The following is a 113,583-nucleotide window of genomic DNA, read 5'->3' as shown; positions in this document are numbered from 1 at the left end:
GTCGGCGTCCGAATCCGGCGCCCCGCCCCCGCGCCGCTTGCGCTGGAGCTCGAAGACCGGCCGCACCCCGCCCAGCAGCAGGAACCACACCACCGCGTACGCGAACACCGCCTGCACCTCGGCCGGGGCCAGCCAGGACACCAGGACGAACGCCGCCCCGGCCAGCACCACCGTCAGCACCCCGTACGCGTTGCGGATCCGGGTCAGCAGCAGCGCCAGCAGCGCGGTCGCCGCCCACAGCAGCACCGTGATCCGGTGCGCCGACAGCAGGGCCGCCCCGCCCAGACCCAGCAGGGAGGGGGCCGTGTACCCGGCGGCGGCCGTCAGGACCATCCCGACCCCGGTCGGCCTGCCCGAGCTGACGGTGACCCCGCTGGTGTCGGAGTGCAGCCGGATCCCCTGGAGCCTGCGCCCGCTCAGCCGGGCCACCAGCCCGTGGCCGCCCTCGTGCGCGATGGTGATCGCGTTGCGGGCCGGCAGCCACAGCGGCCGCCACGCCACGACGGCCAGGGCGGCCAGGCCGGCGGCGGCCACCAGCCATGCCGCCGGCGGGGTCTGTATGCCGGTCAGCCGGTCCCAGAGGCCGGCGGTCGTGCTGCTGTCCATGGAGTGGCGGACTCCTTGCGGTCGTGGGCGGTGTCCGTGGCAGTGTGTCAGCCATGTGCGGAAGGTTTGCGGCCGGTCGGACGCCACAGGAGCTGGCGGGGATATTCGGCATCGAGCGGTGGGAGCCCGAGGAGACCCTGGCCCCCGACTTCAACGTGGCGCCGACGAAGGAGGTCCACGTCGTCCTCGACCGTCCCCTCAAAGACGCGAAGGACCCGCGTCCGGTTCGCCAGCTGCGGGTGCTGAAGTGGGGCCTGGTCCCCTCCTGGGCCAAGAGTCCCGAGGGCGCTGCCCGGATGATCAACGCCCGGTCGGAGACCCTGCACGAGAAGCCCTCCTTCCGCCGCCCCTTCGCCCAGCGCCGCTGCATCGTCCCCGCCGACGGCTACTACGAGTGGGTCACCGCGCACGACGAACGGCAGCTGGAGGTGGAGGGGAAGAGGAAGCGGGCCCGCAAGCAGCCGTACTTCGTGCTCCCCGCCGACGGTTCCGTCTTCGCCATGGCCGGGATCTACGAGTTCTGGCGGGACGCCACCCTGCCCCCTGACCACCCCCGGGCGTGGTGGGCCACCTGCTCGGTGGTCACCGCCGAGGCGGAGACCACCCCGCTGGGCGTGGCCCCCGCCGAGGGGCCGCGTGCGCTGTCCGACATCCACCCCCGGATGCCGCTGATGCTGACCCCCGACCGCTGGGACGCCTGGCTGGACCCCGCCCGCACCGACGAGAGCGGGCTGCGGGAGCTGCTGGCCCCGCCGCCGGGCGGCCTGATGCGGGCCTACCCGGTCTCCACCGCCGTGAGCAACGTACGCAACAACGGGCCGGAGCTGCTGGGCGAACTGGAGGCCCCCGAGGAGGGCACGCTCTTCTAGCTGCCCGGCGCCAGGGCCGCCACCCGGCAGGATGGGGGCATGACCACGCGCAGCGAGAGCGTCGACACCCCCGCCGGGCAGGCCCGCGTCACCTGGCACACCGCCCGCGCGGCCAGGGCCGTACTCGCCCTCGGCCACGGCGCCGGCGGCGGGATCGAGGCCCGTGACCTCCAGGCACTGGCCGCCGCCCTGCCCGCACGGGGCTGCACCGTCGCCCTGGTCGAGCAGCCCTGGCGGGTCGCCGGGAAGAAGGTCGCCGCCGCCCCCAAGGTCCTCGACGAGGGCTGGCGGGGCCTGTGGCCCGCCCTGGAGGCGCCGGGGCTGCCCGTCGTCGCCGGAGGGCGCAGCGCCGGGGCCAGGGTCGCCTGCCGGACCGCCGCCGCGCTCGGCGCGGCCGGGGTGCTCGCGCTGGCCTTCCCCCTGCACCCGCCGGGCCGGCCCGAGAAGTCCCGGGCCGCCGAGCTGCTGGACGCCGCCCGGCCCACGCTCGTCCTCCAGGGAGGCCGGGACCCCTTCGGGCGCCCCGAGGAGTTCCCCGAAGGGGCGTACGAGCTGGCCGAGGTACCCCACGGGGACCACGGCTTCGCGGTCCCCAAGAAGGCCGACCTCACGCAGGACGAGGCCCTCGCGGTGATCACCGGCACGGTCGCCTCCTGGCTCGGCCGGCTCCTCGGCCGGCCCGGCGGAGCCGACCTGACAGATTCCCGCCCGGCCGGCGCGTGATCCCGCTCACCCGCCCTCCCGGCGGGCCCCGCACGGGTGGCGGATCCCCTGCCGCGCCCGGGAATGCGCGGACCAGCACCCCTGTTGTCCGGAGTGTCGGTACGCAGGGAAAAGACGTCGGAGGAGAGGGAGCGCATGACCCAGGTCATCAGCCAGAACCGTCGGCAGGCCGCTGACCTGGACTGGACGGTGCTCCCGGCACCCAAGCGCGGCTCGGTTCGGGCGGCGGAAGGCCGGGATGGTCGACTATTCTCCGATTCGAGCGGATCCGCTTTCGGAGCCGCCACGCTGTCGGAGGAGGTGGGTCCTGTCGCTGGGACCGACGAAGGCCAGGCGCAGGAGACGACCGCTGAGCGCAACGCGCGGTTCGAGCGGGACGCCCTCGGCTACCTCGACCAGATGTACTCCGCCGCCCTGCGCATGACGCGCAACCCGGCCGACGCCGAGGACCTGGTCCAGGAGACGTACGCCAAGGCGTACGCGTCCTTCCACCAGTTCCGCGAGGGCACCAACCTCAAGGCGTGGCTGTACCGCATTCTGACCAACACCTTCATCAACTCCTACCGCAAGAAGCAGCGCGAACCCCAGCGCAGCGCCGCGGAGGAGATCGAGGACTGGCAGCTGGCGCGCGCCGAGTCGCACATGTCGACGGGGCTGCGTTCGGCCGAGTCGCAGGCGCTGGACCATCTGCCGGATTCCGACGTGAAGGAAGCCCTCCAGGCCATTCCGGAGGAGTTCCGCATCGCGGTCTATCTTGCCGACGTAGAGGGCTTTGCGTACAAGGAGATCGCGGACATCATGGGTACACCCATCGGTACGGTCATGTCCCGGCTGCACCGTGGCCGCCGTCAACTCCGCGGAATGCTGGAGGACTACGCCCGCGAGCGCGGACTGGTTCCCGCAGGTGCGGGAGAGTCGAACGACCTGAAAGGCTCGGGCTCATGAGCTGCGGAGAGCCGCACGAGACGGAGTGCGCCGAGGTCCTGGACCACCTGTACGAGTTCCTGGACCACGAGATGCCCGACAGCGACTGCACGAAGTTCGAGACGCATTTCGGCGAGTGCAACCCCTGTCTGGAGAAGTACGGCCTGGAACAGGCAGTGAAGAAGCTGGTCAAGCGCTGCTGCGGATCGGATGACGTACCGAGCGACCTGCGGTCGAAGGTCATGGGCCGGATCGAGCTGATCCGCTCGGGCCAGGCCGTTCCCGACCATGACGTCACCGCCACCCCTGACGCCACGGACGTCACGGCGGGACCCGCCGGCGGCTGAACCGCGGTTTCGGGAAACTCCCGGCCCGCGACCCGACCCCCGAATCCCCGCGGCAGCCTCCGGAAGCACCTTCATTCACTCGAAGGTGCTAATCCGGGGGCGCCCGTCCGGGGCAATACGAAAATGTCCCCGCATCACGGCGGGGGCCGACTTATCCTCCCCTCGCGGTACCCCTTCGGATTCGCCACCCGGATCGCACGCCCCAGGGGAGGAGAGCGCCATGCGGGTCCTTCCGCCGGCGGCGCGTGCCTGCGTCCTCGGCGCGGTGCTCGCGGCCGCCGCCTGCGCCGCCCCCGCCTTCCGCCCCGGATCCGCCGTGCCCTGGCCGGCCGTGGGCCTGCTGGCCGTCCTCTGCCTCGGCTGTGAGGCGGTGCGGGTCCTGCCGTTCCGGGGGCGCGCGCTGTTCGAAGGGGCCGGCTCCTTCCCGCCGGTGGTGCTGGCCGCCGTCTTCCTGCTCCCGCCGTCCGCCGCCGCGCTCGTGGCCCTGCCCGCCGGACTCGCCCAGCCCACCGCCGGCCGGCCCGTCGCCGTACGCCGGGTCTGGCACGGGGCCCAGCAGGCGGTGGCCGCCTGGGCCGCCGGGCAGGCGTACGGGCTCCTCGGCGGCCCGAAGGCGCTCACCGGGGCCTCCGCCTTCCCGTACGCGCTGCTCCCCGCGGCCGTCGCCGCCGCCGTCTTCTGCCTCGTCCTCACCGCCCTCGACGCGGCCGTCCTCGCCGCCGCCGAGGGCCGCCCGGCGACCACCGCCCGGCGCGGGCCGGCCGCCCTGCTGCGGGCCCCGTCCGCGGCGAGCGCCCCGGCCCTGGCCCCGTACTGCCTGCACGGCCTCGTCGGGCTGATGATGGCCGTCATGTGGCACAGCCCCTACGGGCCCCCGGCCGCCCTGCTGGTGCTGCTGCCGATGTGCATCTCCTGCTGGGCCCTCGCCCAGTACCAGCGCGAACACGCCGCCCACCAGGCCACCATCCGCGCCCTCGTCCAGGCCGTGGACATCAAGGACCGCTACACGCGGGGGCACAGCGAACGCGTGGGCCAGGCATCCGCGATGATCGCCCGGGAGCTGGGCATGACCGGCGACCGCCTCGAAGTCGTCCGCATCGCCGGGATCCTGCACGACGTCGGCAAACTCGGCGTGCCCACCCGGCTGCTGCGCAAGAACGGGCCGCTCACGCCCGAGGAGCGCCGCGTCATCGAACTGCACCCCGAGTACGGGCACGAGATGGTGCGCGGCATCGGCTTCCTCGGGGAGGCCCGCGCGGCGATCCTGCACCACCACGAACGGGTCGACGGCACCGGCTACCCCTACGGGCTGAGCGGGCAGCAGATCCCCGTGCTGGCCCGGGTGGTGGCGGTGGCCGACTCCTTCGACGCGATGACCTCCACCCGCTCGTACAGCCGCGCCCGGCCGGTCGGGACCGCCCTCGCGGAACTCGAACGCTGTGCGGGCTCCCAGTTCGACCCGGCGATGGTGCGCGCCCTGACCACCGCCGTCGGCCGGCACGGCTGGCATCCGGTGGTCACCTCCGACAAGGACCTCCAGGCGGCGGCGGCCGCGGCCGCGGGGCCGGGCGGGGCGGAGCCCGGGCAGCTGCCCGGGATGCCGGCCCAGGGACGGGACGCCGCCCGCACCGGCCCGCCCGGGCAGGGCAGGGCCGGCCCGTGAGGGCGTGGGCCGGATGGGCCGTGCGCGGTGCAGCCGCCGTACTCACCGCGGGCGGCCTCGGGCACACCCTGTGGACGGGGGTCACCGAACCCGGAACCGCCCTCGCCTTCGCGGCCCTGGTCACCGTCGGCGAACTCGCCCGGCGCGACGGCCCCGCCGAGGACCGCCGTCCCGCACCACTGGGTTCCGCCGGGGCCCTCGCCTACGCCCTGCTCGGCCAGGACGCCGGCGCGCCCACCCACCACGGCGTCCTCCAGATCGTCGCCGTCGTCGTCGCGGCCGCCCTCGTCGGCACCGTCCCGCACATCGCCCGCGGCCACGGCCCCGCCCTCGACCACGTGGCCCGCCGGGTCCTGGCCGTCGCCTTCGCCGCCGCCTGCTTCCAGCCCCTCTACGGCTCCGGCCGGCTCACCCACCGGCTCGGGCAGGGCCCGTACCTCGTCCTGTTCCTGCTGCTCCTGCTGGGCCTCACCGCCCTGTGCGACGCCGTCCTCGCCGCCGCGCTGGCCGGGGCCCGCACCGGCTGGCCGTACGGGCCGCTGCTGCGCGACGAGCTGCGCGCCGAGCTCGGGATCGGCCCGGCGATCTGCGCGACCGGGGTCGTGATGGCCCTCGGCGTCGCGGTGGCGGGCCTGTGGGCGCTGCCGGTCTTCAGCGTGCCGCTCCTGCTGACCCAGCTCTCCTTCCACCGGATCGACGCCGTCCGCACCACCTACCGCCAGACCATCACCTCCCTGGCCCGGGCGACCGAGATCGCCGGCTGCACCGCCCCCGGGCACGCCCGCCGGGTCGCCGCCCTCAGCTGCGCCGTCGGCCGGGAGCTCGGGCTGTCGGAGCGGGAGCTCACGGTGCTGGAGTACGCGGCCCTCATGCACGACATCGGCCAGCTCTCCCTCGTCGACCCCGTCCCCGGCGGGGCCACCGCCGAGCTGCCCCCGGACGAGGCCCGCCGGATCGCCGGGCTCGGCGGCGAGGTGGCCCGGCAGACCGGGGTCCCGGCGGAGGTCGCGGTGATCGTGGAGCGGCAGGCGGACCCGTACCGGGAGCAGCCCGTCGCCGCCCGGATCGTGCGCGCGGTGAACGCGTACGACGACCTGGCCGGGGCGAGCCGTCACCCGGGCGGCTCACTGGCCGCCCTGGAACGGCTGCGCCTGGGCACCGGCCGCGACTACCAGCCGGAGGTCGTGGAGTCCTTGGCGAGGGTTCTGGCCAGGGGCGGACGCGGCAGAGTCGTTCCCGCACCGCCGGGGTAACCCATGGGTAATGAGCGGTCGTCCGAGCGGGCATGGTTGGATGCAGTAAGGGGTGTCCGTGAGGGTGTCCGCAAGGCTGAACCGTTGGAGCGGCAGGCGGGAAACGTGAGGATCTTCGGGAAGGTACGGCATCGGCCCTCCGCCTCGTGGCGGCAGGCCACCGACCGCGCGTTCACGCTGATCGGCGACGGTCGGTACGAGGACGCGGGTGCGCTGCTGACCAGGGCCGCGGACCTGGAGCCCTGGCTGTCCGAGTCCTGGTTCAACCTGGCCCTCCTGCACAAGTTCCGGCACGACTGGGAGCAGGCCAGGGCCGCCGGACTGCGCGCGGTGGCCCTGCTGGACCGCGAGACCGGCGCCCCGGACTGGTGGAACGTCGGCATCGCCGCGACCGCCCTCCAGGACTGGCCGCTGGCCCGCCGGGCCTGGCAGGCGTACGGGCTGAAGGTGCCCGGCGACCCGCACAGCACGGCCGGCGCGGGCGAACCGGTGGGCATGGAGCTCGGCAGCGCGGCGGTACGGCTGTCGCCCGAGGGCGAGGCCGAGGTCGTATGGGGCCGCAGGCTGGATCCAGCCCGTATGGAGGTCCTGTCCATCCCGCTGCCCTCCTCGGGGCGGCGCTGGGGTGAGGTCGTCCTGCACGACGGGGTGCCGCACGGAGAGCGGATCACCACGGGCGGCGCCTCGTACCCGGTCTTCGACGAGATCGAGCTGTGGGCCCCCTCCCCGGTACCCACCTGGGTGGTGCTGCTGGAGGCGGCCACCGAGGCCGACCGCGACGCCCTGGAGCAGCTGGCCTCGGACGCGGGCTTCGCCGCCGAGGACTGGTCCTCCTCGGTCCGGCTGCTGTGCCGGACCTGTTCGGAGAGTCCGATGCCCAGCGGTGAGGACAACGGCGACCACCTCGACCCGCACGACCACAGCGAGCCCGGCCACCCCGGCCCCCTCGGCCACCGCACGGCCGGATCCGGTTCCCTGTGGGTGCCCGAGCGCGAATGCGGCCTCGCCGCCCCGGCCGGCCTGGTGCGCGGACTGCTCGACGGCTGGGTCGCCGACAGCCCCGACAGCCGGGAGTGGCGGGATCTCGAAGAGGTCTGCTGACGCCGGGCCGTAGGCTGTACGGGCACACCACGGACTTGAGGGAAGGCGTACGGCGGACATGGCGCAGCAGGAGAACCAGGTGACCCCGATCGACGACGAGGGCTACGTCGTGGACACCGAGGACTGTGAGGCGCGCGAGCTCGCCCACCGCGAGCGCGGTACGTCCCGCCCGATCACGGTCGTCGGCAACCCGGTGCTGCACCGCGAGTGCAAGGACGTCACCGAGTTCGGCGACGAGCTGGCCCAGCTGATCGACGACATGTTCGCCAGCCAGAAGACCGCCGAGGGCGTGGGCCTGGCCGCCAACCAGATCGGCGTGGACGCCAAGGTCTTCGTCTACGACTGCCCCGACGACGACGGCGTGCGCCACACCGGTGTCGTGGTCAACCCCCGGCTCGTCGAGCTGCCGGCCGGCTCCCGCGTGCTCGACGACTCCAACGAGGGCTGCCTCTCGGTCCCCACCGCGTACGCCTCCCTCGCCCGCCCCGACTACGCCGAGGTCACCGGCCAGGACGCGCAGGGCAACCCGATCAAGGTCCGGGGCACCGGCTACTTCGCGCGCTGCCTCCAGCACGAGACCGACCACCTGTACGGCTACCTGTACATCGACCGGCTCTCCAAGCGCGACCGCAAGGACGCGCTGCGCCAGATGGCGGAGAACACCCCGCGCTACGAGATCGTCCCGAACGACTGACCCGGCCGTCCGTCCGCCCGCGGACGCACGAAGGCCCCGCTCCGGAACGTTCCGGAGCGGGGCCTTCGCCTGTGGGGGGTTCACCGCGTGGGTCGCGCGGTACGGCGTACCCGGATCACACCACGGCGGAGGGCGCCACGACCAGACACCCCCCGCCCCGCATGTCAAGTCAGGGGCGATTACCAGCCGTCGGCCCGCCCGCCGCCCCGGGCCCCCCGGAGGCTGGGCCTAGAAGTCCTCGTCCAGGTCGACGGTGCCCTCGACGGCCACCTGGTACGCCGACGGGCGGCGCTCGAAGAAGTTCGTCAGCTCCTGGACGCCCTGGAGCTCCATGAACGAGAACGGGTTCTGCGAGCCGTACACCGGCGGGAAGCCGAGGCGGACCAGGCGCTGGTCGGCCACGCACTCCAGGTACTCGCGCATCGAGTCGGTGTTCATGCCCGGCAGGCCGTCACCGCACAGGTCCCGGCCGAACTGCAGCTCCGCCTCCACGGCCTCCTTCAGCATGTCGGTGACCTGCTGCTGGAGGGCGGCGTCGAAGAGCTCCGGCTCCTCCTTGCGGACCGTGTTCACGACCTCGAAGGCGAAGTTCATGTGCATGGTCTCGTCGCGGAAGACCCAGTTGGTGCCGGTCGCCAGACCGTGCAGCAGACCGCGCGAGCGGAACCAGTACACGTACGCGAAGGCCCCGTAGAAGAACAGGCCCTCGATGCAGGCGGCGAAGCAGATCAGGTTCAGCAGGAAGCGGCGGCGGTCGGAGGCCGTCTCCAGCCGGTCGATCTTCTCGACCGAGTCCATCCACTTGAAGCAGAACTGCGCCTTCTCGCGGATGGAGGGGATGTTCTCGACGGCGTCGAACGCGGCCGCCCGGTCGTCCGGATCGGGCAGGTAGGTGTCGAGCAGCGTCAGGTAGAACTGGACGTGCACGGCCTCCTCGAACAGCTGGCGCGACAGGTACAGGCGCGCCTCCGGGGAGTTGATGTGCTTGTACAGGGTCAGGACGAGGTTGTTCGCCACGATCGAGTCGCCCGTCGCGAAGAACGCGACCAGACGGCCGATCATGTGCTGCTCGGACGGCGTCAGCTTCGCCAGGTCGGCGACGTCGGAGTGGAGGTCGACCTCCTCCACCGTCCAGGTGTTCTTGATCGCGTCCCGGTAGCGCTCGTAGAAGTCCGGGTAGCGCATCGGGCGGAGCGTGAGCTCGAAGCCCGGGTCGAGGAGGTTCTTCTGTTCGTTCGAGCTCATTACTGGCATGCCTCGCAGGACTCGGGGTTCTCAAGGGAGCAGGCCAGCGCGTCGGCGTCGACGGCCTGCGGAAGCTGGGTGGTACCGGCGGCCGGGACGGCGCTGCCGGAGGCCGCGCGGGCGATCTTCGTCGCCGGGCGCGAGCGCAGGTAGTACGTGGTCTTCAGACCCTGCTTCCAGGCGTACGCGTACATCGAGCTGAGCTTGCCGATGGTGGGCGTCTCCAGGAACAGGTTCAGCGACTGGCTCTGGTCCAGGTACGGCGTACGGGCCGCCGCCATGTCGATCAGGCCGCGCTGCGGGATCTCCCAGGCCGTGCGGTACAGCTCGCGGACCTCCGCCGGGATCCAGCCGAAGCCCTGGACGGAACCGCTGGCCTCGCGCAGCGCCTCGCGGGTCTGGGCGTCCCACACGCCGAGCTTCTTGAGTTCCTCCACCAGGTAGGCGTTGACCTGGAGGAACTCACCGCTGAGGGTCTCGCGCTTGAAGAGGTTGGAGACCTGCGGCTCGATGCACTCGTACACGCCCGCGATCGAGGCGATGGTCGCCGTCGGGGCGATGGCCAGGAGCAGGGAGTTGCGCATGCCGGACGTGGCGATCCGGGCGCGCAGGGCGTCCCAGCGCTCGGGCCAGTGGCGCTCGGTCTCGTAGTGGTCCGGGTGCAGCACGCCCTGGGCGGTACGGGTCTCGGCCCAGGCCGGGAGCGGGCCGCTGCGCTCGGCGAGGTCGCAGGACGCCTCGTACGCGGCGAGCATGATGCGCTCGGCGATCTTCGTCGACAGGGCCTTGGCGGCGGGGGAGTCGAAGGGCAGGCGCAGCTTGAAGAAGACGTCCTGGAGACCCATCGCGCCCAGGCCCACCGGACGCCAGCGGGCGTTGGAGCGGCCCGCCTGCTCGGTCGGGTAGAAGTTGATGTCCACGACGCGGTCGAGGAAGGTCACGGCGGTGCGGACGGTCGCGTCCAGGCGCTCCCAGTCCATCTCCCCGTCGGCGACGAACGCGCCCAGGTTGACGGAGCCGAGGTTGCAGACGGCCGTCTCGCCGTCGTTGGTGACCTCGATGATCTCCGTGCAGAGGTTCGAGGAGTGGACCACCGTGCCGGGCAGCGCGGTCTGGTTCGCGGTCCGGTTGGAGGCGTCCTTGAAGGTCATCCAGCCCTGGCCGGTCTGCGCGAGGGTGCGCATCATGCGGCCGTACAGGTCACGGGCCGGCATGGTCTTCCGGGCGAGCCCGGCGGCCTCCGCCTTGAGGTAGGCGGCGTCGAACTCCTCCCCGTACAGGTCCACCAGCTCGGGGACGTCGGAGGGGGAGAACAGCGACCACTGCGCGTCGGCGTTCACGCGGCGCATGAACTCGTCCGGGATCCAGTGGGCCAGGTTGAGGTTGTGCGTACGGCGCTGGTCCTCGCCGGTGTTGTCGCGGAGCTCCAGGAACTCCTCGATGTCCGCGTGCCAGGTCTCCAGGTAGACGGCGGCGGCGCCCTTGCGGCGGCCGCCCTGGTTCACGGCGGCGACGGAGGCGTCGAGGGTCTTCAGGAACGGGACGATGCCGTTGGAGTGGCCGTTGGTGCCGCGGATCAGCGAACCGCGGGCGCGGATGCGGGAGTACGACAGGCCGATGCCGCCGGCGTGCTTGGAGAGGCGGGCGACCTGGTGGTAGCGGTCGTAGATGGAGTCCAGCTCGTCCAGCGGGGAGTCGAGGAGGTAGCAGGAGGACATCTGCGGGTGGCGCGTACCGGAGTTGAACAGGGTCGGCGAGGACGGCAGGTAGTCCAGCCGGCTCATCAGCGTGTACAGCGAGGCGACTTCCTCCACGGCGCGGACGGAGTCGTCCTCGGCGAGGCCGCAGGCCACGCGCAGCATGAAGTACTGCGGGGTCTCGATCACCTGGCGGGTGTGGGGGTGGCGCAGCAGGTAGCGGCTGTGCAGGGTGCGCAGGCCGAAGAAGCCGAAGCGGTCGTCGGCGCCGTCGGCGAGCGCGTGCTCGACCAGGGCGTTCAGGCGGGCGGCGTGGGCGGCGACGAACTCGGCGGTGCGGTCGGCGATCAGGCCCTCGCGGTGGCCGACGGCGACGGACTCGGAGAAGGAGGTCGCGCCCTGGCCGGCGGCCTCGTCCGCGACGGCCAGCGTCAGCAGACGGGCGGCGAGGCGGGAGTACGCCGGGTCCTCGGAGATCAGCCCGGCCGCGGCCTCGGTGGCGAGCCCGCGCAGCTCGGCCTCGTCGGCGGCGGCGCTGCGGCCGCGCAGGGCGGCGGCGGCGACCCGGCCCGGGTCGGTGTCGGGGAGGTCGGCCGTGAGCTCGGTGAGGGTGCGCAGGAGCGCGGCCCCGGGGCCCTCTGCTTCGGGGTGGTCGGACTCGGCGCGCGGAGCGGCGGGCGCGATGGTCACGGGGGAGCTCTCCCTCACTCGGCCCGGTCATCGGCGGAGCGGGGCGCGAGCGGGCGCATACGGGCGCGCGACAGAGCGCGTTCGGCACCGCATGGCATCCACCGGCCCAACCGCGAGGCCCGGACGAATCGACACCCCGGTTCGGTCGATCCGGGGGTACTGCCGGCAGGTCTTCGGACTCGCGGATACGCCGATCGGCGTACGTCACACCGTTGCGGGACAGTTCCGGATTCCCACCGGATTCCCCTGCGGCGGCAGCAGCCCTGAGCATACATGTGGGGGCGACCCGATGCGGTAGCCCCCACATGTTGTGTCGGGTGCGTGCGGAGCGTGTTGCCGCCGCTCCAGCCGGTACGCGCCCCCGAGTTGGCGCCGGGCCGTAGGGGGGCGTCCGCCGGGCGGTATCGCGCAGGTGCGCCGGGCAAGGCGAAGGGCCCCGCCGTCCCGGTGGGGACGGCGGGGCCCTGGCGCGCGGTCAGCAGCAGCGGAAGCCCTCGCGGGGGTCCGCCTCGCGGGCGTCCGTGCGGGCTCGTTCGAAGGCGCGGCGGGTGAGGACCTCGGCCCCGGGGTCGTGGGCGCGGGCGTGGGCCACGTAGCGGTCGTAGGCGGCCTCGCCGGAGAACTCCCGTATGTAGTACCGCGCCTTCGCCAGCGCCGCCCGGACCCCGCCGCTCATGCGACCGGTTCCTTCACCCGGCCGCCGCCCCCGTCGAGACCGGCCGCCGCCAGCTCGGCCTTCTCCTCGGCCGTCGCGAGCAGCCCCGCCGGGGCGACGATCTTCGACTCGGTCCAGGGGACCTCGCTCAGCCGCACCGACGCCGGGTCGGACACGGCCTTGAAGCAGGTCCGGGCCGCGTCCAGCAGGACGATGATGATCAGCGCCGCGAAGAGGGCCGAGAGGACCCCGTCGACCGTGGCGTTGGTGACCACGGTGTGCATCTCGTCCATGTTCTTGGCCGGCGGCAGCAGCTTCCCGGAGTCGATGCCGGTCTGGTACTTGTCGCGCTGCGCGAAGAAGCCGATCTTCACGTCGTCCGAGAAGACCTTCTGGTAGCTCGCGGTCAGTGTGACGGCCACGTCCCACGCCAGCGGAACGGCCGTGACCCAGGCCCACTTGAGCCGGCCCGACTTGACCAGCAGCGTGGTGCACACCGCCAGGGCGACCGCCGCGAGCAGCTGGTTCGCGATACCGAACAGCGGGAAGAGCTGGTTGATGCCGCCCAGCGGGTCCTTGACGCCGACCCACAGGAAGTAGCCCCAGCCGCCGACGACCACCGCGCTGGCCAGCCACACGCCCGGCTTCCAGCTGACGTCGCGGAAGGACTTGTGCACGTTGCCCAGGGTGTCCTGGAGCATGAACCGGCCGACGCGGGTGCCCGCGTCCACCGTCGTCAAGATGAACAGGGCCTCGAACATGATGGCGAAGTGGTACCAGAACGCCTTCATCCCGGCCCCGCCGACCACCGAGGAGAAGATCTCCGACATCCCGAGTGCGAACGTCGGCGCGCCGCCCGTACGGGACAGCAGGGTGGTCTCCTCCACGTCCTTGGCGGCCTGCGCGAGCGCGTCGGGGGTGATGGCGAAGCCCAGGTGGCCGACCGCGGCCGACGCGGACTGCACGGTGGTGCCGATGACCCCGGCGGGGGAGTTGACGCCGAAGAACAGACCGGGCTCGATGATGCAGGCGGCGATCACGGCCATGACGGCGACGAAGGACTCGGTGAGCATCGCGCCGTAGCCGATGACCCGGATCTGCGTCTCCTTCTGGATCATCTTCGGCGTGGTGCCGGAGGCGACCAGGGAGTGGAAGCCGGACAGCGCCCCGCAGGCGATGGTGATGAAGACGAAGGGGAACATCGACCCGGCGAAGACCGGGCCGTCGCCGCGCGTGGCGAAGTCGGTCACCGACGGCATCTTCAGCGTGGGCATCGCGACGACCACGCCCACCGCCATGAGGGCGATCGTGCCGACCTTCATGAAGGTGGACAGGTAGTCACGCGGGGCCAGCAGCAGCCACACCGGCAGGACGGAGGCGAAGAAGCCGTAGCCGATCATCCACAGGACGAGGCTCTCCTTGTCCAGGGTGAAGAAGTCCGCCCAGGAGGACTCGGCGACCCAGCCGCCCGCGACGATCGCCAGGATCAGCAGGCCGACACCGACGACGGAGACCTCGGTGACCCGCCCCGGCCGCAGCCAGCGCAGGTAGACGCCCATGAAGAGGGCGATCGGGATGGTCATGCCGATGGAGAAGACACCCCAGGGCGAGTGCCCCAGGGCGTTGACGATGACCAGGCCGAGCACCGCCAGCAGGATGATCATGATGGTGAACACGGCGAGCAGCGCGGCGGCTCCGCCGACGGGGCCGATCTCGTCCCGGGCCATCTGGCCGAGCGAACGGCCGTCGCGCCGGGTGGAGAAGAACAGCGTCACCATGTCCTGGACGGCGCCGGCGAAGATGACGCCCGCGACGATCCAGATCGTGCCCGGCAGGTAGCCCATCTGCGCGGCCAGCACCGGACCGACGAGCGGCCCGGCGCCGGCGACGGCGGCGAAGTGGTGGCCGAAGAGCACGCGCCGGTCGGTGGGGTGGAAGTCGACCCCGTTGTCCAGGCGTTCGGCGGGGGTGGCCCGGGTCTTGTCCAGCTTCAGCACGCGGTTCGCGATGAACCGGGCGTAGAAGCGGTAGCCGATGGCGTACGAGCCGAGCGCGGCGGCGAGCAGCCAGGCGGCCGAGACCTCCTCACCGCGCGCCAGCGCCAGCACGCCCCAGCCGACGGCCCCGATGAGGGCCACGAGCACCCATACGGCGATCGACTGCGGGGTGGCTTTCGCCGCCGGTGCCCGCTGTGTCCCTGTGTCTCCCGGTTCCGGCATGATCCTCGTCCCCTCGTTGATCATCTGCTAAGCGCACGGAATCTACGGGGGGTTATCGGTGGACGTAAGCCCCCGTCCGTATAGCGGTACGAGCGTCCACCGGGGTTCGGAGGGGAGTCAACAGCTGATCACACCGCAGGTCGCTGAAGTCGGGCAACGAACTTGTAACGGTCGCCGCGATATACCGATCGCACCCATTCGACCGGTTCGCCCTCGGCGTCCAGGGAGTGCCGCGAGAGCATCAGCATCGGCAGGCCCACGTCGGTGCCGAGCAGTCCGGCCTCGCGCGGGGTGGCCAGGGAGGTCTCGATGGTCTCCTCGGCCTCCGCGAGCCGGACGTCGTAGACCTCGGCGAGGGCGGTGTAGAGGGAGGTGTACTTGGCGAGCGAACGGCGCAGCGCGGGGAAGCGCTTGGCCGACAGGTGCGTGGTCTCGATGGCCATCGGCTCGCCGCTGGCCAGGCGCAGCCGTTCGATGCGCAGGACCCGTCCGCCGGTGGCGATCTTGAGCAGCCCGGCGAGGGTGTCGTCGGCGGTCACGTAGCCGATGTCCAGGAGCTGGGAGGTCGGTTCCAGACCCTGGGCGCGCATGTCCTCGGTGTAGGAGGAGAGTTGCAGCGGCTGGGAGACCTTGGGCTTGGCGACGAAGGTGCCCTTGCCCTGGATGCGCTCCAGCCGGCCCTCGACGACGAGCTCCTGGAGGGCCTGCCGGACGGTGGTCCGGGAGGTGTCGAACTCGGCGGCCAGCGTACGCTCCGGCGGTACCGGCGTGCCGGGGGGCAGCGTTTCGGTCATGTCGAGCAAGTGCCGCTTGAGCCGGTAGTACTTGGGCACACGTGCCGTCCGAGTGGCTGGCCCGCCCTCCGGCTCCGTGGTCGCCCCTTCGGTGGACATCGCCGCCCGCCTTCCCGACTCCAGTTTCGCTGCCGTCACCGGCTCCTCCGATATGTGCGGTCACATGGTGACACGGGCGGGAGGGCAGGCATTCTCCCTCCCCCAGGTGTCGGTCCGATAACGGACCGAGCACCCGCTCATTAGACCCTTGACACCCCTATAGGTCTAGGCCAAGCTCCCGGTACTGGTCTACACCAATATGGATCAGATCCCGGCCCCACGGGCAGTACTTGGTACGTACGTCACCGCGGCGGGCGAGGGAAGGTGCACAGCAGCAGCATCCCTGAGGAGGGTGGCGTGAAGCGCAAGCTCATTGCGGCGGTCGGTGTCGTGGGCATGATGGTCGGTGTCGCGGCGTGCGGCAACGGCGGCGACGACAAGCCGAAGTCCGACGCGTCGGGTGGCGCCAAGGAGATCACCGTCTGGGTGATGGACGGATCCGCTCCGAAGGCATGGATCGAGCAGGTCAACAAGGAGTTCTCGGCCAAGCACCCCGGTGTGACGGTGAAGGTCGAGGAGCAGAAGTGGACGGGCATCCAGGAGAAGGTCACCACGGCCCTCTCCGAGAACACCCCGCCGGACGTCCTCGAACTCGGCAACACGCAGACCGCGGGCTACGCCGTCACCGGCGGCCTCGCCGACCTGACCAAGGACAAGGCCCAGCTCGGCGCCGACGCCTGGCAGAAGAGCATGCTCGCCTCCGCCGAGGTCGACGGCAAGCTGTACTCCGCCCCCTGGTACGCCGCCAACCGCGTCGTCGTCTACGACAAGAAGGCGTACGAGAAGGCCGGCGTCACCCCGCCCAAGACCCGCGACGAGTGGATCGCCGGCCTGGAGAAGCTGAAGGCCGCCGACCCCTCCTCCCAGCCGATCTACCTGCCCGGCCAGAGCTGGTACATCCTCGCCGGCTTCATCTGGGACGAGGGCGGCGACCTCGCCGTCAAGGACGGCGGCAAGTGGAAGGGCCAGCTCGCCACCCCGCAGGCCGCCTCCGCGATGGACTTCTACAAGAAGCTCCAGTCCTACTCCACGGCCCCCAAGGACAAGGACGAGGCCACCCCGCAGCAGTCCACCGACATCGTCCCCAAGGGCGGCGTCTCCTCCTGGATCGGTCTCGGCTGGGAGGCCGGCGGCGCGGAGAAGGCCCTGAAGGAGGCGGGCAAGGAAGCCGACTTCGGCTACTTCCCGATCCCGGGCAAGACGGCCGACAAGACCGGCACCGTCTTCCTCGGCGGCTCCAACCTCGCCGTGGCCGAGCGCTCCAAGAACAAGGAGCTCGCCAAGGAGTGGCTGGCCCTGGCCACCGGCAAGGACCAGATGACCAAGTACGCCGCCGAGGTCAAGGGCGCGCTGCTGCCCAACCAGGTCGGCGCCAACTTCACCCCGGCCCCCGGCTCCTTCGCCGAGGCCATGGCCAAGGCCGGCCTCAACGGCAAGATCACCCCGGTGACCGCGGGCTGGGCGAACGTCGAGACCGAGCCGAACCCGGTCAAGGAGTTCATGACCAAGGTCCTGAAGGGTGAGGACCCCGCCAAGGCGGGCGCCGACGCGGACAAGGAAATCGCGAACCGCATCAACAAGTAGCGCCGCCGCCCCGACCGGCACCCTCCGTACGACCCGCAGAACCCAGCAGTGTGAACGCACCGGGGGGTGCGGCAGGCCCCGGCCGCCTGCCGCGCCCCCGGTCGCGCATTTGACTCCACAGTCAACCGCGAGGAAGCCAAGCCATGACCGTGCACTCCCAGGGAGCGACGACCAGCGCTCCACAGGACGCACCACACCCGTCCGCTGGACGGCCGGAGGCACCCAGCCCCGCCGCCGGCCCCCGTCCCACCCCTCCTCGCGGGGGCAGAAAGCGGCTCCCCTCGGGGTGGCTGCCGTACCTGCTGGTGCTGCCGGCCGTGGCCAGCCTGGCCCTCCTGCTGCTGTACCCGCTGATCAAGAACGTGATCCTGTCCTTCCAGGACATCAACAAGATCGAGTTCATCCAGCGGAAGTACCCCTTCGGGGGCTTCGCCAACTACACCCAGCTGCTGGGCGACTCCGCCTTCTGGACCGTCGTCGTGCGCAGCTTCCTGTTCACCTTCGCCAACGTCGTGCTCATCATGGTGATCGGCAGCCTCATCGGCATCCTGCTGAACCGGCTCGGCAAGTGGATGCGCCTGGTCCTGTCGATGGCGCTGGTCATGGCCTGGGCGATGCCGATCGTGGCCTCCGTCCAGGTCTTCTCCTGGCTGTTCGACGAGCAGTTCGGCGTCATGAACTGGCTCATGCGCACCCTCGGCTTCTCCGGCTACGAGCAGCACAACTGGTTCGAGACCGGCCTGTCCACCCTGACGATCGTCACGCTCCTGGTGGTCTGGGGCTCCATCCCCTTCGTCGCCCTCAACATGTACGCCGGCCTCACCACGGTCGGCGCCGAGCTGTACGAGGCCGCCCGCATGGACGGGGCCAACGGCTGGCAGACCTTCTGGAAGGTCGTCTTCCCCAACCTCAAGCCCTTCTTCCTCGTCACCACCTTCCTGGAGGTGATCTGGGTCTTCAAGGCGTTCACCCAGGTCTACGCGATGAACAAGGGCGGCCCTGACCGCGCCTCGGAGATCCTCCCGGTCTTCGCCTACGTCGAGGGCCAGAGCCAGTTCCACTACGGCCTCGCCGCGGCGATCTCCGTCCTGACGATCCTGATCCTGCTGGTCGTCATGTCCTTCTACTTCCGCCTGATCCTGAAGCAGGAGGAGGAGCAGTGAGCACCACCACCGCCCCCGACAAGCCCCCGCAGCAGCTGCGTACGCGCCGGCCGCTGCGCCCCGCGACCGTCGCCAAGAACCTCGGCGCCCTGCTCGTGGCCCTGGTCTTCGTCTTCCCGGTCTACTGGATGTTCTCCTCGGCCCTCAAGCCGAACAGCGAGATCCTCACCAAGGACCCGGTCTTCGTCTTCACCCCGACGCTGGACAACTTCACCAAGGCGACCGGCGTCGAGAACTTCTGGACCTACGTCACCAACAGCCTGGTCGTCACCGTCGGCGCCGTCCTGCTGGCCCTGGTGGTGGCCCTGGCCGCGAGCTTCGCGATCGCCCGGATGAAGTTCAAGGGCCGCAAGGGCCTCGTCCTCGGCGTGATGATGGCCCAGATGGCCCCCTGGGAGGTCATGGTCATCGCCATGTACATGATCGTCCGGGACGCCGAGATGCTGAACAGCATCGGCGTCCTCACCGCGATCTACTTCGTGATGGTCCTCCCCTTCACCATCTGGACCCTGCGCGGCTTCATCGCCGCCGTCCCGGTGACCCTGGAGGAGGCAGCCCAGATCGACGGCTGCACCCGCGGCCAGGCGTTCCGCAAGGTGATCCTGCCGCTGCTGGCCCCCGGACTGATGTCCACCTCGCTCTTCGGCTTCATCACCGCCTGGAACGAGTTCGCGATGGTCCTGATCCTCAACAAGGACAAGACCGCACAGACCCTGCCGCTGTGGCTGACCCAGTTCAAGACCGCCTTCGGCAACGACTGGGGCGCGACCATGGCCGCGTCCTCGGTCTTCGCGGTACCCGTCCTGGTGATCTTCATCTTCCTCCAGCGCAAGGCGGTCGGCGGCATGACCGCCGGCGCCGTGAAGGGATAACGCCGTGACGATCCTCGCGCATCACACCGACACCCTGACCCGGGACGCGCTCGCGGTCCTCCAGCCCGGCTTCGAGGGCACCACCGCCCCCTCCTGGCTGCTGCGCCAGGTCGGCGAGGGCCTCACCGCCGTCGGCCTGTTCGGCCGCAACATCGCCTCGCCCGGACAGCTCGCCGCGCTCACCGCCCAGCTGCGCCGCGAGCGCGAGGACGTCCTCGTCGCCATCGACGAGGAGGGCGGCGACGTCACCCGCCTGGAGGTCCGCGAGGGCTCCTCCTTCCCCGGGAACCTCGCGCTCGGCGCCGTCGACGACACCGACCTGACCCGCGAGGTCGCCCGCGAGCTGGGCCGGCGCCTGGCCGAATGCGGGGTCAACCTCAACTGGGCCCCGTCCGCCGACGTCAACTCCAACCCCGGCAACCCGGTCATCGGCGTCCGCTCCTTCGGCGCCGACACCCGCCTCGCCGCCCGCCACACGGCCGCGTACGTCGAGGGCCTCCAGGCCGCCGGGGTCGCCGCCTGCACCAAGCACTTCCCCGGCCACGGGGACACCAACGTCGACTCCCACCACGCGCTGCCGCGCATCGACGTGGACCTCGACACCCTCCAGGCGCGCGAGCTGGTCCCGTTCAAGGCGGCCATCGAGGCCGGCACCAAGGCCGTCATGAGCGCCCACATCCTGGTGCCCGCCCTCGACCCGGCCCGCCCCGCCACCCTCAGCCCGCAGATCCTCACCGGTCTGCTGCGCAAGGAGCTGGGCTACGAGGGCCTCGTCGTCACCGACGGCATGGAGATGAACGCCATCGCGGGGACGTACGGCATCGAGCGCGGCTCGGTGCTCGCCATCGCGGCCGGCGCCGACGCCATCTGCGTCGGCGGGGGCCTCGCCGACGAGGCGACCGTGCTGCGTCTGCGTGACGCGCTGGTCGCCGCCGTACGCGAGGGCGCGCTGCCCGAGGAGCGGCTCGCCGACGCCGCCGAGCGGGTGCGCGCCCTCGCCGCATGGACTTTCCGGGCCCGGCCGGACGCGCAGCCGGAGGGGAGCCGCGCGTCCGGCATCGGTCTGGAGGCCGCCCGCCGCGCACTGGTCGTGTCGGGCACCCCGGCCCCCGTGGCCGCCCCGTACGTCGCCACCTTCGCCCCCGTCGCGAACATCGCGGTCGGCGACGAGACCCCCTGGGGGGTGGCCGCAGAGCTGGCCGCCCTCGTCCCGGGGACCCTCTCGGGCGTCTACCCCGAGGGTTCGGGGGCCGGGGACGTGCTGGCGGCCGCGGGGGAGCGGACGGTCGTCGCGGTGGTCCGCGACGCCCACCGGCACCCGTGGATGACCAGCGCGCTGGACGCCCTGGTCGCCGCGCGGCCGGACACCGTGGTCGTGGAGATGGGACTGCCGCGCAACGAGCCGCGGGGGTCGCTGTACCTGGCCACGCACGGCGCCTCCCGCGTCTGCGGGCGGGCCGCGGCCGAGGTCATCGCCGGCGTCCGGTAGCCCCACGGGCACGAGGAAAGGGCCGGGCCCCCGCGGGAGGGGGGCCCGGCCCTTTCCTCGGTCCTGCTACCAGCGGCGGCTACAGGCCCTGCCAGGAGGGCTTGTTCGCGTACGTGTGGCGGAAGTAGCCGGCCAGCTTCAGCTTGGAGGCGGCCGCCTCGTCCACGATCACGGTGGCGTGCCGGTGCAGCTGGAGCGCGGAGGCCGGGACCAGCGCGGAGAGCGGGCCCTCGACGGTCTGGGCGACGGCCTCGGCCTTGCCCTCGCCGGTGGCCAGCAGCACCAGGTGGCGGGCGTCGAGGATGGTGCCGATGCCCTGGGTGATGACGTGGTGCGGCACCTGGTCCAGGTCGTCGTCGAAGAAGCGCGCGTTGTCCACGCGGGTCTGCTCCGTCAGCGTCTTGATCCGGGTGCGCGAGGCCAGCGAGGAGCAGGGCTCGTTGAAGCCGATGTGCCCGTCGGTGCCGATGCCCAGCAGCTGGAGGTCCACCCCGCCGGCGTCGGCGAGGGCCTGGTCGTACGCCTCACAGGCCGCCTGGACGTCGGCGGCGGAGCCGTCGGGGCCCATGAAGGAGTCCTCGGTCAGCCCGAGGGGCTCGACGACCTCGCGCAGCACGACCGCGCGGTAGGACTCCGGGTGCCCGGCCGGCAGGCCCACGTACTCGTCGAGCTGGCAGATCCGGGCCCGGGAGACGTCGACCTCACCGGCCCGCACCTTGGCGGAGAGGGCCTCGTAGACGGGCAGCGGGGTAGAGCCGGTCGCCACGCCCAGCAGGGCGTCGGGCTTGCGGCGGACCAGGGCGGCCATGGCCTCCGCGATGAGCTCGCCGCCTGCCTTGGCGTCCGGGACGATGACAACTTCCACGCGGGGCCTGCCGATCTGGGGAGGAGGGTGAGCTTGTGGTATAGACCAATCTAGCAGAGCCGACGGGGGCGTGGCGGGGGGCCGGGGAAGTGGTTCGGGGGGCGCGGCGGGGGCACGGGGGCCCGGCCGGCGTGTTCTGGAAGGCGCTCGCCGCGGGGAGTCCTCACCCGCCCGGCGGTTCCTCTGGGCCACGGTGCAGGACGGGACCCTCAGCCCGTCCGGCACCGTAGCCCGGAGTACTTACGGCCGTCAGGTGTGCGGTTCCCGGCGGCCGGTTGGAGGCGCCGGCGCGGTCAGGGCAGAACGCGCGGCCACCTCGATCCGTCCTCCTGTGCGGGGAGGGCGGAAACCTGGGTCAATTGTGGACTAGACCAATCTGTCCTGTCCATCCAAAGCGCGGCCCTACTGGCCCGTCACTTCCTCCAACAGTACGCGGCCTGTGCCCTTCCTGGGTACTCCCGAGTACTTGTCGTGGGGAAAGTCATCCCCCTACCCGGGGTACGCTCGCAAGGTGCCCTCCATGAACGATCTCGTACGCCAGCACACCGCTCTCGGTGAAACCGACCTGGAGTGGCTCCACCTGCTGGTGTCGGAGTGGCAGCTGCTCTCCGACCTCTCCTTCGCGGACCTCGTGCTCTGGGTGCCCACCCTCGACGGCAGCCGCTACGTCTCCGTCGCGCAGATGCGGCCGAACACCGGCCCCACCTCGTACCAGGACGACATGGTCGGCCACCTCGTGCCGCGCGGCCGCCGCCCGCTGCTCGACGCCGCCCTCGACGAGGGCCGGATCGTGCGCGAGGGCGACCCGGAGTGGCGCGAGGAGGTGCCGGTCCGCGTCGAGTCGATCCCCGTCCGCCGCGAGGGCCGGGTCCTCGGCGTGATCGCGCGCAACACCAACCTGCTCACGGTGCGTACACCGAGCCGGCTGGAGCTGACCTACCTCCAGTCCGCCTCCGACCTCGCGCAGATGATCGCCGCGGGCTCCTTCCCGTTCCCCGGCCAGCAGGTGGACATGGACGCCTCCCCGCGCGTCGGGGACGGCCTGATGCGCCTCGACGCCGACGGCGTGGTGACGTACGCGTCGCCCAACGCCCTCTCCGCCTACCACCGGCTCGGTCTCGCCGCCGACCTGGTCGGCCAGCACCTGGGCACCACCACCGCCGAACTCGCCCCGTCCCGGGGCCCGGTGGACGAGGCCATCGTCAAACTCGCCAGCGGCTGGGCCCCGCGCGAGACCGAGGTCGAGGGCAACGGCGGGGTCATCCAGCTCCGTGCGATCCCCCTCAAGCCGAAGGGCACCCGGATCGGCTCCCTGGTCCTGTGCCGCGACGTCACCGAACTGCGCCGTCGCGAACGTGAACTCATCACCAAGGACGCCACCATCCGGGAGATCCACCACCGGGTGAAGAACAACCTCCAGACCGTGGCGGCGCTGTTGCGGCTCCAGGCCCGCCGGATGGATTCGGAGAGCGGGCGCGAGGCGCTGAACGAGGCGGTGCGGCGCGTCGGTTCGATCGCGATCGTGCATGAGACCCTCTCTCAGAACCTGGACGAGCGGGTCGAGTTCGACGAGATCGCCGACCGGGTCATCGCGATGGTCGCCGAGATCTCCCCCGGCAAGGTGCAGTGCCGGCGCATGGGGCGGTTCGGGATCCTGGACGCGGAGGTGGCCACTCCGCTGTCGATGGTGCTGACCGAGATCCTCCAGAACGCGCTGGAGCACGCCTTCGGCCAGGGTGAGGGCGGCACCGTGGAGGTGGCCGCCGCCCGCAGCGGCTCGGGCCGCGCCGACGGCCGGCTGCTGATCACGATCCTCGACGACGGCTCCGGGCTGCCCGAGGGCTTCGACCCGCAGAAGGCAGGCAACCTCGGGCTGCAGATCGTACGGACCCTCGTGGAGGGCGAGCTCGGCGGGACCTTCGACATGGTCCGCGCGGAGCCGCGCGGCACCAAGGTGGTCCTCGACGTGCCGGTCAGCTCCCCGAAGTAGCCCACCCACTGCCCTCACCCAGAGTGACGGCGGCGGGACGGGAACAGCACTGAGCCCCGGACCGAAGGGTGATCGGTCCGGGGCTCAAGAGCACGTTGCTGAGCGCTATACGGGTACTACGCGCTGCGCGTCGAGGCTCGAAAGTCGATATCAGGCGCTGGCGTTGCGCGCCCGGTTGCGAGCGGCGCGGCGCTTCATGGCGCGGCGCTCGTCCTCGCTCAGGCCGCCCCAGACACCGGAGTCCTGGCCGGACTCGAGCGCCCACTGCAGGCACTGCTCCATGACGGGGCAACGGCGGCAGACGGCCTTGGCTTCCTCGATCTGCAGCAGCGCAGGACCGGTGTTGCCGATGGGGAAGAAGAGCTCGGGGTCTTCCTCGCGGCAAACGGCGTTGTGACGCCAGTCCATGGCTGCTCCATCTCCTTGTATTGCGAACAGGTTGCTTGTGAATGTGAACGCTTTCACGAATCCCCCCGTGAGGGAAGGGCCGACGCCCAGTCGCCTGGTGCGGTCCGAAGATTCGTGGTGGGGTTCTGGCGCTCTGTGTGGGTGCCGGGTTGTGCGGGCTGTCCCGATCGCCATGTAGAGATTCGCAAACCTCGGACGGGGATACAACCCCTTCCGGAAAGTTTTTTTGGATTCGTCGGTGTCGACTAGGTCACAGCCCTAGTTCCTGGGGGTGGACCGGCGTGTAAACGTTCGACTGAAAGGACTTTGGGCTCTTCTACTCACACAATCACACGCAGTGCACGGCGAACGCCTGTGAACCGAACGCTGGTGCGCACTCCGAGGTGATCGCCATCCATCTGGAATGGGAGGGGCACCTTCGAATGCAAGGTGAAGTCGGTCAGATCGTGCAGAGACAGCGCGTGCTTGCCCTGCGGACCGCGTTCAGGAGTCGAGGTCAGGAGCTGTGTGGCGTACCGGGCGACGGCCGGAGTTGACAAACGGTCCAGGGCCAACACGTCAAGCGCGGTATCGAACGAAGCCTCGGGAGAGGCGTACAGGGGACGATTTCCCAGGTAGGTCCAGGGCGAGGTGTTGCAGATTATCGACAGCACCAGATCCTTCACCGGCTCCGCGCCCGGCTGCTCCAGTGTGATCGTTCCGTGCCGGCGGTTGGGCTCTCCCCAGAACTGCCGCATCAGCTGTCGTACATACAGGGCATGGGTCGAACGCTTGCCGCGTTCCCGTTGCTGCTCGACCCGCCCCACCACGCCCGCGTCGAAACCGAAGCCGGCGCAGAAGGTGAACCAGCGCGAGGGGACCGCCTCGTCCTCCGTGCCCGGGACCCCCGCCGCCAGCCCGAGGCCCACGATCCGCTCGCGCCGCTCCCGCAGCGCGTCCAGCAGGGCGCCGGTCGCCTCGACCGAGTCGTTGGGCAGCCCGAGCGCGCGGGCGAAGACGTTCGTGGAACCGCCCGGCACCACTGCCAGCCGGGGCAGCCGCTCCGGGTCGGGGCCGTCGTGCAGGAGCCCGTTGACCACCTCGTTGACGGTGCCGTCGCCGCCCAGGGCCACCACGAGGTCCAGCCCCTCGTGCGCCGCCTTGCGGCCCAGGTCCCGGGCGTGCCCCCGGTACTCGGTGGTCACCGCCTCCAGCTTCATCTCGCTGGCCAGGGCGTGGGTCAGGACGTCGCGCGTGCGCGCACTGGTGGTCGTCGCTGCTGGGTTGGCCACGAGAAGTGCACGCATGGTCGCCAGAGTACCCACCCCCGGGCGCGCGCCCCCTACCGGCCGTCCCCCTCCGGGCCGGGCCGCCCGCGGCTACCCTGCTGGGGTGAGCAAGAAGCCGAGCCCCCTGACCGCCGCCGCCGTACTGACCGCGCTGGAGGGCCTCGCCCTCGCCGGGCTCGGCGTCTACATGCTGTTCGTCGGCCTCGCCGGCCACCCCGACTCCCCGCAGCAGGCCGAGACCGGGGGAGTGACCCTCCTCGCCCTCGCCGCGCTGCCGCTGATCGCCGCCCACGGGCTGCGCAAGGGCCGCCGCTGGAGCCGCGGGCCCGCGCTGATCACCCAGCTGATGGCGCTCCCCGTCGCCTGGACCCTCTGGAGCACCGGCGGTGCGATGACCGCCGCCGCCGTGGCGCTGGCCCTGGCGGCGGTGGCCGTCGTCGCGCTCCTGGTGAACCCGACGGCCACCGAGGCGCTGGGCATCGGACCCGCGGACCAGGCCCGATAACCCCGCGCTCGCACCTGCGCGCCCCGTCCTCCCCGGGCTCATTCCTCCACGAGGAGCTTGTCCCGCAGCTGGGCCAGGGTGCGCGCCAGCAGCCGGGAGACGTGCATCTGCGAGATGCCCACCTCCTGGGCGATCTGCGACTGGGTCATGTTCCCGAAGAAGCGCAGCAGCAGGATCCGCTTCTCCCGCGGCGGCAGCCCCTCCAGCAGCGGTTTCAGCGACTCGCGGTACTCCACGCCCTCCAGCGCCTCGTCCTCCGAGCCGAGGGTGTCCGCGACCGCCGGGGACTCGTCGTCCGTGTCCGGGACGTCCAGCGACAGGGTGCTGTACGCATTGGCCGATTCCAGCCCTTCCAGCACCTCCTCCTCGGAGATTCCCAGCCGCTCGGCCAGCTCGTGCACCGTGGGGGAGCGGCCGTGCTGCTGGGACAGCTCCGCCGTGGCCGTCGTCAGCGACAGCCGCAGCTCCTGCAGGCGCCGGGGCACCCGTACCGCCCAGCCCTTGTCGCGGAAGTGCCGCTTGATCTCCCCGACGACGGTGGGAGTGGCGTACGTGGAGAACTCCACCCCCCGGTCCGGATCGAACCGGTCCACCGACTTGATCAGGCCGATGGTCGCCACCTGCGTCAGGTCGTCCAGCGGCTCACCCCGGTTGCGGAACCGGCGCGCCAGGTGCTCGACCAGCGGCAGGTGCATCCGCACCAGCCGGTTGCGCAGCTCCGCCCGCTCCGGTGACCCCTCGGGCAGCTCGCGCAGCTCGAAGAACAGGGCACGCGCGCCAATGCGGTCCCGGGGATCCGGCAGCGCCACAGGCGCCTCCTCCGGCGCCTGCGGTGGCTGGTGTACCTGGTCGTGCTGGTTGTCGCTCATAGGGCCCGCCCGTCGCTCCGCCGAGTCCAAAAAGCCGTCTTCCGCATCCGCGTCAGCCGGGTGCGGCCGGGCGTGGTGCTGCTCCGGGATACCGCCGTCGACCTCGTGCCTCACCCGGGGCCGATCCCCGCCCCGCACCGGGATCTCCCCGCCGCTCACGCCGGGCCTGGTCCCGCGCCGCGCTGTTTGTAGAGACTGATGCTCACCGTCCGGTTGTCCTCGACCGTCGCCTCGACCTTGCCGGCCAGCGCCGACAGCACGGTCCACGCGAAGGTGTCCCGCTCGGGCGCGCGCCCGTCGGTGGTGGGCGCGGAGACGGTCACTTCCAGCGAATCGTCGATCAACCGGAAGACGCAGCTGAGGACGGAGCCCGGCACGGCCTGCTGGAGCAGGATCGCGCAAGCCTCGTCCACCGCGATGCGGAGGTCCTCGATCTCGTCGAGGGTGAAGTCCAACCGTGCCGCGAGACCGGCCGTGGCCGTTCGCAGCACCGACAGGTAGGCACCCGCAGCCGGCAGCCGGACTTCCACGAAGTCCTGGGTCCCGGGCTCGCCTGCGATCTGGGACACCCTCACCTCCAAGGTGGTACGAGCTCTGTTCGCCGGTGACGCTATCGCGATCCGGGCGATCGTGTCGCGGCACCCCTCGCTGGCCCCGCCCCGCACGGCCAGTGACTGATGGTAAGTCCACGGGTACGCACAGTGGCTAGGGGTCTGCGGGGCCCAATTCGGGGGAACCGGCGGAGGGTTGAACTACCCCGCTTCAGACGATCGAACCGTCGACAAAACACCAGCGCCACGTCTCGCCCGGTTCGAAGCTGCGCATCACCGGATGGCCCGTCTCCCGGTGGTGCGCGGTGGCGTGCCGGTGGGGAGAGCTGTCACAGCAGCCGACGTACCCGCATCCCAGGCACATCCGCAGCTGGACCGGATGACTGCCGAGGGCCTGACATTCCGGGCAGGTCAGGGCATGCGGGACCGGCTCGGGGCGCGGCAGTTCGGCAAGGTGGGTGCACTCGCTCATGATGGCCAGGTTACGGCCAGGGCGCGGGTGCGACATCGCCGACGACGGATGGGGATGGATCTTCGATGGAGGTATTGCCGCTGGTGGCGCTGGTGGCCATGAGCGCCGCCGTGGCGGGGGTGGCCCGGCGCACGCCCGTGCCGGCGCCGCTGCTGCTCGTCGCCGTGGGACTCGTCGCGGCGTACGTGCCCGGGGTGCCCTCGTACGCCCTCGACCCGCACATCGTGCTGCCGCTGCTGCTCCCGCCGCTGCTGCACACGGCCGCGGTGGACAGCTCGTACCTGGACCTGCGGGCCAACATGCGGCCGATCGCCCTGCTGTCGGTGGGCTACGTGCTCTTCGCGACCCTCGCCGTGGGCTACGCGACGTACCTGGTCGTGCCCGGCCTCTCCCTGCCCGTGGCGCTGGTGCTGGGCGCCGTCGTGGCCCCGCCGGACGCGGTCGCGGCGACCGCGATCGCGCGGCGGCTGGGGCTGCCGAGCCGGGTGACGACGATCCTGCAGGGCGAGTCCCTGGTGAACGACGCCACCGCCATCACCGCCTACAACGTGGCCCTGGCCGCCGCGGTCGGGACCAGCGCCGGCTGGGCGGGCGGGGTCGCGGAGTTCCTGCTGGCCTCGGTGGGCGGGGTGGGGGTGGGCCTGCTGCTGATGGTCCCGATCCACCAGCTGCGCAAGCGGCTGCGGGAGCCCCTGCTGCAGAACACGCTGTCCCTGCTGATCCCCTTCGTGGCGTACGCGGCGGCGGAGCGGGTGCACGCCTCGGGCGTCCTCGCCGTGGTCGTCGTCGCCCTGTACCTGGGGCACCGGAACTGGCAGGTGGACTTCGCGACCCGGCTCCAGGAGGAGGCGGTGTGGAAGGTCGTCGCGTTCGTCCTGGAGTCGGTGGTCTTCGCGCTGATCGGGCTCCAGCTGCCGGTGGTCCTGCGCGGGCTGAGCGAGTACGAGGGGCTCGCCGCCGCCTGGTACGCGGTGGCGGTGTTCGTCGTGGTCGTCGTGGCCCGCTTCGTGTGGGTGTTCCCGGCGACCTTCGTGCCGCGCTGGGTGTCGGCGCGGATCCGCACGAGGGAGCCGGACACCGACTGGAAGTCCCCGGTGGTCGTGGGGTGGGCCGGGATGCGGGGGGTGGTCTCCCTGGCCATCGCCTTCTCCGTGCCCATGCAGGTGCCGCACCGCGACCTGATCCTCCTCCTCACCTTCACGACGGTGATCGGCACGCTGGTGGTGCAGGGCCTGACCCTGCCGCCGCTGATCCGCCGCCTGCGGCTGCCGCGGCGCGACGCCCAGGCGGAGACCCTCGCCGAGGCCCAGGCCCAGAGCGAGGCGTCGCGGGCGGCGGAGGAACGCCTGGCGGAGCTCCTGGAGGACCCCGCCAACAGCAGCCTCCCGCCGCCCCTGGCCGACCGCCTGCGCACTGTCCTGGAACGGCGGCGCAACGCGGTGTGGGAGCGGCTGGGCGAGGTCAACCCGGTGACGGGCGAGTCGGCGGACGACGTCTACCGGCGCCTGGCCCGGGAGATGATCGAGGCGGAGCGGGAGGTCTTCGTGACCCTGCGCGACCGCCGCCGGATCGACGACGAGATGCTGCGGGGCCTGCTGCGCAGGCTGGACCTGGAGGAGGCGGCCGCCTACCGGGAGGAGGCCGGCTGAGGGCCGTCCGCTACGGGCGGCCCGTCACGACGGCCGCGAGCGTCGTACCCGGGGGGAAGGCCCCCGCTTCCGTCAGGGCGGTCAGGGCCCACAGGAGCTTCGCCACGTAGATCCGCTCCACCGGCAGGCCGTGGCGGGCCCCGAAGTCCGCCGCGAAGGCGTCGAGGGCGGCCGGGACGCGGGCGTAGCCGCCGTGGTCGAAGCCCTCGGCCAGGCTCCAGCTCCCGGCGGCCCCGCCGAAGGCCGCCGCCTGGAGGGAACGTATCTCCGCCTCCAGGAAGCCCCCCGCCAGCACCGGGACGCCCAGGGCGCGCCGGCCGGGGCCCAGCCCGGCGGCCAGACCGGCCAGGGTGCCGCCCGTACCGCAGGCCACCGCCGCCACGTCGCAGACGTCCCGCAGCTCCCGGCCCAGCTCCGCGCAGCCCGTGAGGGCGAGCGCGTTGCTGCCGCCCTCGGGGATCACGTACGCGTCGGCGGCGCCGGCGGCGTCCAGGAGCCGCGCGCGGACCTCCGGCTCGGCCTTGCGCCGGTACTCCGAGCGGGTGACGAAGTGCAGCCGCATCCCGTCCGCCGCGCAGCGGGCCAGGGAGTCGTTGAGGGGGCGGCCCGCGAGCTCGTCCCCCCGGACGACGCCCACCGTCTCCAGGCCGAGCAGCCGCCCGGCGGCCGCCGTGGCCCGGAGGTGGTTGGAGTAGGCGCCGCCGAAGGTGACGAGCCGCTCGTGGCCCGTCTCCAGGGCGGCCCGGAGGTTGGGGGCGAGTTTGCGCCACTTGTTGCCGGGCAGCTCGGGGTGGACCAGGTCGTCCCGCTTGAGGAGGAGCCGTACGCCGCGCGCCGCGAAGCGTTCGTCGGCCGCCTCGGTGAGGGGGGACGGGGGGCGCGGGCGCAGCTCGGGGTGGGTCACCAGGCCATTGTCGCGCCGGGTGTCACTTGAGCCGCTCGGCGATCCGGTCGCGCAGCCAGTCCATGGCGAAGCCCTTGGGGTCGATCTTGCCGGGCTGCCATTCGAGGTGGCCGATGACGGAGCGGGCGCCCCAGCCGTGGACGCGGCACAGGGCCGCGGCGGCGCGGACGATGGCGTCGAGCTGGGCGGGTGGCCAGGGGTCCTCGCCGTCGCCGAGGTTCTCGCACTCGAACCCGTAGAAGTACCGGTTGCCGTCGGTGTCCGCGCGGTGGACCGGGGGGAGGCGCCGTTCCTCGATGACCGCCTCCAGGACGTCGGAGTCGCCGGCGCCGGCGTGGTTGGCGCGGCCGTAGCCGACGATGTGGACGCGGCCGTCCTTGGTGATGACCCCGTGGCACAGCGGGCCGGGCAGTTCGCTGTCCCCGTCGCGGCAGAGCGCCACGGTGTAGCCGCTGCCATGGGTGACCGTGTGGTGGATCATCACCCCGTGCATGGGACCCCAGGGTCCCTTGTGGTTGCGGTTGTGCGAGCGCCACTGGCCGACCTCGACGACGGTCAGGCCCTCGGCGCGCAGGGCGTTGATGAAGCGATCCGCGGACATGGGTGCGGACATGGCCGCCTCCCTTACGGTGCGTGTTCGGTGCGTTACGTACCGGTGTAGTGGAAGCAGCTCTTCCGCGGATAGGGCGTTTTTCGGCCAGCCGTCGTCAGGGCGGGGCCGTTCGAGGAGACCCTTCACGATGCCCAGCCGGCGGCGGAGTAGTCCCACCCTTTTGTGTAATGGTCCGACCACACGGTGTGCTGAAAGGCTTCTCTACCGCAGACCATGGAGTGATCGAAAGGCAAAGACATGTCGGTCCAGGCGGGCTCCGAATCCGAAGCCCAGACACCGCAGCAGCGCAGTCTCAGCACCGCGGCCGCGCGGAACTTGGCCAGCACCACCAAGTCCGCCCCGCAGATGCAGGAGATCACCTCCCGGTGGCTCCTGAAGATGCTGCCCTGGGTCTCGGTACACGGCGGCACCTACCGCCTCAACCGCCGCCTCAGCTACTCCGTCGGCAACGGCATCGTGGAGTTCGTCAAGACGGGCAGCCAGGTCCAGGTGATCCCCGCCGAACTCGGCGAGCTGCCCCTGCTGCGCGACTACACCGACGACGAGGTCCTCACCGAACTCGCCGCGCGCTGCCGGCAGGTGGACTTCGCGGCCGGCCAGGAGCTCACCTCCTTCGGCAGTCCCTCCGAGGAGGTCTTCCTCCTCGCCCACGGCCGCATCGAACACATCGGCCCCGGCCCCTACGGGGACGACGCCGTCCTGCGGACCGTCGCCGACGGCGCCTACTTCGGCGAGGACGCCCTCACCGACGACGAGGCCATCTGGGAGTACACCGCCCGCGCCGCCACCCCCGGCACCGCACTCGTCCTGAGCCGCCAGGACTTCCAGCTCCTCGCCGACCGCGCCCCCTCCCTGCGCACCCACCTGGACAGCGTCCGGACGCAGACCGAGCGGCCCACCAACCGGTACGGCGAGGCCGCCATCGACCTCTCCGCGGGCCACCACGGCGAGGCCGTCCTCCCGGGCACCTTCGTCGACTACGAGGCCCGGCCCCGCGAGTACGAACTCTCCATCGCCCAGACGGTCCTGCGCGTCCACACCCGCGTCGCCGACCTCTACAACCACCCGATGAACCAGACCGAGCAGCAGCTGCGGCTCACGGTCGAGGCGCTGCGGGAGCGCCAGGAGCACGAGATGCTCAACAACCCCGACTTCGGCCTCCTCCACAACGCCGACTACGACCAGCGCATCCAGCCCCACGACGGCGCGCCCACCCCCGACGACTTCGACGCGCTGCTGAGCATGCGCCGGGACTCCAACCTCTTCCTCGCCCACCCCAAGGCCATCGCCGCCTTCGGCCGCGAGTGCAACAAGCGGGGCCTCTACCCCGAGACCGTCGACGTCGCGGGCACCCGGGTGCCGGCCTGGCGGGGCGTGCCCATCTTCCCGTCCAACAAGATCGCCATCAGCGAGGCCCGCACGACCTCCATCCTCTGCATGCGCACCGGCGAGGAGAACCAGGGCGTCATCGGCCTCCACCAGCCCGGTATCCCCGACGAGATCGAGCCGAGCATGTCGGTGCGGTTCATGGGCATCAACGAGCAGGCGATCATCTCCTACCTGGTCACCGCCTACTTCTCCGCAGCCGTGCTCGTGCCCGACGCGCTCGGCGTGCTGGAGAACGTCGAGATCGGCCGATGGCGCTGATGACCAGCGCGAACGCCCTGGCCGCGGGGGAGGGGCAGGAGGCGGCCGCCCTGCTGGACAGCACGAGAGAGACGGTTGACCCGCAGCTGCGCCGGGCCGTCGAGAGCCTGCCCGCCCCCACCCGGCGCGTGGCCATGTACCACTTCGGCTGGGAGCACGAGGACGGCAGCCCGGCCGCCGTCGGGGCGGGCAAGGCCATCCGTCCGGCGCTCGTCCTCGCCTCGGCGCGGGCCCTCGGCGGGCCGCACGGCGACCCGGACTCCGCGGTACGGGCGGCGGCGGCCGTGGAGCTCGCGCACAACTTCACCCTGCTGCACGACGACGTCATCGACAATGACGCCCGACGGCGCGGCCGGGCCACCGCCTGGACCGTCTTCGGGATCCCTGACGCCCTCCTCGCCGGCGACGCCATGATGGCCCTCGCGCTGGGCACGCTCGCCGCCGACCCGCACCCGGCCTCGGCGCGCGCCTCGGCCCGCCTCGCGGCCTGCGTCGTCGAGCTGTGCGCGGGCCAGCAGGCGGACTGCGCCTTCGAGCGGCGCGCCTCGGTCTCGCTGGAGGAGTGCCTGGCCATGGCCACGGCCAAGACGGGCGCGCTCCTGGGCTGCGCCTGCGCGGTCGGCGCCCTGTACGCGGGGGCCGGACCGGAGGAGGTCGAGGCGATGGACGCCTTCGGCCGGGAGGCGGGCCTCGCCTTCCAGCTGATCGACGACCTGATCGGCATCTGGGGGGATCCCGGGCACACCGGCAAGCCCGCCGGGGCGGACCTGGTCGCCCGCAAGAAGTCCCTCCCGGTCGTGGCGGCCCTCACCTCCGGCACCGAGGCCGGGGAGGAGCTCGCCGCGCTGTACGCCGGGCCCATGACCGGGGAGGACGACGTACGGCGGGCCGCCCGGGCCGTGGAGCGGGCCGGCGGACGGGACTGGGCGCAGGCCCACGCCGGTGACCGGATGGGCCGGGCGGTGCAACAGCTGTCCCGGGCGGTGCCGGACGTGACGGCGGCGGGCGAGCTGCTGGCGCTGGCCGAGTTCGTGACGCGGCGTACGCGGTAGGGGCGGTCGCGCGGGAAGGCCCGTTTCGGCACCCCTCGGTGCCGAAACGGGCCTTTCCGTGTGCTACGGGCAACTCTAGGATCACGTGCGGTAGTTGAAACGTGATTGAAGGGTGTGACCTGTGGTGCTGGAGATACGTCAGGCGGAGCAGTCGGACCGGGACGCCGTCGCGCGCCTGCTGGACGAGAGCTTCCGCAACGACCCGGTCAGCTCCTGGGTCTTCCCCGACCCCGCGCACCGCGCCGAGGTCCACGGCAGGTTCCTCGGGGTCTTCGTGGACGTCGCGCTGGCCGAGGGCCGGATCGACTACGCCGCCGACGGCTCGGCGGCCGCGCTGTGGCTGCGGATCCCGGCCGGCGAGCCGGAGGGCGAGGACGAGATCCCGGCGAAGATGCGCGCCGTGGCCGACCCGGACAACGAACGCTGCGAGCTCGTCGGCCGGTTGACGGGGGCGGTGCACCCCACCGCCGAGGAGCACGAGTACCTGCTGATGATCGCCGTCGCGCCCGGCCGGCAGGGCGAGGGGCTGGGCACGGAGCTGATCAGGCCCGTGCTGGAGCGCTGCGACCGGGAGGGGGTGCCGGCGTACCTGGAGGCGAGCAGCGAGCGGAGCATGCGGCTGTACGAGCGGCTGGGGTGGCAGTTCACCGGCGAGCCCGTGCGGCTGCCGGAGGGGCCGCTGATGTGGCCCATGTGGCGCAAGCCGCGCGGATAGCGCGGGGGCCGCCCCCCGGGCCCGGGGGGCCGGGAGGCGGCCCGGGGTTCAGCTCTTGGTGCCGAGGCCCGAGGCGACCAGGCCGTTGGCCCACAGCTGGTTGACGCGCGAGCGCTCGGTGCTGTTCGGGTAGGGGTTGGTGCAGGAGGTGCCCGGGCCGCCGCCCGACATCAGCTCGCTGCACGGACCGGAGTAGTGGTCCGGCAGGCCCAGCACGTGCCCCGTCTCGTGGGCCGTCACCCGGGTGGAGTCGTACTGCTGGTTCTGGGCGTAGTCGAGGAAGATGTAACCCCGGCCGTGCCCGTCCGTGCTGGCGTACGAGCCGCGCGAGTCGTTGCCCTCGTAGTAGGAGAAGTTGCCGCCCGACGACACCTCCTGGAGCTTCACGTTGGTGACCGAACCGTTCCAGATGCGGGTTGAGTTGGCTATCTGCGTACGGAAGCTGGGGGCGTTGCGGGTGTTGTACGTGACCGTGACGGCGGCCGTGGCGCTCGGGTTGGCGGCGCGCTGCTCGGCGACCGCGCGCTGGACCGCCTCGAAGAACGCCTTGTTGGCCGCCTGGTTCTCCTGCGAGCGCTCGTACGCGGCGTAGGTCGCCGGGCTGCCGGCCGCCGGAGTGGCGGCGGTGGCGGAGGGGACGACGCCGCCGAGCGCGGCGGCGACACCGAGGCCGACGGAGGCGATGGACAGCACGGTCCTGCGGGAGTGGCGCATGTGGGGGGCTCCTACTCATCCGGTGCGGTGGGGGGTGGATGGGTCATCCGGTACCGGAGTCTGCGGGAGGCGGCGGGGGCTGGGGATGATGTCAGAGGCCGATAACACCGGGCTATCGGGGAGTTCCCGAGCGGTTTCCGTGAGATGTACCTTGGTCAACTAGCGTGAGAATGGCGGGATTCGGGGGGCTATCGGCGGCTGGTGCGCCGCCCGGGGGCCCGCCTACCCTCAGGTCATGGAGCTCGAGGTGAGGCACCTGCGCGCGCTGTGCGCCATCGCCGACGCCGGCAGCCTGCACAAGGCCGCCCGGCAGCTCGGCGTGAGCCAGCCCTCGCTGACCACGCAGCTGCGCCGCATCGAACGGGCCCTGGAGGGCGAGCTGTTCCTGCGCGAGCGCACCGGCTGCCGCCCGACTCCTTTCGGCCGCACGGTACTCGGGCGGGCGCGGCCGCTGCTCGCCGAGATGGCCGCGCTGGTCGCCGAGGCCCGGGCCGCCGCGCACGGACCCCGCCTGCGGATCGGCTCCACCGCGAGCCGGGCCCTGCCGGGATGGCTGCGCCGGCTGCACCGGCGTTCCCCCGAGACGGAGACCACCCTGGTGGTGGACGTCTCGGCGAACGCCCTGCTGCGGATGACCGCCGCCGGGCAGCTCGACGTGGCGTTCGTGCACGAGGTGGAGGGCAGCCCGCTGAGCGTGCCGGGCGGGCTGGAGCTGCGGGTGCTGATGGAGCGCGAACCGCAGTTCGTGTCGATGTGCCCGGACCATCCCGCCGCCCGCTCGGCGGTGGTGGAGTTACAGGACCTGGCCGGGGACCGCTGGACGGTGGACCCCTCGGTCGACGGCGAATGGGACGGCCTGCGACGGGTGTTCGCCCGGGCCGGCCTCTCCCCCCAGGTCCTGCACGCCGACTACCACACGGCGGCGTCCCTGATCGTCTCCGGCGAGGCGGTGGCCCCGTGCCAGCCGACGTCGGGGGCGCGCGAGGACATGGCGATCCGCCCCCTGCGCGGCGACCCCCTGGCGGTCCGCCTCCTGCTGGCCACCCGCCCGGGTGAACACGCGGAGGCGTACGAAGACCTCCGCGCGGCCTACCGCGAAGCCGCCCTGAGCGCCCCGCCGTACCGGGAGTGGCTCCTGCGTGCGGGAAGCGGGCTGCTGGCGGCGTAGGGGCGTCCCGCCCCCGCCACCGCCCTGGCGAGAGGCCCGGGGCCGCCTGCCCGGGCATCCGGCCCCGGCGTCTCTCTCCCCCCGGGCCAGGCGCGACACGCCCCAGACCGCTACGCCCTTCTCCCACCCCTCGGCGTGCGCCGGCCGTCCGGGGCCGAGACCCGCTCGAAACGCCGCACGGCGGAGCGTCCCTCTCCCGGCCGCCCGGCGGCCTTCGGCGCGCGCCGCGCCCGGCTGGACGTGCTTGACTTCGGCATGCCGCGATATATCGTGTTCTGGAGAGACGCGATATGTTGCGTGCGTCGCCGTCGGTCCACGAGAAGGAGCCGCATCATGGCTGAGCAGATGACCTGGTCCGTCCCCGCCCCCCAGCGGCTCACGTTCGAGCGGCCCGTCACGGAGGTGCGCGTACGGGTGGTGGCGGGGACCGTCAACGTCGTCGCCGCCGAGGACGGGCCCGCCCGGCTGGAGGTCGCCGAGGTCGAGGGGCCCCCGCTGCACGTGGTGCAGGACGGCGGCGTCCTCACGGTGTCCTACGAGGACCTGCCCTGGAACGGGGCGCAGGGGTTCAGGAAGTGGTTCGAGGCCAAGCCCTGGAAGACCTGGTCGGGTTCCTCCTCCGACGGGCGCAAGGCGTGGGAGCGCAGTGTCACCGTCACCCTGACCGTGCCCGCCGCCACCGCCGTCCAGCTGGCCACCGTCAGCGCGACCGCCTTCGTCTCCGGAATCTCCGCCGCCACCGAGGTCAACAGCGTCTCGGGTGACGCCACCCTCGTCGGGCTCTCCGGGCGGGTCAAGGCGCACACGGTGTCCGGCAGTGTCGAGGCGCAGTCCGTCACCGGTGAGTTCGGGTTCCACTCGGTCTCCGGCGGGCTGACGGTCGTCGACGGTGAGGGCGGCAGCGTACGGGCCGACTCCGTCAGCGGTGACATGCTCATCGACCTCGCCCTGGACGCGGCGGCCCCCAAGCCGGTGGACATCGTCCTGAACTCCGTCTCCGGCCAGGTGGCCATCCGCCTCCCGCACCCCGCCGACGCCAAGGTCGAGGCCAACACCGCCACCGGCAGCGTCTCCAACGCCTTCGAGGACCTGCGCGTCACCGGGCAGCTGGGCGCCAAGCGGATCACCGGCACGCTCGGCAAGGGTTCCGGCACTCTGCGGGCGACCACCGTCTCCGGGTCCATCGCCGTCCTGCGCCGTCCCTCGGCGGACACCGAGTCCGGCGCGCCCCTCCAGCTCGACAAGAAGGTGCTCTGACATGCCGCCCGTCTTCGCCCACGGCCGCCTCCGCCTCTACCTGCTGAAGCTGCTGGACGAGGCGCCCCGCCACGGGTACGAGGTGATCCGGCTGCTGGAGGAGCGCTTCCAGGGCCTGTACGCGCCGTCGGCCGGCACCGTGTACCCGCGGCTTGCGAAGTTGGAGGCCGAGGGGCTCGTCACGTACGCCACCGAGGGCGGACGCAAGGTGTACTCGATCACCGAGGCGGGCCGGGCCGAACTGGCCGACCGGGGCGGGGAGCTGGCGGACCTGGAGCTGGAGATCCGTGATTCGGTCTCCGAGCTGGCCGCGGAGATCCGTGACGACGTCCGGGGCGCCGCCGGTGACCTGCGGCGCGAGATGCGGGCCGCCGCCAGCGCCTCGGCGACGCAGGTCCAGGACGAGTCCTGGTGGGCCGCCAAGGAGGAGCTGCGCAAGGCCAGACACGAGTGGAAGGAGCAGGCGCGCCGGGCGAAGGACGAGAGCCGCCGGGCCCGCGAGGAGGCCCAGCAGGCCCGCCGCCAGGCCAAGGAGGCCCAGGAGCGGGCCCGCGAGGAGGTGCAGCGGATCGCCGCGCAGCTCCAGGAGCAGATCAGCAGGACGGGCGGGGTGATCGGCAGCCTCGCCGGGGCCTGGCTGGGCAACGGCGCCGCCGCGACCCCCGAGGCGCCCACCGCCCCCGGCCCCTCGGGCTCGGCCTGGGCCCAGGACCTGACCCCGACCGCCGACCCGGCCCGCGACCTGGACCGGCTCCTGGACCGCTTCCGCGACGACGTCCGCGACGCGGCCCGCGACCACGGCGTCACCCCGGCCCAGCTGGCCGAAGCCCGCGCCCACCTGGCCGCCGCCGCGTCCCGCATCGGGACGGCCCTGCGCCCTGGGTCCTAGTCAGGCCGCCGCGAGCCCGGCCTCGACCGTCGCGTAGGTGACTCCGTGGTCCGCGAGGGCCTCGGAGACCGTGCCCGGGCGGGAGACCAGGGCCAGGAGCAGGTGCGGGGTGCCGATGTGGCGGTCCTTGCGGCCCAGGGTGATGCGCAGGGACTGCTCCAGGGTCTTCTTGGCGCCCTGGGTGAGGGGCAAGTGGCGCTGTTGCGGTTCCGGGAGGCCCAGGACCGTGCGCAGTGAGAAGCCCAGCCCCCGCCTGCGGGGGGCGGGGGCGGTGAGGGCGCCCGCGCCATGGGTCTGCTCGATCCGGGAGACGATCTCCGACAGGTCGATGCCCAGGCCGGCGAGGGCTTCCTCGTCCGCCCGGGACATTCCTCCCCGGCGGCGGCGCGCCGCGAGGTCGGCGGCGACGGCCGCGCCGTCCACGCCCAGCGGCTCCAGGGCTCCACGGTCCAGCAGGGAGAGCAGCAGGTGTTCCTCGGTGACGCTGTCGGCAGCGGCGGCGTGTGCCTGCGCTACCGCGCCCGCCACCGCGTAGCGCGCGTCGTGGGTGAAGCGTTCGAACATCAGAGCCTCCCATGCTTCTTGTGCACGGCCTGCCGGCTGACGCCGAGTTCGGCCGCGATCTCCTGCCAGGACCAGCCCTGTGACCGGGCGCTGCGCACCTGGACGGCCTCCAGTTGCTCCAGCAGCCGGCGGAGGGCGGCCACGGCGCGCAGGCCCACGCGGGGGTCCTGGTCTCCGGCCCGTTCGGCGAGATCGGTGGCTTCGGTCATGCCTGTCAATCTAGGTTGACACGGGAGGGGTGTCAACCTAGATTGACAGCGCGAGGTCGGGTCAGAGGGTGAGGACGAGCTTGCCGAAGAGGTCGCCGGATTCGAGGCGGGTGAAGGCTTCGCGGGCGCGGTCCAGGGGGAGGGTGTCCTCGATGACCGGGCGGACGCCGGTGTTCTCGCAGAAGGAGAGCAGGTCCTCCAGTTCGTCCTTGGAGCCCATGGTCGAGCCGACCACCTTGAGCTCCAGGAAGAAGATCCGGGTCAGCTCGGCGTGGGCCGGCCGGTCGCCGCTGGTGGCGCCCGAGATGACGAGCGTGCCGCCGGGGCGCAGGGACTTCACGGAGTGGGACCAGGTGGCCGCGCCCACCGTCTCGATCACCGCGTCCACCCGCTGCGGGAGCCTGGCGCCCGGGGGGAACGCCTCGGCCGCGCCCAGTTCCACCGCCCGCTTGCGCTTGGCCTCGTCGCGGCTGGTGGCGTAGACCCGCAGGCCCGCCGCCTTGCCCAGGACGATCGCGGCGGTCGCGACCCCGCCGCCCGCCCCTTGGACGAGGACGGAGTCCCCGGGGCGGACCCCGGCGTTGGTGAAGAGCATCCGGTACGCCGTCAGCCAGGCCGTCGGCATGCAGGCGGCCTCCGCGAACGAGAGGCCGGCGGGCTTGCGCAGCACGTTCCAGGCGGGGACGGTCACCTGTTCGGCGAACGTGCCCTGGTAGCGCTCGGTCAGGATGGAGCGCGGCTCGTCCGGGCCGACGCCGTGGCCGCTCTGGCCGATGACGGAGTGCAGGACGACCTCGTTGCCGTCCTGGTCGACACCGGCCGCGTCGCAGCCGAGGATCATGGGCAGTTTGTCCGCGTCGAGGCCCACCCCGCGCAGGGACCACAGGTCGTGGTGGTTGAGCGAGGCGGCTTTGACGTTGACGGTCACCCAGCCGGGGCGGGCCTGGGGGGCGGGGCGTTCGCCCAGCTCAAGGCCGTTCAGCGGCTGGTCTCGGTCGATTCGGGCGGCGTAGGCAGCGAACATGGCGCCAGAGGCTACCGGTCGGTAGGCCCTATGGCCAGGGGCGAGGGGCGCCGGGTGGTCAGGAGTGGAAGCGGAGGGTGTTCTCTCAAGTGCCGTCCGTGCCAAGTGCTTTGCGCCCTTGACCGAGCTAAACGGAAGAGATCGACAACCCCGGGAGGGGGGTATGATTCAGGCCATGCGGTGGCTCGTCATGAGCGTTTCACGGGCCCCGCGTACTCCTCCTGCGTTCCCGGGGCGCCCTTCGCGCGCTCTTTCCGCGCGCCCGGTCGTACCTGGTCGTGCCTGGTCGAGCCGGTGAGGAGGCCCACGGCCGGCCGCGGCGAAGGACCCGGGACGTCCCCTCCCCGTTCGGGGGCGGGGAGGGTGCGTTCCCCTGCGCGGCGGCCTTCCGTAGACGAAGAGGCCCGGCCGGATCGCTCCGGCCGGGCCTCACCCGTTCAGCCCCGCGGGGGTACACCCGCCGCTCAGACGAGCCGGGCCACCCCGTCGGCCTTCGCCGCCGCGGCGACCGCGGCCGTGACGGCCTCGGCGACGCGCTCGTCGAACGGCGAGGGGATCACGTAGTCGGCGGCAAGCTCGTCACCCACGACACCGGCGATGGCGTCGGCGGCGGCGATCTTCATGCCCTCGGTGATCCGGGTCGCGCGGACCTTCAGGGCACCCGCGAAGATGCCCGGGAACGCCAGCACGTTGTTGATCTGGTTCGGGAAGTCCGAACGGCCCGTGGCCACGACCGCCGCGTACTTGTGCGCGATGTCGGGATGGACCTCCGGGTTGGGGTTGGCCATGGCGAAGACGAAGGAGTCCTTCGCCATGGAGGCCACGGCCTCCTCGCCGACCGTGCCGCCGGAGACGCCGATGAAGACGTCCGCGCCGGCCAGGGCCTGCTCCAGGGAGCCGGTCAGACCCGTCTTGTTGGTCAGGCCCGCGATCTCGGCCTTGACGTCCGTCAGGTCGCCGCGGTCCGCCGAGACGACGCCCTTGCGGTCGGTGACGCACACGTCGCCGATCCCGGCGTCCACCAGGATCTTGGCGATGGCGATGCCCGCCGCCCCGGCACCCGAGATCACGGCGCGCAGGTCGCCGAGGGTGCGGCCGGTCAGCTTGGCCGCGTTGCGCAGGGCGGCCAGCGTCACGATGGCCGTGCCGTGCTGGTCGTCGTGGAAGATCGGGATGTCCAGCGCCTCCTGGAGGCGCCGCTCGATCTCGAAACAGCGGGGCGCGGAGATGTCCTCCAGGTTCACCCCGCCGAAGGACGGCGCCAGACGGATGACCGTCTCGACGATCTCGTCCGTGTCCTTGGTCGCGAGCGCGATCGGAACCGCGTCCACGCCGCCGAACTGCTTGAACAGAATGGCCTTGCCCTCCATGACGGGGAGGGACGCCTCGGGACCGATGTCACCGAGCCCGAGCACGGCCGTACCGTCGGTGACGACGGCGACCACGTTGGACTTCCAGGTGTACTCGTTCACGAGCTCGGGCTGCTCGGCGATGGCGGTGCACACCTTCGCCACGCCGGGCGTGTAGGCCAGGGACAGGTCATCCTTGTCCTTGACGGGCACAGTGGCCTGGATGGCCATCTTGCCGCCCCGGTGCAGTGCGAACACCGCATCGGGGTTGTTGTCCGTCGCACTGTCACTGCGAGGGTTGACGATCTCCGCTGCCACTTCGTGTGACCCCTTAAGTCCTTTTGTTCATTGAGGGTGGCCACTCCTGGTTAAGGGGTGGGCGGGCACCGCGTCCGTACTCCGCATCGACGGTTGGCCCGTCTCCGCGAAGGGGAGGTTCGTACGCGCGGGCGCGCCGCACGCGCGCCCTGAGCCCCGGATGAGGGGTGTAAGGATCTGTTCTACCCGAAGAGCACACGCCCAGACGAGTCGATTCCGGTCTGATCGTAGGGTGCTTGTCCCGGTTTTGGCTAAAAGTCCAAAGGTCTCTGTCCGACTGGCGAGACGAGCCGCAAATAGTGAGGCGAAAATGCCAGGTCACGGCGGTTTGTGCGGCTCCGAGGGACCTTGCCCGCAGTCCTGTTGGCTCGTCGGGGGCGCCCGTTATCTGATTTTGACCTCACGGGCACCCTGAATGCGCCAGTCCGAATGGCAAGATGCCGTAATCACACAAGGTCGCGGCACTCGATGGTGCGTGCGCGACCCGTTCTCGGATGCTTTTCCACCCCCGTCGGAGGAACCAGCTCATGACCGCAAGCACCACCCGTCGTACGACCGCCGCCCGGTCCCGGATCGCCGCGGTCGGCGCGATCGCGGTCGCCGGCGCCCTGATCCTCACCGGCTGTGGCGACCAGACCGACAAGTCCTCGACCGGCTCGGGCACCGGGGACAGCAGCGCTCCGCTGTTCTCCAAGCTCCCGAAGAAGGTCCAGGACGCGGGTGTCATCAAGGTCGGCTCGGACACCGCCTACGCCCCGATGGAGTTCGTGCAGGACGGGAAGATCGTCGGCGTGGACCCGGACATCGCCGAGGCGCTCGGCAAGCAGCTCGGCGTGAAGCTCCAGTTCACCTCCGGCACCTTCGACGGTCTGATCACCTCCCTGGAGACCGGCCGCCAGGACGTGGCGATCTCCTCCATCACGGACAACAAGAAGCGCCAGGAGGGCCTCGACGACAAGGGCCAGAAGATCGGCAAGGGCGTCGACTTCGTCGACTACATGTCCTCCGGTGTCTCGCTCCTGGTCAAGAAGGGCAACCCCGACAACATCAAGTCCCTCGACGACCTCTGCGGCAAGACGGTCGCCGTGCAGCGCGGCACCATCTACGAGGACACCTTCAAGGCCCAGGCCGACAAGTGCGGCGCGGACAAGAAGCTCACCATCGAGGCGTTCGACACCGACGCCGAGGCCCAGACCCGTGTGAAGGCCGGCGGCGCCGTCGCCGACCTGAACGACTTCCCGGTCACCGCCTACATCGCGAAGAACTCCGGTGGCGGCAACGACTTCGAGGTCGGCGGCCAGCAGTCCGACGTCGGCCTCTTCGGCATCGCGGTCTCCAAGGACAACACGCAACTGCGCGACGCCCTGAAGGAAGCCGTCGACGCCATCATCAAGGACGGCTCCTACGCCAAGGTCCTGGAGAAGTGGAACGTGAAGGACGGCGCCGTGCAGTCCGCCACGATCAACGCCGGCAAGTAACACCGAAGCGCTCCACTGAAGGGCAGTCATAGTGACTGACAAGATCGACAAGGGTCCGGCCGCGACTCCGCCGGCCGGGCCCGGCGCCTCGGGCACCACTCCCTACGAGGCCATCGAGGCCATCCCCGTACGGCACTACGGCCGCTGGATCAGCGCCGTGGTCGTCGCCGTACTGCTGGGGTGGCTCGTCTACGCCTTCTCCCAGGGCAAGATCATCTGGGCGACGGTCGGCGACAAGCTCTTCGACCCCGCGGTCCTCGCCGGCCTCGGCAACACCGTCATCATCAGCATCACCTCGATGGCGCTGGGCCTCGTCCTCGGCATCCTCTTCGCGGTGATGCGCCTGTCGAAGAACCCGGTCACCAGCTTCGTGTCCTGGCTCTACATCTGGTTCTTCCGCGGCACCCCGGTCTACGTGCAGCTGCTGGTCTGGTTCAGCCTCCCGCTGATCTTCCAGTACATCAACCTCGGTCCGATCTACAAGAACGAGACCGTCGACGTCATGACCCCGTTCATGGTCGCCCTCCTGGGCCTGGGCCTGAACGAGGGCGCCTACATGGCGGAGATCGTCCGCGCGGGCATCCAGTCCGTCGACGAGGGCCAGAGCGAGGCATCGCACGCGCTCGGCATGACCCAGACGCAGACCATGCGCCGCGTCGTGCTCCCGCAGGCCATGCGCGTGATCATCCCGCCGACCGGCAACGAGTTCATCAACATGCTGAAGACCTCCTCCCTGGTCTCGGCGGTCCAGTACACCGAACTCCTGCGGGCCAGCTCCAACATCGGCAGCACCGCCGGCGCGGTCATCGAGATGTTCTTCGTCGCGTCCATCTGGTACCTGGCCCTGACCAGCGTCTTCAGCGTCGGCCAGTACTACCTGGAGCGCCGCTACGCCCGTGGCGCGCAGCGCACCCTGCCGCCGACGCCGTTCGAGCGGCTGAAGGCCAACCTGAACATGTTCCGCCGTACGGAGGCCGCGCGATGACCGCGAAGATCGCGAAGACGGCGTCGTCCGCCAAGACCGCCCAGCCCATGGTCAAGGCCGAAGGCGTCCACAAGTCGTACGGCGCTGCCCACATCCTGCGGGGCATCGACCTGGAGGTCGCCCCCCGCGAGGTCTTCTGCCTGGTCGGCCCCTCCGGCTCGGGCAAGTCCACCTTCCTGCGCTGCATCAACCACCTGGAGCGGATCAACGCCGGCCGGCTCTCGGTCGACGGCCAGCTGGTGGGCTACAAGCAGAAGGGCGACAAGCTCTACGAGCTCAAGGACAGCGAGGTCGCGGCCCAGCGCCGGGACATCGGCATGGTCTTCCAGCGCTTCAACCTCTTCCCGCACATGACGGCCATCGAGAACGTCATGGAAGCGCCTGTCATGGTCAAGGGCGAGTCCAAGGCGGTGGCCCGCGAGCGCGCCGTCAAGCTCCTGGACCGCGTCGGCCTCGGGGACAAGGGCGGGAACTACCCGACCCAGCTCTCCGGCGGCCAGCAGCAGCGTGTGGCGATCGCCCGCGCGCTGGCCATGGAGCCGAAGCTGATGCTCTTCGACGAGCCCACCTCGGCCCTCGACCCGGAGCTGGTCGGTGACGTCCTCGACGTCATGCGCGACCTGGCCGAGTCGGGCATGACCATGATCGTGGTGACCCACGAGATGGGCTTCGCCCGCGAGGTCGGCGACAACCTCGTCTTCATGGACGGCGGCGTCGTGGTCGAGTCCGGCCACCCGCGCGACGTGCTCGGCAACCCGCAGCACGACCGCACGAAGGCGTTCCTTTCCAAGGTGCTGTAGCGGCTCCGGGCACTCCAGGCGCTCCGCGCGTTCTGACGGCCCGGCGGAAGGGGCGGTACGGGTCTCCCGTGCCGCCCCTTCGCGCTGCCGCCTTCCGGAATCTCGTCCTTCGGACCTAGGACCCGTGGATACTTCCGGTACGCACGCGAGCGCCGTCACCCCTCGCCACGTAATACCCTCGAACTGAGGACAGCCGTTACGGGCGGCCGTGACCGACCTTCACCCGAAGCCGTAAGGACTACAAGTGGAACTGGCCCATTACTCGGACTATGCCGTGCGCCTGGTCAACACCGAGGAGCCGGCCCGCAACAAGGACGCGCTGACCTCGGCCGACGACGTCCGCGCCCTCTTCGGCCCCGGTTCGCAGACGGCCCGCCGGGTCACCGACACCGACGTCACCCGCTTCCGCAACGTCCGCGCCCGGCTGCGCGCCGTCTTCGAGGCGGCCGACAGCGGTGACGACGTCCTCGCGGTGGACCTGCTGAACTCCCTGCTCATGGAGTTCCCCGTCAGCCCCCAGGTCTCCGGCCACGACCTCGTCGGCCCCGACGGGCGCCCCGACTGGCACATCCACCTCGCCGACCACCCCTCCAACGCCTCCGCCGGCTACGCCGCGACCGCCTCCTTCGGGCTGGCCTTCCACCTCACCGCGCACGGCCCCGACCGGCTCGGCCTGTGCCAGGCCCCGCCCTGCCGCAACGCCTACCTCGACACCTCCACCAACCGCTCCCGGCGCTACTGCTCCGACCGCTGCGCCACCCGCGCCAACGTCGCCGCCTACCGCGCCCGCAAGCGCCTGGAAGCCGAGGAGTCCGCCCGCAGCGGCCGCACCGCCGACACCGCCCAGGACAGCCGCGCCCTGAGCGAACTCTGATGCGCCGGGCGGGGCCGCAGCCGCAGCACCGCCGTCGCCAGGACCAGCTCGTCGGGGACGGCGCCGTAGTCGGTGCTGTCCCCGGTCTCGTTGAACGGGTTGTCGCCGAGCATCCACCAGCCGCCCGGCCGGCGCCCGGCCGCCCGCTTGACCACCAGCAGGTCCTGCTGGAGCGGATGGCGGAACACCACCACGTCACCCGGCCGCACCGGCGCCCCGTACCGCACGACCATCCGGTCCCCCGGCAGCAGCGTCGGCACCATCGACGGCCCCGACACCTCCGTGATCCCGATCCGCACCCGCGCCCGCCCGCTCTCCGCCATCCGCGCCTCCTCGTCCTGCCCGCATGGTGCCGCACGGCCCCGTAGGTTCGCTCACCTGGCCTCGGCGGAGGCTGGACTTTTGTCCTAAGCCCATGGGGCCGCCCGCGAATTCCGTCTTCTCAGCGAGTAATCTCACCCTTGAGAAGACGATCACGAGGAGGACCCACTCCAATGCTTTCCCGCTTCTTCGCCCCCAAGGTGAAGGTCTCCGCCCACTGCGACCTGCCCTGCGGCGTGTACGACCCGGCCCAGGCCCGTATCGAGGCCGAGTCGGTCAAGGCCGTCCAGGAGAAGTACCAGGCCAACGAGGACGCCGACTTCCGCGCGCGCGCCATCACCATCAAGGAGCAGCGCGCCGAGCTCGCCAAGCACCACGTGTCGGTGCTCTGGAGCGACTACTTCAAGCCCCCGCACTTCGAGAAGTACCCGCAGCTGCACACCCTGGTCAACGACACCCTGAAGGCCCTCTCGGCCGCCAAGGCGTCGAACGACCCGGCGACCGGCGCCAAGGCCCTGGAGCTCATCGCCGAGATCGACCGCATCTTCTGGGAGACCAAGGCCGCCTGATCCAGGCGATCCCCCGGCAGAACCACCGAGGGGCCCGGCCGCGCACGCGGCCGGGCCCCTCGGTCGTCTCCGCGGTCCGTCCGCGTCTGCTCGTGAGCGTCTGCTCCTCCGGTTCTACTCGTCCTCGTCCTCGTCGTCGTCCAGGCGGGCCAGCCAGGTGGCCAGGCGTTCCACCGGGACCTCGAAGTCGGGGTTGAGGTCCACGAAGGTGCGGAGCTGTTCGGCGAGCCACTCGAAGGTGACCTCCTCCTCGCCGCGCCGCTTCTCCAGCTCCTCGATGCCGCGATCGGTGAAGTACAAGTCGGGCTCCGTGCCGTGTAGGGATGTCGGGGGGTGTTTCCCGCCAGGATAATCCGGCTAACCGGCGACACCTCCCGATGTCCCGCCCCCGGCGCTAGCGTGGACGTCAGCCGCTGGGACGGGCGGGAGAGAGGGGTCGCGGGATGCCGGACGGGCGCACGGCCGGTTCCGCGCGCGCCTACGAGCTCCTCGAACCCCTGGTCCGGGCCGCCACCGTACGTATCCACGCGGCCCCGCGCGGGTATGACAGCGCTGGGACCGGACCCACCTGGGGGAGCGGCTTCTTCATCGCCCCCGGCTGGGTCCTCACGTGTGCGCACGTCGTCGGTGAAGGAGGTGGCGGAGTGCGTCTGGCGGGGCGTGAGGTCGGCATCAGCTTCTTCCCCGGAGGGGACACCACCGCCACCGGGACGGTATCCGGGCGGGTGGAGTGCGTCCTGCCCGAGCGGCTGGAGGAGCGCCGGCCCGGGCCGCGGGCCCTGTGGGACCTGCCGGACCTCGCGCTGCTCCGCGTCCTCGCCCCCGTCACCCACGCCTGCGTCTGGCTCACCGACCGGGCCCGGCCCCGGCTGGACGAGGCCGCCTACTTCGGCTGCACCGAGGAACTCGGCATCCGCGAGATCACCGGCCGCACCACCCGGCTGCGCGGCATCGCCGGAGGCGGCGCCGCCATCCGCCTCGGCGACGACGACGAGATCGAGGCCGGGATGTCCGGCGGACCCGTCGTCGACCTGGCGCGCGGAGAGGTCATCGGGGTGGTCAAGGCCCGCCGGCACACCGGCGGCGGCGGGCTCGCCGTGACCGTGTCGCAGCTGCGGACCCTGCCGATGCCGGCGGGCGGGCAGAGCGGCCTCTACCGCCGGGTCATGCAGGCCCACGACCTCTACCACTACGACCGCCACCTCAGCGACCTCGACACCCGCCGGACCTGGACCGACGTCCACGACACCCTCCTGCTCGGGGAGAGCGACCCCTACGGCGGCCGCGGACGGCTCACCCCGGTCGAGCGGACCACCCTGTGCGGGCTGCTCGCCGAACTGCCGCCGCCCGGATCCTCCGAAACCGTCCGCGAACTCGCCGAGCGGGCCAGGGGCGAGGAACCCGACCCCACCCTCCCCGCCCCCCTCAGCTGGCGCGACGGACTCGGGCTGCTCCACGACCCGCCCGGAGCCGGCGGAGAGGCCGCCGCGATGCTCCGCTACGCCACCGGCGTCAGCGTCGCCGACCACCGCGAGCCGCCCGCGCCCGGAGCCGACGAGGAACTCTGGGACTGGGTCCGGGCCACCGCCGAACGGCTGTGGCGGCCCCTGCGCCGGGAACTCGCCGAACAGCACGAGCGGGGCCTGGCCGAGCGGGACCGGCGCCGCCGGCGGGCCGCCGGCCAGGCGGAGCTCGGCCGCGCCCGGCGCACCGGGAGCCTGCCGACCGGGCCCTCGGTGCTGCTGGAGGCGTGGGCCCACGGCTGGGAGGAGGTCTACGACTGGCGGGTGTCGGTCCTGGCCGGCCCGGCCCGCCCCGGCCAGGTCACCCCGGTGGCCGCCGGGACACGGGCCACCCTGGCCGCTCTGCCCGAGGCGCTGCGGGCCCCGCTCGCCGAGGGGTTCCGCCGCTGCGACACGCACGACACGGCCGCGCTGCTCGAAGTGGCCGTCGCCCCGGAGCTGTTCGGGCTGCCCGTCGACGAGTGGGCCGTGTCGGGCGGAGTGCCGGTGGGGGTGCAGCGGCCGGTGGTGCTGCGTCACCCGGACGGCGTCGGCGGGCCCGTCGCCCACGCACGGTGGGCGCGGGTGCAGGAGGGGCCCCTGCTGGACCAGCGCGCCGACTGCTCGCGGGGCCGCCCCCGCAGCCCCTCCCCGGTCTGGCTGGCGGGGCTGGCCGTGACCACCGTGCCGGTGCTCTGCCGGGACCCCGGGGCGGAACCGGCCCTGGGCGCGCTGCACTCCGTACGGGACGCCGGGTACGGGGTGGCGGTGTGCCGGCGGCCCCCGGCCGACCCGGCCGCCCCGTGCGCGCCGTTCCACCGGGGGCTGCGGGAGGAGTTCGGCGAGGCGGGCCGGGGCGCGGCCCTCCCGCACCGCCTCCAGGCCCTGCGCCGGCGCTCGTACGGGGCGGACCCCGACGCCTACTGGGCGGACGGGCTGGCCCTCGTCTGGGAGGACCCGTCGCGGGCCCTGCCGGAGGAGGAGCCGCTCCAGGGGGACCTGTGAGGGGAAGGGACGGTCCGTTCCGGGGGTAGGAGCGGGGCTGGGGGCGGACGCGGTGGCGGGACGGTCGGGAGGGAGCGGGAGTGAACGACGAGTGGCTCATCTACCGGGGGGTCGGCGAACCCCACGACGGGATCGCGGCGCTGCCCGACCCGCCGCCCTGGCGGGACTTCGACGGCGGCCCCGTCACCGAGCCCGGCGGAGCGGCCGCGGCCCCCGACGGGAACGTGGCGCGCAGGCTCGGCGCCCACCGCCAGGCCGCCGCGCTGCACCGGCCCGAGCCCGAGGAGCTGGAGGCCATCAACGCCGCGCTCTACCTGCGCAGGCCGCTTCTGGTCACCGGCTACCCCGGCACCGGCAAGTCCACCCTCGCGCACGCCGTCGCCCACGAGCTGAAGCTCGGCCGGGTGCTGCGCTGGCCCGTGGTGTCGCGGACCGTGCTCCATGAGGGCCTCTACCGGTACGACGCCCTCGCCCGGCTCCAGGACGTACAGATCGCCGCCGGCGGGGGAGGGACCGCGGGGGCGGCGGCCCCCGGCATCGGCACGTACATCCGGCTCGGCCCCCTCGGCACCGCCCTGCTGCCCACCGCCCGGCCCCGCGTGCTCCTCGTCGACGAGCTCGACAAGAGCGACATCGACCTGCCCAACGACCTGCTGAACGTGCTGGAGGAAGGCGAGTTCACGCTGCCCGAGCTGGAACGCGTCGCCGACTCCCAGCCCGAGGTGCAGGTCCTCACCGACGACGGCACCAAGGCCACCGTCCGCGACGGGCGGATCCGCTGCCGGGCCTTCCCCTTCATCATCCTCACCAGCAACGGCGAACGGGACTTCCCCGCCGCCCTGCTGCGCCGCTGCATCCAGCTCAAACTGGGCCAGCCCGGCGAGAAACGCCTCGCCACCATGGTCCGCGCCCACCTCGGCGAGGAGGCCGCCCAGCTCGGGGCCGACCTGATCCGCGAGTTCCTCAGCCGCTCCCGCTCCGAACTCCTCGCCGCCGACCAGCTGCTCAACGCCCTCTACCTCACCCACTACGCCTCCCCGCCCAGCCGCGAGGACCTCGCGGACCTGCTCATCCAGCGCCTCGACCGCCCGAGGTGAGACCGGTGCCCCCCGAGCACACGGACGACGGCCCCACGGGCCTGTACGACGCCGGCCGCGACCCCGACGGCCGGAGCCCCGCCGCCGGCCCGGGCCCCGCCGACCCGGTGCGCGCCCTGGCCGGGGTCCTGCGGGCCGCCGGGCTCGACCCGTCCCCCGAGGAGCTCGCCGACGCCCTGTGGCTGGCCGCCGCCCGGGCCCGGCAGGAGGCCCGCCCGGCCCCGCCCGATGCCGGGCCCGGCCCCGCACCCCGCCGGGCCCGGGCCGGGGCGGCGTCCGGGCGGCCCGCCGACGGGAGCGCGGCGCGGGACGCCGGGGAGCCGCCGCCCGGCCCGGTGCGGGAGGAGGACGGGCAGCCCGAGGACCCCGTCACGCTCTACCCCGCCGCGGGCCGGGCCGCCGGCGCGTCCGACGCGGAGGTGCCCGTCGCCGCCGGGGTCCCCGTACGGGTGCCGGGCGCGGCCGCGTTACCCCGGATACTCGACATACAGCGGGCCCTGCGCGCCCTCCAGCGCCACCGGCCGCCCGGGCGGCCCACCCGTACCGTCCTCGACGAGGGCGCCACCGCCGAGGCCAGTGCCCGCGCCCTCGGGCTGGTCCTGCCCGTCTTCCGGCCCGAGAGCCGGCGGGAGGCGACCGTACGGCTGGTGATGGACGCCTCGCCGTCGATGGCCGTGTGGCAGGACATGTTCGACGAACTGCGGGCGGTGTGCGAGCGGCTGGGCGCCTTCCGCGACGTCCAGGTGCACTATCTGCACCGCCTGCCCGACGGCACCGCCGCCGTCGGCCGCGGCCCCTCGCCCGGCAGCGGGGTGCGCTCCGGGGACCAGCTGCGCGACCCCACCGGCCGGGCGCTGACCATGCTGGTCTCCGACTGCGCCGGGCAGGTGTGGCGGGAGGGCGAGGCCCAGCGGCTGCTGCACCGCTGGGCCGGATGCGCCCCCTGCGTGGTGGTCCAGCCCCTGCCGCAGCGGCTGTGGGCCCGCAGCTGGCTGCCGACCGAGCGGGGGGTGCTGGACCGGGCCCCGGGCGGCGGCCCCTGCGCGGGCGGTCCCGGTGCGCAGGGCAGCGGCGGCGGGCCCGGGCTGCGGTTCCGCCCGGACCGGCCCACCCGGCCCGGGCGGCCCACCGGCGGGCTCACCGTGCCGGTGCTCCCGCCGAACGCGACCGCCCTCGGCGCCTGGGCGCGGCTCGTCGCCGGCCTCGGCTCGGGGCCCGTACCGGCCGAGGTGGGCCGGGTGCTGGCCCGCCACCCGGCCGCCCCCGTCCCGCTGCCGCGCGCCGCCCGGCCCCCGCACGAGCTGGTGCGCCGCTTCCGCTCCTCCGCCGCGCCGGGCGCCGTACAGCTCGCCGTGTACCTGTCGGCGGCGCCGCTGACCCTGCCCGTGATGCGGCTGGTGCAGCGCACGATGCTGCCCGACTCCGAGCCGTCCGACCTCGCCGAGGTACTGCTCAGCGGGCTGCTGCGGCGCAGCGGGGCCGGGCCCGGGCCGTGGTACGAGTTCGTACCCGGGGTGCAGGACGTGCTGCTGGGGCCGCTGGGGCGGGACGAGGCCGCGCTGGTGCTCAAGCACTGCTCGGAGTACGTCCTGGCGCACTTCGGCCGGGGCGTACGCAACTTCCCCGCGCTCGCCGTCTCCCAGCTGACGGGCGAGCCCGTCCCGGCGGGGCAGCCGGGGGAGCCGGAGCCGGGCGAGGAGGGGGAGCCGGCGCCGGCCGGGCCGCTGCCGCAGGCTTTCGCACAGGTCTCGGCCAAGGTCGTACGCCGCTACCTGCCGGGACCGCCGGAGGAGGACCCGGAGCCGGAACCGGCGCCCGCGCCCCGGCCGCCGGGCCGGGCCGCGTCGGTGCGGGCGGCGCGCGAGCGGCTGCTCCTCGGCGACGCCGACGGCGACGCCCGCCACCTGCACGACGCCGCCGCCCTGCTGCGGCGGGCCGTGACGGTACCGGCCGGGCCCGGCGACCCGCCGGAGGAGGCCGAGACCGAACTGGCGGGGGTGCTGCTGCGGTTGTGGGCGGTGCAGCGCGACCCCGAGCTCCTCGACGAGGCCGAGCGGGCCGTGACCGGGCTGCGGACCGCCCGGGGGTGGGCGGCGCTGGGCCGGGTGCTGTACGAGCGGGCCCTGGCGTCGGCGCCGGGGCCCGGGGCGGAACCGCTGCTGGCCGCCGCCGCGCGGGAGTTCGCTTCGGCCGGGGCCGCGGCGGGGGAGGCGGGCCTGCGGGTGGACTGCGCGGTGCGACGGGCCCGCGCCCTGCTCCGCCTGGCGGAACTCCGCGCGGACCCGGGCCCGCTGCACGAGGCCCTGGCGACGCTGGAGCCCCTGGCCGCGACCGACCTGGACGCCCTCCTGTCCCTCGGCGAAGTCCTCCTGGCCCTCCTGCCCCTCACCACCGACCCCGCCCCCCTGGCGGAACGCGCGGCCGCCACCCTCGAAACGGCCCTCACCCTCCTGGAGGCCCCCCCGCTCCCCGACCCCGCCCCGCCGGCCCCCGTGGACCCGGCGACCCGGACCGGCGTGGCGGACCCGGCCACCCCCACCGGCCCGGCCGGCCCGACGCCCCAGGCGGCCCCGGCCGCCCCGGACAGCCCCGGCGACGGGGCCGCCCCAGCGGCTCCGTCCGAGGGCCCCTCCGACGGGGCCGGCCCGGGGGAGGGGCCGTCCGGGGCCGTCGGCCCTGACCCCGTCGTGCCCCCTCCCGCCGACGGCCCCGCCGCCAGGGGCGGTGCGGCCGGAGCACGCGAGCCGGCGGAAGCCCCGGGCGGGGCCGGCCCCCGGGCCGGAGCCCCGGAGGGCTCCGGTACCCCGGCCGAGGGCTCCGACCGGGGGAGCGGCGCCCGGCCGGCGGGCCCGGCGGGAGGTCCCGGCGTACCGGACGGGCCGGCCGCGTCGGACCGGCCTACGGGCAGCGGCGCCGGCCCCGCCGGCCCGGGGCGGGGCGCCTCCCGGGGGCGGAGGTGGGGGCGACGGGTGGTGGGGGTGCGGGTGCAGCTGGCCGGGGCCCTGCGGTACCTGCCCGCGCGGCTGGAGGAGGCGCGGGGGCAGCTGCTGCGGGCGCTCGACGAGGCCGTCGGGGAGCCCGAGCTGCGGCTGGCCGCGCTGCTCTGCCTGGCCCGCGTCCACCGCGCCCGGTACGCCCGCGACGGGGACCCGGTGGCCCTGGAGGAGGCGGCCGAGGCGTACGGACGGGCCCGGCGGCTGATCCCCCGCGACGGGGACGCCTACGCCGAACTGCTGCCCGAGTGGGGCGACGTCCTCCTGGAGCGGGCCCGCGCCGCCGACGGCCGCCGCTTCGCCTCCACCGCCGTACGGGTGCTGCGCGAGAGCCGGTCGGCGGTGGCCCAGTCCGACCCGGGGGCCGCGTACCGGCTGCTGCGGCTCGCCTCCGGGCTGCGGCTGCGGCACACCTACGAGGGCGACCTGGTCGACCTCCGCGAGGCCGAGTACCTCCTGGAGCTCGCCGTCCGGCAGAGCCCCAGCGCCCTGGAGCGGGCCCGCGCCTGGCGCGACCACGGCGACGTCCAGCAGGAGATCCACGTCCACACCCACACCACCGACCGCCTCGACCGGGCGGCGGACTCCTACCGGCGGGCCTGGCGCGCCGCCCTGGAGGCGGGACCCGACGACACCGGCGCCGCCCTCCGGCTCGCCGCCCGCGTCCAGGAGCTGCGCGGCGGGGTCCTGGAGCACCTGGCCCGCCCCCGGGCGGCCCTCGACGCCTACCGGGCCGCGCTGGAGCTGTGGCAGCGCCAGGGCCTGCCCGAAGGGGAGCGCTCCGGTGTCGTGCGGGCGCGGATCGATGCGCTGGAGAGCGGCGGATGAGCCGTTTCCCCCCGCCGGACCGCGGGAAAGGGCAGATCAAAGGTCAAACGGCAGACCAAAGGGCAGATCGCGGTATTCCACCGCAATTCAGTTTCCATCACGGTGCGAGACAGGGGGACGGGCAGCCCATGGTGACCGGACGTCAGGAAGTGGCCCCATCCCATCCCCGGCCCTGTCCGGGGCAGCTCCCCGACCTCTCCGGGCTCGACCTGCCCGCCCTGCGCGGGATCGCCCATCCGGTGCTGGCCGAGGTCATCGAGGGGCTGGTGGAGCGGGTGACCCACCCGGCCGAGATCCTCAACGCCTTCGACTCGGGGGTCACCTGACCCGCCCTCCGGCGCGTCCGGACCGCCCGGAGTTGACCACTTTCCGCCGTTAGCCGGAGCCGCCCGGAGGGCAGGGATGGACCGTCCTGGAGGCCGGGTCCCGCAACGGTGGCCGGGAGAGGAGGTACGGGCGATGCGCCGAACGATCACGGGCGGCCCCGCGCTGCCCGCCCACCGCGGCCCGGCCGCCCCCGCCGTCCTCGCCGCCCAGGCCCGGCACGCCCGCCACGCCCCCTGGCCGTACGCCCGCCTCGACGTCCCCGCCCTGCGGGCCGCGGGCCACCGGCCCCACCCGGTCCGGCAGTTCGTGCTCAAGACGCACAGCCGCTGCAACCTCGCCTGCACCTACTGCTACGTCTACGAGATGGCCGACCAGAGCTGGCGCACCCGCCCCGCCGCCATGGCCCCCGCCACCGCCCTGCGCGCCGCCGACCGCATCGCCGAGCACGCCGCCGCGCACGGGCTGCCCCGCGTGGACCTCGTCCTGCACGGCGGCGAACCCTTGCTCGCCGCCCCCGCCGAACTGGCCGCGCCCGTCGACGCGGTACGGGCCGCCCTGGCCCGCCGCTCGCCCGGCACCCGGGTCACCGCCAGTGTGCAGACCAACGCCACCCTCCTCACCCGGGGTCGCATCGCCGCCCTGGCCGCCGCCGGCATCCGGATCGGGGTCAGCCTCGACGGCGGGCTCCCCGCCCACAACGCCCGCCGCGTGGACCACGCCGGACGGCCCGGCTTCGGCGCCGCCGCCCGCGGCCTGCGGCTGCTCGCCCGGCACCCCGCCGCGTACGCCGGGGTGCTGTGCGTGGCCGACGTCGCCCAGGACCCGGTGGAGACGTACGAGTCCCTCCTCGCGTTCGCCCCGCCCGCCATCGGCCTCCTGCTGCCCCTGGCCAACTGGAGCGCCCCGCCGCCCGGGCCGCCGGGGCCCGCCACCGCCACCCCGTACGGCGACTGGCTGATCGCCGTCTTCGAACGCTGGTGGCACGAGCCGGCGCGCCGCACCCGGATCCGGATCTTCGAGGAGGTCATCGCCCTGCTGCTGGGCCTCCCCGCCGCCACCGAGAGCCTCGGCCTGGCACCCGCCACCACCGCCGTGGTGGAGACCGACGGCAGCATCGAGCAGGCCGATTCCCTGAAGTCCGCCTACGAAGGGGCCGCGGCCACCGGCATGACCCTCGACACCCACAGCTTCGACGACCTCCTCGACCACCCCGGCTTCGCCGCCCGCCAGCTCGGCCGCGAGGCCCTGGCCGCGGACTGCCGCTCCTGCCCGCTCGTGGAGGTCTGCGGCGGCGGCCACTACCCCCACCGCTACCGCGAGGGCGAGGGCTTCCACCAGCCGTCCGTGTACTGCGCGGACCTCCAGACCCTGATCCGCCACATCGCCCGCGCGGTCCACACGGCCGCCACGAACCGACGGCCCGCCTCATGACCCACCCCGCACCCACCGACCCCGCGCGGACCACCCCGGACGGCCGCACCGTGCTCCCCGGCCAGCGCCCCGCCCCGGGGGCCGCCCTCCCCCGGTTCACCGTCGCCGCGTCCGCCCTGCGGGCCCTCGCCTCCACCGAACCCTCCCCCGAAGGGCTCCGCCTCGTCGGCGACATCCGGCGCTCCAAGCGGCTGCTCCTGCTGCGGGCCGTCCTCGACGCGGCCCCCGGGCCCGAGGCCGCGGAATGGTGGGGGCTGCTGGAAGAGGCCGAACGGCAGGACCCCCACGCCGTGCGGGACGTCCTGCACTACCCCTCCACCGGGGTGTGGGCCGAGGAGACCCTGCGCCGGCTGCACGCCCCGCACGGCCCCGCCCCCGACCTCGGGCACCTCGGGGCCCTCGCCGTCGCCGCCGCGCTGCGCGCCGGCATCGGCTTCAAGACCACCCTCCGCCCCGCCCACGGCCGCCTCGCCCTGCCCACCCTCGGCGTGCTGCTCCCCGAGCGGACCGGCCCCCTCGCCCTCACCGAACGCTCCTGGGACGCCGGCGACGTCCTCCCCCTGCACCCCCTGCCCGGCGGCCGCACCTCCCTCGACGACCTCGACCCCTACCGGGCCCCGGCCACCGGCCATCCCGCGCCCGTACGCCCGGCCCGCCGGCTCACCCCCAAGGGCCACAAACGCTGGGACACCCAGTGGGCCGGCGCGCTCACCCTCCTGGAGCGCTACGACTCCGCCCGCGCCGACGAGACCGCCCGCCTCCTGCGCTGCGTCGTCCCCCTCGGCGGCGGCTCCCGCTCCAGCGGCGCCACCCTGCCCGCCGCCGCCGGCGCCGTCCTCGCCCGCGGCCAGTCCCCGCCCGCGCTCGCCGCCACCCTCGTCCACGAGGTGCAGCACGGCAAGCTCGCCGCCCTCACCGACGTCCTCACCCTCCACACCGCCGACCGCACCCCCCGCCACTGGGCCCCCTGGCGCGCCGACCCGCGCCCCCTGGAAGGGCTGCTGCACGGCACCTACGCCCACCTCGCCCTGGCCGGCTACTGGCAGCGCGCCGCCCTCTACGGGGCCCGCGGCGCCTGGGCCCAGCACGCCCGGATCCGGGCCCAGGTCGCCGCCGTCCTGCCCGCCCTCCGCGCCCACCCCCGACTCACCCCCGCCGGACGGGAGTTCGTCTCCGGTATGGCCGCCGCCGAGCGGGCCATGGACGAGCTGCCGCCCCCCGGCCACCAGCACACCACCGCCCGCCGCGCCCTCGAACGCGCCCGCCGCGCCTGGTACGCGGCACACCCCGAACTCGCGGAGCACGCAGGGGCCTGACGGGCCGTGTGCTGCGGTACCTTTCAACCCCGCCCCTCGCACGGCCCTGCCGCCACGGCCGCCCGCAAGCCCGCGCGGCACCGGCAGCGCCCCCGCACCGCCCCGCACCCCGTCCACCGCCCGGACACCCCAGGGAGACGGCCGCATGACCGGTACCGGTACGCGCCACGACCGCGACGGAGCCGCCCAGCCCCAGCGCTTCGTCATCAGCTTCGCGGGCTTCAACCGCCCCTGGGCGGTGTGGATCGCCCACCGCCTGGAGGAGCACGGCCACCGCGTCGCCCTCCAGCGCTGGGACCCGCAGACCGGCCCCGGCATCACCGAAGCCCTCGACGACCTCGCGCGGGCGGGCGGCACGGTCATCGTCGTCCTCAGCGAACGCTACTTCTCCGCCGGTACCCACACCGACGAGGAGTGGAACACCGCCCTGCGCACCGTCACCGAGGCCCACCCCGGCCGGTTCGCCGCCGTCTGCCTCACCGACGCCCCGCTGCCCAGCGCCGTCGCCGCCCTGGAGAAGACCGACCTGTGGGGCCTGGACGCCTACGAGGCGGAGTACCGCGTCCTGCGCCGCCTCGACCTGCCCACCGACCGCATCGGCACCGAGAGCGGCCGCCGCGGCCCCCGCTTCCCCAACGACCCGCCCGAGGTCTGGGGCCGCGTCCCGCGCCGCAACCCCCGCTTCACCGGCCGCAACGACGTCATCGGCCGGCTGCGCGACGCCCTCACCGAGGCCCCGCCCGGCGCCTCCACCGTCACCCTCCTGGGCATGTCGGGCGTCGGCAAGACCCAGGTCGCCACCGAGTACGCCTACCGCTTCGCCTCCGAGTACGACGTCGTCTGGTGGGTCCCCGCCGAGGACCGCCCCACCCTCCGCGAACGCCTCGCCGACCTGGCCCCCGAACTGGGCCTGCCGCGCGGCGCCGGCAGCTACGGCGAACAGATCCGCGCCGTCCTGGAGGCCCTGCGGCGCGGCTTCCCCTTCCACCGCTGGCTGTTGGTCTTCGACGGCTGCGACCACCCCGACGACCTCACCGACCTGCTGCCCTCCGGCGCCGGCGACGTCATCATCACCTCCCGCAACCGGGAGTGGGCCGCCCGCCACACCAGCCTCGTCGAAGTGCCCCTCTACGCCCGCCGCGAGTCCGTCACCTTCATCCGCCGCCGGGCCCACCGCCTCACCGGCGAGGAGGCCCACCAGCTCGCCGAGGCCCTGGAGGACTACCCCCTCGCCCTCGACCAGACCGCCGGCTGGCTCGCCGACTCCCCGCTCGGCGTCGGCGAGTACCTCGACCTCCTCCAGAGCCGCCTGGATTCCCACGAGGCCGTCACCCTCTCCGACGACTACCCGCTGCCCTTCCCCACCGCCCTGGCGATACTCCTCAACAACGTCCGCGAGAACTTCCCCGACGCCCTCGCCCTGCTGCGGCTGTTCGTCTTCTTCGCCCCCGGCCGGGTCCCGCTGCGGCTGCTGCGCGACTTCCCCGCCGACGACGTCCCCGAACACCTCGCGGGCATCGTCAACGACCAGATCCGCTGGAACGCCGCCCTCAACAAACTCGTCCAGTTCTCCGTCGTCCGCCTGGAGTACTCCGACCTGTCCGAGGAGGAGGGCGGCGGGCTGGAGACCGTCCAGCTGCACCGCATGGTCCACAACATCGTCCGCGAGAACCTCGCCGAGGACGAGGCCGCCCAGCTCTCCCGCGCCGTCCGCCAGGTCCTCGCCGCCGCCGACCCCGGCCTCCCCACCGACTCCCGGCTCTGGCCCCGCTACGCCGAACTCGTCCCGCACCTCGAACCCGCCGGCGTGCTGACCAGTACCAACCCCCGCATCCAGAACTTCCTGCTGCACTGCCTGCGCTACCTGATGCTCGCCGGCGAGTACCGCACCTGCCTGCGCCTGTCCGAACAGACCGACCACATCTGGCGGGCCATGCTCGGCGACGACCACGACCAGGTCCGCGAACTCAGCTACCCCTACGGCGGAGCCCTGCGGATGCTCGGCCACTTCCGCCAGGCCGAGGCCCTCGCCCGCCAGGTCGCCGACCGGCTCATCACCGAACGCGGCGACCGCGACCTGGAAACGCTGCGCGCCACCAGCACCTACGCGGGCGTCCTGCTCAGCACCGCCAAGTTCGACCAGGCCCGCGCCCTCCTGGAACACGCCTTCACCAGCTACCGCGAACTCCTCGGCGAGGACCACACCACCACCCTCAACGCCCAGAACAACGTCGCCGTCGTCCTGCGCCTCCTCGGCCGCTACCAGGAGGCGTACGACACCGACCTGGACACCCTGCGCCGCCGCGAACGCGTCCTGCGCGTCCGGCACATCGCCACCCTCTCCTCCGGCATCGGCTGCGCCATGGGCCTGCGCCTGATGGGGCGCTACCGCGAAGCGCTCGCACGCCAGGAACAGGGCCTCAAACTCCACCTCCAGGTCCTCGGCGCCAACCACCCGCAGACGCTGCGCGCCGAACACAACCTCGGCCAGTGCCTGCGCCGCACCGGCGACATCCCCGGCGCCGGCGCCCGCCTGCGCAGCGTCTGGGAACGCTCCACCCGCGTCTTCGGCGCCGCCTTCCCCTGGACCCTGATGGTCGCCTCCGACTACGCCACTTACCTGCGTGAGTACGGGGACATCGAGGAGGCCCGCCGGATCTCCGAGGACGTCGTGCGCGGCTACCAGTCCCAGCTCGGCCTCGCCCACCCGTACAGCATCGGCACGGTCGGCAACCTGGCCCTGGTCCTGCGCGCCCAGGGCGAACGCACCGAGGCCCTGAACCTCGCCGAACAGGCCCTGACCGGTATGCGGGGAGCCCTCGGCGACCGCCACCCCTGGACCCTGGGCTGCGCCCTCAACGCCACCGGCCACCGCGACATCACCGGCCGTCTGGACTCCGCCCTGGAGCTCAGCCGCGAGACCCTCCGCGCCACCGAACAGGTCCTCGGCCCCGACCACCCGATGACCCTCAGCGCCCAGATCGCCCTGGCCGCCGACCTCCGCGCCGTCCGGGAGGACACGGAGGCCGCCAAACACGAGGAAGCCGGCCTCAAGGCCCTCACCCGCACCCTGGGACCCCAGCACCTGCACACCGTCTCCGCCCGCCAGCGCATGCGCCCGTACTGGGACTTCGAACCCCAGCCGTAGCGGGCCGACGGCGCCGCCCCCCCCCGCAACGGCCGGAAGGCCCGGCCCCCGCTGTGGGGGCCGGGCCTTCCGTCTGCCGTGCGGGTCGCGTCGGCGACTACGCCTCGAAGACCTCGTTGATCAGCAGCTGCTGCTCCGCCTGGTGGCGCTTGGCCGAGCCCACCGCCGGCGACGAACCGTGCGGACGCGAGATGCGCCGCAGCCGCTCGCCCGCCGGGATGTCCGCGCCGACCGCCAGGTCGAGGTGGTCGATCAGGTTCAGCGCGATGAACGGCCACGCACCCTGGTTCGCCGGCTCCTCCTGCGCCCAGATGTACTTCGCCGCGTTCGGGAACTTGGCGATCTCCGCCTGGAGCTCCGCACCCGGCAGCGGGTACAGCCGCTCGATGCGGATGATCGCGGTGTCGGTGATCCCGCGCTTCTCCCGCTCGGCCTCCAGGTCGTAGTAGACCTTGCCCGCGCAGAAGACGACCTTGCGCACGGCGTTCGGGTCGACCGTGGCGTCCCCGATGACCGGACGGAACGAACCGCTCGTGAACTCCTCCGCCTTCGACGCCGCGGCCTTCAGACGCAGCATCGACTTCGGGGTGAAGACGATGAGCGGCTTGTGGTGCGGGTTGTGGACCTGCCAGCGCAGCAGGTGGAAGTAGTTCGACGGCAGGGTCGGCATCGCGACCGTCATGTTGTCCTGCGCGCACATCTGCAGGAAGCGCTCGGGGCGCGCGGACGAGTGGTCCGGGCCCTGGCCCTCGTAGCCGTGCGGCAGCAGCAGCGTGACGCCGGAGGTCTGGCCCCACTTCTGCTCGGCCGAGGAGATGAACTCGTCGACGACGGTCTGCGCGCCGTTGACGAAGTCACCGAACTGGGCCTCCCACAGCACCAGCGCGTCCGGGCGGGCCAGCGAGTAGCCGTACTCGAAGCCCATCGCCGCGTACTCGGACAGCAGCGAGTCGTAGACGTTGTAACGCGCCTGGTCGTCCGAGAGGTACTGCAGCGGCGTGTAGTCCTTGCCGGTCTCCCGGTCGATGAGGACGGCGTGGCGCTGGCCGAAGGTGCCGCGGCGGGAGTCCTGGCCCGACAGGCGGACCGGGGTGCCCTCCATGAGCAGCGAACCGAAGGCCAGGGTCTCGCCCATGCCCCAGTCGATGGTGCCCTCGTCGATCATCGCCGCGCGGCGCTGCAGCTGGGGCAGCAGACGCGGGTGGACCGTGTGGCCCTCGGGGATGTTGACCTGGGACTCGGCGATCCGCTTGACGACCTCCGGGGAGATCGCCGTGTTCACGGCCACCGGGAACTGGGGCTGCGCGGCCGGGACCGCCGGGGCGGCCGCGGGCTGCGTGGCGGCCTCGCGGACCTCCGCGAAGACCTTCTCCAGCTGGCCCTGGAAGTCCTGGAGCGCCTGCTCGGCCTCTTCCAGCGTGATGTCACCGCGACCGATGAGCGACTCGGTGTACAGCTTGCGCACCGAGCGCTTCTTGTCGATCAGGTCGTACATCAGCGGCTGCGTGAACGCCGGGTTGTCCGACTCGTTGTGACCGCGGCGGCGGTAGCAGATGAGGTCGATCACGACGTCCTTGTTGAACGCCTGACGGAACTCGAAGGCCAGCCGCGCGACGCGGACCACGGCCTCCGGGTCGTCGCCGTTCACGTGGAAGATCGGCGCCTCGATCATGCGGGCCACGTCGGTCGCGTACATCGAGGAACGCGAGGACTCCGGGGCGGCGGTGAAGCCGACCTGGTTGTTGATCACGACGTGGACGGTGCCGCCGGTGCGGTAGCCGCGCAGCTGCGACATGTTCAGCGTCTCGGCGACCACGCCCTGGCCGGCGAACGCGGCGTCGCCGTGCAGGGCGACGGGCAGGACGGTGAAGTCCGTGCCGGCCTTGCCGATGACGTCCTGCTTCGCGCGGGCCACACCCTCCAGGACCGGGTCCACGGCCTCCAGGTGCGAGGGGTTGGCGACGAGCGAGACCTTGATCTGCTCCCCGTCCAGGCCCGTGAAGGTGCCCTCGGCACCCAGGTGGTACTTGACGTCGCCGGAGCCGTGCATGGACTTCGGGTCGAGGTTGCCCTCGAACTCGCGGAAGATCTGCGCGTACGACTTGCCGACGATGTTCGCCAGCACGTTCAGGCGGCCGCGGTGGGCCATGCCGATGACGACCTCGTCGAGGCGGGCCTCGGCGGCCGAGTCGATGACGGCGTCGAGCAGCGGGATGACGGACTCGCCGCCCTCCAGCGAGAAGCGCTTCTGGCCGACGTACTTCGTCTGCAGGAAGGTCTCGAACGCCTCCGCCGCGTTCAGGCGGCGCAGGATGCGCAGCTGCTCCTCGCGCTCCGGCTTGGAGTGCGCGCGCTCGATGCGGTCCTGGATCCAGCGGCGCTGCTTCGGGTCCTGGATGTGCATGAACTCGACGCCGGTGGTGCGGCAGTACGAGTCGCGCAGCACGCCGAGGATGTCGCGCAGCTTCATCATCGACTTGCCGGCGAAGCCGCCGACCGCGAACTCCCGCTCCAGGTCCCACAGGGTGAGGCCGTGCTCGGTGATGTCGAGGTCGGGGTGCTTGCGCTGCTTGTACTCCAGCGGGTCGGTGTCGGCCATGACGTGGCCGCGGACCCGGTAGGAGTGGATCAGCTCGAAGACACGGGCGGCCTTCGTGACGTCGTCGTCGTGCGAGGCGTCGATGTCGCGCATCCAGCGGACCGGCTCGTACGGGATCCGCAGCGACTCGAAGACGCTGTCGTAGAAGCCGTCCTCGCCGAGCAGCAGGTTGGCGACGATCCGCAGGAACTCGCCGGAGGCCGCGCCCTGGATGACCCGGTGGTCGTAGGTCGAGGTCAGGGTCATGACCTTGGAGATGCCCAGCTTGTTCAGGGTGTCCTGCGAGGTGCCCTGGAACTCGGCGGGGTAGTCCATGGAGCCGACGCCCATGATGACCGACTGTCCGGGCATCAGACGCGGCACCGAGTGGACGGTGCCCAGGCCGCCGGGGTTGGTCAGCGAGACGGTGACGCCGGTGAAGTCGTCCATCGTCAGCTTGCCGACGCGGGCGCGGCGGACGATGTCCTCGTACGCCTGCCAGAACTCGAAGAAGTTCAGCGTCTCGGCCTTCTTGATGCCCGCGACGACGAGCTGGCGGTCGCCGTTCGGCTTCACCAGGTCGATCGCGAGGCCGAAGTTCACGTGCTCCGGCTTGACCAGGGTCGGCTTGCCGTCCTTCTCCGCGAAGGAGTAGTTCATCGACGGCATGGCCTTGATGGCCTGCACCATCGCGTAGCCGATGAGGTGGGTGAAGGAGATCTTCCCACCGCGGGCGCGCTTGAGGTGGTTGTTGATGACGATGCGGTTGTCGAACAGCAGCTTCACCGGGACGGCGCGCACGGACGTGGCCGTCGGCACCTCCAGCGAGGCGTTCATGTTCTTGGCCACGGCGGCGGCGGGACCGCGGAGCGTCACCAGCTCGGGGCCCTGCGGGGCTCCGGCGGCGGGCGCGGCCTTCTGCGCCGGCGTGGTGGCGGCGGCCGGAGCCTGTGCCTGAGGGGAGGGCGCGGCCGGTGCGGCGGCCGGGGCCTGGGAGGTGACAGTCACAGCAGGGGCACCAGAGGGGGTGGCAGGAGCAGGGGAAGGAGCTGACACGGGTGTGGTCGCGGCGGGGGAAGGCGCGGCGGGCGCCGCCCCCGTGGCGGCGTCGGCGGCCTGCGTGATCCCGACGGGTGCGGTGGCGGCCTGTGCGGAGGCGCCATCCGTCGTCGCGGACTTCTCGGGGCCGCCGGACTTCACCGGAGCGGCAGCGGCAGCGCCCCCCGGCTTGTAGTCGGCGAAGAAGTCCCACCAGGCCCGGTCGACCGAGTTCGGGTCCTGGAGGTACTGCTGATAGATCTCGTCGACGAGCCACTCATTCGCGCCGAAGCCTGAGGCAGGGGTCTTCCCGCCCTCTGCTGCGTCGGTCGTGGTGCTCGGGTTACTGGGGGACTGTGGCGACACGGCGGCAACCGCCCTCTTCCGCTTCACAAGGTATGGACAGCGGGAATAAAGGCTACGCCTCCCCGGCGGTGCAATGCAGGCCGGGCCGGACTTACGTCGCGCAGGTCACACCGAACGGCGGGTTTCGTCGCGTGGAATGGCGGGAAACAAGCGTGGTTCGGGTAGGGGGCAGCCAGGTTGCGACCCCCTTGGCCTCGCACCCCTGCCGACCCCGGGCACATGTGGCCGAGATCATGTCCTTCGCACTCGAACCCTACGTCAAGACGACGCCGCGGAGCTGCCCGGAAGGGTGACAAGGATTCGGCAACCACGTGACGATTCGGCCACGCGGATGTCCCCTCCGTGCAGGCCAACGGCCCAGCGGGCGATCGCCAGCCCCAGCCCCGTCCCCCCGTCGCCGCCCACGGCGGCCCCCCGGTTGAACCGCTCGAAGACCCGGTGCCGCTCCGCCTCCGGAATCCCCGGCCCCTCGTCCACGACCTCCAGCGCCAGGCTCCCGGGCGTGTCGCCCGCGCGTGCCCGGACCGTGACCCGGCCGAGCGCCGGGCTGTGCTTCACCGCGTTGTCGATCAGGTTGGCCACCACCTGGTGCAGCCGCTCCGCGTCCGCGTACGCGGTCAGCTCCGGAGGATGCACGTCCAGGTGGAGGTGCACGTCGTTACGGGTGTGCCCGCCCGAACCGGACGTCAGCCCCGGCCGCCCCGCGGCCGCCAGCCCCGACTCCTTCAGCACCCCCGACAGATACGGCCACACCTCGAAGCGGCGCGCCTTCAGCGGCACCACCCCGTTGTCCACCCGCGACAGGTCCAGCAGCGTCTCCACCAGCCGGCCCAGCCGCTCGGCCTGCTTCAGCATCGTCCGCATGGTCTCCGGATCGGCCTCCGAGACCCCGTCCACCACGTTCTCCAGGACCGCCCGCAACGCCGCGATCGGAGTCCGCAGCTCGTGCGAGACGTTCGCGACCAGCTCTCGACGGTGCCTGTCCTCGGCCTCCAGATCACCGGCCATCCGGTTGATCGTCGACGCCAGATCGCCCAGTTCGTCCCGCCGCCCGGCCCCGCTCACCCGGCGCGTGTAGTCCCCGTGCGAGATGGCCCGGGCGACCGTCGTCATCTCGTCCAGCGGGGCCGTCAGACCGTGCGCGACGATCTGCGTGATCAGCATCGAGGCGATCACCGAGAAGACCGTGATGAACCGCAGCTCCGTGTCCGTGCGCAGCGCCACCATCAGCAGGCCCGTGGTGATGAACACCGACACCACGACGAGCAGGCCCAGCTTCGTCTTGATCGAGAAGGGGGAGAACGGCCGCAGCCCCCCGGTGCGAGCACCGGCTCCGGAGCGGCCCACACCGCGCCCCCGGTCACGCCCGGCGCTCACGACTGGGCCGGGGTCTCCAGGGCGTACCCGACGCCGTGGACCGTACGGATCCGCTCCGCGCCGATCTTCCGGCGCAGGGCCTTGATGTGGCTGTCGACCGTCCGGGTGCCCGAGGCGTCGGCCCAGTCCCATACCTCCGCCAGCAGCTGCTCCCGCGACAGCACCGCCCGCGGGGTCCCCGCCAGGCAGACCAGCAGGTCGAACTCGGTCGGTGTCAGGTGCACGTCCTCCGCCTGCACCCGCACCCGTCGCTGCGCGTGGTCGATCTCCAGGTCGCCGAGGCGCAGGGTCGCCCCGCGCGGGGCGGTCGCGGCCTGCGTGGCCCGCTCGACCCGGCGCAGCAGGACGTGGACCCGGGCGGCCAGCTCGCGCATGGAGAACGGCTTGGTCATGTAGTCGTCCGCCCCGACCCCGAGACCGACCAGCATGTCGGTCTCGTCGTCCCGGGCGGTCAGCATCAGCACCGGCACCGGCCGCTGCGCCTGCACCCGCCGGCACACCTCCAGCCCGTCGAACCCGGGCAGCATGACGTCCAGGACCAACAGCTCCGGCAGCCAGCCCTCGGCCGCGGCCACGGCGGCCGGGCCGTCGTAGGCGGTCTGCACCTGGAAGCCCTCGGCCCGCAGCCGGGCCGAGATGGCGTCGGCGATGGTGCGGTCGTCCTCGACCACCAGCACGCGCCGCTGGGCACCCGGGGTGGCCGCGGCCGCTCCGCTGTGGGTGGTGTGCGTCTGTTCCATGTCCCGCCCCTGATGATCCGCGTGATGGCTGGGGTGCAGCGTAGAGGAGGCACCGGCCTGCGGCCATGGAGGGTTCGGACAGGACCCGACGGCATCCGGAATCAGAGATTCATCCGGGATCGCTCGCGTGTTTCCCGGGGATCCGGTGCCGATTCCTCAGGCGGCGTCGAATCCGGGGAGGGCCTCCAGCACCCGGGACAGGGCCGGCGGGAGCGCCGTCCCGTCGGCCGAGACCTCGCTGCCGCCGTGGACGAAGGAGTACCGGAACCCGTCGTAGACCGGCGGATCGGCGGCCGTCGTACGGGGCAGGTGTGGGAAGTCCGCGGCGCGGAGCGCCGTGCGCAGATCCTCCAGCCGCGCGGCGTCGAGCCGGCCCGTGCGCAGCTGCTTGTCCTGTTCGCCGAGGAGGGTCCAGGAACCGTCGCCGTTGACGAGGAGGGTACGGGTGCGGCCGGCGAAACCGCCGCTGCGGGTGACGCGCAGGAGGCGCTCGGTGGACGGGGGTGGGGTGAGGGCGGCCGAGGGGGGTGAGGTGGCCGGCGCCGTGGCGCCCGCGGGGGTCGGGGCGGGCGGGGGGCCGGCGTGGCCGCACCCCGCCAGGGACACCGCGGCGAGCAGTGCTGCCACCGCCGCGGCCCCGGCCGCTCGCTTCGCTCGCACAGCACCTCCAGCGGGTCACCCGTACCGCCCCCGAGTATGGAGGCCCCGACCCGCATCGGAAAGCACCCCGGAGGACGTCATCCACCGCTTGGCCCCCTGGCGCTGGTTCCCGTCGCTGCTCGCCTTCCTCCTCCTCGGCCTGTGGGGGCTGGCGCGGGGGCCGGGCGGGGGCAGCATGTGGCGCGACGAGTCCACGACCTGGCAGGTGGCGCACCGGCCCGCCGGGGAGATCCGGCAGCTGCTCGGGCAGGTCGACGCCGTCCACGGGCTGTATTACGCCGTCATGCACGCCGTGTTCGCCGTAGGGGGGGAGGCCGGCGCCGGCGGGGCCGGCCTGTGGGTGCTGCGGCTGCCGTCCGTCGCGGGAACGGCCCTGGCCGCCGCGGGGGTGGCCGCCGTGGCGCACCGGCTGGCGGGGGAGCGGGCCGCGCTGGGGGCGGGTGCCGTGTACGTCCTGCTGCCGCCGGTGCAGATGTACGGGCAGGAGGGGCGCTCGTACGCCCTGGTCGCGGCGGCGGTGGCCTGGGCGACGTACCTGATGCTGCGGCGCCGGTGGGGCGCGTACGCGGTGGTGCTGCTGCTGGGCTGCTGGCTCCACGAGTTCGCCGTGCTGGCCCTGCTCGCGCACGGCTTCACCGCCTGGCGGGAGCGCGGCTGGCGGTGGGCGGCCGGGGCGGTCGCCGCCGGGCTGCTGCCGCTGGTGGTGGTGAGCGCCGGGCAGGCGCGGCGGCAGCTGGGCTGGCTGGGACGGCCCGCCTGGCAGGACTGGGCGGCCTACGCGGTGCTGGCGGCGGCGGTGGCGCTGCTGGCCCGGGGGCAGCGGGACCGGCCTGAGCTGCTCCGGGTCGCGGTGCCCCTGGCGCTGCTGCCGCCCGGGGTGCTGATGGGGGTCTCGCTGGTCCACCCCTGGTACGTCGACCGGTACGTCCTCTACGCCCTGAGCGGGGCGGCCCTGCTGGCGGGGGCGTGGGTGGCGTCGGTGCGGGTGCGGGGGTGGGTGCCGTGGGTGCTGGCTGTGGCGGTCCTGATCCCGGTGGGGGTGTGGTCGGCGTGGCTGCGGACCCCGGAGAGCCGCAAGGACGACGCCCTCGCGGTCGCCGCCGCGGTACGGGTACGGGCCCGGCCGGGGGACGCGGTGCTGTTCATGCCGTCCCGGAGGCGGGAGTGGCTGCTGTCCTCGCCCGAGGTCTACGGCCGCCTCCACGACGTGGCCCTGGCCGCACCCCCGGCCCCTTCCCACACCCTCCACGGCACGGAACTCCCCCCGCCCGCCCTCCGCCGGGCGCTGCTCTCCGCCCCCCGGGTCCTGGCCCTCCAGGACCCCCCGGACCAGCCCCTGGACCGCTCCCCGGCGGAGACGGCCAAACGCACCGCCCTGACCGCCGCCTTCGACCGCTGCTCGGTGACCGAGGTCCGGGGCGCGCGGGTGGCCGTCTACGCGCGACGGGGCGGGTGCGGCTGAGGTGACGGGCCGGGCCGTCGCCCTTGACAGGCCGGCCCGACGCGGACGGACGATGAGACCTTCTCCCGAACCGATCCTGCCCCGGAGGGCCGCACATGCACGTGTCCGAGACGTTCGAGCCGCTGGAGATGCCCGGTCCCCTCGTCGGGGCCGGATGGCTTGCCGCGCGGCTCGGGCGGGTCGTGGTGTTCGACGCGTCCGTCGGGGCGCACCGGGGCGGAGCCGTGCGGATTCCCGGGGCGCGGCCCTTCGATCTGGACGGGGTGCTCTCCGACCACACCGCCCCCGCCCCCCACACCATGCCCACGGCGGCCGCGTTCCAGGAGGCGCTGCGGGGGCTCGGGGTCGGGGACGACGACGCCGTGGTGGTGTACGACGCCGCCGGGGTCTACTCCAGTGCCCGGGCCTGGTGGATGCTGCGGGCCATGGGCTTCGGCCGGGCCGCCGTGCTCGACGGCGGGCTGCCCGCCTGGAGCGGTGCCGGGCTGCCCGTCGAATCCGGTCCGGCGGTGTACGAGGGGCCGCGCGGGTCCTTCACCGCCCGGCCGCGCCCGGGGCTGCTGGTGGACGCCGGCACCGTCGCCCGGGCCCTCGCCGACCCGGATGCCGCCGTCCTCGACGCCCGGACCCGGGAGCGCTTCGCCGGTACCGCCCCCGAGCCCCGGCCGGGGCTGCGCGCCGGGCACATGCCGGGCGCGCTGAACCTGCCGTTCGGGGACCTCCTGGGGCCGGGCGGGCTGATGCGTCCCGCCGGGGAACTCCGCGCGGTCTTCGAGGCGTTGACCGGGGAGCGGGAGCGGCTCTGCTTCAGCTGCGGTTCCGGGGTCACGGCCTGCGTGCTCGCCCTGGGGGCGACCCTGGCCGGGTACCGGGAGACCGCGGTGTACGACGGTTCGTGGAGCGAGTGGGGCCTGCCTTCGGAGCGGCCGGTGGTGACCGGGGCGTGAAGCAGCCCGGGTGCCGGGGTGGTGTCAGCTCCACCCCCGCTTCGGATGCCCGCACCCGCGCGCCCCGGCCCCCCGCTCGGCAGACTCGTCGGCATGGCATCCCACACCCCCTCGACCCGCCTCGCCGTCACGGCCCTCGGGGCCGTCCTCCTGCTGTCCGGCTGCGCCCTGACGGGGAAGGGCCCGGTGCGCACCCTCGACGCCGACGCCGCCGTCGCCGAGGCGGTCACGGCGGTGGACCTCACCGGCGCCCGCAGGGGCGACGTGGAGGTGACACCCGGCTCCGGACCCGGGGTGACCGTACGCCGGGTCGTCCACTACCGCGCAGGCGCGGCCCCGACCCCCGGGCAGCGGGTCACCGGCGGGGTGCTGACCTTCAGCGACGGCTGCCGCGACGACTGCTGGACCGACTACCGCCTGGAGGTCCCGGCCACGGCCCGGGTACGGGTCGAGAGCAGCAGCGGGGACATCACGGTCAAGGGAGTCGCCCGGGCCGAACTGACCACCTCCTCCGGTGACATAAGGGCCGAGGGGATCACGGGACCGGTGAAGGCCCGGACCGAATCGGGGCGGATCACCGCGACCGCTCTGGAAGGGTCGGAGGTCGAGTTCCGCGCCACCTCGGGCGACGCCGAGGCCGGGTTCGCGAAGGCCCCCGGGTCGGTCTCCGTCACCACCAGCTCCGGGAACATCTCCCTGACGGCTCCACGGGCCCCCTACCGGCTGTCGGCCACCACCGCCTCCGGCGACCGCGACCTCGGCCTGGCCGACACCCCCGGCGCCCCGGCCCGCATCACCCTGCGCACCAGCTCCGGCGACATCCGCGTACGCGCGACCCCCTAGACCTCTGGTCCGCGTCCGTCCCCTGGTTCCCCGGCCCTTCCTCTAGTCCTCGTCGAGGACCGCGTCGACCTCCACCTCGACCAGCCAGGCGGGGTCGATGAAGCGCGACACCTCCACGAACGTCGCGGCCGGGCGGACAGCGGCGAAGCGTTCGCCGTGGGCCCGTGCCGCCTCCTCCCAGCGGGTGATGTCGGTCAGCATGATCCGGGTCCGTACGGCGTGCTCCAGCGAGGCGCCGGCCTCCCGCAGGGCCCGCTCCGCGATGTCCAGGCAGCGCACCGTCTGGGCGTGGACGTCGCCCGGGGCGACGGTGGAGCCGTCGTCCCCGATCGGCGCCGTGCCGGCGACGGCCACGTACCGGCCGGCGCGCACCGCGCGGGAGAAGCCGATCCGGGGTTCCAGCGGGGAGCCGGAGCTGACGGTTCTTCGTATGTCTGTCATGGCCTCAGGGTCCTCCGAGGGGCCCGCCCGTGGTGTTCGCCCCCGGCGAACGGGTCTGGGGGAACAACAGCCCGCGCAGAACCATTGAGCCGGTATAGCTCAACTTCACTGCCGGAGGGAAGATCATGGCTTCGACGTCCGTATCGCTCACCCTGCCCGTGCTGCCGCTCGACGACGAGGTCGTGCTGCCCGGGATGGTCGTCCCGCTGGACCTGTCCGACGCCGAGGTCCGCGCGGCCGTCGAGGCCGCGCAGGCGGCGCGGGGCAGCGGGAAGCCCCGGGTGCTGCTCGTGCCGCGGGTCGACGGCAAGTACGCCGGCATCGGTGTGCTCGGGACCGTCGAGCAGGTCGGGCGGCTGTCCGACGGCGATCCGGGGGCGCTGATCCGCGGGCGCGGGCGCGTCCGGATCGGCGCCGGGACCACCGGGCCCGGGGCGGCGCTCTGGGTCGAGGGGGAGACCGTCGAGGAGAAGGTGCCCGACCCGCTCCCCGGGGCGGCCGCCGAGCTCGTCAAGGAGTACAAGGCCCTCGCCACGAGCTGGCTCAAGAAGCGCGGCGCCTGGCAGGTCGTGGACCGGGTGCAGCAGATCGAGGGGGTGTCGGCGCTCGCCGACAACTCCGGGTACTCGCCCTTCCTGACCGTGACGCAGAAGGTCGAGCTGCTGGAGACCGTCGACCCGGTCGCCCGGCTGCGCCTCGCCGTCAAGGCGCTCAGCGACCACCTCGCCGAGCAGGACGTGGCCGAGTCCATCGCCAAGGACGTCCAGGACGGCGTCGAGAAGCAGCAGCGCGAGTTCCTGCTCCGCCGTCAGCTGGAGGCCGTCCGCAAGGAGCTGCGCGAGCTGGGCGGGGAGAAGGAGGGCGAGGAGTCCGACGACTACCGCGCCCGCGTCGAGGCCGCCGACCTGCCCGAGAAGGTGCGCGAGGCCGCCCTCAAGGAGGTCGACAAGCTGGAGCGCTCCAGCGACCAGAGCCCCGAGGGCTCCTGGATCCGCACCTGGCTGGACACCGTCCTGGAACTGCCCTGGAACGAGCGCAGCGAGGACGCGTACGACATCCAGGGGGCGCGGGCCGTGCTCGACGCCGAGCACGCCGGGCTGGACGACGTGAAGGACCGCATCACCGAGTACCTCGCGGTGCGCAAGCGGCGCCACGAGCGGGGGATGGGTGTCATCGGCGGCCGGCGCGGCGGCGCCGTCCTGGCGCTGGTGGGGCCGCCCGGGGTCGGCAAGACCTCGCTCGGCGAGAGCGTGGCCCACGCCATGGGCCGCAAGTTCGTCCGGGTCGCCCTCGGCGGCGTGCGGGACGAAGCCGAGATCCGCGGCCACCGCCGGACCTACGTCGGGGCCCTGCCCGGCCGGATCGTGCGGGCCATCAAGGAGGCCGGGTCCATGAACCCGGTCGTGCTCCTCGACGAGATCGACAAGGTCGGCTCCGACTTCCGCGGCGACCCCGCGGCGGCCCTGCTGGAGGTGCTGGACCCGGCGCAGAACCACACCTTCCGCGACCACTACCTGGAGGTGGAGCTCGACCTGAGCGACGTGGTCTTCCTGGCCACGGCGAACGTCCTGGAGGCCATCCCGGAGGCCCTCGCGGACCGGATGGAACTGGTGCGCCTCGACGGCTACACCGAGGACGAGAAGATCGTCATCGCCCGCGACCACCTGCTGCCCCGCCAGCTGGAGCGCGCCGGGCTGACCGCCGAGGAGGTGGTCCTGGAGGAGGACGCCCTGCGCAAGCTGGCCGGCGAGTACACCCGCGAGGCGGGCGTGCGCACCCTGGAGCGGTCCGTCGCGCGGCTGCTGCGCAAGGTCGCCGCGCAGCACGAACTGGGCGAGCGGGAGTTCCCCTTCTCCATCGGCGCGGGCGAGCTGCGCGGCCTCATCGGCCGGCCGCACCACGTGCCGGAATCCGCCCAGGACCCGGCCGAGCGGCGCACGGCGGTGCCGGGCGTGGCCACCGGCCTCGCCGTCACGGGCGCCGGCGGTGACGTGCTCTTCGTCGAGGCGTCCCTGGCCGACCCGGAGACGGGCGCCGCCGGGCTGACCCTGACCGGCCAGCTGGGCGACGTCATGAAGGAGTCGGCGCAGATCGCGCTGAGCTTCCTGCGCTCGCACGGCGCCGAGCTGGAACTCCCGGTCGCCGACCTCAAGGACCGGGGCGTGCACATCCACTTCCCGGCGGGCGCCGTCCCCAAGGACGGGCCGAGCGCGGGCATCACCATGACCACCGCGCTGGCCTCCCTGCTCTCCGGACGCCAGGTCCGCACGGACGTGGCCATGACCGGCGAGGTCTCGCTGACCGGACGGGTGCTGCCCATCGGCGGGGTCAAGCAGAAGCTGCTCGCCGCGCACCGGGCCGGGCTCACCACGGTGATCATCCCCAAGCGCAACGAGGCCGACCTGGACGACGTCCCGAGCGAGGTGCTGGAGGGGCTGGAGGTGCACCCGGTGACCGACGTGCGCCAGGTGCTGGAGCTGGCCCTCACCCCGGCGGTGGTCTCCTTCACCAAGGCCGCCTGACCGCCGCGCCGCCGCCGGGCCCCGCCACCCTCCGCGGACACCGTCCGGGAGGGTCCCGGGGCCGGGGCGTCCCACCTGCGAAATACTGGACCCGTACCGGGGTGCCAGGCTCGCACCCCTCCAGGGATGGGAGCGGCACGTGCACGGCAGTGAAGACCAGGAGTTCCTCGCGCTGGAGCGGGAGCTGTCCGTCTTCCTCCGGCGGGCCCGGGCCTCCTCGGGCGAGATGGCCCGCGCCCTGCACCCGGAGCTGGAGCCCGCCGCGTACGGACTGCTCGTCCGTCTGGAGGCCGCCGGCCGCCAGCGGGCCACCGAGCTCGCCGCCTACTTCGGCGTCGGCAAGGCCACCATGAGCCGCCAGCTGCGCGCCCTGGAGGTGCTGGGCCTGGTCGCCCGCGAGCCGGACCCCGCCGACGGCCGCGCCTTCCTCGTCGGCCTCACGGACGAGGGCCGCAACCGGTTCCTGCGCGTACGGGGCGCCCGGCGCGAGCAGTACATGCGCAAACTGGCCGACTGGGACCGCGGCGAGGTCGCCGAGCTGGCCCGGCTGCTCAACCAGCTGAACTCCGGCGAGGAGTAGCCGCCGCCGGGGCGGGCGGCGCCTCCGGCCTCCGGACCCGGGCCCGCCGCCGCCCCGCACCCGGCGTCCCGGATGGGTGCCCGCCGCCCCGGGCCCGCCGCCCCGCGTCCGCTGACCCTCGGCCGGTGCCGCGTCAGAGCTCCGCGTACACCGCCGAGGCGTCGTCGTGCCGCTTGTGGCGGGCCGGCGGGCGCAGCGGGTCGGACTCGATGGCCCTCACCCGCCCGATCAGCCCCCGCGCCCCCTCCTCGCGCAGCACCTCCAGGCAGGCCGCCCAGTCGCCCTCTCCGAAGGTGTCCGTCCACCGGCTCGCCCCGTCCGTCAGCGCGGCCAGCGCCCCCACCCGCCCGCGCGGGGTGCGCCCCACGACGGCCCGGCCCGCCACCGAGGGGTCGGCGGCGGCCGTGAAGAAGCCGCCCTCGGCGTTGCGCAGGGCGTCCGTCGCCGCCACCGAGCCGCGCACCTCCGGCGGGATCCGGTCCAGCCGGTCGTCGCGGACCGCCGTGACCGCGCCGGCGGGGTCCCGCAGCAGCAGGACGGAGTCCGACAGCACCAGGTGCTCCACGCACGCCTCGTCCCAGCGCGCCACGACCACGGTCGCCTGTGGAGTGCGGACGTGAGAAAGGTCACAGGTGCCCCGATGGGCGTCGGCCGTGTCCCCGATGGCCCGCGCCAGGATCCGGTCGAGCGGCATGTCCCGTCGCGATCCGGACAGTTCGGTCAATCGACCGCCCAACCGGGTGGCGAACCAGGGCACTCCGTGCACACAGCCGTCCTCCCCGCGAGGCGGAGTGACCCCGTCCAGGACGACCACAACACCCCCTCCCGCCGCAGGTGTCGACGCCGACACCCAGTCCTCGTTGGGGCGTTCCGCACTGCCGGGGGCCGAAGCCAGGTCGATGCGCATGCGGACATTCTGCCCACCGGGGGCCCGTTGGGGCCGGTCAGGCGCATCAGGTACGGACCAAGGGCGGAAGGGGTGCCGCCGGTACGTGTGGGCGGGCATATTGCCAAAGCCCGCCTCGATCTTTCAACCACCCGTCCACGGAGGGCCCCTGGCACGCCGTGCCCGAGTTGGTCGGCCACTCCTCCGTGATGTTCACTCCTTCGAGTGGCCGGGTGGGCGATGTGCGGCTCTCCTCCCAACACACTGCGAAGGTCTGAGGCGGTACGAGGGGGCAGGAGGCGTTTACTTGTTGACCGGCCGTTACCTCGGCCACACGAGTAGACGAGCACGACCTCACGTACAGGATTGCGAGCACCGGTGCAGAAGAAGCGGTCTCGGAAGAACGGCACCGCCAGCGCCGACGGACCGGCCAACGCAGCACGACGCGTCCGCGTCCGCAGCAGGCTGGTCGTCGGAGTAGCAGTCGCCGGACTCACCGTCCTCGCGGCCGGCACCCCCGCCGTCGTCTCCGCCACCAGGGAACTGGACGACTCCCAGCGACTCGTCACCCTTGCCGAACAGACACAGCACGCCCTCACCCTCGTCCACCTCCTCGGCGACGAGCGCGACGCCGTCGTCGAGTACGCGGCCAAGGGACGGCCCGGCAACGCCAAGGCGACCGTCGACGAGCGCACCGCGCGCACCGACCGCCAGCTCGCCGAACTCCGCCCGGAGGCCGACGAGGACCTCGCCCGCGCCCTCGGACACATCAAGGCCGCCCGCGCCGAGGCCGTCGACGGCAAGGGCACCGCCGTGGCCGCCCAGCAGGCGTACGCCGGCGTCATCACCGAACTCCTCGCGCCCGGCGACCGGCTCGCCGAGCTCACCCCGCCGCGTGCCGAGGCCGCCCTCGCCGTCACCCGGCCCATGGCCCCGCTGGGCCAGGCCGTGGACCAGGCGTCCGCCACCCGCGGGCTGCTGCTCGCCTCGCTGGCCGTCCCCCGCGCCGAACAGGCCCCGGGCAACGCGGTCGCCGACGAGCTCAGCGCCGCCGCCCAGCGCTCCCGCGTCCGCGAACAGGCCGCCCTCGACGACTTCACGCGCGCCGCGCGCCCCGACGTACGCCAAACCCTCGCCGCCACCGTCACCGGCCCCGAGGTCAGGACCGCCGAGGACCAGCTCAAGCGGCTCACCGAGCGGCCCGCCCTGACCGCGGCCGAACGCAAGGCCACCGACCCCGGCGCCCTCGCCACCGCGCTGACCGCCCGCCTCGACCGGATGCGCTCCGTCGAGGCCACCCTCGCCGCGCAGCGGGCCACCGCCCTCGCCGCCCAGCGCGACGACGACGTCACCCGGCTGGAGCTGATGGTCGCCGGGCTCGGCGTCCTCTTCCTCTTCGTCATCGGCTTCTCCACCGGCGTCGCCCGCTCCCTGACCCGGCCGCTGTCCGTCCTGCGCCGCGGCGCCGAACGGCTCACCACGCCGGAGGGTTCCCAGGAGCCGGTGCGCTTCACCGGCCGCAACGACGAGTTCGCCGAGGTCGTCCGGCACCTCAACGCCGTCCGCGAGCAGACCGTCGCCCTCCACACCAAGATCGCCGGACTCGACGCCGACCGGCGCCGGCTCATCGGCCGCAACGAAGCCCTCTCCGCCGCCCGCGAGGCCCTGGAGAAGGAGACGGCCACCACCCGCAAGGCCCTGGAAGCGGAACTGGCGCAGCTGCGCGCCGGGCTCGAAGAGCACCGCCGCATCATGTCGACCACCTCGGTCTCGCTCTCGCTGCGCACCCTCGGCCTGGTCGAGCGCCAGCTCGCCGTGATCGAGGAGCTGGAGTCCAAGGAAGGCGACCCGGACCGGCTCGCCACCCTCTTCAAGCTCGACCACCTCGCCACGGTCATGCGCCGCCACAACGAGAACCTCCTGGTCCTCGCCGGCCAGGAGCACGGCCACGGCCAGAGCCTGCCGGTGCCGCTGGTCGACGTCATGCGGGCCGCCGTCAGCGAGATCGAGCGCTACGAACGCGTCGACCTGACGGCCCTGCCCTCCTACACGATGGTCGCCGGGCACGCCGCCGACGACATCTCCCACGTGGTCGCCGAACTCCTGGAGAACGCCACCACGTTCTCCCCGCCGGAAGCCAAGGTGAAGGTCTCCGGGCTGATCACCGACGCGGGTGACGTGGTGCTGTCCGTCGTCGACGAGGGCATCGGCGTCACCGGTGACCGGCTCGACGCCCTGAACTCCCGCCTCGCCACCCCGGAGGCGTACGACGAGGAGCCCGAGGCCGAACACGGCCTGGGCCTCGGCCTGTACGTCGCCGGACGGCTCGCCGCCCGCCACGGCGTCACCGCCGAGCTGCGCCCCGCCGCCCACGGCGGCACCGAGGCCGTCGTGGTCATCCCGGGCGCGCTGCTGCCGGACGCCCCGCCGGCCTCCCCGGTCCACAGCCTGGGCGCCTCGGGCATCCCGGCGTTCCAGCTGCCGGGCGTGATCGCCGAGGCCAACGAGCACACCCTCCCGCCCCGGCTGCGCCCGCCCACGGCGCCCGCCCCGGCCCCGGAGGAGACGGCCACGGGGCTCCCGCCCGCCGAAGCCTTCGAGGCGGAGACGGCGGAGGCGGTGGAGACGGCGGAGGCCGTCACCGCCGGGTACGAGGACGCCCCGGACCTGGTGACGGAGGCGTTCGGCGCCCCGGCCGCCCCGCGCGAGGCCGCCGACGCCGCGGACGGGGAACGGCCCGCCCGGGTCATACCGCTGGCCGAGGCGTTCGAGGACGCCCCGCCGCCCCCGTCCGACGAGGTCCTCCCGGCCGGGGCCGAGGCCACCGCGACCGACGCCACCGCGACCGTCCCCTCCGCGACCGACGCCTCAGGCACCGGGCCCGACGCCGCCGGGACGCCGGACGCCGGCGAACCCGTCGCCACCGCGCTCGGCACCCACGGGCCGGCCGCAGCCGAGTCCGGCGCCGAGACGCCCGCCGAGGAGTTGCCGGCACGGGTCGTGCCCGACGTGGCGGACGGGTTCGAGGACCTGCCGCCCGGCGACCAGGTGTTCACCGTGCCCGCCCCCACGGCGGAGGCGCCGGACGGGGGTGGTTCCGAGGAGGGACGGCTCCCGCGCGGCGAAGCCGACGGCGTGGCCGACGGCTTCGCGGTGGCCGACCCCGCACAGGGGGGCGCCGCCGGGGAACCGGCTACCGCTCCCGGTGGAGCCGTACAGCCGAAGGCAGGGCTGCCGCGCCGTGCGCGCACCGACGCCGACCAGGGCGGACACCGACGGGCCCCCGACGCGGAGGGCGGCTTCGTCCCCCGCCAGGGCAGCCACCCCGAGCCCGCCGGCGAGCCCGTCACCGCCAAGGGTCTCCCCAAGCGCACCCCGCGCGCCGTGGCCGCCCCCGGCGGCGGCGCCGGAGGTCCCGCCGCGGCCCGCCCCGAGCCGCGCCGGGTCGACGCCGAGGAACTGCGCCGCCGTCTCGGCGGGTTCTACCAGGGCGCCCAGGACGGGCGCCGGGTCGCCGCCGCCGAACTGGCGCAGGACCAGCGGCCGGCCCACGGGCAGGGACACACAGACCAGGGGGACACCGCACAGGAGGCACGCACATGACCGCGCCCAGTACGTACGGACTGAGCAGCCAGGCCCGCAACCTGCAGTGGCTGCTGACCGACCTGGTGGAGGAGGTGCCCGGGGTCAACTCCGTCGCGGTCGTGTCCTCGGACGGGCTGCTGCTGCTCTCCTCCGAGCCGGCGGCGGAGTCCGCCAGGGCGGCCGGCCGGCCCAAGGGCCCCCGCGGGGCCTCCGCCGACCTCGCCACCATCGTGTCCGGGCTCGGCAGCCTCACCACCGGCGCGGCCGCCCTCATGGAGTTCGGCGCGGTCAAGCAGACCATGGTGGCGATGGAGAACGGCTCCGTCTTCGTCATGTCCATCAGCGACGGCTCCCTGCTGGGCGTGCACGCCACGCCCGACTGCGACATGGGCGTCGTCGCCTACCACATGGCCCTCTTCGTCGGCCGCGCCGGCCACGTCCTGACCCCCGAAGTCCGCAGCGAGCTGCGCCAGTCGATGGAGAACACCCCGTGAGGAGTCCGGCCTCCGACCGGCTGCCGATACGCGGAGCCGGCCGCCGCCCCGCCCGCGTCCGCCCGTACTCCCTGACGGGCGGCCGCACCCGCTTCACGCAGGTGCTGCTGGTGGAGACGTTCGTCGCCACCCTGGACGCCGGACCGGCCAAGACGCCCGACCGGATGCCCGAGATGGGGGCCATCGTCGAGGTGTGCCGGCGGATGCGGACCATCGCCGAGATAGCGGCGCTGCTGAAGCTGCCGCTCGGCGTGGTCCGCGTCCTGGTCAGCGACCTCGCCGACCAGGGCCGGATCCGCGTCTACGGCACCGGGCACGGCACCGGCCGCCCCGACCGCGCGCTGCTGGAAAGGGTGCTCGATGGCCTTCGCCGTCTCTGAAGCCGCGTCCGGAACCGCGTCCGGGGCCGAGTCCGACGGCGTCGCGGTGCTGCTGGACGACGAACCCGTCCAGCCGTGGCAGTACGACCGCTCGCGCGCGCCCGTCGCCGTCAAGGTGCTGGTCGCGGGCGGATTCGGCGTCGGCAAGACCACCTTCGTGTCCTCCGTCTCCGAGATCACCCCGCTGCGCACCGAGGCGGTGATGACCCAGGCCAGCGTCCCCACCGACGACCTGACCGGGACCCCGGACAAGAGCACCACCACCGTCGCCATGGACTTCGGCCGCGTCACCCTCGCCGACGACCTCGTGCTGTACGTGTACGGGACGCCGGGCCAGGAGCGGTTCTGGTTCATGTGGGACGACCTGGTGCGCGGTGCGATCGGCGGCCTGGTCCTCGCCGACACCCGCCGGCTGCGCGACTGCTTCCCCGCCCTCGACTACTTCGAGAGCTGTGGGCTGCCGTACGCCGTCGCCGTCAACCACTTCGAGGGCTCGAAGTCCTACGAGCCGGAGGACGTGCGGGAGGCGCTCACGATCCCGCCGGAGGTCCCCGTCGTGATCATGGACGCGCGGCGCCGGGCCACGGTCGTCGAGTCCCTGCTGACCCTGGTCGGGCACGCCCTGGACACCACCCCGGAACAGTCCGGTACCGCACCGCTCTGATTGAGGACGTGAGATGCGCAGGATACTTGTCGTGGGGGCCGGGCAGTCCGGCCTCCAGCTCGCCCTCGGCCTCCAGGCGAAGGGCTACGAGGTCACCCTCATGTCCAACCGGACGGCGGACGAGATCCGCACCGGACGGGTCATGTCCACGCAGTGCATGTTCGACTCCGCGCTCCGGCACGAGCGCGACCTCCAGCTGAACTTCTGGGAGCGCCAGGCCCCCCGGATCCAGGGCCTCGGCGTCTCCGTCGCCGCACCCGACGGCGGCCGCGCCGTCGACTGGCTCGGGCGGCTCAAGGGCTACGCGCAGTCCGTGGACCAGCGCGTCAAGATGGCCGGCTGGCTCGACGTGTTCGTCCAGCGGGGCGGGCAGCTGGTCATCCACGGCGCGTCCGTCGCCGACCTGGACTACTTCTCGCACGCCTACGAGCTCGTGCTCGTCGCCGCCGGCAAGGGCGAGCTCGTCTCGATGTTCGGGCGGGACGCGGCACGCTCCCCGTACGACAGCCCCCAGCGGGCGCTGGCCGTCGCCTACGTCCACGGGCTCGCGCCGCGCCCCGAGCACCCGGACACCGACGCGGTGCGCTGCAACCTCGTCCCCGGTGTCGGCGAGCTGTTCGTCATGCCCACGCTGACGACCTCGGGCCGGGCGGACATCCTGTTCTGGGAAGGCGTCCCGGGCGGGCCGCTGGATGTCTTCCGGGGCGTCAACGACCCCGGCGAACACCTTGAGCTGACGCTGGAGCTCATGGAGAAGTACGTCCCGTGGGAGTACGCGCGCGCGACGAAGGTCGAGCTGACGGACGCGGGCGCCACCCTGTCGGGCCGTTACGCCCCGGTGGTGCGCAAGCCCGTCGGGCGGCTGCCCGGCGGCGGGCTGGTGCTGGGCGTGGCGGACGTGGTCGTCGCCAACGACCCCGTCACCGGGCAGGGGGCGAACGCGGCCGCGAAGTGCGCCGCCTCCTACCTGTCGTCGATCCTGATGCACGGCGACAAGCCGTTCGACGAGTCGTGGATGAAGGCCACCTTCGACCGGTACTGGTTCACCACCGGCAAGCCGGTCACCCAGTGGACCAACGCCATGCTGGGCACCCCGCCGGAGCACGTCCTCGGCCTGATCGGGGCGGCCGGGCGGTACCAGCGCGTGGCGGACCGGTTCGCCAACGGCTTCGACAACCCGGCCGACTTCGACGCGTACTTCTACGACGCCGAGGACACCGCCGACTACCTGGCCGAGGTCGCGGAGGCCGAGGGTTCCGTCTCGGCGTCGTAACCGGTGTCGTCCCCCGTCGCCGCCGCCTCGGGCAGGGGCGGCGGGGTGAAACGGGCGAGGGGGGTCCCGTCCGGATCGGGGCGGACCGCGCCCAGGAGCGGGTTCGCCGCGATGGGGGAGACCTTCACCCTGGCCCCGGGACGGGGCGCCTGGATCACCTTGCCGTCGCCGATGTAGAGGGCGACGTGGGTCGCCTTGGGGAAGTAGACCACCAGGTCCCCGGGGCGCAGCCGGTCCAGCGGCACCCGGGGCAGCCGCGCCCACTGCTCCTGGCTGGTCCGGGGGATGGACCGCCCGGCGTGCTCCCACGCCTGCGAGGTCAGCCCGGAGCAGTCGAAGGAGCCCGGCCCCTCGGCGCCCCACACGTACGGCTTGCCGAGCTGGGCGGCGGCGTAGCGGAGGGCGGCGTCGCCCGCGGCGGTGGGCGGGGTCGTACGGGCGGGCAGCCGGCCCGAGTCCACCAGCCGGCGCTGCGCCCCGGCGGTGACGGCCGCCTCCCGGGCGCCGAGCCCGGCGATCTCGGCGGGGGTCAGCCCGGCGAGCAGCCGCTCGACCTCCTTGAGCCGGCCGGTGACCTGCTTCTGCGCCTCCTTCTGCCGGGCCGCGAGGGTCTGCTGCGCGTCGAGGGCCTTGCGGGCGGCGTCGGCGAGCGCACCCGCCTGCTTGCGGTCCCGCTCCAGCCGGGCCACGACCCCGGCCCGCCGGGCTCCCTCGCGGGCGGCGAGGCGACGCTGGTCGAGGGCCTGCTGGGGGTCGCCGGAGAGCAGCATCCGCAGGTACGGGGAGAGCCCGCCGGCCCGGACCCCCTGGTACTGCTCCCGGGCGAGCCGCCCGGCGGTGGCCCGCTCGGCGTCCAGGGAGGACCGGGCCCTGCCGAGGGCGGACCCGAGCCGCTCCTGCTCCGCCTGACGGTCCTTCAGGGCGGCCTCGGCGGCGTTGTACGCCTCGGCGGCCTCCTCGGCCTGCTGGTACAAGCCCTGCAACCGCGTGAGCAACTCCCCGACGGGCTCGGCCCGGGCGGCGGGCGGAGGTCCGGCGGCGGCAACGACGACGGCGGCGAGACAGCCGAGACGGATCAGTCGTTGCAGTCGGTTTGTCATGTAATCACCTCCGCTGCCCGATGCTGCCACGCGGCGGCTTCCGGGCAGCGGACCCGGCCGGGCGGAGGGCGGGGCGCCACTCGGATGGGGGCCTGGGGAGGGGGGCTTGACGGGTCGGCCCGCCGCGGGAGGACGGTGAGGCCGGCGGGGGAGCCCCCCGACACGGCCCCGTCCGGCGGAGCCCCCCGCCCCCGCGATCGCGCCCCCCACGATCCTGACCGTTTCTGACGACTCCTCGGCAGACTATGGCATAACCGGACATAGGGGCGCCCGCCTTGCTACGTTGCCCGTATGCCCCCGCCCCCGCCCGCCCTCACGGCGCAGGTGACGGAGCCCGAGCCCGCTCCGCCGCCCGCCCCCGGCGCCCGCGTTCCCACGCGCCGGGGCATCGAGCTGACGCTCCTCGCCGGAGCCGTGCTGATCTCCGCGCTGGGCCACGCCTACGTCGGCCTCGCCGCCCGCGGGGTCCCCGGGGCCGCGCCGGGCGGCTCCACCCTCCACTACGCCGCCGGTCTGGCCGTCGCCGCGCTCCTCGCGCACCTCGCCGTACGCCTCCGGGCGCCCTACGCCGACCCGCTGCTGCTCCCCATCGCCGTCCTCCTCAACGGCCTCGGCCTCGTCCTCATCGAGCGACTCGACCTCGCCGCCCCGGGGGAGACCGGTGCGGGGGACCAGCTGGGGTGGTCGGGGCTGGGGGTGGGGCTGTTCGCGGTGGTCGTCGTCGGGCTGCGCGACCACCGCGTGCTCCAGCGGTACGCCTACCTCTCCGTCACCGCCGCCCTCGCGCTGATGCTCGTCCCCGTGTTCTTCCCGGCCGTCAACGGCGCCCACATCTGGATCCGCTTCGCCGGGCTGTCCTTCCAGCCGGGGGAGTTCGCCAAGATCCTGCTCGCCGTCTTCTTCGCCTCCTACCTCGCCGCCAACCGCACCGCCCTCGCCCTCACCGGCCGCCGGCTCCTGTGGCGCGTCCGCCTGCTGCCCGGCCGGGTCCTCGGACCCATCCTGACGATCTGGCTGCTCAGCGTCGGGGTCCTCGTCCTGGAACGGGACCTCGGCACCTCGCTCCTCTTCTTCGGCCTCTTCGTGATCATGCTGTTCACCGCCACCGGCCGCATCGGCTGGATCGCCGTCGGGCTGCTGCTGGCCGCGCTCGGGGCGTACGCCGTCGGGACCCTCGAACCGCATGTCCACAGCCGCGTCCAGGACTGGATGAATCCTTTCGCCTCCATCGAACGCGGCCAGGGCCCCGGCCAGCTCGCCCAGTCCCTCTTCGCCTTCGCCGCCGGGGGCCTGCTCGGCGCCGGCCTCGGCCACGGCCAGTCCTTCCTGATCGGTTTCGCCGCCAAGTCGGACTTCGTCCTCGCCACCGCGGGCGAGGAGCTCGGCCTCGTCGGCCTGACCGCCCTCCTGCTCCTCTACGGTCTGCTCGTCTCCGGCGGCTTCCGCGCCGGGCTCGCGCTCCGCGACCCCTTCGGGCGGCTGCTCGCCACCGGGCTGGCCTCGATCGTCGCGCTCCAGGTCTTCGTCATCGCCGGGGGCGTCACCGGCCTGATCCCGCTCACCGGCATGGCCATGCCCTTCCTGGCGCAGGGCGGCTCCTCCGTCGTCACCAACTGGATCATCGTCGCGCTGCTCGTGCGGCTCAGCGACAGCGCCCGCCGCGACGGGGCGGCCGGATGATCCGCTACATCCGCTGGTGCGCGTACTTCTGCGTCCTGCTCCTCGCCGCCCTGCTGGTCAACGTGGCCCGCGTACAGGTCTGGGAATCGGCCGCCTACGGGGCGAACCCGGCCAACAAGCGCCCCGCCGTCGCACGCTACGCGCAGCCCCGCGGGAACCTCCTGGTCGACGGGCGGCCCGTCACCGGCTCCCGGGACAGCGGTCAGCTGCTGCGCTACGAGCGCACCTACACCGACGGCCCGCTCTACGCGCCCGTCACCGGCTTCTCCTCCCAGACGTACGGGACCAGCTTCGCCGAGCGCGCCGAGGACGCCGTGCTGGCCGGCACCGACCCGGGGCTCTCCGCCTTCCCCCTCTGGTACGAGCTCTCGCGCGGCCGCCCCGACGGAGGCGACGCCCTGACGACCCTGCGCGCCTCCGTGCAGCGGGCCGCCTACCAGGGGCTCGGCGGCAAGCGGGGCGCGGCAGTGGCGCTGGAGCCGGCGACCGGACGGATCCTGGCCCTGGTCAGCAGCCCCTCGTACGACCCGGGCCTGCTCTCCGGCACCGGTACGGCGGTCAAGGCGGCCTGGGCGCGGCTGAACGCGGACCCCGCCAAGCCGATGCTCAACCGGGCGCTGCGCGAGACGTATCCGCCGGGCTCCACCTTCAAGATCGTGACGGCGGCAGCGGCCCTGGACGCGGGCGTGGTCACCGATGTGGACGCGCCCACCCGCACACCGGACCCGTACACCCTGCCGGGCACGGACACCGTGCTGCCGAACGCGGGCACGGGCTGCGAGGACGCCTCGATGGCGGAGGCGGTGCAGTGGTCGTGCAACACGGTCATGGCGGGGATCGGGGTGCGGGTGGGCCTGCGGGGGATGGTGGAGGCGGCGCAGCGGTTCGGGTTCAACGACGGGCAGCTGCGGGTGCCGTCGTGGGTGTCGCGGTCGGACTTCGACACCGACATGAGCCCGGACCAGCTGGCGCTGTCCTCGATCGGCCAGTTCAACACCAGGGCCACGCCGCTGCAGATGGCGATGGTGGCGGCGGCGGTGGCCAACGGCGGCGAGATCGAAACCCCCTACCTGGTGGACCGTACGACCCGCCGCGGCGGCGGGCTGCTCCGCCGCTCCGACCCGCGCACGCTGGGCCGGGCGATGAGCCCGCCCACGGCGCTGCGGATGCAGGAGCTGATGGTGAAGGTGGTGGAGGAGGGGACGGGCCGCAACGCGGCGATCCCGGGAGCGCGGGTCGGCGGCAAGACCGGCACCGCCCAGCACGGGGTCGGCAACGCGGGCACGCCGTACGCCTGGTTCATCGGCTGGGCGGCCGCACAGGGGGCTCCGCGGCCGGCGGTGGCGGTGGCGGTGGTGGTCGAGGACGCCTCGGCGGTACGGGGTGACATCAGCGGCAACGGCGCGGCGGCCCCGATCGCCCGCGCGATGATGCAGGCGGCCCTGACCCCCCGCTGAGCCCCGGGCCTCTCAGCCTTCCGCCCCCCCCTCAGCCCTCCGCCCTCCGCCCTCCGCCCTCTCAGCGTTCCATCCTTCCGTCCTCTCGGCCCTCCGCCCCCTCCCGGACGGTGGCTTCCACCTCCTCCACCCGGTCGCGCTCCTCGGCCGCGAAGCGCTCCCGGTCGAGGGCCTCGGCGATCTCCTCGTCCTGGCTCATCAGCAGGTCGAGGCTGGAGTCGCCCATCTCGAAGACCCCCATGTCCAGGTACGCCTTCTGCAGCCGCTCGCCCCACAGCCCGATGTCCTTCACGCACGGCACGATCCGGCTGAACAGCAGCCTGCGGAACAGGTGCAGGAACTCCGACTGCTCGGAGAACTCCTCCGCCTCCCGCCGCGGGACGCCGAAGTTCTCCAGCACCTCCACCCCGCGCAGCCGGTCCCGCATCAGGTAGCAGCCCTCGATGACGAACTCCTCGCGCTCGCGCAGCTCGGCGTCCGTCAGCTGCCGGTAGTAGTCGCGCAGGGCCATCCGCCCGAAGGCCACGTGGCGGGCCTCGTCCTGCATCACGTACGCGAGGATCTGCTTGGGCAGCGGTTTGTCCGTCGTGTCGCGGATCATCCCGAACGCGGCCAGCGCCAGCCCCTCGATGAGCACCTGCATGCCGAGGTACGGCATGTCCCAGCGCGAATCGCGCAGGGTGTCGCCGAGCAGCCCCTGGAGGCTGTCGTTGACGGGGTAGAGCATCCCGATCTTCTCGTGCAGGAAGCGCCCGAAGACCTCGGCGTGCCGGGCCTCGTCCATGGTCTGGGTGGCGGAGTAGAACTTGGCGTCCAGGTCCGGCACGGACTCCACGATGCGCGCCGCGCACACCATCGCGCCCTGCTCGCCGTGGAGGAACTGGCTGAAGTTCCAGGCGGCGTAGTGGCGGCGCAGGTCGCCCCTGTCCCGTTCGGTGAGCTTGGACCAGTGCCGGGTGCCGTAGAGGGTCAGCGCCTCGTCGGGGGTGCCCAGCGGGTCGTACGGGTCCACCTCGATGTCCCAGTCGACGCGCTTGGCGCCGTCCCACTGCTTGTCCTTGCCCTTCTGGTAGAGGGCGAGGAGGCGTTCGCGGCCCTCGTCGTACTCCCAGCTGAAGCGGGCCGAGCCGGTGGCGGGCACCTGCCAGACGTCCTCGCCCGGGGCCGTGGTGTAGAGCTCGTGCGTCGACACTGACGCCTCCTCGTCTCAGGGTGCTGCCGTGCTGCCGTACGTCCGCACTTCCTTGCGGTACCGGACAGTTGGCAGCGTCACACGTTGGTAGACACGGGGTCAACAAGTCGTGCGCGGGGGATTGACGACCTTGCTGACAAGCAGTCTTATAAGACGTGACCCCAGACGTGACCCCTGGTAACCCGAACGCCGAGGTGCCCCGAGCCATGACGACCGTGACACAGCGAGCCGCGCTGAGGGACGCCCTCGGCCTCCTCAAGGACCGCGAGCAGATCGCCGAGCGCCTTCTCGAATCCTCCGCCAAGCACTCCTTCGACCCCGACAAGGAACTCGACTGGCAGGCCCCGCCCGTCGACGGCAAGTACTACTGGCCGCCGGAGCTGCTCTCCCTCTACGACACCCCGCTGTGGAAGAAGATGGGCGAGGAGCAGCGCATCGAACTCTCCCGCCACGAGGCCGCGTCCCTGGCCTCGCTCGGCATCTGGTTCGAGATCATCCTCATGCAGCTCCTCGTCCGGCACATCTACGACAAGCCGCTGACCAGCAACCACGTCCGCTACGCCCTCACCGAGATCGCCGACGAGTGCCGGCACTCGATGATGTTCGCCCGCATGATCCAGACGGGTGGAGCCCCCGCCTACCCGGTCACCCGCGCCCACCACAACCTCGCGCGCGTCCTCAAGACCGTCTCGACCACCCCCGGCTCCTTCGCCTGCACCCTCCTCGGCGAGGAGATCCTCGACTGGATGCAGCGCCTGACCTTCCCCGACGAGCGCATCCAGCCCCTCGTGCGCGGAGTGACCCGCATCCACGTCGTCGAGGAGGCCCGGCACGTCCGCTACGCCCGCGAGGAACTGCGCCGCCAGATGCTGACCGCCCCGCTCTGGGAGCGCGAACTGACCCGGATCAGCTGCGGCGAGGCCGCCCGCGTGTTCTCCCGGGCCTTCGTCAACCCGGCCGTCTACGACAACGTCGGCCTCGACCGGCGCGAGGCCGTCGCCCAGGTCAGGGCCAGCGGCCACCGCCGCGAGGTCATGCAGGCCGGAGCCAAGCGGCTCACCGACTTCCTCGACGACATCGGCGTCCTGCGCGGAGCCGGCCGCCGCCTCTGGAAGAGCTCCGGCCTCCTCGCGTAACGCCCCGCGCGCCGCACCGTACGTCTACGCTGCGGACATGACCGTACGCGCCTACCGCAGACTGAGCGTCGAGGAGCGGCGAGCCCAACTCCTCGACGCCGCCCTGTCGCTGTTCGCGCACCGGGCGCCGGAGGACGTCTCCCTCGACGAGGTCGCGGAGGCCGCGGGCGTCTCGCGGCCGCTGGTCTACCGCTACTTCCCCGGCGGCAAACAGCAGCTGTACGAGGCCGCCCTGCGCTCCGCCGCGGACGTCCTCGAACTGTGCTTCGCCGAACCCCAGGCCGGGCCGCTCACCGGACGGCTCTCCCGGGTCCTCGACCGCTATCTGGCCTTCGTCGACGAACACGACGCCGGCTTCGCCGCCCTCCTCCAGGGCGGCAGCGTCGTCGGCACCTCCCGCACCACCGCCACCGTGGACGGCATCCGCCGCGCGGCCGCCGAACAGATCCTCCTCCACCTCGACGTCCCGGCCCCCGGGCCCGGGCCGCGGCTGAGGATGATGGTCCGCACCTGGATCACCGCGGTCGAGGGGGCCTCCCTGATCTGGCTGGACGAGGGCAAGCAGCCGGAGGCCGCCACCCTGCGCGACTGGCTGGTCGACCAGTTCATCGCCCTCCTGACCGCCACCGCCGCCACCGACCCCGAAACGGCCACCGCCGCCCGCGCCGCCCTCGCCCTGGAACGCCCCGACGGCCCGGCCTCACTCCTCGTCCGGCGCGTGATCCCCGTGGTCTCCGAGGCCGCCCACCTCCTGTGACACTGGTGGGGTGAAGAGCGAACCGACCCCCTTCGAGGGCGGCCCGATGGACGGCCGGGTCCTGCCGATCCTCCTCGGCCCGACGGGACACCCGTCGAAGTGGTACGAGATCCCGGTCCCGGCGGCCGACGGGGGGCCGCCGACGGTCCTGCTGTACGAGAGGGTGCCGTCGGGCCACACGAAGCGGCTGGGGCTCCAGAAGGGCTGGAAGTACACGTACCGCGGGACGGGCGAGAAGCCGAGACTCCGCTGGCCCTGGACGAAGCCGCAGCCTCCCGGCGCCTGACCCGGCCGCGGCCCCGGACCCGCTGCTCAGGCGTCCGTACGCCCCCGCCGCAGCATGGCGAAGCCCAGGCCGGCCGCGCCGACGGCCGCGATGCCGCCGCCCGCGGCGAGCAGCAGCACCCCGCCGCCCGGGCCGTCGGCCAGGGTGTTCAGCCGCAGCGCCTCGGTGGCGCCGAGGGTGCGGTGGGCCCCGGCGGCGGCCGGCACCACCTGGCCGGCCCCGTGGCGGATCGCCGTCTTGTGGCCGTCGCCGGCCAGCGCGTGCGAGCCGTCCCGCGCGGGGGTCTCGCCGACCCAGGAGGAGAGCCGCCCGTCCGGCCGGAGCGCCGCGTGCAGCTCCCCGGCCGCGCCCGTGCCGGTGGCCCCGTCGCGGCTGGTCAGCGTCGCCACCGTGGCACCGGCGCGCACGATCTCCGCCTGGTACGCGTCCTTCGCGAGCCGGTACACCTTGGCGGTCGAGCGCCCGTCCGCGAGGGAGAGGCTGCTGACGAGGGTCCGTTGCGCACCGGCGGCGGCCGGAAGCCCGTCGGCGAGCGCGGCGGCGGTGGGCAGCGCCAGCAGGGCCGCGGCGCAGGCGGTCACGGCGGTGGCGCGAACGAGGGTGCGGCGGCTGGCGGTGTCCACGGGGGAGTCCTTCGACGGCGGCAGTACGGGCAGGTCTCCTCCAACGTAGGGGCGGGCTGTTGCGGTGGGGCACTGGCCTTGTAACAGGAAGGCAGCAGCGGGCCGACGGAGCTGTTACATGTCCGAGGGATTGCCGGCCGCGGCGGCGCCTGCTGACATGGACGGTGGGGGTGAGGCGGATGCGCGGACTCACGGTGCACGCGAGCGGCCGGGCCGGCCGCGGCCGGCTCTACGTCAACGGACCGGACGGCCGAACGGTGGCCTGGTACGACCGGCAGACCAACCGGATCAACATCCTGCCGACGGGGTCGACGGGGTCGACGGGGTCGACGGGGTCGACGGGGTCGACGGGGTCGACGGGGTCGGCGGGGTCGGCCGGCTCGCCCGGCTTGGCCAGGTCGGCCGGCGCGTCTCGCTCGGACGGCTCGGGCCGCTCGGCCAGGTCGGCCAAGTCGGGCGGACCAGCGAGCGTGAGCGGGTCGGCCGCCTCAGCCAGTTCGCCCGGCTCGACCGGGTCGGCGAGCTCGGGCGGCTCGGCGGCCTCGGCCGGGTTGTCGAGTTCGGGTGGGTCGGCCGTCTCGGCCAGGTCGGACAGTTCGGTGGCCTCGGCCGGGTTGTCGAGTTCGGGTGGGTCGGCCGTCTCGGCCAGGTCGGACAGTTCGGTGGCCTCGGCCGGGTTGTCGAGCTCGGGTGGGTCGGCCGTCTCGGCCAGGTCGGACAGTTCGGTGATCTCTGCCGGGTCGGCGAGTTCGGGCGGGTCCGCCGCCTCGGGCAGTTCGGGCAGTTCGGTGGCCTCGGCCGGGTCGGCAAGCTCGGGCGGGTCGGCCGGCTTGGTGGCCTCGGCCGGGTTGTCGAGCCCGGACAGATCGGCCGTCTCGGCCAGTTCGGCGGCCGCAGCAAGGTCGGCGAGCTCGGCCAGCTCGGCCGCCCCGGCCAGTTCGGCGGGCTCGGCTCGCTCGGACGGCTCGGGCGATTCCACCGGCTCAGGCGGCTTGGCCGACTGGACCGGTTCCACCGGTTCCACTGCCTCGGCAGGCTCGGACGGCCTGCGCAAGGCCGTAATAGCCGCGCTCCGCCCGTACTTGAGCGGGGAATGGACCATCGGCCCACCCCCCGTCCCCACCCCGGCCGAACTGCGCCGCCTGCACCTTCCGCCGGACCTGGACCTGGCCCCGAACCGCCCCGGTGAGACCCTGCTCGGCGAACTCGCGTACGGCAACGGCGGCACGCCGGGCGGCAGCAGGACCCGGCACCGCATACGCCGGCACCTCCTGGCGCTCCAGCGCACGGGCGCGGAACTCGACCTCCTGGAGGCCGGCGACTGGCGGGCCGTGCACGACATCCCCCTGCCGGGGCTCGGCCCGCTGGACCACCTGCTCATCGGGCCACCAGGGGTCTTCGCCCTCCGCACCGTCCCGGCCCGCCGCCAGCGGGCCCAGGCCGGCGACCTCCTCCTCACGGTGGGCCGCACACCCACCCCCGACCCGCGCTGGATCCGCCGCGCGGCGGCCCGCGCCTCCCGCGTCCTGGCGTCACCGGTCACCCCGGCCCTGGTCCTCGTGGACGCCTCCCGCGTAGAGGTGGCACCCACCCTCAGGGACGTCCTCGTCCTCCAGCCGCCGACACTGGCGGCCACCCTCAGCGCCGTCCCGGCGACCCTCAAACTCCCGGACGTCGAAGCCCTGTTCACCCAGGCCCGCACGGCAACGACCTGGACGGTCCAGCCGTAGAGGCCCTCCGACGGCGACCCGGACCGTGCCCCTCCGAGAGCCGCCCGGGCGGGAGGCCCCCGACGGCCCAGCCGGGCCGGACGCTTCCTCCCGCCGCTTCGGGGCCGCACGCTCCGGCGGCCCACCCAGGGCCGGCCGCCCCGCCCCTCAGGCCGAACTCCGCTTGCGCGGCGTCGCCTTCTTCGCCGTCCCCGCTCCGGCGGCGGTCTTCTTCGCGGACGCCGACGAGGCGGTCTTGGAGCCCGAAGCGGCCTTCTTCGTGGCCGACTTGCCGGCCGCCGTCTTCGAAGTGGACTTCGCCGACGCCGTCTTCTTCGCGGCGGCCCCGCCGGATCTGCTCCGGGAGCCCGACGCCGTCGACTTCTTGCCGCCCACCGCCTTGGGAGCGGCCGCCGCCGACTTCCGCCGGATCGGCGTGACCTCGGCCTCCGCCGCGGAGCCCTCGACGGCGTCCCCGGCCGCTTCCCCGCCCCGCGAGGCCCGGGCCGCCCGCACGCTCTTCTCCAGCGCCGCCATCAGGTCGATCACCTGCCCGCCGGCCGGCTCCACCACCGCCTCCGACGGCTCGAACGCACCGCCCGCCTTCGCCGCGATCATCGCCTCCACGCCCTCGCGGTACTCGTCCCGCAGGGAGGAGATGTCCACCTCGCCCAGCGTCGCCATCAGCGCGTCCGCCAGGTCCAGCTCCGCGTCCCGCACAGTGACCGACGCCTCCGGCGCCACGCCCTCCGCTGCCCTGATCTCGTCCGGCCACAGCAGCCCGTGCATGGCGATGACGTCGTCGACGACCCGCAGCATCCCCAGCCGCTCCCGCCCCCGCAGGGCGAACTTCGCGATGGCCACCTTCCGGCTCCGCTTCAGCGCCTCCCGCAGCAGCGTGTACGGCTTCGCCGCCGTGGCCCCGTTCGCCTGCAAGTAGTACGCGGAGTCCATCTGCAGCGGATCGATCTCGTCGGCCGGCACGAACGACACGATCTCGATCGTCTTCGCCGTGGCGATGGGCAGCTGGGCCAGGTCCTCGTCCGTGATCGGCACGATCGACCCGTCCGCCTCCTCGTAGCCCTTCCCGATCTCGTCCGACGAGACCTCTTCCCCGTCCAGCTCGCACACCTTGCGGTAGCGGACGCGTCCGCCGTCCGTCACGTGGATCTGGCGGAAGGAGATGGAGTGGCTCTCGGTGGCGTTCACGAGCTTGATCGGGATGCTGACCAGGCCGAAGGAGATCGCCCCGTTCCAAATGGATCGCACGGTTCCTCCTGATTCGTGGCAATCTCATCGTATGACGCCGATCACACTGGTGGAGGGGCGTCGCGTCGCGCTCAGCAACCTGGACAAGGTCCTCTACCCGAGGACGGGGTTCACCAAGGGCGAGGTGCTGCACTACTACGCCACCGTGGCGCCCGCCCTCCTCGCCCATATCCATGACCGCCCCGTCTCCTTCCTCCGCTATCCCGACGGCCCCGACGGCCAGCTCTTCTTCACGAAGAATCCTCCACCCGGCACGCCCGCCTGGGTGAAGACCGCCCCCGTCCCCCGCTCCGAGGACCCCGGCGCCGAACAGGTGTGCGTCTGCGACATGCCGACGCTGATCTGGGCCGCCAACCTGGTCGTCGAGTTCCACGTCCACCAGTGGCCCGCCGACGCACCCGCCGTCGCCGACCGCATGGTCTTCGACCTCGACCCCGGCCCGCCCGCCACCATCGTCGAATGCCGCGCCGTCGCCCTCTGGCTGCGCGACCGGCTCGCCGCCGACGGGCTCGACGCGTACGCCAAGACCTCCGGCTCCAAGGGCCTGCACCTGGCCGTCGCCGTGGAGCCGACCCCGTCCACGCGGGTGTCCGCGTACGCCAAACGCCTCGCGCAGGAGGCCGAGGCCGCGCTCCCGGACCTGGTCGTGCACCGGATGACGAAGGCGCTGCGCCCCGGCAAGGTCTTCGTCGACCACAGCCAGAACGCCGCCGCCAAGACCACCGCAGCCCCCTACACGCTGCGCGCCCGCCCCCTGCCGACCGCCTCCGCGCCGGTCACCTGGGCGGAGGTCGAGGCGTGCCGGCACCCGGAGGACCTGGTCTTCCTCGCCGACGACATCCCGCCCCGCCTCGAACGCGACGGCGACCTCCTGGCCCCCCTCCTGGACCCCGCCCGCGCCGGCGCCCTCCCCGGGAGCCCGCGATGACCCCGCAGGTCCGCGTGGCCCTGGCCGCCTCCGTACGCAGTCTGCCGCGCGGGCCGGGACTGGCGTACGAGCCGAAGTTCGACGGCCACCGCATGGTCGTCCTCCGTTCGGCGGAGGGCGTCGTCCTCCAGGCCCGCTCCGGGCGCCTGGTCACCGCCGCCTTCCCCGACCTCGCGGCGGCGGCGCACCAGCTGCCGGCCGGGACCGTCCTGGACGGGGAGGTGGTCGTCTGGCAGGCCGGCCGCACCGACTTCGCCCTGGTCCAGCGCCGGGCCGCGGCCACCCCGGCCCGGGCCGCGTCCCTGGCCCGGACCCTGCCCGCCTCGTACGCGGCCTTCGACGTCCTGGAACTGGCCGGCCTCGACGTGCGCGGCCGGCCCTACGAACGCCGCCGGGCCCTCCTGGTCGAGCTCCTGCTCCCGCTCGGACCGCCGCTCCAGCCGGTGCCGATGACCACCGACCCGGAACTGGCCGAGACCTGGTACGAGACCCTGCCCGCGAGCGGTATCGAGGGGCTCGTCGTCAAGCGCCTGGACCAGCCCTACCCCACCGGCCGCCGGGCCTGGCGCAAGCTCCGCCACACCGACGTCCGCGACGCGGCGGCGATCGGCCACACCGGCACGGCGCGCCGCCCGCTGGCGCTCGTCCTCCTCCTGCCGGGGGAGGACGAGGAGACGCCCCTGGTGTCGAGCCCCCTGTCACCCGCACTGCGCAACGAGCTCGCGACGGTCCTGCGGGCCGCGCCCGCGCCCCCGCCCGCGGAGCTGCCGGTGGTGAGGGCCCTCGGCCTGGGCGAGACCCCGTACGTCCCCCTGGACCCGCCCCTGACGGCCGAGGTCCGCCACACCTCGGGCCGCCACCCTCCGCCGGAGGTGCTACGCCTCAGGACAGACCTGTGACCCGCGCCGTCCGGCGCGGGTCACAGGGGGGAAGCTACGGACGCTAGGAGTGCGCCCCACGGCCGGCGTCGGGCGGCGCACCCGGCTGCGGGTGCGGCCCGGGGCCGCTCACCTGCTTGTACCCGGACTCCCGCTCGGCGCGCACCTCGTCGGGGTGGGCGGAGGTGGTCGACCCGAAGTTCCCGAACCCCTGCATCTCATGCGGCTGCAAGCCCCCCTCGGGGAAGCCCACGGGGTCCCTTTCCTCCCGGACCTCGTGCACCGCACCGCCGTCGGGCAGGTGGGGCTGGCTCTCGGGGGTGGGCGGCGGCGGCTCCTTGTCCCGCACCCGCTGCCCCAGCTTGAAGCCGGCCAGGAGGAACCCGGCGATGGCGATTCCGACGATGAAGAACCACGCGCTGTGGGAGAGGGTCGCGTCGACACTCAGGATCATGTCCATACAGATCACTTTCCCGTTTTCGCCGCTTTTCACCCCACCTGTCCTCATCCAACCCAGAGCCTCCCGACTCCGGCCCCAGGCTCCCCAGCCCCCAGCCACCGGCGTCCCGGCCCCCGCCCCAGGCTCCTCAGCCCCGGCGCGCCGGGGGCTCGGCCGCAGGCCCCCAGCCCCGGCGCCCCGCCACCGGCGCCCCGCCACCGGCGCCCCGGCCCCCTACCTCAACGGCCCGTCGGAGTCCCGCAGCCCCCGCGCGTCCCTGCCCCCGAGCACCCCGAGGATCTCCGCACAGATCGCCAGAGCCGTCTCGGCCGGGGTCTTGGCGCCCAGGTCGAGCCCGATCGGCCCGTGCACCCGGGCCAGCTCCGCCTCGCCCACCCCGGCGGCCACCAGCCCCTCCCGGCGCCGCGCGGTGGTCCGCCGGGACCCCAGCGCGCCCACGTACGGAATCCCCAGCGCCAGCGCGGTCCGCAGGCTCGGCACGTCGAAATCGGGCTCATGGCTGAGCAGCACCAGGCAGGCGGCGTCCCGGTGCTGCCCGAGCACCTTCTCCGCCTCACCGGCGCTCTCCACCGTCACGGACTCCCACCCCAGCAGCGCGGCCTGCGCCCCGATCACCTCGGCCAGCTCCCCACTGCCGCCGATCACCACGTACGGGGCCGACGGGTACGCCTCCACGAGCACCAGCCCGGACCCCCCGTACAGCGCGTCCCGCCCCGGCCGACGGGTTTCGAGCAGTTCCCCGGCCCGCCGCCCGGCGTCGTCGGCCGGTACGTCCCCGGCCCGTACGACCTCACTCACGGCGGCGTCCGCCCCCTCGTTCAGCCGGGTCACCAGCGCCACCCCGGCCCCCGACCCCAGCAGCTCCCACCACTCGGCCGGCACCGCCGACAGCGGCTGCAACAGCACCTCGGCCTGCCCGCCACAGGTCAGCTTCGCCCCAGTGGCCTCACCCGCCCCGACCGACACCTCGCACACCCGCGCCCCGCCCCCGGCCCCCAGCGCCGCCGCCTCGGCCACGAGCTCGGCGTCGAACACGCCCCGGTACAGCGCCCCGGCACACTCACCCCGCGCGTCCACGAGCACGGCCCCGGCGGGATCCCGTGGCCCGAACCCCTGCTCGGTCACCGGCCGCGCCAGAAACGCCACCCGCCCCTCGGCCACCCACTGCCGCGCCGTCTCCGCCAGCTCACGCATCCCGTCGCCCCATCCTCATATGCGCCACCACGCCACAAAGCACCTGGTCAACGGCACAATGCGGCCTCAAATCCACCCTACGCACCCCCGCTCCCCCCACCACCCCCCAAACCCACAGACCCTGCCCCACCCCCTCGTACGGTCCACCGGAACACCGGTACGGACGCCCCGCCTTGGCCCCGTCCCCACCCCTCTCGGCCGACGCGTCCGGAACACCGGTGACGGCTGTCGCCCCGCGCACCGCTCCCCGCCTCACCCGCGCCCTTGAACCCCACCCGTCCCGGCCGGTTTCCGCCCTTTGCACAGGCCGCCGCAGTGTCGACGCTCACGGTATGGGGGACTACCAGGACGAACCGCGCAGGCTCGCGACCGGTCAGCCGCAGTGCATGTACTGCGGTCTGCCGGTGGACAGGGTGGCCACGGCCGACCACGACTGGGTACTGCTGGAACCGGACGTGGCACCGCCGGCGCACGTCGTGCCGGCGCCGCACCGCTGGATACCCCAGTCCGACGGACGGGTGACGGTGTACGGGGTCTGTCCGCCGGACCCGGCCCAGCGCTGCCGCGTCGAACACCGCCTGGCCTGCGCCGCCCAGCCCCTCCCGGACCTCTGGCCCTGGCTCACCGCCCTGCGTACGGAGAACGGCCGCCGGGCCCGGCGCCGCACGGAACCGGCGCAGGACTGGCCCGACGCCGGCTAGCCGGAAGCGGCCCGCCGGACGGGCCGGCGGGCCGGGGTCACGCCAGGGGGGCCGCGGGGGTGCCCACCGGGGCGGGGTTCGGCGGGGGGAAGCCCTCGTCCGGCGGGGTGCAGGGCGCGACGAAGCACTCCCACACATGGTGCGGGCGCCCACCGTCGGGCGGTCCGCACGGTGCCTTGATGCACTGCCACTCGTGCCCGGACGGAACGCTCCCGGGCGGCCCGTCCTTGCCCGCGCCGTCCGGCGGATTACAGGGAGCGGTGATGCACTGCCACTGCTGCCCGCCGGCGGCCACGTGCGGCGTCCCATGGACGGCGGCGAACGCGGCGACGTTCAGGAGGGCGCTTCCCGCGGCGATCACGGTCGAGGCGGCGAACACGAAGAGACGGCGGGTCCAGAAGGGCTGCGGCTGCTGATTCACGGGGTTCCTCCTCCGGTCGGAAAGGTCCGGCCGGGCTCTCCAGCGTCCCGGCCTCCCCTCCAGTAGGCCCCGCCCCCCGCCCCACGGTCAGCCCCCGGACTCCCGTGTCTTGACACGCCCCGCCGACACGGCTAGCACCCGCGGGGCCCGGTCGCGCGCTCACTCGATGGTGTGGATGGCGAAAGGGGGCCGCGGGTCCCGGAAAGCAGCGGCAGGGCACCCTTGACCACCGCGACGGAAGGACGAGAGGACTACTCGACGGGGCTGGGCGGCGTCGCGGGCGGCGAGGCCGTGATCAGCGCGTCCCTAGACTCCCCGCACATGTCGCTCTGGCTCCTCAACCACATCAGCACCTTCACCCTCGCCGTGGTCACCGTCGGCGGGACCGTCGTCCTCGCCGTGGCCGGCAGTGTGCTGCTCCGCCGCCGGTATCCGTCGCTCGCGCGGGGCGAGCACAACGACATGGTCGGGGTGACGCTCGGAATGTTCGGCGCGATCTACGGGATCATCCTCGCCTTCGTCATCGTCACGCTCTGGACCCAGCTGGACAGCACGCAGACCATCGTCACCAGCGAGGCCACCGATGCCGCGCTCGTCGCCCGTGACGCCGCCGCCTTCCCGGCCGGTGTCCACGCCGACCTCGACGCGGCCCTCAGCGGCTACGTCCACGCGGTCGTCGAGGACCAGTGGCCCCGCATGCGCGCCGGAGAGCCGAGCTACGGGGCCACGGAGACGCACCTCCGGTCCGCTTTCAAGGTCCTCCAGGCGTACAACCCGGCCTCCCCGCGGGAACAGGTCTTCTACGAGCAGGCCGTCGTCCACCTCAACGACATCGCCGGCCAGCGGCGCGCCCGCCTCGACATGGCCCAGCAGGAACTCCCCCCACTGCTCCAGGCCCTGGCCTTCGGCGGCGCCGCCGTCCTCGTCCCGCTCACCTTCCTCTACGGCGTACGCAGGCTCCGGATCCAGCTCCTCTTCGTCGCCTCGGTCGCCGGCCTCATCGGCTTCAGCCTGCTCCTGGTCTTCGTCCTCGACCGCCCGTTCTCAGGCGACCTGAGCGTGAGCCCCACTCCCTACCGCGAGGGCGCCCTCGCCCAGTACTGGACCCCGTGACGGGCGGGGCGAGGGCCGCGGAGTCCCAGCGGTCCATGAAGAGGCTGCGCGGCTCACTTCTTCTTCCGGAGCTTCCGCATCTTCGCTTCAGCTTCCTTCTTCTTTCGCTGCGCCACCCCGTAAGCGGTCCAAGCCCCCTGGTGCTTGGAGCACTGCCCGCTTCCGGTGATCGCCTTGTTCCGGCAGCGGCGACCATCCTGCGTCGCCGCCCCGCACAGCGGTTGCGTCATCCCACCCCCTCCATCGGCCCTCGCCATCACCAGGACGATGGCGCAGGCCGTGGGACAGGAAGAGGGCGCACGGAGGGCCGATGGAAGCTCAGGGGCGCACGCCTGCCCGCAACACGGGACACCACGAGTGTGCAGGCGAAAGCTCCGAGGTGCTGCCGTCGGTTTCCGGGGCTGGCCTGGGCCGACCGGTCGACATCTTGTCGAGTCCACAGGGTCTGACATACGGGTGCACACGGTGCAGTTGGCTGCACATACGCGAAGACCCCGTCTCAGCGAACTCGCTGATGGCGGGGTCTTTGGGCACTTCCTGCGAAGTGCCCCCGGCAGGATTCGAACCTGCGCACACGGCTCCGGAGGCCGTTGCTCTATCCCCTGAGCTACGGGGGCGTGTCGTTCGCGTTGCGGCGACGGGTGGAACACTACCAGCTTCTGTGGGGTGATCAGGAACCGGTTTGGGTGGGAGGGGGGAGGTCGGTCGCCCGGAGGGGGTGGAAGTGGCGAAAACCCGGACGCGGGGGCTTAGGGCGACCTACTCTCGAGTTGTGCCAGGCGCCTCGGGCCGGGTCCTCGTTGTCGACGACAACAAGGTCATCCGGCAGCTGATCAAGGTCAACCTCGAGCTGGAGGGCTTCGAGGTCGTGACCGCGAATGATGGTGCCGAGTGCCTGGACGTCGTCCACCGCGTGTGCCCCGATGCCATCACCCTTGATGTGGTCATGCCCCGGCTGGACGGGTTCGGGGCCGCCGCGCGGCTGCGGGCCGATCCGCGGACGCGGCACGTGCCCGTCGCCATCGTCAGCGCCTGCACGCAGCACGAGGTCGAGACCGCGATCGCCGCCGGGGTGGACGCCTTCCTCGCCAAGCCCTTCGAGCCGGCCGAGCTGGTGCGGGTCGTACGGCGGCTCGTCGAGCGGAAGGACCGGCGGGAGCGGAAGGGTGCTCCGGCAGGCAGAGGGGTCTGAGGGCTGCCCCATTTCACATGGCGAAACCCGATGCATGGGGGCGGGGCTTCTCCCCTAGGCTGGGTTCCGTGATCCCCGCCGACCTCTCTCGTGCCGTCGTACACGCCGTACGCCGTGCCGTCGAGGCCGGGGAGCTGGACGGGCCCGCGCCGCCGCGGGTGGTCGTCGAGCGGAGCCGGCCCGGAGGGGTGGGGGAGTACGCCAGCCCCGTCGCCCTGCGGATGGGACGGGGCGGGGCGCGCGGTGCCGGCGAGGCCGCCCGGGTGCTCGCGAGCGCGCTGGCCCGGGAGCCGGGGATCGAGGCCGTCGAGGTCACCGGGCCCGGGTTCCTGAACTTCACCCTCGCCCCCCTCTCCGCCGCCGAGCTGGTGCGGGACGTGCGTGAGCGCCCCGCGCGGTACGGGTGCGGCGAGGCGCTCAGCGCCGAGTCGGTGGTCGGGGGTTCCCGGGAGCGGGTCGTACGGGCGGCCGTCGCGCGGATCCGGGAGAGCCAGGGGCTCGGTCGCCCCGAGGGGGAGGACGGCGCGCCGCGCATCGCGCCCGTCGCCCGGCGGGACGGGGACGTGCTCGCGCGGTACGGGGCCGGCGCCGCCGTCTGGGCCATGCTCGCCGTCCCTGCCCGGGAGACCCCGGTCTTCGGGGACGTGCTGCTCGTGCAGGGGGAGGAGAACGAGGTCTTCCTCGTCCGGTACGCCCACGCGCGGGTGCGCGCCCTGATGCGTAACGCCGAGCGCCTCGGCTTCCGCGCCGAGGACTTCGCTGAGGACTCCGCAGTGGCCGGCGAGCTCGGGATCGTCCCCGCGCCCGGAGCCGCTGACGCGCCTGAGGCCGCCGATGCCCACAGAGCCGCTGACGCGCCTGAGGCCGCCCACGCCCCCGGTGCCGTCCCCGCACCCGGACCTGTCGAGGCGCCTGACGCGACCGCCGCCCCCGGTCCCACCACCGATCCCGCCGCCTCTGGGGCCCGAGCCGCCTCCGCCACCCCTGAGGCCACCGCTGCCACCGGGGCCCCGGCCGCCTCCGCCACCCCTGAGGCCACCGCTGCCACCGGGGCCCCGGCCGCCCCCGCCGCCCCCAAGGCCACCGCTGCTACCGGGACCCCGGCCACCGCCGACCCCGCCACCCCCGGGCCCTCCGCCACCCCCGCCGCCCTCGGCCCCGCCGGTCCCGCCCTTCTCCGGGCGCTGGCCGATCACCCGCTCGTCCTCGAAGCCGCCGCCCATCACCGGGCGCCCGAGCGGCTCGCGCGGCAGCTTCTCGTCGTCGCCGATGCGGTGCTCGACTTCCAGCATCACGTCCTGCCCCTCGGGGACGAGAAACCCTCGGCCGCCCACCGTGCCCGGCTGGCTCTTGCCGAAGCCGCCGGGGCGGTGCTCGCCGGTGGCCTGGCCCTGCTCGGCATAGACGCCCCAGATTCTTTGTGAAACCCGAAGAGAGATCCCGATGAGCCGTTCCGCCCACCCCGCCGGGCCCCGCCACGCCGACGTCCTGCCCGAGGGCCACCACGCCCCGCCGCCCGCCGACCTGAACGCGCTCGACGAGAAGGTCTGGTCGCGGACCGTCACCCGCAACGAGGAGGGCGTCGTCACCGTCGGCGGCATCGAAGTCACCCGGCTCGCCGAGGAGTTCGGCACCCCCGGCTACTTCCTCGACGAGGAGGACTTCCGCCACCGCTGCCGCGCCTGGGCGCACGCCTTCGGCAAGGACGCCGACGTGTTCTACGCGGGGAAGGCGTTCCTGTCCAAGGCCGTCGTCAGGTGGCTGAAGGAAGAGGGGCTCAACCTCGACGTGTGCTCCGGAGGCGAGCTGACCACCGCCCTCGCCGCCGAGATGCCCGCCGACCGGATCGCCTTCCACGGCAACAACAAGTCCGAGGCGGAGATCCGGCGGGCCGTCGGCGCCGGAGTCGGGCGGATCGTGCTCGACTCCTTCCAGGAGATCGCCCGCGTCGCGCACGTCGCCGCCGAGCTCGGCGTACGCCAGCCCGTGCAGATCCGGGTGACCGTGGGCGTGGAGGCGCACACCCACGAGTTCATCGCCACCGCCCACGAGGACCAGAAGTTCGGCATCGCCGTCGCCGACGGATCCGCTGCCGAGGCCGTGCGCCGGGCGCTCGGGCACGCGTCGCTGGAGCTGCTCGGCGTCCACTCCCACATCGGCTCGCAGATCTTCGACATGGCCGGCTTCGAGGTGTCCGCGAAGCGCGTCGTGCGGCTGCTCGCCGCCGTACGCGACGAGCACGGCGTCGAGCTGCCCGAGATCGACCTCGGCGGCGGCCTGGGCATCGCCTACACCTCCGCCGACGACCCGCGCGAGCCGCACGAGATCGCCAAGGCGCTCACCGAGATCGTCGCGCGGGAGTGCGAGAGCGCGGGGCTCAAGGCGCCCCGGATCTCCGTCGAGCCCGGCCGCGCCATCGTCGGCCCCACCGCCTTCACCCTCTACGAGGTCGGCACCATCAAGCCGCTGGAGGGCCTGCGCACGTACGTGAGCGTCGACGGGGGCATGTCCGACAACATCCGTACCGCCCTGTACGACGCCGAGTACGCCGTCACCCTGGTCTCCCGCGTCTCCGACGCCGAGCCCATGCTGGTCCGCGTCGTCGGCAAGCACTGCGAGAGCGGCGACATCGTCGTCCGGGACGCCTTCCTCCCCGCCGACCTGGCCCCCGGCGACCTGATCGCCGTGCCCGCCACCGGGGCGTACTGCCGCTCCATGGCCAGCAACTACAACCACGCGCTGCGCCCGCCCGTCGTCGCCGTGCGCGACGGGGCCGCGCGAGTGATCGTCCGGCGCGAGACGGAGGAAGATCTCCTGTCCCTCGACCTCGGATGATTCCCATGTTTTCGGGAGCGGGCGTCCGGTCCCGAAAATAGACGTCTCACTCAATGGACCGAGGATGGAAACTGCTGTCCATTGAGTGAGACTGGTCGAATACCTGACGCGTAACCCGCGCGCCGGGAGCGAAGAAAGATCGAAAGGCGTAGGTCGAATGATGCGTACGCGTCCGCTGAAGGTGGCGCTGCTGGGCTGTGGAGTGGTCGGCTCAGAGGTGGCGCGCATCATGACGACGCACGCCGACGATCTGGCGGCCCGGATCGGCGCGCCCGTCGAGCTCGCCGGCGTCGCCGTGCGCCGCCCCTCGAAGGTGCGCGAGGGCATCGACCCGGCGCTCGTCACCACCGATGCCACCGCCCTGCTCAAACGCGGTGACATCGACGTGGCCATCGAGGTCATCGGCGGTATCGAGCCCGCCCGCACCCTGATCACCACCGCCTTCGAGAACGGCATCTCCGTCGTCTCCGCCAACAAGGCGCTGCTCGCCCAGGACGGCGCCGCGCTGCACGCCGCCGCCGAGGCGCAGGGGCGGGACCTCTACTACGAGGCCGCCGTCGCCGGCGCCATCCCGCTGGTCCGCCCGATGCGCGAGTCCCTCGCCGGCGACAAGATCAACCGGGTGATGGGCATCGTCAACGGCACGACCAACTTCATCCTCGACAAGATGGACTCCACCGGCGCCGGCTACCAGGAGGCGCTGGACGAGGCCACCGCCCTCGGCTACGCCGAGGCCGACCCGACCGCCGACGTCGAGGGCTACGACGCCGCCGCCAAGGCCGCGATCCTGGCGGGCATCGCCTTCCACACCCGCGTCCGCCTCGACGACGTCTACCGCGAGGGCATGACCGAGGTCAGCGCCGCCGACTTCGCCTCCGCCAAGCGGATGGGCTGCACCATCAAGCTGCTCGCCATCCTGGAGCGCGCCGCGGACGGCGAGTCCGTCACCGCCCGCGTCCACCCGGCGATGATCCCGCTCAGCCACCCGCTCGCCTCCGTCCGCGAGGCGTACAACGCGGTCTTCGTCGAGGCGGAGGCCGCCGGGCGGCTCATGTTCTACGGGCCGGGCGCGGGCGGTTCGCCGACCGCGTCCGCGGTCCTCGGCGACCTCGTCGCCGTCTGCCGCAACAAGCTCGCCGAGGCAACGGGGCCCGGCGAGTCGGCGTACACCCAGCTGCCCGTCAGCCCCATGGGGGACGTCGTCACGCGCTACCACATCAGCCTCGATGTGGCGGACAAGCCGGGCGTCCTCGCCCAGGTGGCGACGACCTTCGCGGAGCACGGGGTGTCGATCGACACCGTCAGGCAGCAGGGCAAGGACGGTGAGGCATCCCTCGTCGTCGTCACCCACCGCGCACCCGACGCCGCCCTCTCCGGGACCGTCGAGGCGCTGCGGAAGCTGGACACCGTGCGCGGTGTCGCCAGCATCATGCGCGTTGAAGGGGAGTAAGGACCCATGAGCAGCAATCGCACCCACCAGTGGCGCGGCATCATCGAGGAGTACCGGGACCGCCTGCCGGTCACCGGGACGACCCCCGTGGTCACGCTCCGGGAGGGTGGTACTCCCCTCGTCCCCGCCCAGGTGCTCTCCGAGCGCACCGGCTGTGAGGTGCACCTCAAGGTGGAGGGCGCGAACCCCACCGGGTCCTTCAAGGACCGCGGGATGACCATGGCCATCACCAAGGCCAAGGAGGACGGCGCCCAGGCCGTGATCTGCGCCTCCACGGGCAACACCTCGGCCTCCGCCGCCGCGTACGCGGTGCGCGCCGGCATGGTCTCCGCGGTCCTCGTGCCGCGCGGCAAGATCGCGCTCGGCAAGATGGGCCAGGCCCTCGTGCACGGCGCCAAGATCCTGCAGGTTGACGGCAACTTCGACGACTGCCTGGACCTGGCCCGCGCGCTGTCGGAGAACTACCCGGTGGCGCTCGTCAATTCCGTCAACCCGGTACGCATCGAGGGCCAGAAGACGGCCGCGTTCGAGATCGTGGACGCGCTCGGCGACGCCCCCGACATCCACGTGCTGCCCGTCGGCAACGCCGGCAACATCACCGCGTACTGGAAGGGGTTCAAGGAGTACAAGGCCGACGGCCTGGCCTCCCGTACGCCCCGCGTATGGGGTTTCCAGGCGTCGGGCTCGGCGCCGATCGTGCGCGGCGAGATCGTCAAGGAGCCGCACACCATCGCCACCGCGATCCGGATCGGCAACCCGGCCTCCTGGGACTACGCGCTGGCGGCCCGCGACGAGTCAGGCGGCTTCATCGACGAGGTGACGGACCGCCAGATCCTGGCGGCCTACCGCCTGTTGGCCGCGCAGGAGGGCGTCTTCGTCGAGCCCGCCTCGGCCGCCTCGGTGGCCGGCCTGCTCAAGGCCGCCGAGCTGGGCCTGGTCGACCCCGGCCAGACGATCGTGTGCACCGTCACCGGCAACGGCCTGAAGGACCCCGACTGGGCGGTCGCCGGCGCTCCGCAGCCCGTCACCGTTCCGGTGGACGCCGAGGCCGCGGCCATCCGGCTCGGCCTGGTCTGACCCCGGGCCCCGGCCCGAACCCCCCGCGACCGCCGTTGCCGGATTCCGGAAAGCTTCCGGAATCCGGCGACGGTCCGCCGGCACCCGAAGCCGCCGACACGCACCGTGCGCCTTCTGTGCGCCCTATGTCGCGGGAGAACCTTCCTTCGATACGCTGTACTGACATCCGCCACCGCGCATATGACCGCGGTGCTGCCCCGAGGGCCTTCGGGTGTCGTACGTTCTCCAGTACATTTCGCAGCGAAGATCCCGCACAGCCCGCCGGATCCCGCACAGTCACAAGGAGTGTCATCGACCGATGGCAGGTCCAGCGTTCCGCGCCGCCGCCGTACGAGTGCGCGTGCCCGCCAGCAGTGCCAACCTCGGCCCCGGCTTCGACGCCCTCGGCCTGGCCCTGGGGCTCTACGACGACGTGGTCGTCCGTGTCGCCGACTCCGGGCTGAACATCGACATCGCGGGTGAGGGCGCCGACACCCTCCCGCGCGACGAGAGCCACCTCCTCGTACGCTCCATGCGCACCGCCTTCGACCTGCTGGGCGGCCAGCCGCGCGGCCTGGAGGTCGTCTGCGCCAACCGCATCCCGCACGGGCGGGGCCTTGGCTCCTCCTCGGCCGCGATCTGCGCCGGCATCGTCGCCGCGCGCGCCGTGACCATAGGCGGGGAGGCCCGGCTCGACGACACGGCGCTGCTGGAGCTGGCCACCGAGATCGAGGGCCACCCGGACAACGTCGCCGCCTGTCTGCTCGGCGGCTTCACCCTCGCCTGGATGGAGGGCGGAAGTGCGAAGGCGATCCGTATGGACCCCGCCGGTTCCATCGTTCCGGTGGTCTTCGTCCCGTCGAAGCCGGTCCTGACCGAGACCGCCCGCGGCCTGCTGCCCCGCTCCGTCCCCCATGTGGACGCAGCGGTGAACGCGGGCCGCGCGGGTCTGCTCGTGGAGGCCCTGACCAGGCGTCCCGAGTTCCTGCTGGCCGCCACCGAGGACCGGCTGCACCAGGAGTACCGCGCCCCGGCGATGCCGGAGAGCGTGGCGCTCGTGGGCCGGCTGCGGGCGGACGGTATCCCCGCGGTCATCTCCGGCGCGGGCCCCACGGTCCTCGCGCTGGTCGACAACGACGCGGCCGACAAGGTCGCGCAGCTCGCGGGCGAGGGGTGGGCCGCGAACCGGCTCGCCCTCGACGCCGCGGGAGCGAGCGTCCTTCCGCTGGGCGCCCAGGGCGGTCAGCCCGTGTCCTAGCGGACACGGCTCCGCGGGGCGGGCGGCCGGGCAGGCCGCACGCCCCCGGAAGGGCGATTGCCGGTGATGGAGAGGGGGAATGTCTGTTGGATCCGGTAGTGTTAATCTCAAGTGCGCAACCGAAGCCGCCATGGCTCGGTGCTCAGTGTCCCCGTTCGGGACCACCTTTCTTCCGGGAGCCTCCCCGACTGCTTTGATCGATTCCAGCAGTTTCGGGCACGCTCCGGAATCGGCGTGACATTCCCACGCTTCCAGCTCGGGGGCTTCTCGCCGGAACCACTCATTCACGTTCTCTCCGCCGTATCTCTACCGGCGGACCACCGCCCCGGCACGGTCCAACCCCATCAGGTCACGGACCGTCGCCGGACAGCACAACCGGTCGCCGAGCCAGACAGGCCGACGTCCGCTCCAGGGAAGGACCCTTCGTGAGCGACACCACCGATCTGATGGGCGCTGCCGACACCAACGTCGACACCAGTGCCCCCGCCGCGGGCGCCGCAGCTGCCACTGCCACCCGGCGCCGCCGCTCCGGCACCGGCCTTGAGGGCATGGTCCTGGCCGAGCTGCAGCAGGTCGCGTCGGGCCTCGGTATCAGGGGCACCGCGCGGATGCGCAAGAGCCAGCTGATCGAGGTCATCAAGGAGGCGCAGGGCGGCAGTGCCCCCAAGGCCGCGGCCCCCGCCGCCGACGCCGCCGAGGCCAAGCCGAAGCGCCGCGCCACCAGCAAGGCCCGCACGGGCGAGCCGGCCGCCGCCGCGCCCGCCGAGAAGACCGCCGCGCCGGCCCAGATCGAGATCCCGGGCCAGCCGATCAGCGAGGACGCCCCGGCCGGCGAGCGCCGCCGCCGCCGCGCCACCGCCCCGACCGGCAGCCCCGAGTCCTCGGCCCCCGCCGCCGTGCAGGTCGAGCAGAAGACCGAGGCCCCCGCGGTCGCCCCGCAGGCCGAGGCCAAGGCGGAGCAGGCCGTGGCCGTCTCCGCCCAGACCCAGACCCAGGCCCCCGCCCAGGAGGCCGGCGAGGGCCGCAGCCGCCGCGACCGCCGTGACCGCGGCGAGCGGGGCGAGCGCGGTGAGCGCGGGGACCGTCAGGGCCGTCGCGACCGCGGTGCCAAGGCCGACGAGCAGGGCCAGCAGCCGCAGGGCGGCGGTGGCCAGGGCCAGCAGGGCGGCCGTCAGGACCGCGCCGAGCGCCAGGACCGCCAGGACCGTCAGCAGCAGGGCGGCGGCCGGGGCCAGCAGGGCCGTCAGGACAACGGTCCCCAGGACGACTTCGACGGTGAGGACGGCCGGCGCGGCCGGCGCGGCCGCTACCGCGACCGCCGTGGCCGCCGTGGCCGTGACGAGTTCGCCCCGGGCGAGCCGCAGGTCGCCGACGACGACGTCCTGATCCCCGTCGCGGGCATCCTCGACATCCTCGACAACTACGCGTTCATCCGGACCTCCGGCTACCTGCCCGGCCCGAACGACGTGTACGTCTCCCTCGCCCAGGTCCGCAAGGCCGGTCTGCGCAAGGGCGACCACACCACCGGCGCCGTGCGCCAGCCCAAGGACGGCGAGCGCCGCGAGAAGTTCAACGCCCTCGTGCGCCTGGACTCCGTCAACGGCATGGCGCCCGAATCGGGCCGCGGCCGCCCGGAGTTCCAGAAGCTGACCCCGCTCTACCCGCAGGACCGGCTCCGCCTGGAGACCGACCCGGGGGTGCTGACCACCCGCATCATCGACCTCGTGTCGCCGATCGGAAAGGGCCAGCGCGGCCTGATCGTGGCCCCGCCGAAGACCGGCAAGACCATGATCATGCAGGCGATCGCCAACGCGATCACCACCAACAACCCCGAGTGCCACCTGATGGTCGTCCTGGTCGACGAGCGTCCGGAAGAGGTCACCGACATGCAGCGGTCGGTCAAGGGCGAGGTCATCTCCTCGACCTTCGACCGCCCGGCCGAGGACCACACCACCGTCGCCGAGCTGGCCATCGAGCGCGCCAAGCGCCTCGTGGAGCTGGGTCACGACGTGGTCGTCCTGCTCGACTCCATCACCCGTCTGGGCCGCGCGTACAACCTCGCGGCGCCCGCCTCCGGCCGCATCCTGTCCGGTGGTGTCGACTCGACCGCGCTGTACCCGCCGAAGCGCTTCTTCGGTGCCGCGCGCAACATCGAGGACGGCGGCTCGCTGACCATCCTGGCCACCGCGCTGGTCGACACCGGCTCGCGCATGGACGAGGTGATCTTCGAGGAGTTCAAGGGCACCGGCAACATGGAGCTCAAGCTCGACCGCAAGCTCGCCGACAAGCGCATCTTCCCGGCCGTCGACGTCGACCCGTCGGGCACGCGCAAGGAGGAGATCCTCCTCAACGCGGAGGAGCTCGCCATCGTCTGGAAGCTGCGCCGGGTGCTGCACGCGCTCGACTCGCAGCAGGCGATCGAGCTGCTGCTCGACAAGATGAAGCAGACGAAGTCGAACGCCGAGTTCCTGATGCAGATCGCCAAGACCACCCCGGCGGGCAAGAACGACGACTGACCGACGCCGGCCGGTCCGCGCGTGAGCGCAGGCGCCCCCCACCGCAACCGCGGCGGGGGGCGCCGTCGTTGGTGCGAGTTTCGCCACACCGGCGGCCCCGCGGAGCCCGCCAGGGACCTGCGGACGCCCGGATCGCAACCCGGTGTGGGCGGGGCGTCACACACCGTTCCCTTCCGGGTGGGGGCGTGCGGAGCGGTGCTCCGCTCGTGGAACCCTGGAATGCGTTGGTCCGTCTGAGTGAGAGAACAGCGGGCACGGAGCCAGGACCGAGGAGAGCATGAGCGAGGACAGCAGGGGGAGCGGCCGCGGCGGAAACAGGCGCCGGCGAAGAGCTCAGCCGAAGCGCCGCAAGGGCCTCAGGATCGCCGCCTGGACCGCCGCCGCGGTGGTCGTGCTGGGCGGCGGAAGCCTCGGCTGGTTCTACTTCAAGCTCAACGGCAACCTGCACAGCGTCGACATCGACTCGGCCCTCGGCAAGGACCGCCCGGCCGACGTGGACAACGGCTCGATGGACATCCTCGTCCTCGGCTCCGACTCCCGCGACGGGGCGAACAGCGAGTACGGCGCGGACGACGGCGGCTCGGCCCGCTCCGACACGGCGATGATCATCCACCTCTACGAGGGCCACAAGCAGGCCAGCGTCGTGTCGATCCCGCGTGACACGATGCTCCCGCGGCCCGCGTGCCCCCTCAGCAAGGGGAAGACCAGCGCCCCCAGGCAGCGCGCGCAGTTCAACGAGGCGTTCACCATCGGCGGGGCCGCCTGCGCCGTCAAGACCGTCGAGGCGATGTCGGGGATCCGCATGGACCACTACATCGAGGTCGACTTCACCGGCTTCAAGAAGATCATCGACAACCTCGGCGGGGTCGAGCTCACGACCACCAAGCCGATCAAGGACTACGGCAGCCACCTCGACCTGCCGGCCGGCGCGCACAAGCTCAACGGCGAGCAGTCCCTCGGCCTGGTCCGCACCCGCAAGACCGTCGGCGACGGCGGCGACCTGGGCCGAATACAGCTCCAGCAGGCGTTCATCAAGGCGCTGATCAAGCAGGTCAAGGGGATCGGGGTCTTCGACAGCCCGAAGAAGCTCTACGGTCTCGCCGACTCCGCCACCAAGGCGATCACCACCGACAAGGCGCTCGGTGACGTGAAGTCCCTCGCCGGCTTCGCCCAGGGACTCCAGGGCATCAGCGCCGAGAACATGCACATGATCACCCTGCCGGTGACCCAGGACCCGCTCGACAAGGACCGTGTCGCGGTCCTGGCCAAGGACTCCAAGATGGTCTGGGACGCCCTGCTGGCCGACCAGCCCATCCCCGCCGCGGCCACCGAGCACTCCAACGGGGACAAGAGCGCCGCGGGCTCGATCGTGCAGTAGCGGCCCCGCCCCGCGAGGGGCCGGAATAGATGTCGCTCCCACCCCGTTGAGGGGAGCGTTCCGAGAATTTTGACAGGCGGCCCGGTCCTGGCAGACTGGTCTGTCGGCCCCGGTTCACGCAGTACGCAATTCGGCTCCTGCGACCCGGCGCCCTCCCGAATCTAGGAGACACCTTGAAGCGCGATGTTCACCCCGAGTACGTCGAGACCCAGGTCAGCTGCACCTGTGGCGCGTCGTTCACCACCCGCAGCACCCTGACCGACGGCACCATCCGTGCCGAGGTCTGCTCCGAGTGCCACCCGTTCTACACGGGCAAGCAGAAGATCCTCGACACCGGTGGCCGCGTGGCCCGCTTCGAGGCCCGCTTCGGCAAGGGTGCGGCCAAGAAGTAGCGCGACCCAGGCGCCGGTCACCGGCCGCCCCCTGACCACGCGGGGGCGGCCGGGCCGGCGCCTTTGTCGTCGCCCAGCCCGCCCCGCCCATTTTTGACTTTTCACCTCAGGAGCACCCGATGTTCGAAGCGGTCGAGGACCTGGTCGGCGAGCACGCCGACCTCGAGAAGAAGCTCGCCGACCCTTCGGTCCACTCGGATCAGGCGAACGCGCGCAAGCTGAACAAGCGCTACGCGGAGCTGACGCCCATCGTGGCGACCTTCCGGGCGTGGAAGCAGACGGGCGAGGACATCGAGACGGCCAAGGAGCTGGCGGCCGACGACCCCGACTTCGCCGCCGAGGTCAAGGAACTGGGCGCGCAGCGCGAGGAGCTCACCGAGAAGCTCCGCCTGCTGCTCGTCCCCCGCGACCCCAGCGACGACAAGGACGTGCTCCTGGAGATCAAGGCGGGCGCCGGAGGCGACGAGTCCGCCCTGTTCGCCGGCGACCTGCTGCGCATGTACCTGCGCTACGCCGAGCGCGTCGGCTGGAAGACCGAGATCATCGACTCCACCGAGTCCGAGCTCGGCGGCTACAAGGACGTCCAGGTCTCCGTCCGCACCAAGGGCGGCAACGGGGCCACCGAGCCCGGCCAGGGCGTGTGGGCCCGGATGAAGTACGAGGGCGGCGTCCACCGCGTCCAGCGCGTCCCGGCCACCGAGTCGCAGGGCCGCATCCACACCTCCGCCGCCGGCGTGCTCGTCACCCCGGAGGCCGAGGAGGTCGAGGTCGAGATCAACCCGAACGACCTGCGCATCGACGTGTACCGCTCCTCGGGCCCCGGCGGCCAGTCCGTCAACACCACCGACTCGGCCGTGCGCATCACGCACCTGCCGACCGGTGTGGTCGCCTCCTGCCAGAACGAGAAGAGCCAGCTCCAGAACAAGGAGCAGGCCATGCGCATCCTGCGTTCGCGCCTGCTGGCCGCCGCCCAGGAGGCCGCCGAGCAGGAGGCGTCCGACGTGCGCCGCAGCCAGGTGCGCACCGTGGACCGCTCCGAGAAGATCCGGACGTACAACTACCCGGAAAACCGGATCTCCGACCACCGCACCGGCTTCAAGGCGTACAACTTGGACCAGGTGCTCGACGGCGACCTCGACCCGGTCATCCAGGCATGCGTCGACACCGACTCCGCGGCGAAGCTCGCGGCAGCGCACTGACGACCTTCGCACCATCCCCCTCCCCCAAGCTCTCGGCTTCGCTCGAGCAGGGGGGAGCCCCATGACAGCAGCCCGGAGGACCAGCGTGAACTTGCTGCTTGCCGAGGTGGCCCAGGCCACCCAGCGGCTGGCCGCCGCCGGCGTGCCCTCACCGCGTTTCGACGCGGAGGAGCTCGCGGCCTTCGTGCACGGCGTCAAGCGGGGGGAACTGCACCACGTCAAGGACGCGGACTTCGACGCCCGGTACTGGGAGGCCGTCGCCCGCCGCGAGGCGCGCGAGCCGCTCCAGCACATCACCGGCCGGGCCTTCTTCCGCTACCTGGAGCTCCAGGTCGGCCCCGGGGTGTTCGTGCCCCGGCCCGAGACCGAGTCGGTCGTGGACTGGGCCATACAGGCGGTCCGGGCCATGGACGTGGTCGAGCCGCTGATCGTGGACCTGTGCACCGGCTCCGGCGCGATCGCCCTCGCCATGGCCCAGGAGGTGCCGCGCTCGCGCGTGCACGCCGTGGAGCTGTCCGAGGACGCCCTGCGCTGGACCCGCAAGAACGCCGAGGGCTCCCGGGTCACCGTCCACCAGGGCGACGCCCTGAGCGCGCTGCCCGAGCTGGACGGCCAGGTGGACCTGGTCATCTCCAACCCGCCGTACATCCCGCTCACCGAGTGGGAGTACGTGGCCCCCGAGGCCCGCGACCACGACCCCGAGATGGCGCTGTTCTCCGGCGAGGACGGCCTCGACACCATCCGCGGGATCGAGCGCACCGCCCACCGGCTGCTGCGGCCCGGCGGCATCGTCGTCATCGAGCACGCCGACACCCAGGGCGGCCAGGTGCCGTGGATCTTCGGCGACGAGCGGGGCTGGGCCGACGCCGCCGACCACCCCGACCTGAACAACCGCCCGCGCTTCGCGACCGCCCGCAAGGCCATGCCGTGAGGCGCACGACCCCGACGACCGACACGACCCCGCTGCACGAGGAGGCCCGCTGATGGCCCGGCGATACGACTGCAACGACGCGACGGACCGCAAGACGGGCCTGCGCGAAGCGGCCTCCGCCGTACGCCGCGGGGAACTCGTCGTGCTGCCCACCGACACCCTGTACGGGATCGGGGCGGACGCCTTCAGCGCCGGGGCCGTCGGTGACCTGCTCGCCGCCAAGGGCCGCGGCCGCACCATGCCCACCCCGGTGCTCATCGGCTCCCCGAACACCCTGCACGGCCTGGTCACCGACTTCTCCGAGCAGGCGTGGGAACTCGTCGACGCCTTCTGGCCGGGCGGGCTCACCCTCGTCGCCAAGCACCAGCCGTCGCTGGCCTGGGACCTGGGGGAGACCCGCGGGACCGTGGCCGTCCGGATGCCGCTGCACCCCGTCGCGATCGAGCTGCTGACCGAGGTCGGCCCGATGGCCGTGTCCTCGGCGAACCTGTCCGGGCACCCCGCCCCGGAGGACTGCGACGCGGCGCGCGCCATGCTGGGCGACTCCGTCTCCGTGTACCTGGACGGCGGGCCGACCCCCAGCACCCGGCCGTCGTCGATCGTCGACGTCACCGGGAAGGTTCCCGTCCTGCTGCGCGAGGGCGCGCTCAGCGCCGAGCAGCTGCGGGAGGTCGTACCCGACCTCGAGGTGGCTCCGTGAGCCCTCAGGGGCGTGGCATAGCCAAGGGGGACGACGCCTTCCGCATACTCCACGTCAGCACCGGGAACGTGTGCCGCTCGCCGATCACCGAGCGGCTGACGCGGCACGCGCTGGCGCACCGGCTGGGCGCCCTGGGGCTGGCCCCGGGCGGCCTGATCGTGGAGAGCGCCGGCACCTGGGGCCACGAGGGCGCCCCGATGGAGGCCAACGCGGCCGCCGTGCTGGCGGACTTCGGCGCGGACGCCTCGGGGTTCACCGGGCGCGAGCTCCTCGACGAGCACGTCATCCGGGCCGACCTGGTCCTGACCGCCACGCGGGACCACCGGGCGCAGGTCATCTCCATGGGCCACTCGGCCGGACTGCGGACCTTCACCCTCAAGGAGTTCACCCGCCTGGTGCGGGCCATAGACCCGGCCACCCTGCCGCCGCTCGACGACGGGATGGCCGAGCGGGCCCGGGCACTGGTGCGGGCCGCCGCCGCCCTGCGGGGCTGGCTGCTGGCCCCGTCCGCCGACGCGGACGAGGTGTACGACCCGTACGGGGCGCCCATCACCTTCTTCCGCTCCATCGGCGAC

102 protein-coding genes, 1 tRNA gene and 1 riboswitch (2 of these 104 only partly in view) are annotated in these 113,583 nt (G+C 73.1%); of the genes, 66 read left to right on the top strand and 37 right to left on the bottom strand.

Going from position 1 to position 113,583, the window contains the following annotated elements; all coding sequences use genetic code 11:
* Positions 1-606 carry the 5' portion of a M50 family metallopeptidase gene (locus tag ABZ716_RS02155; RefSeq protein WP_351879360.1) on the bottom strand. Its footprint begins 108 nt before the window's first position, so the window shows 606 of its 714 coding nt (coding positions 1-606); its start codon is at positions 604-606; the stop codon falls past the left edge of the window.
* A gap of 53 nt (positions 607-659) precedes the next feature.
* Here ABZ716_RS02155 and ABZ716_RS02150 point away from each other — a divergent pair, with 53 nt between their 5' ends.
* The 8 genes from ABZ716_RS02150 to def all read left to right on the top strand — a co-directional run bounded on the left by ABZ716_RS02150 (position 660) and on the right by def (position 8,180).
* A complete protein-coding gene (locus ABZ716_RS02150; RefSeq protein WP_358955789.1) occupies positions 660-1,475 on the top strand; it encodes an SOS response-associated peptidase in 816 nt (271 codons plus the stop codon).
* 39 nt (positions 1,476-1,514) lie between these two features.
* Complete coding sequence (locus ABZ716_RS02145) at positions 1,515-2,198, top strand: alpha/beta family hydrolase (RefSeq protein ID WP_358810989.1); 684 nt, start codon at positions 1,515-1,517, stop codon at positions 2,196-2,198.
* 300 nt (positions 2,199-2,498) lie between these two features.
* Positions 2,499-3,143 (top strand): sigma-70 family RNA polymerase sigma factor, encoded by a 645-nt coding sequence (locus ABZ716_RS02140; RefSeq protein ID WP_007266438.1) that lies wholly within the window; start codon positions 2,499-2,501, stop codon positions 3,141-3,143.
* Positions 3,140-3,469: a mycothiol system anti-sigma-R factor gene (gene rsrA, locus ABZ716_RS02135; RefSeq protein WP_358955786.1), complete on the top strand. Its 330-nt coding sequence runs from the start codon at positions 3,140-3,142 to the stop codon at positions 3,467-3,469. Before ABZ716_RS02140 ends, rsrA begins: the two co-directional genes overlap by 4 nt.
* A gap of 220 nt (positions 3,470-3,689) precedes the next feature.
* Positions 3,690-5,132, top strand: a complete 1,443-nt coding sequence (locus ABZ716_RS02130; protein ID WP_358955783.1) for an HD-GYP domain-containing protein — start codon at positions 3,690-3,692, stop codon at positions 5,130-5,132.
* 20 nt (positions 5,133-5,152) lie between these two features.
* Positions 5,153-6,385 (top strand): HD domain-containing protein, encoded by a 1,233-nt coding sequence (locus ABZ716_RS02125; RefSeq protein WP_358810986.1) that lies wholly within the window; start codon positions 5,153-5,155, stop codon positions 6,383-6,385.
* 105 nt (positions 6,386-6,490) lie between these two features.
* A complete protein-coding gene (locus ABZ716_RS02120) occupies positions 6,491-7,486 on the top strand; it encodes a hypothetical protein (protein ID WP_358955780.1) in 996 nt (331 codons plus the stop codon).
* A gap of 58 nt (positions 7,487-7,544) precedes the next feature.
* Positions 7,545-8,180, top strand: a complete 636-nt coding sequence (gene def / locus ABZ716_RS02115; RefSeq protein ID WP_351879339.1) for a peptide deformylase — start codon at positions 7,545-7,547, stop codon at positions 8,178-8,180.
* Between the two features lie 228 nt (positions 8,181-8,408).
* On the opposite strand, the gene ABZ716_RS02110 is transcribed toward def, so the two are convergent.
* The 5 genes from ABZ716_RS02110 to ABZ716_RS02090 form a co-directional block, all read right to left on the bottom strand.
* Positions 8,409-9,425 (bottom strand): ribonucleotide-diphosphate reductase subunit beta, encoded by a 1,017-nt coding sequence (locus ABZ716_RS02110; protein ID WP_358955777.1) that lies wholly within the window; start codon positions 9,423-9,425, stop codon positions 8,409-8,411.
* A complete protein-coding gene (locus tag ABZ716_RS02105; protein WP_358955774.1) occupies positions 9,425-11,812 on the bottom strand; it encodes a ribonucleoside-diphosphate reductase subunit alpha in 2,388 nt (795 codons plus the stop codon). The genes ABZ716_RS02110 and ABZ716_RS02105 overlap by 1 nt, the downstream gene beginning before the upstream one ends.
* Positions 11,813-11,958: 146 nt before the next feature.
* Positions 11,959-12,093, bottom strand: a riboswitch (cobalamin riboswitch).
* A 194-nt stretch (positions 12,094-12,287) separates the two neighbouring features.
* On the bottom strand, positions 12,288-12,488 hold the full coding sequence (locus ABZ716_RS02100; protein ID WP_358955771.1) for a YbdD/YjiX family protein: 201 nt from the start codon (positions 12,486-12,488) through the stop codon (positions 12,288-12,290).
* The gene (locus ABZ716_RS02095) at positions 12,485-14,686 is read right to left on the bottom strand and encodes a carbon starvation CstA family protein (protein WP_358955768.1); all 2,202 of its coding nucleotides are present in this window, start codon (positions 14,684-14,686) and stop codon (positions 12,485-12,487) included. The genes ABZ716_RS02100 and ABZ716_RS02095 overlap by 4 nt, the downstream gene beginning before the upstream one ends.
* Before the next feature lie 128 nt (positions 14,687-14,814).
* Positions 14,815-15,579: a GntR family transcriptional regulator gene (locus ABZ716_RS02090; RefSeq protein ID WP_351879325.1), complete on the bottom strand. Its 765-nt coding sequence runs from the start codon at positions 15,577-15,579 to the stop codon at positions 14,815-14,817.
* Between the two features lie 297 nt (positions 15,580-15,876).
* On the opposite strand from ABZ716_RS02090, the gene ABZ716_RS02085 reads away from it, so the two are divergent.
* The 4 genes from ABZ716_RS02085 to ABZ716_RS02070 all read left to right on the top strand — a co-directional run bounded on the left by ABZ716_RS02085 (position 15,877) and on the right by ABZ716_RS02070 (position 20,687).
* Positions 15,877-17,163: an extracellular solute-binding protein gene (locus ABZ716_RS02085; RefSeq protein ID WP_358810980.1), complete on the top strand. Its 1,287-nt coding sequence runs from the start codon at positions 15,877-15,879 to the stop codon at positions 17,161-17,163.
* 143 nt (positions 17,164-17,306) lie between these two features.
* Complete coding sequence (locus ABZ716_RS02080; protein ID WP_358955765.1) at positions 17,307-18,326, top strand: ABC transporter permease subunit; 1,020 nt, start codon at positions 17,307-17,309, stop codon at positions 18,324-18,326.
* A gap of 35 nt (positions 18,327-18,361) precedes the next feature.
* Positions 18,362-19,198 carry a carbohydrate ABC transporter permease gene (locus ABZ716_RS02075; RefSeq protein ID WP_358811187.1) on the top strand — a complete coding sequence of 279 codons (837 nt, stop codon included), beginning with the start codon at positions 18,362-18,364 and terminating at the stop codon, positions 19,196-19,198.
* A gap of 4 nt (positions 19,199-19,202) precedes the next feature.
* Positions 19,203-20,687 carry a glycoside hydrolase family 3 protein gene (locus ABZ716_RS02070; RefSeq protein ID WP_358810978.1) on the top strand — a complete coding sequence of 495 codons (1,485 nt, stop codon included), beginning with the start codon at positions 19,203-19,205 and terminating at the stop codon, positions 20,685-20,687.
* 79 nt (positions 20,688-20,766) lie between these two features.
* Here the strand turns inward: ABZ716_RS02070 and nagB are convergent, their stop codons facing one another.
* The gene (gene nagB / locus ABZ716_RS02065; RefSeq protein ID WP_355965239.1) at positions 20,767-21,552 is read right to left on the bottom strand and encodes a glucosamine-6-phosphate deaminase; all 786 of its coding nucleotides are present in this window, start codon (positions 21,550-21,552) and stop codon (positions 20,767-20,769) included.
* Between the two features lie 520 nt (positions 21,553-22,072).
* Between nagB and ABZ716_RS02060 the strand changes: the two genes are divergently transcribed.
* The gene (locus ABZ716_RS02060; RefSeq protein ID WP_358810976.1) at positions 22,073-23,542 is read left to right on the top strand and encodes a PAS domain-containing sensor histidine kinase; all 1,470 of its coding nucleotides are present in this window, start codon (positions 22,073-22,075) and stop codon (positions 23,540-23,542) included.
* 150 nt (positions 23,543-23,692) lie between these two features.
* On the opposite strand, the gene ABZ716_RS02055 is transcribed toward ABZ716_RS02060, so the two are convergent.
* Entirely contained in the window at positions 23,693-23,950 is a 258-nt protein-coding gene (locus tag ABZ716_RS02055) for a WhiB family transcriptional regulator (RefSeq protein ID WP_003953983.1), read from the bottom strand.
* 320 nt (positions 23,951-24,270) lie between these two features.
* Positions 24,271-25,236 (bottom strand): diacylglycerol kinase family protein, encoded by a 966-nt coding sequence (locus ABZ716_RS02050; RefSeq protein WP_355965237.1) that lies wholly within the window; start codon positions 25,234-25,236, stop codon positions 24,271-24,273.
* 85 nt (positions 25,237-25,321) lie between these two features.
* On the opposite strand from ABZ716_RS02050, the gene ABZ716_RS02045 reads away from it, so the two are divergent.
* A complete protein-coding gene (locus tag ABZ716_RS02045; RefSeq protein WP_358810975.1) occupies positions 25,322-25,723 on the top strand; it encodes a hypothetical protein in 402 nt (133 codons plus the stop codon).
* Between the two features lie 38 nt (positions 25,724-25,761).
* On the opposite strand, the gene ABZ716_RS02040 is transcribed toward ABZ716_RS02045, so the two are convergent.
* The 3 genes from ABZ716_RS02040 to ABZ716_RS02030 form a co-directional block, all read right to left on the bottom strand.
* A complete protein-coding gene (locus ABZ716_RS02040; RefSeq protein ID WP_358955888.1) occupies positions 25,762-26,736 on the bottom strand; it encodes an RNA polymerase sigma factor SigF in 975 nt (324 codons plus the stop codon).
* A gap of 11 nt (positions 26,737-26,747) precedes the next feature.
* A complete protein-coding gene (locus tag ABZ716_RS02035) occupies positions 26,748-27,161 on the bottom strand; it encodes an anti-sigma regulatory factor (protein WP_042816094.1) in 414 nt (137 codons plus the stop codon).
* A gap of 193 nt (positions 27,162-27,354) precedes the next feature.
* The gene (locus ABZ716_RS02030) at positions 27,355-27,615 is read right to left on the bottom strand and encodes a UBP-type zinc finger domain-containing protein (RefSeq protein WP_351879302.1); all 261 of its coding nucleotides are present in this window, start codon (positions 27,613-27,615) and stop codon (positions 27,355-27,357) included.
* 65 nt (positions 27,616-27,680) lie between these two features.
* Here ABZ716_RS02030 and ABZ716_RS02025 point away from each other — a divergent pair, with 65 nt between their 5' ends.
* A complete protein-coding gene (locus ABZ716_RS02025) occupies positions 27,681-29,264 on the top strand; it encodes a Na+/H+ antiporter (RefSeq protein ID WP_358955761.1) in 1,584 nt (527 codons plus the stop codon).
* Positions 29,265-29,274: 10 nt separating this feature from the next.
* Here the strand turns inward: ABZ716_RS02025 and ABZ716_RS02020 are convergent, their stop codons facing one another.
* On the bottom strand, positions 29,275-30,168 hold the full coding sequence (locus ABZ716_RS02020) for a pyridoxal-phosphate dependent enzyme (RefSeq protein WP_358812549.1): 894 nt from the start codon (positions 30,166-30,168) through the stop codon (positions 29,275-29,277).
* A 22-nt stretch (positions 30,169-30,190) separates the two neighbouring features.
* The gene (locus ABZ716_RS02015) at positions 30,191-30,781 is read right to left on the bottom strand and encodes an N-acetylmuramoyl-L-alanine amidase (RefSeq protein ID WP_358812548.1); all 591 of its coding nucleotides are present in this window, start codon (positions 30,779-30,781) and stop codon (positions 30,191-30,193) included.
* Between the two features lie 237 nt (positions 30,782-31,018).
* On the opposite strand from ABZ716_RS02015, the gene ABZ716_RS02010 reads away from it, so the two are divergent.
* From ABZ716_RS02010 to ABZ716_RS02000, 3 genes are all read left to right on the top strand, one after another.
* Positions 31,019-32,428, top strand: coding sequence for a family 2B encapsulin nanocompartment shell protein (locus tag ABZ716_RS02010; protein ID WP_358812547.1), 1,410 nt, complete (start codon positions 31,019-31,021; stop codon positions 32,426-32,428).
* Positions 32,428-33,480, top strand: a complete 1,053-nt coding sequence (locus tag ABZ716_RS02005) for a family 2 encapsulin nanocompartment cargo protein polyprenyl transferase (protein WP_358812546.1) — start codon at positions 32,428-32,430, stop codon at positions 33,478-33,480. Before ABZ716_RS02010 ends, ABZ716_RS02005 begins: the two co-directional genes overlap by 1 nt.
* A gap of 121 nt (positions 33,481-33,601) precedes the next feature.
* Positions 33,602-34,195: a GNAT family N-acetyltransferase gene (locus ABZ716_RS02000; protein WP_351879284.1), complete on the top strand. Its 594-nt coding sequence runs from the start codon at positions 33,602-33,604 to the stop codon at positions 34,193-34,195.
* A gap of 48 nt (positions 34,196-34,243) precedes the next feature.
* On the opposite strand, the gene snpA is transcribed toward ABZ716_RS02000, so the two are convergent.
* The gene (snpA, locus tag ABZ716_RS01995; RefSeq protein ID WP_358812545.1) at positions 34,244-34,909 is read right to left on the bottom strand and encodes a snapalysin; all 666 of its coding nucleotides are present in this window, start codon (positions 34,907-34,909) and stop codon (positions 34,244-34,246) included.
* Positions 34,910-35,144: 235 nt separating this feature from the next.
* On the opposite strand from snpA, the gene ABZ716_RS01990 reads away from it, so the two are divergent.
* From ABZ716_RS01990 to ABZ716_RS01980, 3 genes are all read left to right on the top strand, one after another.
* Positions 35,145-36,077: a LysR family transcriptional regulator gene (locus ABZ716_RS01990; protein ID WP_358955758.1), complete on the top strand. Its 933-nt coding sequence runs from the start codon at positions 35,145-35,147 to the stop codon at positions 36,075-36,077.
* Between the two features lie 333 nt (positions 36,078-36,410).
* Positions 36,411-37,334 carry a DUF4097 family beta strand repeat-containing protein gene (locus tag ABZ716_RS01985; RefSeq protein WP_358955755.1) on the top strand — a complete coding sequence of 308 codons (924 nt, stop codon included), beginning with the start codon at positions 36,411-36,413 and terminating at the stop codon, positions 37,332-37,334.
* 1 nt (position 37,335) lies between these two features.
* Positions 37,336-38,223 carry a helix-turn-helix transcriptional regulator gene (locus tag ABZ716_RS01980; protein ID WP_358955752.1) on the top strand — a complete coding sequence of 296 codons (888 nt, stop codon included), beginning with the start codon at positions 37,336-37,338 and terminating at the stop codon, positions 38,221-38,223.
* On the opposite strand, the gene ABZ716_RS01975 is transcribed toward ABZ716_RS01980, so the two are convergent.
* The 4 genes from ABZ716_RS01975 to ABZ716_RS01960 all read right to left on the bottom strand — a co-directional run bounded on the left by ABZ716_RS01975 (position 38,224) and on the right by ABZ716_RS01960 (position 41,687).
* Positions 38,224-38,787: a Clp protease N-terminal domain-containing protein gene (locus tag ABZ716_RS01975; RefSeq protein ID WP_358955749.1), complete on the bottom strand. Its 564-nt coding sequence runs from the start codon at positions 38,785-38,787 to the stop codon at positions 38,224-38,226.
* Positions 38,787-38,996: an HTH domain-containing protein gene (locus ABZ716_RS01970; RefSeq protein ID WP_358812540.1), complete on the bottom strand. Its 210-nt coding sequence runs from the start codon at positions 38,994-38,996 to the stop codon at positions 38,787-38,789. Before ABZ716_RS01970 ends, ABZ716_RS01975 begins: the two co-directional genes overlap by 1 nt.
* Positions 38,997-39,057: 61 nt before the next feature.
* Entirely contained in the window at positions 39,058-40,020 is a 963-nt protein-coding gene (locus ABZ716_RS01965; RefSeq protein WP_358812539.1) for a zinc-binding dehydrogenase, read from the bottom strand.
* A gap of 464 nt (positions 40,021-40,484) precedes the next feature.
* Positions 40,485-41,687, bottom strand: a complete 1,203-nt coding sequence (locus ABZ716_RS01960; RefSeq protein WP_351879267.1) for an NADP-dependent malic enzyme — start codon at positions 41,685-41,687, stop codon at positions 40,485-40,487.
* A 527-nt stretch (positions 41,688-42,214) separates the two neighbouring features.
* On the opposite strand from ABZ716_RS01960, the gene ABZ716_RS01955 reads away from it, so the two are divergent.
* From ABZ716_RS01955 to ABZ716_RS01940, 4 genes are all read left to right on the top strand, one after another.
* Positions 42,215-43,165, top strand: coding sequence for an ABC transporter substrate-binding protein (locus ABZ716_RS01955; protein ID WP_358812538.1), 951 nt, complete (start codon positions 42,215-42,217; stop codon positions 43,163-43,165).
* 31 nt (positions 43,166-43,196) lie between these two features.
* The gene (locus ABZ716_RS01950; RefSeq protein WP_358955746.1) at positions 43,197-44,150 is read left to right on the top strand and encodes an amino acid ABC transporter permease; all 954 of its coding nucleotides are present in this window, start codon (positions 43,197-43,199) and stop codon (positions 44,148-44,150) included.
* Between the two features lie 47 nt (positions 44,151-44,197).
* On the top strand, positions 44,198-44,950 hold the full coding sequence (locus ABZ716_RS01945) for an amino acid ABC transporter ATP-binding protein (protein WP_045946348.1): 753 nt from the start codon (positions 44,198-44,200) through the stop codon (positions 44,948-44,950).
* A gap of 244 nt (positions 44,951-45,194) precedes the next feature.
* The gene (locus tag ABZ716_RS01940) at positions 45,195-45,824 is read left to right on the top strand and encodes a CGNR zinc finger domain-containing protein (RefSeq protein WP_358812536.1); all 630 of its coding nucleotides are present in this window, start codon (positions 45,195-45,197) and stop codon (positions 45,822-45,824) included.
* Here the strand turns inward: ABZ716_RS01940 and sodX are convergent.
* A complete protein-coding gene (gene sodX / locus ABZ716_RS01935; RefSeq protein WP_351879258.1) occupies positions 45,728-46,147 on the bottom strand; it encodes a nickel-type superoxide dismutase maturation protease in 420 nt (139 codons plus the stop codon). The two genes, ABZ716_RS01940 and sodX, sit on opposite strands and share 97 nt — an antisense overlap.
* 171 nt (positions 46,148-46,318) lie before the next feature.
* On the opposite strand from sodX, the gene sodN reads away from it, so the two are divergent.
* The gene (gene sodN / locus ABZ716_RS01930; protein ID WP_007266490.1) at positions 46,319-46,714 is read left to right on the top strand and encodes a superoxide dismutase, Ni; all 396 of its coding nucleotides are present in this window, start codon (positions 46,319-46,321) and stop codon (positions 46,712-46,714) included.
* A 114-nt stretch (positions 46,715-46,828) separates the two neighbouring features.
* Here sodN and ABZ716_RS01925 read toward each other — a convergent pair whose 3' ends face one another.
* Positions 46,829-47,014: a DUF6104 family protein gene (locus tag ABZ716_RS01925; protein ID WP_018102711.1), complete on the bottom strand. Its 186-nt coding sequence runs from the start codon at positions 47,012-47,014 to the stop codon at positions 46,829-46,831.
* Positions 47,015-47,157: 143 nt separating this feature from the next.
* Between ABZ716_RS01925 and ABZ716_RS01920 the strand changes: the two genes are divergently transcribed.
* The 7 genes from ABZ716_RS01920 to fxsT all read left to right on the top strand — a co-directional run bounded on the left by ABZ716_RS01920 (position 47,158) and on the right by fxsT (position 60,361).
* A complete protein-coding gene (locus ABZ716_RS01920) occupies positions 47,158-49,221 on the top strand; it encodes a trypsin-like peptidase domain-containing protein (protein WP_358955743.1) in 2,064 nt (687 codons plus the stop codon).
* An 80-nt stretch (positions 49,222-49,301) separates the two neighbouring features.
* Positions 49,302-50,318: a MoxR family ATPase gene (locus ABZ716_RS01915; RefSeq protein WP_358955740.1), complete on the top strand. Its 1,017-nt coding sequence runs from the start codon at positions 49,302-49,304 to the stop codon at positions 50,316-50,318.
* Between the two features lie 5 nt (positions 50,319-50,323).
* On the top strand, positions 50,324-54,139 hold the full coding sequence (locus ABZ716_RS01910; RefSeq protein WP_358955737.1) for an SAV_2336 N-terminal domain-related protein: 3,816 nt from the start codon (positions 50,324-50,326) through the stop codon (positions 54,137-54,139).
* A 149-nt stretch (positions 54,140-54,288) separates the two neighbouring features.
* Positions 54,289-54,465, top strand: coding sequence for an FxSxx-COOH cyclophane-containing RiPP peptide (fxsA, locus tag ABZ716_RS01905; RefSeq protein ID WP_358955734.1), 177 nt, complete (start codon positions 54,289-54,291; stop codon positions 54,463-54,465).
* A 133-nt stretch (positions 54,466-54,598) separates the two neighbouring features.
* Positions 54,599-55,897: an FxsB family cyclophane-forming radical SAM/SPASM peptide maturase gene (locus ABZ716_RS01900; RefSeq protein WP_358955731.1), complete on the top strand. Its 1,299-nt coding sequence runs from the start codon at positions 54,599-54,601 to the stop codon at positions 55,895-55,897.
* On the top strand, positions 55,894-57,213 hold the full coding sequence (locus ABZ716_RS01895) for an HEXXH motif-containing putative peptide modification protein (RefSeq protein WP_358955728.1): 1,320 nt from the start codon (positions 55,894-55,896) through the stop codon (positions 57,211-57,213). Before ABZ716_RS01900 ends, ABZ716_RS01895 begins: the two co-directional genes overlap by 4 nt.
* A gap of 145 nt (positions 57,214-57,358) precedes the next feature.
* A complete protein-coding gene (gene fxsT / locus ABZ716_RS01890; RefSeq protein WP_358955725.1) occupies positions 57,359-60,361 on the top strand; it encodes an FxSxx-COOH system tetratricopeptide repeat protein in 3,003 nt (1,000 codons plus the stop codon).
* Positions 60,362-60,458: 97 nt separating this feature from the next.
* On the opposite strand, the gene ABZ716_RS01885 is transcribed toward fxsT, so the two are convergent.
* The 4 genes from ABZ716_RS01885 to ABZ716_RS01870 all read right to left on the bottom strand — a co-directional run bounded on the left by ABZ716_RS01885 (position 60,459) and on the right by ABZ716_RS01870 (position 67,120).
* A complete protein-coding gene (locus tag ABZ716_RS01885) occupies positions 60,459-64,343 on the bottom strand; it encodes a multifunctional oxoglutarate decarboxylase/oxoglutarate dehydrogenase thiamine pyrophosphate-binding subunit/dihydrolipoyllysine-residue succinyltransferase subunit (protein WP_358955722.1) in 3,885 nt (1,294 codons plus the stop codon).
* 258 nt (positions 64,344-64,601) lie between these two features.
* Positions 64,602-65,654, bottom strand: coding sequence for an ATP-binding protein (locus ABZ716_RS01880; RefSeq protein WP_351879511.1), 1,053 nt, complete (start codon positions 65,652-65,654; stop codon positions 64,602-64,604).
* Positions 65,655-65,716: 62 nt separating this feature from the next.
* Positions 65,717-66,460, bottom strand: coding sequence for a response regulator transcription factor (locus ABZ716_RS01875; RefSeq protein WP_351879231.1), 744 nt, complete (start codon positions 66,458-66,460; stop codon positions 65,717-65,719).
* A 156-nt stretch (positions 66,461-66,616) separates the two neighbouring features.
* Complete coding sequence (locus ABZ716_RS01870) at positions 66,617-67,120, bottom strand: hypothetical protein (protein WP_358955719.1); 504 nt, start codon at positions 67,118-67,120, stop codon at positions 66,617-66,619.
* Positions 67,121-67,208: 88 nt separating this feature from the next.
* Between ABZ716_RS01870 and ABZ716_RS01865 the strand changes: the two genes are divergently transcribed.
* The 3 genes from ABZ716_RS01865 to ABZ716_RS01855 all read left to right on the top strand — a co-directional run bounded on the left by ABZ716_RS01865 (position 67,209) and on the right by ABZ716_RS01855 (position 70,372).
* Complete coding sequence (locus ABZ716_RS01865) at positions 67,209-68,582, top strand: hypothetical protein (RefSeq protein ID WP_358955716.1); 1,374 nt, start codon at positions 67,209-67,211, stop codon at positions 68,580-68,582.
* 95 nt (positions 68,583-68,677) lie between these two features.
* Positions 68,678-69,529 (top strand): sulfurtransferase, encoded by an 852-nt coding sequence (locus tag ABZ716_RS01860; protein ID WP_358812525.1) that lies wholly within the window; start codon positions 68,678-68,680, stop codon positions 69,527-69,529.
* Between the two features lie 93 nt (positions 69,530-69,622).
* Positions 69,623-70,372 carry a DUF4097 family beta strand repeat-containing protein gene (locus ABZ716_RS01855; protein WP_358955714.1) on the top strand — a complete coding sequence of 250 codons (750 nt, stop codon included), beginning with the start codon at positions 69,623-69,625 and terminating at the stop codon, positions 70,370-70,372.
* 42 nt (positions 70,373-70,414) lie between these two features.
* Here the strand turns inward: ABZ716_RS01855 and ABZ716_RS01850 are convergent, their stop codons facing one another.
* Positions 70,415-70,813, bottom strand: a complete 399-nt coding sequence (locus tag ABZ716_RS01850) for a RidA family protein (protein ID WP_358955711.1) — start codon at positions 70,811-70,813, stop codon at positions 70,415-70,417.
* Between the two features lie 125 nt (positions 70,814-70,938).
* On the opposite strand from ABZ716_RS01850, the gene lon reads away from it, so the two are divergent.
* Entirely contained in the window at positions 70,939-73,335 is a 2,397-nt protein-coding gene (lon, locus tag ABZ716_RS01845) for an endopeptidase La (protein ID WP_358955708.1), read from the top strand.
* A 139-nt stretch (positions 73,336-73,474) separates the two neighbouring features.
* Complete coding sequence (locus tag ABZ716_RS01840) at positions 73,475-73,915, top strand: MarR family transcriptional regulator (RefSeq protein ID WP_351879214.1); 441 nt, start codon at positions 73,475-73,477, stop codon at positions 73,913-73,915.
* A gap of 133 nt (positions 73,916-74,048) precedes the next feature.
* Here ABZ716_RS01840 and ABZ716_RS01835 read toward each other — a convergent pair whose 3' ends face one another.
* On the bottom strand, positions 74,049-74,822 hold the full coding sequence (locus ABZ716_RS01835) for a hypothetical protein (protein ID WP_358955705.1): 774 nt from the start codon (positions 74,820-74,822) through the stop codon (positions 74,049-74,051).
* 357 nt (positions 74,823-75,179) lie between these two features.
* Here ABZ716_RS01835 and ABZ716_RS01830 point away from each other — a divergent pair, with 357 nt between their 5' ends.
* From ABZ716_RS01830 to ABZ716_RS01810, 5 genes are read left to right on the top strand one after another with little or no spacing between them, the layout of a single operon-like run.
* Complete coding sequence (locus ABZ716_RS01830; RefSeq protein ID WP_358955702.1) at positions 75,180-78,404, top strand: nitrate- and nitrite sensing domain-containing protein; 3,225 nt, start codon at positions 75,180-75,182, stop codon at positions 78,402-78,404.
* On the top strand, positions 78,401-78,880 hold the full coding sequence (locus tag ABZ716_RS01825) for a roadblock/LC7 domain-containing protein (protein ID WP_358812519.1): 480 nt from the start codon (positions 78,401-78,403) through the stop codon (positions 78,878-78,880). Before ABZ716_RS01830 ends, ABZ716_RS01825 begins: the two co-directional genes overlap by 4 nt.
* Complete coding sequence (locus tag ABZ716_RS01820; RefSeq protein WP_351879203.1) at positions 78,877-79,260, top strand: DUF742 domain-containing protein; 384 nt, start codon at positions 78,877-78,879, stop codon at positions 79,258-79,260. Before ABZ716_RS01825 ends, ABZ716_RS01820 begins: the two co-directional genes overlap by 4 nt.
* A complete protein-coding gene (locus ABZ716_RS01815) occupies positions 79,241-79,924 on the top strand; it encodes an ATP/GTP-binding protein (RefSeq protein WP_358812518.1) in 684 nt (227 codons plus the stop codon). The genes ABZ716_RS01820 and ABZ716_RS01815 overlap by 20 nt, the downstream gene beginning before the upstream one ends.
* A 13-nt stretch (positions 79,925-79,937) precedes the next feature.
* A complete protein-coding gene (locus ABZ716_RS01810; protein WP_358955699.1) occupies positions 79,938-81,197 on the top strand; it encodes a styrene monooxygenase/indole monooxygenase family protein in 1,260 nt (419 codons plus the stop codon).
* On the opposite strand, the gene ABZ716_RS01805 is transcribed toward ABZ716_RS01810, so the two are convergent.
* Positions 81,149-82,297 carry an NlpC/P60 family protein gene (locus tag ABZ716_RS01805; RefSeq protein WP_358812516.1) on the bottom strand — a complete coding sequence of 383 codons (1,149 nt, stop codon included), beginning with the start codon at positions 82,295-82,297 and terminating at the stop codon, positions 81,149-81,151. The genes ABZ716_RS01810 and ABZ716_RS01805 overlap by 49 nt on opposite strands.
* Before the next feature lie 291 nt (positions 82,298-82,588).
* On the opposite strand from ABZ716_RS01805, the gene ABZ716_RS01800 reads away from it, so the two are divergent.
* Positions 82,589-83,977 carry an FtsW/RodA/SpoVE family cell cycle protein gene (locus tag ABZ716_RS01800; RefSeq protein WP_358955696.1) on the top strand — a complete coding sequence of 463 codons (1,389 nt, stop codon included), beginning with the start codon at positions 82,589-82,591 and terminating at the stop codon, positions 83,975-83,977.
* Positions 83,974-85,434 carry a penicillin-binding transpeptidase domain-containing protein gene (locus tag ABZ716_RS01795; RefSeq protein ID WP_358955693.1) on the top strand — a complete coding sequence of 487 codons (1,461 nt, stop codon included), beginning with the start codon at positions 83,974-83,976 and terminating at the stop codon, positions 85,432-85,434. The genes ABZ716_RS01800 and ABZ716_RS01795 overlap by 4 nt, the downstream gene beginning before the upstream one ends.
* Positions 85,435-85,495: 61 nt before the next feature.
* Here the strand turns inward: ABZ716_RS01795 and ABZ716_RS01790 are convergent, their stop codons facing one another.
* Positions 85,496-86,626, bottom strand: coding sequence for a ferritin-like domain-containing protein (locus ABZ716_RS01790; protein WP_358955690.1), 1,131 nt, complete (start codon positions 86,624-86,626; stop codon positions 85,496-85,498).
* Between the two features lie 206 nt (positions 86,627-86,832).
* Here ABZ716_RS01790 and ABZ716_RS01785 point away from each other — a divergent pair, with 206 nt between their 5' ends.
* From ABZ716_RS01785 to ABZ716_RS01775, 3 genes are read left to right on the top strand one after another with little or no spacing between them, the layout of a single operon-like run.
* Positions 86,833-87,762: a diiron oxygenase gene (locus ABZ716_RS01785; RefSeq protein WP_351879183.1), complete on the top strand. Its 930-nt coding sequence runs from the start codon at positions 86,833-86,835 to the stop codon at positions 87,760-87,762.
* A gap of 37 nt (positions 87,763-87,799) precedes the next feature.
* The gene (locus ABZ716_RS01780; protein WP_358955687.1) at positions 87,800-88,519 is read left to right on the top strand and encodes a helix-turn-helix domain-containing protein; all 720 of its coding nucleotides are present in this window, start codon (positions 87,800-87,802) and stop codon (positions 88,517-88,519) included.
* A 10-nt stretch (positions 88,520-88,529) separates the two neighbouring features.
* A complete protein-coding gene (locus ABZ716_RS01775; RefSeq protein ID WP_358812512.1) occupies positions 88,530-88,805 on the top strand; it encodes a hypothetical protein in 276 nt (91 codons plus the stop codon).
* Between the two features lie 26 nt (positions 88,806-88,831).
* Here ABZ716_RS01775 and ABZ716_RS01770 read toward each other — a convergent pair whose 3' ends face one another.
* The gene (locus ABZ716_RS01770) at positions 88,832-89,428 is read right to left on the bottom strand and encodes a hypothetical protein (RefSeq protein WP_358955684.1); all 597 of its coding nucleotides are present in this window, start codon (positions 89,426-89,428) and stop codon (positions 88,832-88,834) included.
* Between the two features lie 229 nt (positions 89,429-89,657).
* Complete coding sequence (locus ABZ716_RS01765) at positions 89,658-90,407, bottom strand: hypothetical protein (RefSeq protein ID WP_358955681.1); 750 nt, start codon at positions 90,405-90,407, stop codon at positions 89,658-89,660.
* 103 nt (positions 90,408-90,510) lie between these two features.
* Here ABZ716_RS01765 and ABZ716_RS01760 point away from each other — a divergent pair, with 103 nt between their 5' ends.
* Entirely contained in the window at positions 90,511-91,158 is a 648-nt protein-coding gene (locus ABZ716_RS01760) for a nuclease-related domain-containing protein (RefSeq protein WP_358955678.1), read from the top strand.
* A 147-nt stretch (positions 91,159-91,305) separates the two neighbouring features.
* Here ABZ716_RS01760 and ABZ716_RS01755 read toward each other — a convergent pair whose 3' ends face one another.
* Positions 91,306-92,406, bottom strand: coding sequence for a Ku protein (locus ABZ716_RS01755; RefSeq protein ID WP_358955675.1), 1,101 nt, complete (start codon positions 92,404-92,406; stop codon positions 91,306-91,308).
* A gap of 31 nt (positions 92,407-92,437) precedes the next feature.
* On the opposite strand from ABZ716_RS01755, the gene ligD reads away from it, so the two are divergent.
* Both ligD and ABZ716_RS01745 read left to right on the top strand, forming a co-directional pair.
* Positions 92,438-93,334 carry a non-homologous end-joining DNA ligase gene (gene ligD / locus ABZ716_RS01750; RefSeq protein ID WP_358955672.1) on the top strand — a complete coding sequence of 299 codons (897 nt, stop codon included), beginning with the start codon at positions 92,438-92,440 and terminating at the stop codon, positions 93,332-93,334.
* Complete coding sequence (locus ABZ716_RS01745; RefSeq protein WP_358955669.1) at positions 93,331-94,233, top strand: ATP-dependent DNA ligase; 903 nt, start codon at positions 93,331-93,333, stop codon at positions 94,231-94,233. Before ligD ends, ABZ716_RS01745 begins: the two co-directional genes overlap by 4 nt.
* 43 nt (positions 94,234-94,276) lie before the next feature.
* On the opposite strand, the gene ABZ716_RS01740 is transcribed toward ABZ716_RS01745, so the two are convergent.
* Together ABZ716_RS01740 and ABZ716_RS01735 are read right to left on the bottom strand one after the other, a co-directional pair.
* Positions 94,277-94,672, bottom strand: a complete 396-nt coding sequence (locus ABZ716_RS01740) for a DUF6479 family protein (protein WP_358812506.1) — start codon at positions 94,670-94,672, stop codon at positions 94,277-94,279.
* A 213-nt stretch (positions 94,673-94,885) separates the two neighbouring features.
* Positions 94,886-95,866 carry an XdhC family protein gene (locus ABZ716_RS01735; RefSeq protein WP_358955666.1) on the bottom strand — a complete coding sequence of 327 codons (981 nt, stop codon included), beginning with the start codon at positions 95,864-95,866 and terminating at the stop codon, positions 94,886-94,888.
* A gap of 332 nt (positions 95,867-96,198) precedes the next feature.
* On the opposite strand from ABZ716_RS01735, the gene ABZ716_RS01730 reads away from it, so the two are divergent.
* Entirely contained in the window at positions 96,199-96,567 is a 369-nt protein-coding gene (locus ABZ716_RS01730; RefSeq protein WP_358955662.1) for a DUF6083 domain-containing protein, read from the top strand.
* 37 nt (positions 96,568-96,604) lie between these two features.
* Here the strand turns inward: ABZ716_RS01730 and ABZ716_RS01725 are convergent, their stop codons facing one another.
* Entirely contained in the window at positions 96,605-96,988 is a 384-nt protein-coding gene (locus ABZ716_RS01725) for a hypothetical protein (RefSeq protein WP_358812503.1), read from the bottom strand.
* A 321-nt stretch (positions 96,989-97,309) separates the two neighbouring features.
* On the opposite strand from ABZ716_RS01725, the gene ABZ716_RS01720 reads away from it, so the two are divergent.
* Positions 97,310-98,101, top strand: coding sequence for a hypothetical protein (locus ABZ716_RS01720; protein WP_358812555.1), 792 nt, complete (start codon positions 97,310-97,312; stop codon positions 98,099-98,101).
* 53 nt (positions 98,102-98,154) lie between these two features.
* Here the strand turns inward: ABZ716_RS01720 and ABZ716_RS01715 are convergent, their stop codons facing one another.
* Positions 98,155-98,331, bottom strand: a complete 177-nt coding sequence (locus ABZ716_RS01715; RefSeq protein ID WP_157854805.1) for a hypothetical protein — start codon at positions 98,329-98,331, stop codon at positions 98,155-98,157.
* 315 nt (positions 98,332-98,646) lie between these two features.
* Positions 98,647-98,718, bottom strand: a tRNA-Arg gene (locus ABZ716_RS01710).
* Between the two features lie 107 nt (positions 98,719-98,825).
* Between ABZ716_RS01710 and ABZ716_RS01705 the strand changes: the two genes are divergently transcribed.
* The 13 genes from ABZ716_RS01705 to ABZ716_RS01645 all read left to right on the top strand — a co-directional run.
* Positions 98,826-99,293, top strand: coding sequence for a response regulator (locus tag ABZ716_RS01705; RefSeq protein WP_351879139.1), 468 nt, complete (start codon positions 98,826-98,828; stop codon positions 99,291-99,293).
* A gap of 68 nt (positions 99,294-99,361) precedes the next feature.
* Positions 99,362-100,717: an ArgS-related anticodon-binding protein NrtL gene (gene nrtL, locus ABZ716_RS01700; RefSeq protein WP_358955659.1), complete on the top strand. Its 1,356-nt coding sequence runs from the start codon at positions 99,362-99,364 to the stop codon at positions 100,715-100,717.
* Positions 100,718-100,736: 19 nt separating this feature from the next.
* Positions 100,737-102,128 carry a diaminopimelate decarboxylase gene (gene lysA / locus ABZ716_RS01695; protein WP_358955656.1) on the top strand — a complete coding sequence of 464 codons (1,392 nt, stop codon included), beginning with the start codon at positions 100,737-100,739 and terminating at the stop codon, positions 102,126-102,128.
* Positions 102,129-102,288: 160 nt separating this feature from the next.
* Positions 102,289-103,578 (top strand): homoserine dehydrogenase, encoded by a 1,290-nt coding sequence (locus tag ABZ716_RS01690; RefSeq protein ID WP_358812554.1) that lies wholly within the window; start codon positions 102,289-102,291, stop codon positions 103,576-103,578.
* A gap of 6 nt (positions 103,579-103,584) precedes the next feature.
* The gene (thrC, locus tag ABZ716_RS01685) at positions 103,585-104,655 is read left to right on the top strand and encodes a threonine synthase (protein WP_351879131.1); all 1,071 of its coding nucleotides are present in this window, start codon (positions 103,585-103,587) and stop codon (positions 104,653-104,655) included.
* Positions 104,656-104,953: 298 nt separating this feature from the next.
* Positions 104,954-105,892: a homoserine kinase gene (gene thrB, locus ABZ716_RS01680; protein ID WP_358812500.1), complete on the top strand. Its 939-nt coding sequence runs from the start codon at positions 104,954-104,956 to the stop codon at positions 105,890-105,892.
* A 425-nt stretch (positions 105,893-106,317) separates the two neighbouring features.
* Positions 106,318-108,408, top strand: coding sequence for a transcription termination factor Rho (gene rho / locus ABZ716_RS01675; protein ID WP_358955654.1), 2,091 nt, complete (start codon positions 106,318-106,320; stop codon positions 108,406-108,408).
* 277 nt (positions 108,409-108,685) lie between these two features.
* A complete protein-coding gene (locus ABZ716_RS01670) occupies positions 108,686-109,786 on the top strand; it encodes an LCP family protein (protein WP_358812498.1) in 1,101 nt (366 codons plus the stop codon).
* Between the two features lie 173 nt (positions 109,787-109,959).
* Positions 109,960-110,178, top strand: coding sequence for a 50S ribosomal protein L31 (rpmE, locus tag ABZ716_RS01665; RefSeq protein WP_351879120.1), 219 nt, complete (start codon positions 109,960-109,962; stop codon positions 110,176-110,178).
* Between the two features lie 119 nt (positions 110,179-110,297).
* Complete coding sequence (gene prfA / locus ABZ716_RS01660) at positions 110,298-111,377, top strand: peptide chain release factor 1 (RefSeq protein WP_351879117.1); 1,080 nt, start codon at positions 110,298-110,300, stop codon at positions 111,375-111,377.
* Between the two features lie 85 nt (positions 111,378-111,462).
* A complete protein-coding gene (prmC, locus tag ABZ716_RS01655; RefSeq protein ID WP_351879114.1) occupies positions 111,463-112,308 on the top strand; it encodes a peptide chain release factor N(5)-glutamine methyltransferase in 846 nt (281 codons plus the stop codon).
* 52 nt (positions 112,309-112,360) lie between these two features.
* Positions 112,361-113,008, top strand: a complete 648-nt coding sequence (locus ABZ716_RS01650; RefSeq protein ID WP_358812497.1) for an L-threonylcarbamoyladenylate synthase — start codon at positions 112,361-112,363, stop codon at positions 113,006-113,008.
* Positions 113,005-113,583, top strand: the 5' portion of a protein-coding gene (locus tag ABZ716_RS01645; protein WP_358812496.1) for a protein-tyrosine-phosphatase. It continues 63 nt past the right edge of the window; only the first 579 of its 642 coding nucleotides appear in the window; the start codon lies at positions 113,005-113,007; its stop codon lies off the right edge, out of view. Before ABZ716_RS01650 ends, ABZ716_RS01645 begins: the two co-directional genes overlap by 4 nt.

The sequence above is a fragment of the Streptomyces sp. NPDC006687 genome (assembly GCF_040636215.1).
Lineage (GTDB): Bacteria > Actinomycetota > Actinomycetes > Streptomycetales > Streptomycetaceae > Streptomyces.
The sequence above is the reverse complement of the archived record's forward strand: the minus strand, read 5'-3'. Positions and strand labels throughout refer to the sequence as shown.

Excerpts from the sequence above, each read along its gene's own strand:
- lon (WP_358955708.1), top strand. The coding sequence starts at position 70,939 with ATGGCTTCGACGTCCGTATCGCTCACCCTGCCCGTGCTGCCGCTCGAC.
- ABZ716_RS02130 (WP_358955783.1), top strand. The coding sequence starts at position 3,690 with ATGCGGGTCCTTCCGCCGGCGGCGCGTGCCTGCGTCCTCGGCGCGGTG.
- ABZ716_RS02010 (WP_358812547.1), top strand. The coding sequence starts at position 31,019 with ATGTCGGTCCAGGCGGGCTCCGAATCCGAAGCCCAGACACCGCAGCAG.
- snpA (WP_358812545.1), bottom strand. The coding sequence starts at position 34,909 with ATGCGCCACTCCCGCAGGACCGTGCTGTCCATCGCCTCCGTCGGCCTC.
- ABZ716_RS02055 (WP_003953983.1), bottom strand. The coding sequence starts at position 23,950 with ATGGACTGGCGTCACAACGCCGTTTGCCGCGAGGAAGACCCCGAGCTC.
- def (WP_351879339.1), top strand. The coding sequence starts at position 7,545 with ATGGCGCAGCAGGAGAACCAGGTGACCCCGATCGACGACGAGGGCTAC.
- ABZ716_RS01945 (WP_045946348.1), top strand. The coding sequence starts at position 44,198 with ATGGTCAAGGCCGAAGGCGTCCACAAGTCGTACGGCGCTGCCCACATC.
- ABZ716_RS02145 (WP_358810989.1), top strand. The coding sequence starts at position 1,515 with ATGACCACGCGCAGCGAGAGCGTCGACACCCCCGCCGGGCAGGCCCGC.
- ABZ716_RS01795 (WP_358955693.1), top strand. The coding sequence starts at position 83,974 with ATGATCCGCTACATCCGCTGGTGCGCGTACTTCTGCGTCCTGCTCCTC.
- fxsT (WP_358955725.1), top strand. The coding sequence starts at position 57,359 with ATGACCGGTACCGGTACGCGCCACGACCGCGACGGAGCCGCCCAGCCC.
- thrB (WP_358812500.1), top strand. The coding sequence starts at position 104,954 with ATGGCAGGTCCAGCGTTCCGCGCCGCCGCCGTACGAGTGCGCGTGCCC.
- ABZ716_RS01985 (WP_358955755.1), top strand. The coding sequence starts at position 36,411 with ATGGCTGAGCAGATGACCTGGTCCGTCCCCGCCCCCCAGCGGCTCACG.
- ABZ716_RS01990 (WP_358955758.1), top strand. The coding sequence starts at position 35,145 with ATGGAGCTCGAGGTGAGGCACCTGCGCGCGCTGTGCGCCATCGCCGAC.
- ABZ716_RS02100 (WP_358955771.1), bottom strand. The coding sequence starts at position 12,488 with ATGAGCGGCGGGGTCCGGGCGGCGCTGGCGAAGGCGCGGTACTACATA.
- ABZ716_RS02015 (WP_358812548.1), bottom strand. The coding sequence starts at position 30,781 with ATGTCCGCACCCATGTCCGCGGATCGCTTCATCAACGCCCTGCGCGCC.
- ABZ716_RS02030 (WP_351879302.1), bottom strand. The coding sequence starts at position 27,615 with ATGAGCGAGTGCACCCACCTTGCCGAACTGCCGCGCCCCGAGCCGGTC.
- ABZ716_RS02080 (WP_358955765.1), top strand. The coding sequence starts at position 17,307 with ATGACCGTGCACTCCCAGGGAGCGACGACCAGCGCTCCACAGGACGCA.
- ABZ716_RS01855 (WP_358955714.1), top strand. The coding sequence starts at position 69,623 with ATGGCATCCCACACCCCCTCGACCCGCCTCGCCGTCACGGCCCTCGGG.
- ABZ716_RS01980 (WP_358955752.1), top strand. The coding sequence starts at position 37,336 with ATGCCGCCCGTCTTCGCCCACGGCCGCCTCCGCCTCTACCTGCTGAAG.
- ABZ716_RS01815 (WP_358812518.1), top strand. The coding sequence starts at position 79,241 with ATGGCCTTCGCCGTCTCTGAAGCCGCGTCCGGAACCGCGTCCGGGGCC.
- ABZ716_RS02150 (WP_358955789.1), top strand. The coding sequence starts at position 660 with ATGTGCGGAAGGTTTGCGGCCGGTCGGACGCCACAGGAGCTGGCGGGG.
- thrC (WP_351879131.1), top strand. The coding sequence starts at position 103,585 with ATGAGCAGCAATCGCACCCACCAGTGGCGCGGCATCATCGAGGAGTAC.
- lysA (WP_358955656.1), top strand. The coding sequence starts at position 100,737 with ATGAGCCGTTCCGCCCACCCCGCCGGGCCCCGCCACGCCGACGTCCTG.
- prfA (WP_351879117.1), top strand. The coding sequence starts at position 110,298 with ATGTTCGAAGCGGTCGAGGACCTGGTCGGCGAGCACGCCGACCTCGAG.
- ABZ716_RS01800 (WP_358955696.1), top strand. The coding sequence starts at position 82,589 with ATGCCCCCGCCCCCGCCCGCCCTCACGGCGCAGGTGACGGAGCCCGAG.
- ABZ716_RS01975 (WP_358955749.1), bottom strand. The coding sequence starts at position 38,787 with ATGTTCGAACGCTTCACCCACGACGCGCGCTACGCGGTGGCGGGCGCG.
- ABZ716_RS01780 (WP_358955687.1), top strand. The coding sequence starts at position 87,800 with ATGACCGTACGCGCCTACCGCAGACTGAGCGTCGAGGAGCGGCGAGCC.
- ABZ716_RS01670 (WP_358812498.1), top strand. The coding sequence starts at position 108,686 with ATGAGCGAGGACAGCAGGGGGAGCGGCCGCGGCGGAAACAGGCGCCGG.
- ABZ716_RS01860 (WP_358812525.1), top strand. The coding sequence starts at position 68,678 with ATGCACGTGTCCGAGACGTTCGAGCCGCTGGAGATGCCCGGTCCCCTC.
- ABZ716_RS01730 (WP_358955662.1), top strand. The coding sequence starts at position 96,199 with ATGGGGGACTACCAGGACGAACCGCGCAGGCTCGCGACCGGTCAGCCG.
- ligD (WP_358955672.1), top strand. The coding sequence starts at position 92,438 with ATGACGCCGATCACACTGGTGGAGGGGCGTCGCGTCGCGCTCAGCAAC.
- ABZ716_RS01850 (WP_358955711.1), bottom strand. The coding sequence starts at position 70,813 with ATGACAGACATACGAAGAACCGTCAGCTCCGGCTCCCCGCTGGAACCC.
- ABZ716_RS01965 (WP_358812539.1), bottom strand. The coding sequence starts at position 40,020 with ATGTTCGCTGCCTACGCCGCCCGAATCGACCGAGACCAGCCGCTGAAC.
- ABZ716_RS01690 (WP_358812554.1), top strand. The coding sequence starts at position 102,289 with ATGCGTACGCGTCCGCTGAAGGTGGCGCTGCTGGGCTGTGGAGTGGTC.
- sodX (WP_351879258.1), bottom strand. The coding sequence starts at position 46,147 with ATGGCGGAGAGCGGGCGGGCGCGGGTGCGGATCGGGATCACGGAGGTG.
- ABZ716_RS01785 (WP_351879183.1), top strand. The coding sequence starts at position 86,833 with ATGACGACCGTGACACAGCGAGCCGCGCTGAGGGACGCCCTCGGCCTC.
- ABZ716_RS01875 (WP_351879231.1), bottom strand. The coding sequence starts at position 66,460 with ATGGAACAGACGCACACCACCCACAGCGGAGCGGCCGCGGCCACCCCG.
- ABZ716_RS01715 (WP_157854805.1), bottom strand. The coding sequence starts at position 98,331 with ATGACGCAACCGCTGTGCGGGGCGGCGACGCAGGATGGTCGCCGCTGC.
- ABZ716_RS01805 (WP_358812516.1), bottom strand. The coding sequence starts at position 82,297 with ATGACAAACCGACTGCAACGACTGATCCGTCTCGGCTGTCTCGCCGCC.
- ABZ716_RS01650 (WP_358812497.1), top strand. The coding sequence starts at position 112,361 with ATGGCCCGGCGATACGACTGCAACGACGCGACGGACCGCAAGACGGGC.
- ABZ716_RS01740 (WP_358812506.1), bottom strand. The coding sequence starts at position 94,672 with ATGGACATGATCCTGAGTGTCGACGCGACCCTCTCCCACAGCGCGTGG.
- ABZ716_RS02060 (WP_358810976.1), top strand. The coding sequence starts at position 22,073 with ATGAACGATCTCGTACGCCAGCACACCGCTCTCGGTGAAACCGACCTG.
- rsrA (WP_358955786.1), top strand. The coding sequence starts at position 3,140 with ATGAGCTGCGGAGAGCCGCACGAGACGGAGTGCGCCGAGGTCCTGGAC.
- ABZ716_RS01720 (WP_358812555.1), top strand. The coding sequence starts at position 97,310 with ATGTCGCTCTGGCTCCTCAACCACATCAGCACCTTCACCCTCGCCGTG.
- ABZ716_RS01920 (WP_358955743.1), top strand. The coding sequence starts at position 47,158 with ATGCCGGACGGGCGCACGGCCGGTTCCGCGCGCGCCTACGAGCTCCTC.
- ABZ716_RS01900 (WP_358955731.1), top strand. The coding sequence starts at position 54,599 with ATGCGCCGAACGATCACGGGCGGCCCCGCGCTGCCCGCCCACCGCGGC.
- ABZ716_RS01745 (WP_358955669.1), top strand. The coding sequence starts at position 93,331 with ATGACCCCGCAGGTCCGCGTGGCCCTGGCCGCCTCCGTACGCAGTCTG.
- ABZ716_RS02095 (WP_358955768.1), bottom strand. The coding sequence starts at position 14,686 with ATGCCGGAACCGGGAGACACAGGGACACAGCGGGCACCGGCGGCGAAA.
- ABZ716_RS01825 (WP_358812519.1), top strand. The coding sequence starts at position 78,401 with ATGACCGCGCCCAGTACGTACGGACTGAGCAGCCAGGCCCGCAACCTG.
- ABZ716_RS01835 (WP_358955705.1), bottom strand. The coding sequence starts at position 74,822 with ATGCGCATCGACCTGGCTTCGGCCCCCGGCAGTGCGGAACGCCCCAAC.
- ABZ716_RS02050 (WP_355965237.1), bottom strand. The coding sequence starts at position 25,236 with ATGCGTGCACTTCTCGTGGCCAACCCAGCAGCGACGACCACCAGTGCG.
- ABZ716_RS02005 (WP_358812546.1), top strand. The coding sequence starts at position 32,428 with ATGACCAGCGCGAACGCCCTGGCCGCGGGGGAGGGGCAGGAGGCGGCC.
- ABZ716_RS01970 (WP_358812540.1), bottom strand. The coding sequence starts at position 38,996 with ATGACCGAAGCCACCGATCTCGCCGAACGGGCCGGAGACCAGGACCCC.
- ABZ716_RS01810 (WP_358955699.1), top strand. The coding sequence starts at position 79,938 with ATGCGCAGGATACTTGTCGTGGGGGCCGGGCAGTCCGGCCTCCAGCTC.
- ABZ716_RS02025 (WP_358955761.1), top strand. The coding sequence starts at position 27,681 with ATGGAGGTATTGCCGCTGGTGGCGCTGGTGGCCATGAGCGCCGCCGTG.
- ABZ716_RS01735 (WP_358955666.1), bottom strand. The coding sequence starts at position 95,866 with ATGCGTGAGCTGGCGGAGACGGCGCGGCAGTGGGTGGCCGAGGGGCGG.
- ABZ716_RS01955 (WP_358812538.1), top strand. The coding sequence starts at position 42,215 with ATGACCGCAAGCACCACCCGTCGTACGACCGCCGCCCGGTCCCGGATC.
- sodN (WP_007266490.1), top strand. The coding sequence starts at position 46,319 with ATGCTTTCCCGCTTCTTCGCCCCCAAGGTGAAGGTCTCCGCCCACTGC.
- ABZ716_RS02090 (WP_351879325.1), bottom strand. The coding sequence starts at position 15,579 with ATGTCCACCGAAGGGGCGACCACGGAGCCGGAGGGCGGGCCAGCCACT.
- ABZ716_RS02110 (WP_358955777.1), bottom strand. The coding sequence starts at position 9,425 with ATGAGCTCGAACGAACAGAAGAACCTCCTCGACCCGGGCTTCGAGCTC.
- ABZ716_RS01895 (WP_358955728.1), top strand. The coding sequence starts at position 55,894 with ATGACCCACCCCGCACCCACCGACCCCGCGCGGACCACCCCGGACGGC.